This is a genomic window from Perspicuibacillus lycopersici, assembly GCF_025660475.1.
Classification (GTDB): domain Bacteria; phylum Bacillota; class Bacilli; order Bacillales; family Caldibacillaceae; genus Perspicuibacillus; species Perspicuibacillus lycopersici.
Genome location: NZ_JAOUSF010000001.1, coordinates 346,028 through 461,370, shown reverse-complemented (window position 1 = coordinate 461,370; position 115,343 = coordinate 346,028). Strand labels below are relative to the sequence as shown.

Below are 115,343 nucleotides of genomic sequence, written 5' to 3'. Positions count from 1 at the left end.
TGGATCCAACAAAGCTTTGGTATAAAGAAGATTTTCCATGGCTTCCAGTCGGAAAAATGGTATTAAACAAAAATCCACAAAATTATTTTGCGGAAGTAGAACAAGCTGCATTTGGTACAGGAGTATTAGTTGATGGATTAGATTTTTCTGACGATAAATTATTACAAGGAAGAACATATTCATATTCTGATACTCAGCGCTACCGTGTCGGTCCAAACTATTTACAATTACCGATAAATTCACCTAAAAAACGAGTAGCAACAAATCAACGAGGCGGACAAATGCTATATTATGTTGATCAAGGTCCAAATCAAAATCCGCATGTGAATTATGAGCCATCTGTCCTTGGCGGCTTAAAAGAAGCGCAACAATCTGGTGTCGAGCATAGGCCATATGTTTCTGGTGAAATAAAACGAGCACCAATTGAAAGGCAAAATAATTTTGGTCAGGCTGGGGAGACATATCGAAGACTTGCAGACTGGGAAAAGGATGAATTAATTAAAAACCTAGTAAATACATTAGCCCCATGTGCAGAAAAAATTAAGCAAGATATGATTGAAAACTGTTCGAAATGTGATCCGGATTATGGAAGAAGATTAAAAGAGGGGCTAGAAAAGAAACAAATGGAGCCTACTGATACTCATGCCAATCCGATTGGTTCAGAAACAGCTGATAATGGTATTAAAGAGGCAATTAAACTAAGTCAGCCATCTGATCCATATTAACAGATGAATGCTATTCGTGAAAAAAGTAGTAGTCATCGTCATACAAATAAGCGTATACTATAACTAGAAATGTTATTATTGAACTAGTAAATCAACTTTTGAATTCTGCAGAAGCATCCCTAGTGGGTACACTTCTGCTTTTTTGCTTTTTAGAACTAAAATAAACAATTTATTCCGTAATAACAATGGGGGGAAAGGATGATTAAAGCAATTTTTTTTGATCTCTATGAAACATTAATTACCGAGTGGGATAATGGAAAACGAAAATCAACATATTCGGTTGCAGCGCTTGGATTGGATGAGGGGACCTATAAGCGAGAGTGGAGAGCACGCCAAGTAAAACGTATGATTGGTGCATTTTCCAATCATCAAAGTGTGTTAAAAGATATTTTACAGTCACTCGGATTGCCAATCCATATGGAAAGTGTAGAAAAGCTTCATAAGGAAAGAGTTCAGTCGAAATTAGTGCCATTTCAAACAATCGATAATAATATTTTCCATATGCTCCAAAAAGTAAAGTCGATGAATATCAAATTAGGATTAATAAGTAATTGTACTGCAGAAGAGGTGGAAGGCTGGCAAGCATCTCATTTATCCGATTTTTTTGATGTCGTTATCTTTTCTTATCAGGAAAAAATGATGAAACCAGCAAAGGAAATATATAAACTAGGCTGTGAAAGGATTCAAGCTCTACCAGAGGAATCCTTATTTATTGGTGATGGTGGATCGTATGAATTGTATGGAGCATATGAAGCGGGAATAGAACCGTATCAGGCAGGATGGTTCCTTCCAGAAAATATTAATAAACAAAAGGATTTCCAAAGATTAACAGATCCTTTAGAGATTCTTGATATTTTAAGTGCAAAGTGGATGGTATGATGGGAAAACTGAATAAAGAAAGATCAGCTAAGTCTGCTGACCTTCCTAAAGTATTTATGTGGTAGCCTTTTTATTTTTTTTGAATACGGCCATTAATCCAGCAATTAATAGTAATATAGCAGATACTAAATAAAACATGGAAATTGAAATTAAGCCACCAATTGCAGAAATAATCATCAAGATGCCTGCTAATCTTGTTTTCCCTTTTACCATAGAGGCACCTACAATTCCAACAATCGAAAAAATAATGGCAAACCAGCCTAATCCGGTAATATCACTTGATCCGTCGGAACTAAAAGCAGCGTCAACACCGCCAATTAATAATGCGAAAAATGCAGCAAAGACTCCAATAATGCCACCTAGAAGACCTAATACAAATTCTGTCGTCCTACTCATCAATTATCTTCTCCTTTTCTCTATTTTTTTGATTAAAATAAGTGAAACGGAAAATATTAAGGGTTTTTTGCCTAAATGTGTAAAGCAGACATGTAAGGAAACGCATAAAAAACAGATATGAAACGGAAGAAGGTATTTTATATGACTAACCTTTTATTTGGTAATGCTCACTTTCTAATGCAGCTGTTAAGTCATCTACTGTTACTTTACTTTCATCATATTCTATTTTAACTTCACCATCTTGCGTATCAACCAAAACCCGAATTGTACCATCAAGCTTTAATAAAATGTCTTCCATTTGCTGGATGTTTGTATGGGTTGGGGGATTTTGAACATATATAGTAGTTTCAGCCATAGAGAGATACTCCTTCCATGTTTTTTTATAGTATTCCATAGATCCTTTTTTTTAGTAAAAATTTTTCGATGTACTTGTTTTCGAAATTCCCTTCGTTTTCGTGATATTCAATAGAAAGATAAATGACATGAGGAAAGTTTTTAATATCTTGCCATAAATTTTTAACTTGAGTATAATTTATCCAAATTGATATTTTTATTAGTGCTGGATGCTAAGCATATTTATAGAAATAGCAGTTATTAAAAAATATTAAATATGAGGTATAAAATGAGTAAGCAAAAAAATATAGTGAAGAAAAAAGGTTTTCGCCCAGACGCGTATGTCATATTATTTTGCGTGTTAATTTTTGCAGCAATTTTAACGTATATTATCCCATCTGGTAGTTTTGAAAGAGATACAATGGATAATGGTGTTTCTATCATTGTACCGAATAGTTATGAAAGAATTGACCAGCATCCTACACATTTTTTTGATATTTTCAAGGCAATTCCAGCAGGCTTGATTGATGCATCAAGTATGATCTTTCTAGTAATTATTATCGGCGGTACTTTTGCAGTTATTGAGAGCACTGGTGCACTTGATTCGTTAATTATGAAAACAATTAATAAAACGAAAAATAGAGAATGGTTGCTAATAACCATTGTCGTTGCGCTCTTGTCCTTTTTAGGAGGATTAGGGATTGTAAGTATTTCTGTTATCGCCTTCATTCCGATTGGAATAAGTCTTGCAAAAGCTATGAAAATGGATGCAATGGTAGGAGTTGCCATTATGTATCTCGGTGCATACTCGGGATTCGCTGTTGGTTTTATGGATCCTATTCGGACAGGCTTTGCCCAAAGTATTGCACAGTTACCTAGATTTTCAGGTATTGGTTTTCGATTAATTGTATATGTACTGATTGTTCTCGTTACCATTATATATATCATTTGGTATGCCAATAAGGTGAAGAAAAATCCGCAAAGTGGTATTCTTGGAGATAATCCGTTTCCTAAGCTTGAAGAAACGGATGGAGCGGAAATTTCACCAGAGTTAACTACTTCGCAGAAACTAGTGCTAGGCGTATTATTATTAGGTATTGGTATATATGTATATGGAGCATTTGCGTATAAATGGTCAACAAATGAATTGACGGCAATTTTTATTATGATTGCAATAGGGACGGCTATTGTGAATCGAATGAATGCAAATGAATTTGTGGACAGCTTCATTAATGGATGTAAAAAAATCTTTTATGGTGCCGCAATTATTGGGTTAGCTAGTGCCATTGTGATTGTATTACAAAATGGTTTAATAATTGATACGATAGTGCAAGGTATTTATACATTAATTAAGTCGTTCTCCAATGTTTCTGGAGCTGTTGTAATGTTAATCGTTAACGCATTGTTTAATTTTGTGATATCATCTGGAACTGCACATGCTGCGATTATTATGCCAATTTTAACTCCGCTTGCAGATTTGATGGATATTCCGCGACAAGTAGCGGTTCAATCGTATACACTTGGTGATGGATTTACAAACATTATTAATCCGCTATCCGGTACATTAATGGCGATTTTAGCGATTTCCGGAATTTCTTGGACGAAGTGGCTGAAATTTGCGGGTCCATTAATGCTCATTTGGTTTGTAATTGGAATCATTTCAATGATGATTGCTGTTCTAATGAATTGGGGACCGATGTAAAAAGCGGGTATGTTAAAATACTAAATACGAGTAATGAAAAAGAAGCTATTCTTCGAGGCATATATGCTGAGTAAGAATAGCTTCTTATTTATTGTTGGTGTTCTATCGTTTTACATGTTTCGTCTGAAACCACAATTCAATGAACATTTCCATTACAATCGCAAAAATAAAAACAATCCAAGCGAATTTTATAGACCAAATTATCCAAACAAATGCAAATATCCCAAAGGTAAATATCCAAAGTGCACCTGATAATAGTCCTCTTTTTGTCATTGTTTCTGGGTCACTGAATTTTTGTGAATGATGATGCAACATAATTTGTTGCTCCTTCACGATCCAAGGCTTATTACGACTTTTTTCTGTAAGTAATAAAAATCCAATAATACCTAGTGCAGGAAGAACAAATGGAATAAATACACCGAGAATACCATTCCATGGGGTGTTTTTTATAAAGAATTGAGAAACAAAGATATTTACTCCAAATAAAAACAGACCAGTAGCAATAGCATAAATGAGTGCCCGGATCCAGGACATCGAATAGTTTCTACGTGTTTCTTGTGTAAGACCAAGGAAAACAAAAGCAGTTCCAGATATAACAAGAAATGGTAATAGAGTAGATAAGCCATGGGATATTTCACTGGTTGTCAAGTATGTCATGAGAGCAGAAATGATTCCAAACAATAGTATGCCCCCCGCTAAAACATAACCAAGTGCATGCTTCCAATCCACCTTTAGCTCTTGTTGGATATACATTTCTCCAATAACCTCATTCCGTTTTTGTTTACTTATCTCATTCGCAATTGTGGTAATATCACCAAGCTCATTGATTGCTTTTGTGAAAGCTTCCTTTTCGTTTAAACCATTTTTTATTAAATCATTCATTCGTTCGAATAAATTGGATGTGATTTCTTCTTTAAAATCGCGTAACTCAGCTGTTTCATCATAGCCTTTAAATAAATCATCAATATAGGTTTGTAAATTTATACTCATCAATTACTCCTCCTCTAGTAATTTGTTTAATATTTGTTGTGTAAATTGCCAGTCTCGCTTGTTTTGATAATATTGTTTTTTTCCTTTTTCGGTAATTCGATAATATTTTCTTCTTCCACCTTGTGTTTCGTCTCCCCAATAGGCAATGATACATTCCTCTTTTTCTAATCGTTTATAGCTTGAATAAAGGGTAGCTTCCTTTAGCTCGTAAAGTCCTTCCGTTTTTTCCGCTATCGTTTTGAAAATTTCATATCCGTAATTGTCACCTTTTAAGAGGATACTTAACACGATGGTGTCTGTATGGCCACGTAGTAAATCAGCAGAAACTTTTCCTTGCATACTACCACCTCCTGTTCATAGTACTATTTATGTTTTATTACTTATGTTGATATATTACTATACCTGTCATAGTAATTCAACAAAAAAATAATTTGTTATTATTTTTTGGCGCAAACATTAAGTGCGTCACTTTTTAAGCTATGGCTCTGGGCATAGAAAGAAAGCTTTTTATTGACATATGCCTGACACATTCTCTTCTTATACTAGGCTTGTACGAAGGAATGACTATTTATTTGGAGTTTCTTGCCAAGATGCTTCCTTTAGGAATATATACGTCATTTCTAGTAGTTAATAGAAAAAACAAATTTCGGAGGGGAAAAAATGAACTTTATTAAGCGTGCATATAAAAGCACAAAGGTAAAGATGGGGCGAACGGTGCTATTGACACTGGTATTCTCCGCAATCCTAATTTTTATTTTAGCAGGGTTAATTATTCAAAATGCTTCATTAAAAGCAATCGAAAATGCCTCAAAAAGTACGGGGGCAACGGTAACTTTATCAACAAATATTCGAAATGCATTTGACCGATCCGATAATAGTGAATCGGACTCAGAAGAAGGTCGTCCGGATCCTGGAAGCTTTCAGATTTCCCCAGTGGAGTTAGCGATAGCTGAAGAATTAGCAAGCATGGATAATGTCGCAAGCTATAACTATATATCTTCCACTTCTGCTAATGCTGAATCATTTGATGCGATTACATCTACTGATGAATCGTCCAGTGAAAATTCGAATAGTATGCCTGGTGGGAGAATGGCTGGTATGCTGTTAGGCGATGTCACCATCAGTGGAACCTCCGCTACGGACACATTATCAGCATTTACGGATGGTACGAATAAGTTGATCGAAGGTGTGGGATTAACGGATGAGGATATCGATACAAATAATGTAGTTATTGAAACAAACTTAGCAGAGGCAAATGATTTATCAGTAGGGGATACAATAGAGGTGACAAGTACTAGTGATGAAGAGTCAACAATTGAATTAACAATCGTTGGAATTTATGAATCCTCTGCAACAGTAGATTCGCGGATGATGCAAATGAGTACATTGAATCCAGCGAATACAATTTATGCATCCTATAAGGTTGCTAATACATTAAAAGGTGAGGACTATGAAAATACAGTTGATTCTGTAGTATACACGTTGGAGGACCCAGGGCAATTGCAGCAATTTGTTCAGGATGCCGAAGCGGCTGGTTTAGATACAGATGCATATATGCTGCAAACGAATGATCAAATGTATCAGCAAATGCTACAACCGCTAGAAAATGTAGGCGATTTTGCTGAAAAAATTGTTCTTCTTGTGTCCGTTGCTGGTGTGGTGATTTTATCATTAATTGTCATTCTAATGGTTCGGGAACGGAAGCATGAAATAGGGGTTTTATTATCGTTAGGTGAAAAACGATCAAAGGTCATCAGTCAATTTTTCGTAGAGATGCTAATTGTACTGATTGTAGCAATAGGGATAGCAGGAGTTAGTGGTAAATATGTAGGAAATGTTATCGGAGAACAACTACTAGCACAGGAAACATCAACAACTAGTGAGGTAGCAGCTATGGACGGTAATGGACCAGGTGGTGCTGCAGCATTTGGTGGTAGGCCACAAGGTGGCGGAGGCGGATTCCAATCCTTCCGAAACTTTGGAGCAAGTAGTAGTGAAGTAGCAACTCAAATTAAAGATTTGGATATTACGATTTCATTGGAAGAATTAGTGAAGCTCGGTGGCTTTGGATTAGGAATTGCCTTTATTTCTATCATTATTGCATCAATTGGTGTTATGCGTATGCAACCGAAAAAAATATTAATCTCATAAGAAGGTGACTCGATTGTTAGAAATTAAAGACTTAAATTATTGGTATACAAATAAAGAAGATGCACTCTATAATGATGTAAATTTAACATTTGAAGCTGGTAGGTTATATGCCATCTTAGGTTCTAGTGGCTCTGGCAAAACGACCTTTTTATCTTTAATTGCTGGATTAGATGTACCGAAAAAAGGGGACGTTGTATATGATGGAAAGTCCATTCGGAAAATTGGTATGACACAATATCGTAATCGCTGTGTTTCCATTGTCTTTCAATCCTATAACTTGCTTCCATATATGTCAGCACTGGAAAACATTGTTTCGGCAATGGAAATTACACATTCTAAGCAAAAGGATCGTCGTGCCTATGCTCTTGCAATGCTTGAAAAAGTAGGGATTACGAAAGAATTGGCTTTGAAAAATGTCCAACACTTATCAGGTGGTCAACAACAACGGGTAGCTATCGTGCGTGCGATGTGCTGTGATGCACAGCTTGTTGTGGCAGATGAGCCTACGGGAAATTTGGACGAGCAAAATTCGCGGGAGATCATTTTATTATTCAAGCGGCTTGCACATGAGCAGCAAAAGTGCGTTATTGTCATTACCCATGAAAAGGATATTGCAAAAGAATGTGATACGATTTTACAGTTGAAAAACAAAACATTCCAATTGGTAAAATAATAGAAAAGATGTGGCTATTCGTAGAATAATTACGGATAGCCGTTTTTCATTGGATGAAATATAGTGTTTTCATTTATTTGTCACAAGCTGAAGATTTCTATTACAAAAAAGAAGGGGATTGTGATGAATTAGTAGAAACAAATATACATAAAAGTTACGCTGTAATCAATTACTAGAAAGGATGAATGGACATGCCATTAATCAAAGTTGACTTTTTTTCAGAAGTATTATCTTTAAGTACATCGGTAACTGTTCTTCTACCAAAACAGCCTTTTGAAGAGGGGAAGAAACGAGCCAACAATAAATTTCCAACACTTTTTCTTTTACATGGGTTTAGTGATGATCATTCTGCTTGGACAAGAATGACCTCTATCGAACGTTATGTTGAACAGCAGGGGCTCGCAGTTGTGATGCCACAAGTTGATCATAGTTTTTACACGGATATGGTGTACGGAAAAAAATATTGGACATTTTTAACCGAAGAGCTACCATTTATTATGCGCTCTATGTTTCCGCTTTCAGATAAACGCGAGGATAATTTTGTCGCAGGTCTTTCGATGGGTGGGTATGGTGCCTTTAAATGGGCATTGAGTCATCCAGAACAATTTGCTGCAGCTGCTAGTTTGTCTGGAGCTGTAGATATTGTGGATCGAGTGAAAAATGGGGACTCGCAAACATTCCGAAATATATTTGGCGAAGAAGATTTAAAAGGAACTGCAGACGATTTATTTTATTTAATCGAGCAGGGAAATCAGTCGAATAACGAAAAGCCGCTACTTTTCCAATGCTGTGGAACAGAGGATTTTTTGTATGAAGATAATGTAAGATTTTATGAGTTTTGCAAGAAGACAAGCTATCCCTTAACAACAGAATTTGATAAAGGTACACATGAATGGGGATATTGGGATCAAAAGATACAACAAGTGTTAGCATGGTTACCGCTACATGAAAAGAAAAATAACTAACGAATCCGAAGGTAACGTTATATTAATTAAGTGCATAATCCAATAAGAAAACCACTTCACGGCTATACGCTTCATTTAGCGCAATGGATTGCGGGTATGCTGTGTGAAGTGGTTTTTCATTATAATTTTTCGTCGTTTGAAACAAGAATACCTGCAGCGAGTAAGTCTTTGCAAGCAGCCAGTAGCTTTTCGCGTGAATCTGCCTCAAGTGTATGTAAATGTAAATGGTCGGTTAAGGTTAGTAAATAGGAGGAGTTCGTTTCGTGAATTTTTTGGATAAATTGATCAACCTCTTTTCGATTACTAACGCGGATGGATGCGGTCAAATCTCCATATACTGGATGTTCAACAATGACATCTTTTACTGATACGCCATGATCAACAATTCGATATAATTCCTCTTGTGTTTGCTCTGGACTATGCTGACAGACGATTACCATCGTTTCTAGCTCTTTTCCAGCTTCCTCATTTAAATATATATATCCTTGGCTTGTTGCAACTATAGGCTCATTTTTTGCTTTTAAAATAGAAATATCCTGCACAATTACCTGTCGACTGACATTGGTAATCTTTGCAAATTCACTGCCAGTAATCGGTGTTTTTGCTTTTTTTAGTGTTGAGATGATGAGATTTTGTCTGTCTATCGTGGACATTTTCTCAGCCTTCATAACCGATAGTCTCCCTTCGAGTTTTGTTGAAAAAGCTTTCTGTTACATTATTCATAATAGCAATGGTATGAAGAATATCCGCTTTCGTTGTTGCATTTCCGAGCGATATTCGGATAAATTGTTTAGCCTCCATATCGGACCTTCCTAATGCCTTTAATGTACTAGAAGGCTCCTGCATGCCAATCGAGCAAGCACTCCCGGTAGATAGAGCGATACCGTAACGATTACATTCAAGCATGACAAGCTGCCCTTCCATACCAATAATACGGATTCCTACTATATTCGGCAAATGTTTCCTTTGATCGCCTTCAATGACTACTTTTGCTGTTGGTAGCTGTGTTAATTTTTCAATCAATAGTTCGCGTAATGCCTCCAAGCGTGCGTTTTCCCTTTCCATCGTATCATAAATGGCAGTTGCAGCAGTAACAAAAGCAGCAATTCCCGGTATATTGATTGTTCCTGGCCGTAACCCCCCTTCGTGCGTACTTCCTGGAATTTGTGGGTTCCACTTTCTTCTCGGATTAATATAGACAGCTCCGACCCCCTTAGGTCCATAAACTTTATGACTGGAAATGGACAAGCTATCAATATATTCCTGGTCCAAATGGAGAGGGATTTTCCCGAATGATTGGACGGCATCACAATGGAAGAGAACATTTCGTTCGTGTAAAAGCTTACCAATTTTATTTATGTGCTGAATCGTTCCGATTTCCGAATTGGCATGTTGGATGGCGACAAGTATTGTAGTATCTTTCACGGCATTTTGTAGTGCAGCTAAATCTACAAAGCCTGATTGATTGACCGGTAAATAGGTAACTTCATACCCTTCCTGTTCCAATCTTTGAAATAAGTGAAGAATGGATGAATGCTCACATTTTGTTGTTATTAAGTGATTACCTCGGTGCTTATTAGCAGAAATTAAGGAGGTTATTGCAAGAATATTAGATTCCGATCCGCCACTTGTAAAATAAATCCCTTCTTTTTGACAGTGTAATAATTTCGCTAATTCTTCTCTGCTTGCTTCCAATAAATTTGCAGCATTTGAGCCAATATCATGCAAGCTATTGGCATTTCCGTAAAAATTTTTTGATGCTTGAATGAAAACCTCCATTGCCTCTTCAGACATCGGTGTAGTAGCAGCATAGTCTAAATAGATCATCCATATACACTCCTTTGCTTCCTAATAAATAGCTTGATATAATCATAAATCTGTGTCATGATAGGTGTCAAGACAGGTGAATATACTGTAAGTAGTATTTCCTATTTATGGAGGAGGAAATGATGATGAAAATGTATGATGTCATCATTATTGGTAGTGGTGTTGCTGCCTTAACGGTTGCTAAACGATTATGTAACCATAAAAATGTGATTATTTTTACAAAGTCAGAAAAGACAGCTAGTAATTCCTATTTAGCACAAGGTGGGGTTGCTGTTGCCATCGATCCAGCGGATGATTGGCATGAACATTATCAGGATACATTAGTGGCAGGTGCATTTCACAATGAACCCCAACTTACAAAACAATTAACAGAGGGAGCACCACAATATATAGCACAATTAATTGCAGAAGGTATGCCGTTTGATAAGGATGCCGACGGAAAGCTAAGCTTAGCAAGAGAAGGAGGGCACTTGAAGCGAAGAATTCTCCATGCCGAAGGAGATGCCACAGGAAAGGTTTTAACAACCTTTCTATTGAAACAAATAGAAAAACAAATCGACATTGTAGAACATGAGATGGTATTCGACTTAATCATGAAGGATTCGCAATGTATAGGTGTTAAAACAAAAGCAAGCGATGGAAGGCTGAATCATTATTTTTCTTCCGCAACCATTATCGCAACAGGCGGCTGTGGCCAAATTTATCAATATACGTCGAATGCAGAAACGGTAACAGGAGATGGAATCGCAATGGCCTTTCGTGCGGGTGCAACGGTTTCTGATATGGAATTTGTACAATTTCACCCAACTGTCCTCTACCAAGCTGGAAAAACAATTGGACTTGTATCAGAAGCGGTCCGCGGGGAGGGTGCATTTTTGCAAAATTCAAAAGGTGAACGTTTTATGGATGGAGTGCACGAATTAAAGGATTTAGCACCTAGGGATATTGTTGCGAGAGCAATTTATCAAGAATTACAGTCTGGTGAATTAATATTTTTAAATATTTCTAATGTCGAGGATTTTGAGCATCGCTTCCCATCGATTTATCAATTATGTGTAAAAAATGGTATTGATCCTACTACAAAGCTTTTGCCGGTAATCCCGGGAGCGCATTTTATGATAGGCGGAATAAAGACAGATGCAAGTGGAAAAACCTCATTAAAAGGACTTTATGCAATTGGTGAGGCTGCATGTACAGGTGTTCATGGAGCAAATCGGATTGCAAGCAATTCTTTACTAGAAGGAATTGTATTTGGAAATTTAACTGCTGCAGCATTATGTTATTCGAATCAAGAGTTACCAATAGCTACTTTGGAAGCGGGCGATTCAGCTTTTCATCGCGGACAAATAAAGCTACCGACAAAGCAGGAAATTAAACAGTATATGTCCCAATATGCGGGAGTTATAAGATGTGAAAGTGGTTTAACGATATTAAAGGATTGGCTAGAAAACTATGACTTCTTCGATATTGCAACCGACGCATTATCGACAGAGGAATTGGAAATTGTGAATATGCTTACTGTCTCATGGCTAATTACGACATCCGCATTACATAGAAAAGAAAGTATTGGAAGTCATTTTCGTTCGGATTTTCCATGGCGAAGTGGAGGAGTCATCCGAAAAGAAATTACACGTAATTTTTTTCAGGAACAAATTATTATGGATAAGGAGTTAAGTATATGAATCAATTAAAGTTAACAAGATTACTAGAATCATTTTTAATGGAAGATGTTGGGGATGGAGATTTAACAAGTAATGCTATTTTTCCGATAGAAAAACGAGGACGGGGAATATTTTTAGCAAAAGCGGAAGGAATCCTTTCCGGAATGGATTTGATTGCAGCTACCTATCGACTACTTGATCCGACCATAGAAGTTACTGCACATTTTGCTGATGGAAATCGCGTATATCCTGGAGAAATTATTGCGGAAGTAAATGGTCCAATTCGGCATTTGTTAACGGGAGAGCGAGTGATTTTAAATCTACTTCAACGTATGAGTGGAATTGCAACAATGACAAGAAAATGTGTAGAAGTACTAAATGATAAGTCCATTCAAATTTGTGATACAAGAAAAACAGCACCAGGTTTACGAATGTTTGACAAGTATGCGGTTACAACTGGAGGAGGAAAAAATCATCGGAACGGATTGTATGATGGGGTAATGATTAAAGATAATCATATTTCATTTTGTGGATCGATTACGAAAGCCGTTCATGCAGTCCGAGAAAAGGTTGGACATATGGTACAGATAGAAGTGGAAACGGAAACTAGACAGGAGGTTCAGGAGGCAGTAAAAGCGGGAGCTGATGTCATTATGTTCGATAATCGCAGTCCAGAGGAGATTCGTGAATTTACTCAGCTTATACCAGACGGAATCGTGACAGAAGCTTCTGGTGGTATTACTTTGGATAGCTTGGCTTCCTATGCAAATACCGGTGTCCACTATATTTCCCTAGGATTTTTAACTCACTCCGTAAAAGCACTAGATATTAGCTTACAAGTTAATGAGGGGGAGAAAAAATGAGTTTGCTGGAAATGGTTCAAAAGAAAAGTATAAATCTGTTACCTGAACAGTATAAAACGATGAGTATTGAAGAAATGGAAGATCGAGTTCGTACGATTAAACATCAAATGGGAAAGAAGTTATTTATTCCTGGACATCATTATCAAAAGGATGAGGTAATTCAATTTGCCGATGCTATTGGAGATTCACTGCAGCTTGCACAAATATCCGCGAAAAATACAGAGGCAGAATTCATTGCATTTTGTGGCGTTCATTTTATGGCAGAAACGGCAGATATATTAACCAGTGATAAGCAAAAGGTAATATTACCAGATATGCGCGCAGGCTGCTCATTGGCCGATATGGCAAATATAGAGCAAACAGAACGTGGCTGGGAAATAATGCAGGGACAATTTGGAGACACTATTATTCCATTAACCTATATAAATTCAACAGCAGCAATTAAAGCTTTTGTTGGGAAAAATGGAGGGGCAACTGTAACATCCTCTAATGCTCGTCCAATGCTAGAATGGGCGTTTACACAAAAGGAAAGAGTATTATTTTTACCAGACCAGCACTTAGGAAGAAACACAGCCTATGATTTAGGCATTCCATTGGAACAAATGGCCGTTTGGGATCCACGATTAGAACGGTTCGAATGTAATGGTGATTTGGAGCAAGTGAAAATTATTTTATGGAAGGGACATTGCTCTGTTCATGCTTTATTTACCGTCGAAAATGTTCAACAAATACGGAAAACACATCCAGATGCAAAAATCATTGTTCATCCTGAATGCAGTCGTGAAGTAGTGGAGCTTGCAGATTATGCAGGTTCGACAAAATATATAATTGAAACAATTAAAGCGGCAGCACCTGGTACGAAATGGGCTGTCGGAACGGAAATGAATCTGGTAAATCGATTAACAAATCAATTTATTGATAAAGATGTATTCTCGCTTAACCCATATATGTGTGCATGTATGACAATGAACCGTATCGACCTGCCACATTTATTATGGGCACTGGATAGTATTATAAATGGAGAAATTATTAATCATATAACAGTACAACCGGATATTGCTGGTGCAGCCAAGCTTGCATTGGATCGAATGCTCGCTCGGGGGTAGGCTGAAAGAGAAATATTCGCTTTTCGAATGTAGTTAAGGTAAAATGGGGCACTAGCTAATGGCTAAAATTTATATAGTTATTGTGTTAACAAATAGACCTCTTTATTTAGGATGTCTATGGAAGCATTACGAGAATGCGGTATAACAATATGTTAGCTACAATAGTAGTAAGTGGTCGTGTTCAAGGGGTTGGCTTTCGGTACACCGTTTATCAGCTTGCAAAGGAATATGAGATTAAAGGCTGGGTTCGTAATCTCGAGAATGGTATGGTAGAAATAGATGAGAGGGGTCTAAACAACAACTGAAACAATTACTCGGTGGATTAAAGCACGGGATCCATCGATTTATTAAAATTTCTGATATACAAGTTCAATTTCATGATATGGATAAAGGATATAGTAAGTTTCAAATTCGTTATTAGAAAAACTACTTTCGAAAGCTTTAAGAAAGTAGTTTTTTTCTTTCATGAAAACTTTTTGCATGGAGACATGACTTAAAGTAAAAATGTATATATATGTTAATAGAGTAAAGGAGTTGATCATAATGGTAGAAAACAAAGTCCTATTCATTACAGGGGCTGCCAGTGGGATTGGTTATGAAATTGGTGTAAATTTTTTGAAAAATGGAGCAAAGGTCGTTTTTTCTGACCGAGATGATGGAAAATTAACGGAAATAACAGAATCTCTTCGCCAGCAAGGTTATGATTGCAAAGGAATAAGATGTGATGTGACGAGTGAAGAAGAACTGAAGCATGCGATTGCGTACACGGCTCAAACATACGGAACAGTGGACGTGCTTATTAATAATGCTGGAATACAGCATGTTTCTATGATTGAGGATTTCCCTACGGAAAAATTTGAGTATTTGATTAAGGTAATGTTAATAGCACCATTTATGGCAATGAAGCATGTTTTACCGATTATGAAAAAACAACAATTCGGTAGAATCATTACTATTTCCTCTATTAATGGATTGATTGGTTTTGCTGGAAAATCTGCTTATAATAGTGCGAAACATGGGGCTATTGGATTGACCAAAGTAGCGGCACTAGAAGCTGCAACAGAAGGAATCACGGTAAACGCAATATGTCCAGGTTATGTGGACACTCCACTCGTACGTGGACAATTCGAGGATTTAGCGAAAACAAGAAATATATCGGTGGAAAAAGTATTAGAGGAAGTGTTATACCCATTAATTCCTCAAAAGCGGTTACTCTCTGTTCAAGAAATAGCTGACTATGCATTGTTCCTTGCAAGTGATAAAGCGAAAGGCATAACAGGTCAAGCGGTAGTACTTGATGGCGGATATACCGCTCAATAAATAACGCTAAAATGTAAGCGGTATCACATTTCTGTAATATAGGAATTTTTTTAAGTGAGAAGGAGGGATTTTCATGCTCGGGATAATTCTTGGTTTAGCGGTATTGATGTTTTTGGCTTATCTTGGCTGGTCGATTATTTGGATTGCACCAATATCTGCAGGAGTTGTGGCATTAACAGGTGGGTTAGATTTACTAGAATCATATAAAGGTCCATATATGGAGGGATTTGTGAGCTTTGCGCAGCAATGGTTTCCAGTATTTATGCTTGGAGCAATTTTTGGGAAATTAATGGAAGATACAGGAATGGCCAAATCGGTAGCGGTTGCTTTGTCAAAAATGATGGGAAAAAAACAAGCGATTTTAGGTGTGCTACTTGCTTCGGCAGTACTAACATATGGTGGAGTAAGTTTGTTCGTTGTTGTATTTGCGGTTTATCCATTAGCAATTGGTCTGTTTCGAGAAGCAAATATAAGTAGAAAATTAATACCAGGGACAGTTGCGCTTGGTGCATTCACGTTTACGATGACCGCTGTTCCAGGAACACCGCAAATCCAAAACTTAATACCGACTGAATATTTTCATACAGATGCAACGGCAGCACCAATCATGGGGATTGTTGCAATGCTTGTGATGGGAGTAGGTGGTTATTTCTATTTACGTTGGAGAGAAAAAAATCTAACAGAAAAAGGGGAGGTGTATACAGAGCCAAAGAATCAGAAATTGGAGGATACTAGTAGCCCGGTACCAAATTTTATTTTATCATTACTTCCGTTAATTATTGTGCTTGTAACATTGAATATTTTTAAGTTTGATATAATTGTTGCTTTACTTTCTGGAATTTTATTAATTTTACTATTAAATATAACGAAATTCAAATCCTTTGTGAAAGCAATCAATGGGGGTGCGGTAGGTTCCGTAACAGCCATTATCAATACTAGTGCAGCCGTAGGTTTTGGCTCTGTTGTTAAAGCGGTTCCAGGATTTGAGACATTGACAAATATGCTATTGAATATTAAAGGAAATCCACTAATTTCAGAGGCAATTGCCGTTAACCTTTTAGCTGGAGCAACTGGTTCTGCTTCCGGTGGTATGGGAATTGCACTTGAGGCATTAGGAGAAAAATATTATCAGCTTGCTCTCCAAACGGGGATATCACCAGAGGCATTTCACCGTGTTGCATCTCTAGCTTCCGGTGGTTTAGATACACTGCCACATAATGGTGCTGTGCTTACATTGCTTACAATTACTGGAATGTCCCATAAGGACAGCTATAAAGATATTTTTGTAGTATCATTAGTCATTCCAATTTTATCCGTTGTAATTGCTATTCTATTAGCAAGTTTCGGGTTATATTAGAAGCTATTTAGTACTTGTAAAATCATGAGCAGTATATAACCAATCCATTTAAAGAAAAACAGTAAGCTTGATCAAAAATGGCTGGGCCTATCGATTACTGGAAATACTTTCGAAAATAATAGATTATGACGAGTTTTGAATATAGCTTCCAGTGTATAGTAGGCCCTAAATTTCTTTCATCTGTAATTCAAGTGCTCCGATATCTTCCTTCCATTTCCAATTCAAATACCCTTTGAGAAATATGTTCCAATAGTCCACAGTATTATTTATACTTACTTTTTGGAGTGGCCACTACTTATTATTCAAGTATTGTTCAACCATAAAAACGAGCCATTTACAGTCCTCGTTATTTTTAATATTTTGTAATAATCCAAGTATAATCGCGTGTGTTGGTACATCGTTTTGTAATTGGTTTTTTAATATATCTAATGATTCACTTTCTAATTGGTTGGTTACTATCTTTTTTAGCCTATCAATTTCTTGGATAATTTTTGTAATGGTAATGTAATCTGTAGATGGATGCTTAATTTGTTGAACTAGATTTTCATTGAGAAATACAATCGACGTATGATTAGCTAGCAAATTTGTTTTTTCTACTAATGCGCGAGCTAATAATGGTAAATTTAATGGAACATTGATAGTAAAAAATAATTTCGAATAGCTTTCGGTTAGACCTCTCATACTTATTAATAAGTCATATTTATTTTCTTTAATTTTTTCTCCATAAAGTTCATCTAACAATCGAAGCATCGCTTGATTTGTAAGCTGTTCATAATAATTAATTCTGTTGAGAAGCGCTTGATTAACTGTATGCAATTGTTCTTTAATAAACATTTTCGCGAATTCTCGATGATCCTGAAGTAATTTAAATGATGATAAATAAAAATCATAGAGCTTTTCCTGAACGTTTTTTGGAGAATTGACCACTCGGTCAATATCAGATGTAATTTTTTTGATAAAATCATCAATGATGGAAACAATTAATTCATCCTTTGATTTGAATGATAAATAAAATGCACCTTTCGATATACCGCAGAGCTCTGTGATTTGTTGAACTGAAGTAGACTCAATTCCTTGTTTTGCAAATAGTTCTATTGCTTTTTCCATAATTAACTGTCTTTTCGCCATAAATGTATCCTCACTTATTATTATGTTGACAATTGACCGATTAGTCATTATTATAGAGAATATTACAAGCCTAGTCAAGAAAGGGAAGGTGTCACGTGAAAGCTCTTGTAAATTTTGTGTTGAAAAATAAACTAGCAGTTTGGCTATTAACGATAATTGTCGTTGCTTCTGGTTTATACTCAGGAACTAGAATGAAAATGGAGACTATTCCAGATATTTCTATTCCGTATTTAATGGTAAATAGTGTTTATCCTGGTGCAACACCAGAACAAGTAATGGAGGATGTTTCGATCCCGCTTGAAAAAGCAATCGAAAGCTTAGAGGGAGTAAAGGCTGTCTATTCCAATTCTTACTCCAATATGGCTAGTCTCCAGGTGGAATATGAATACGAACAGGATATGGATGAAGCAAAAAGGCAAGTACAAAGTGCACTAGAAGCGGTTAGCTTACCTGAAAGTGCACAAGAACCGTTTATTACCTCGATAAGTATGAATATGATGCCTGTTGTAGCATTAAGTATTAGCAGCTCAAAAGAGGATATTGTCGGGCTAACGTCAACAGTAGAAGATACTATTGTTCCTAAGCTTGAAGGTTTAGATGGAGTTGCTTCCGTTACAATAGCTGGACAGCAAATTGAAGAGGTTGAACTAACCTATGATGAAGCAAAAATGGCTTCACTTGGAATAACAGAGCAAAATGTAAAGGATATTGTCCAAGCAAGTGATATGAGTGTATCCTTAGGATTATTTGAATTTGAAGAAGGCGAGCAAGCCGTTTCCGTTGATGGTAAGTTTATGACTGCTGATGAATTAAAGGGGATGCTTATCCCAGTAACACCTACAGCAGAAAATCCTACTCCATTTGTAAAACTTGGCGATATCGCGAAAATTGAAGTAGTCGGAAAAGTAGAATCAGTATCCCGTACAAATGGGAAAGAAGCGATTTCGATTCAAATTGTAAAAGCACAAGATGCGAATACAGTAACAGTAGTTAATGAAGTAAAAGATTTAATGAAAGACTATGAAGCGAAAATCGACGGATTAAAGGTTGATACAACGCTTGATCAAGGAGCTCCAATTGAAGAGTCTGTTAAGACGATGGTAAGTAAAGCAGTATTTGGTGGAGCAATCGCGGTTCTAATTATTTTATTATTCCTACGTGATTATAAATCAACCATTATTTCCATTGTTTCGATTCCAGTATCTATCTTTATGGCAATGCTGTTGATTAATTGGTTAGGAATTACATTAAATATTATGACGCTTGGAGCGATAACAGTAGCGATTGGACGGGTTATTGATGACTCCATTGTTGTAGTAGAAAATATTTATCGAAGACTGCACCTGAAAGATGAAACATTAACAGGACGAGCATTAATTCGATCGGCAACGATTGAAATGTTTAAGCCAATTCTTTCTTCAACATTAGTTACAGTTGCAGTATTTGCACCGTTAATTTTTGTTGGCGGAATGGTCGGCGAATTATTTATGCCGTTTGCATTAACAATGGCATTTGCATTAGGGGCATCACTGCTTGTTGCTATAACAATTGTACCTGTGTTGTCACATTCATTATTTAAGAAGAAGTTATACAGTGAAAAAACAGAAATTAATCATAAAGAACAAGGAAAGCTTGCTTTATTTTATAAAAAAATCTTGAAATGGACGTTGGATCATAAAATCGTAACGTCTCTAATTGCAGTAATTGCTTTAGTAGGTAGCTTAATGTTAACACCGCTGATTGGATTTAGTTTCCTTGGAAGCGAAGAAGAAAAAGTGATGTATTTAACATATACACCAAAAGCGGGAGAGTTAGCAGAAACAACACTGGAAAATGTAAGTATAGTGGAAGATAAAATGCTTGCCCGCAAAGATGTAGATACAGTTCAAGTATCTGTTACCGATAGCTCTGACCCAATGTCTGCGATGATGGGGGGAGGATCTAATGGTTCCTTAATGTATGTTATTTTTGATCCAGATATGAAAAACTTCTCTGATGTTAAAGAAGAGATAGAGGAATATGTGAAAAATATTGACCAATCTGGAACATGGAAAAGCCAAAACTTCACAACTAGCGCTATGTCGAGTAATGAGCTTAGCTATACTGTGTATAGTGAAGACTTAGATAAATTACAGGATACCGTTTTAACAATTGAAGATTTAATGGCTGAAAGTGACAAACTGAAAGACGTATCATCTAGTGTGGAAGAAAGCTATGATGAGTTTATCATCAATGTCAATCAACAAACATTATTACAACATGGATTAACAACAGGACAAATTGTGATGATGTTAAATCCAACAAGAACAGAGGATATTTTGACTACGGTTGAAAAAGATGGTGATGATCTGGATGTTATCGTGCAAAAAGATTCAAAACTACCAGCATCAATTGATGAATTACTTGATCAACAAATTCAAACACCAGTAGGAACAACCGTTAAACTATCAGACATTGTTACGGTGGAAGAAGGCAAGGTTGCTAATACATTATCTCGCAGTAAAGGGCAATTTTATGCATCTGTGTCGGGAACAATTACTAGTGATGATGTAACAAAAGCATCAAGCGAAATTCAAGAAAAGATTGATGATCTTGAACTTCCGAAAGGTGTAGAGATTGGAGTTGCTGGGGTTACAGCTGATATCCAAGAAACCTTTACACAATTAGGAGTGGCAATGCTTGCTGCGGTTGCAATCGTATATTTCATATTAGTAGTAACATTTGGTGAAGGATTAGCACCATTTGCAATTCTCTTCTCCTTACCATTTGCTGTTATTGGTTCCTTTATTGGCTTATGGATTGCAGGTGAAACAATATCGGTATCCGTTATGATGGGTCTATTGATGCTAATTGGTATAGTTGTAACAAATGCTATTGTATTAGTTGACCGCATCATTCATATGGAACGTGATGGTATGAATATGCGTGAAGCTATTCTGGAAGCAGGAGCAACTCGTCTACGCCCAATATTAATGACTGCAATTGCAACAATTGGTGCATTAATGCCATTGCTATTTGGTTCAGGTGGTGGCGGCTTAATCTCGAAAGGGTTAGGTATTACGGTTATCGGAGGATTAACAAGCTCGACTATTTTAACGCTAATTATCGTACCGATTGTTTATGAAATTCTTTCCAAATGGTTTAAGAAAAATCGGAAGGAAATCGAAGAAAACTAATGTGGCATAAATAATGCCATATAACAAATTTTATGAAACGACCACTTAACTTAATGGAGGAAGTGGTCGTTTTTCTATAAGGTTTGATAATTATAAATGAAATATATTTTTCACCCTTTTTCAAATCTAGTAATTGTACTAAAATAAAGTTAACATAAAGGATACATAATAGTGCGTTAACGTGCAAATAACATAATAGGCAAATGTAGGAGGATGAAAGATGGAGGAAGGTTATGTACAGGTTACTGGCGGGAAAATTTATTATCAGAAATATGGAAGTGGACAGAATACGCCACTAATTATATTGCATGGCGGTCCTGGTGGAACACATGTGAAAATGAAAGGTTTAGCAGTGCTTGCCGATGAGCGGCCGATAATCTTTTATGATCAACTAGGCTCAGGTAGGTCTGACCATCCGACAGATAAATCATTATGGCAGGTCGATCGGTTTGTTGAAGAGCTTGGCCAAATTCGTGAAGCATTAGGATTGACGAGGCTTCATATTCTTGGGCATTCATGGGGAACAATGCTTGCAGCAAGTTATTTATTGACTAAACCAGAAGGAATTGAAAGTGTGATTTTTTCTAGTCCATGCTTAAGTGCACCACAGTGGGCGGCAGACCAAGAGGAACATCGGAAACAGCTTCCAGATGATGTACAGGAAATATTACGGAATTGTGAGAAAGAGGGACGTACTTCCTCTGAAGAATACAAAGAGGCAATGAAAGAATTTTATCATCGTTTTGTTTACCAGCTAGATTATCGACCAGAAGAATGGGATGCACCGTATGCACAATCAAATCCTGAAGTTTATGAAACGATGTGGGGACCGTCGGAGTTTTATACAACAGGAAATTTAAAAACCTTTGATGTAACACCTCGTCTCCACGAAATAAAAATACCAGCATTATTTACTTGTGGTAGGTATGATGAAGCAGCACCAAAAACAGTAGAAGCGCATAGCAAATTAGTGGAGGATGCAAAATTTCATGTATTTGATAACAGCTCTCATACCACATATATTGAAGACGCAGAGGAATACTTACGGGTAGTTAGAGCGTTTCTTTCCATGGTGTAATTCCCGATTACACGAAGGATCAAATCTTACTAATAAGCACAATCCTTCCGAGAATTTACAGTTTTGGAAGGGCCATTGAGTATTATTGGCTTTTTTTGTTGTAAATTAATGTGTATACTATATTGGCATGATATTATGTTGTTAAAAGGAGTGTCCATATGGCGAAATCAAATGCAAAAAAACAAAGATTGAAAATGGCCCGTGAAGGAATGCAAAATCCAGAAATTAAAAGAGGAACCTATGTATTTGCAGATATGAGAACAAGAAAGACAAAAACGAAAAAGGAAAAATTGAATCAAATGAAACATAAAAAACGTTTATCTGACCAATATAATAATGGATCAGATAAACGTTTTTTTGTTTCATTTTATAAGTATTGCTATATATTCTCATGCTAGATAAACTAGCTAGAACATGTTGAACCATTTAATTATCAGAATGAGTTTTAATAAATATGAGGGACTTTAATGCTAATCATGGAAGAAATAAAAACGATACATAAAGAACTTTTATATTCTTGTAAATAATTTTTATTTTCCTTCCCAGTATTTCCCACAAAATTTTGATATCAAAAAAACTTCCTCCAGATATATTCCATTTGAGAGATATATGTGCTATACGATAGATACAGCGGAAGAGAGGTAGAGAAAATATTGGGACAAGATATATTTGCATTCGTTCATATTTTTAACTTAATAAAAGACTATATTGGTTTACTTATGCAAGACGGGGATTCCTTTCGATTTGTTTATGCAAACCAAGCAACCATCAATAGATTGAAAATGAATAAATCTATTACTGGCTGTCGCTTAGAGGATGTATTTCCTAAAGACCAGGTCAAAGAGTATATTTCCGTTTTTAAGGGAGTTCAATTAACGAAAAAGTCAATAGAATTCATGGGAAACGTAAATATCGCCGGCCAAAAGTACTTCTTTGAAGCAACGCTAGGTCCAATATTAAATGAACTAGGGGAATGTCAGTATATTTTAGGCATTGTAAGAGATAGTACGGAGAAGAAAAAAAGAGAAAAAGAACTAATAGAAACAAAAAATATATTAGAAAGAGAACGAAAAAAATTAAATTCAATTATCGAGCATAATACGGATGCTGTTTATCAATTAGATTTACAAGGAAATTATATTAGTACCAATGCAAAACTTACTGAAATTATTGGGTATAGTGAACAGGAAATTGTCGGTTATTCATTCATTCCATTTATAGCGGAAGAGAAATTAGTAGAAACGTTACATCATTTTGAAAATGCTCTCCATGGAAGCAATGAAGAATATGAGACAACTGTTCGTCATAAAAATGGGAATAATGTGGAAGTTTTTGTGAAAAATATTCCAATTATTATTGATGGGGTTTTAGTTGGAATATATGGGATTGCGAAGGATATTACAGAACAGAAAAAGATTGAGCGGTTATTAAAAAATAGTGAGCAACGATACAAATCTTTATTTGAAAATCATTCTGATGCTATTTTTTCCTGTGACTTGGATGGGAAGTTTATTAGTGGAAATGTAGCAACCGAAAATATTACAGGTTATTCCATTAATGAATTACTAGGAAAATCATTTCTTTCTCTAGTAGAAGGGGATGATATTAAGAAAACGCTAATGTTGTCTAAAAAAGCAATGAAGGAAAAACAGCCCGAAAGCTATGAAATATTATTGAGACGAAAAGATGGTAGATATTTAGAATTGTTTGTCATGAATATCCCGATTATTGTGGAAAATGAGGTAGTTGGTTTTTATGGAATTGCGAAAGATATTACCGAATATAATAAAGCACATCGAGCATTATTAGAGACGAAGGAAGAATTAGAGATATTCTGGGAATATTCCGTTGATCCGGTTTTTTTAATAGATCTGGAAGGAGAAGTATTACGGGTAAATCCTGCCTTTGAAAAAACATTGGAATATAGTGAAAAAGAAGTGGTTGATTTAAAATATTCATTCGTACCAAAAGGTAAAATTTCTGACCAGTTGGACATTATAAAGCGTTTAAAAAATGGAGAAAAGATCATCGCCCATGAAACGCAACGAATAACGAAGAGTGGAAAACTACTGGATATTATTGCTTCCTATACACCTGTTAAGGACGAGAACGGGAATATCATCGGTTCCACCGTTTTTTACAAAGATGTAACAGAACTAAAAAAAGTAGAAAGGCAACTGTCAAATAGTCAAAAAAAATACAAGTTAATTATGGAAAATGTTTCCGAAGTAATTAAGATGATGAGCATCTCTGGGATAATTGAATATGTATCGCCATCTAATGAAAAGATTTTAGGCCATTCTTCTTCTGAAGTTGTTGGTCATTCGTTTAAGAAGTTTATCCATCCAGATGATAGGAGGCGAATGGAAGCGGCTATTGAGCAAATTATTGCAGGAGGTTCGCCAAACCCAATTGAATTAAGAAAACTGCATAAAGATGGTCATTATATTTGGATGGAGGTTACAACAAATTCTATTATAGAAGAAGGTAAGGTTGTTCAATTAGTTTCCACTTCTCGTGAGATCACAGAAAGAAAAAGGTTACGAGATGAGCTAGCGAAAATGGCCTTTTATGATTATTTAACAGATTTACCAAATCGGAGATCGTTTGATGAACAGTTAAAAATGGCAATCGATCGAGCGAATCATACGAAAAAAAGGGTTGCGCTTATGATGCTCGATGGGAGAGATTTTAAACAAATAAATGACACCTATGGACATGATGGAGGAGACGCAGTAATAAAGGAAATGGCTAAGCGTTTACAGTCATGTGTTAGAAAAACGGATTCTGTTGCAAGAATTGGTGGAGATGAGATGGCGATTATATTAGCTGAACTCGATTCATTAGAATTAGTAGAGGAAATTGCGAATAGGATAGTCCAATTGTTTAAAGAACCACTAACTTATAATGGTCTTGAAATTAATATTGGTATCGATATTGGCATATCAATTTATCCAGATCATTCCATCAATAAAAAGCAATTAGTCAAGTACGCTGATCAGGCACTCTATGAGGCAAAGGAATATCCTCCCAATAATTATCGAGTATATAAAAAGACTAAAAATGAATGGTAGTGGAGATGAAAAATCGATAATGATGGAAAAGGCAGTGAATTTTCAAAAGCGTATATTAAATACCAGCGATGGCTTTCACTAGTTCGTTTTATTTGTATTTATTCTTGAATGTATTTTATAATGCAGTATACGTCAAATACGGATAACGAATTTGTGTGCATGTAAAAGATAAATGATTCCGGTTAATAATCTGCTTCAAAAATAGAGATACAAATAATTATTTTTACAATAGTGGAACGATTTACAGTATGTAATAGGGGTGTTGAGAAGATGAAAATCGAAATTTGGTCTGATTTTGTATGTCCATTTTGTTATATGGGGAAAAGAAGATTAGAAAACGCAATGGAGCAATTTGCGCATCGTAATGAAATAGAAGTTGAATATAAAAGCTATCAGCTTGATCCAGAAGCAAAGCATATTGAAGGAATGAATTTTTATGAAACCTTTTCAAAGCTAAAAGGATTTCCACTGGAACAAACGATTGCTATGAATAAACAAGTTGCACAGCAAGCAAGCACATTACAGTTGACGTATAATTTTGACACAATGAAATATGCGAATACATTTGATGCTCATCGTGTGGCAAAATATGCTGCTGAAAAAGGGAAAGGAAAAGAGGCTACAGAACGTTTCTTATACGCCTATTTTACCGAATCAAAGCTTATTAGTGACCATGAAACATTGATTGAGCTTGCTGGAGAAATCGGGTTGGATAAAGAAGAGGTTGCGGAAGTATTGGCAAGTGATCGTTATGCACAAGCAGTTCATCATGATATTCGGCAAGCCTATCAAATCGGTGTACAAGGAGTGCCATTTTTCGTTTTTAATCGAAAATATGCGATATCTGGTGCCCAACCAGAGACTGTCTTTCTTCAAACATTAGAAAAAGTATGGGAAGAGGAAACAAACGTTAAGCCAGTATTACAAACATTAAATCCAACAGGTGCAGATGCTGGTGTTTGCACAGATGAAGGGTGCGAAATAAAGAAATAAACGTAGGAGATCTATCCTTTCAAAATCGTAAAATAGCCCATAAATGTTAGATTCAATCTGCATTTATAGGGCTTTTTTGTTTAATATAGTAAATTGTGGAATGAGGGGGATGGATAGTCTACCGAATAGATAAAATAACGTATAGCAAACGAATTTATTTTAATAGAAAATTCCAAAAAACAATTTTCGACAACTTGTAATGACAATATTTTTCAAATGTTTACTGTACAATAGGGGCAAGCCCAATAAGGTTGGTGATATTAGATGGAGAAGCAATCATTTGCGAAAGGATGTCTATGGGGAATATCACTATCATTAGGACTATGGATCCTTATTATTTTGTATATAGTGAAACTTATCTAGCTGTCAAAACATCATTTGCTCATCATCAGAAATAATTTAAGATATTCATCAAACAAACCACTCTATTCTCAAAATCATCGTGGTTCACTAGGAGTTTGTTCCCTTTTATGAAAGTTTACCAATACATAATTTTTTACTTAAAGCTACCCAAAATATGAATGCGCTTTCAAGTAAGTAAGGATGTTGTGTTCAATTGCGCACTACATCCTTCGTTTCCAATTATAAAAAAAGGTAACATTTTTTTTATTTGAATATGGGGTATATATGGTGGTTACCGTTATTTATTCCATTGAAGTGAACTATATTCCCCGTGGGGATGGCAATTCGAAAAATATTTGCTATATTCGGTTTCAAGCTCTGGTAATGTTAGTTCATATAAATGTTTATCTTCTGATTTATAAACTTGAAAAGCAATTAGCTTATCAATTATTTTTGTTCTTTTATCTTCTGAATTTTTTCGATTCGTATTACTCATGTTTCCTTCACTCCTTTTTATAACAAAAAACCTCTTCAAATAGATAAGAAGAGGTGAATCGCATTTCTCCACTTATCTTTCAAGCAATAACGCTTGATGGAATTAGCACAGTATTCCATGAGAATCTGTTGCTGAGGCTTCATAGGGCCATTTCCCTCCACCTCTCTGGATAAGCCAGACTATTCAATTAAGTAAGAAGTAGTTAATTAAATTATACATTACTATTCCGATAAGTCAACTATGAATTAATAAATAGTAAAAAACCGGGGGAATTTCCACCGGTTTTTAAAATTCTTTAATTTATATTATTTCCCATCATTTAGCTGTCTAGCTTCTTCTGGACTGGACATTTTTGTAGCCCCTTTATTACTCAAGGATTGATCGCGATCGGATTCTACTCGTCCACTTTGTCTTAGCTTTTTTTCTTGACGGTCTTTTCCCATTCTGAACACCTCCTGCTATATAACATGGTTTTTTTGCAAAAGTTTATTCATTTCCTATTCGGATGGAAGTTTCCACGATTTAATCAATGAATTTGTCCTATACCAAATAGCTTATGAATCATATGATGCTAATAGTTTTACGATCATTTAGGAGGTGGGTATAGATGTCTGTTGAGCAATATCGATCCTTATGTCATCGCTATCGTGGAAGAGCTGTCCAAATTCGAACACGGGATGGGAGAGTTCATCGAGGTTTAATTATGAATGTAGGGAACAACCGTGTATATTTACGTTCATTTGATGGATCGAGAAGAAATTTAGGTGGATTTGGTTATGGTTATTATGGAGCTGGTTATGGTTTTACCTATGGATTGGCTCTAGGTGCCATTACATCGTTAGTATTATTACCGTTTTTCTTCTGGTAATGAATATGGCTATTAAAGTCGGAGAAAAGCTAGAAAATATCACTTCCCGCACAGGTGGTGATATTTTTTATTTTGCAATGAAAAACAGGCTAGTGAAAAGGGCTAGCCTGTTTTTTGAAACGTTAAACATGTGCGGTAGACGTTCAGTATAGCTTAACCTTAATAACCATAACCAACGAAAGAAGCGCCGATAATGATTAAAAGGATAAACAATACTACAAGTAATGCAAAACCTCCACCGTAGCCAAAACCACCTACTTGTTCACTCATGTAACTTTCACCTCCCTAAGTATTTACAGAAATCATTATATGATTGTAAAAGTAAAGTGATATGGGCACATTCCCAGGGACAACAATTCATGGCATGGATTATGTACTCTTATAGACGAAACTAACAAGTTTCGTGAGATTTGGAAAATAGCGAACCATTATGCACTCCATTCATAAAATGAGGTAATAGACGATATGGAAGGTGTGTAAAGAATTGAAATACACATATTTGGATTGTTTAGCAATTCTCGGAGTGGGTGGTGCACATCCGGGAGGAATGCAAATAACGAAAAAAATACTTGCCAATGAATCGATAGAATCAACAATGACGGTATTGGACTCTGGCTGTGGTACAGGAAAAACGTTAACATATATTGCAGAAAAGTATGGCTGTAGAGGCTACGGTATTGATTCCAATCCACTTATGATTGAAAAAGCTAACCAGAGAATTGCAACATTAAAATTACCTATTAAAACGAGAGTAGCAAGAACAGAATCTTTACCATTTGCTAATGGTTCATTTGATCTCGTTTTATCGGAATCAGTAATTGTATTTACAAAAATACCATTCACATTATCTGAATTCAAAAGGGTGTTAAAACCTCGTGGAAAATTGCTTGCTATTGAAATGGTATTAGAAACGAAGCTTCCACATCAGAATTTAAAGGAATTTACTGATTTCTATCAGCTATCAACAATTCCTACCGAGGAAGAATGGAGAACAGCTTTGAAACGTGCAGGTTTTCAACATGTTTCGATCGAGAATGTCCCTTTAAACCCTTTGGAAATGACAATGGAGGATGCGCCGGATTATTTATTGTCAGAACAAATTGATCCAGAGGTTTTTCATATTTTAGCAGAGCATGAAAGGATAACGAATAACTTTCGAGGAGTAATCGGCTTTCGAGTATTCAACTGTAGTTGATATTATTTGCGATGGGAAGTGTTCATATGGCTATTCGAAAAGCGACAAACGAAGAGACTCAAACCATTTTGAACCACGCTTTGATTGTTATGAAGGAAGCAACTAACGGGCAAGTGATGTTAAGCTGGGAAAAAGCGCAGGAATTTATTTGGCCATTTTTAGAAAATGGTGGTTATTATCTTGTTTCGACAAAAAATAATGTCATTCAAGGTTGGATTGCCATTGGCGTCTCCTATGATCCATACCTTGATAAAATGGTAGGGTTTATTAATGAAATATATGTTTTACCAGCATATCGAAAGCAGGGGATTGCGAAAGAATTATGTAAGGAAGCCAGGAACAGATTTAGGCAATTAGGATACAATCAAATACAATTAAATGTATTCTCTGGAAATCCAGCAAAACAATTATATAAGAAATTAGGCTTTCACGAAGTAATGACATTAATGCAATGGAATATTTAAGTAGATGGCATATGGCATATGGCTGACAACCTAACCTTATTCCATATCGTATGAAAGGGTAGATAATAATACCAAATATGAAGGAGCATTGGAAATGACTATTATCAACACAGATCAATGGATATTAGAAATGGACAGTGATCCGATAGAAATATTTATGAAAATCGAACATTATTTTCCAGAAACAACGGCGTTCGATATATATCAATATTTCATTCAATATGGAATGACCCCATTTTTGGAGGAAAAGGAACGCATCATATTAATGCAAGAGAAAAAAATTTGGGATATCGTACAACAGGAAGAACATGTGCTACAAAAACAGTGGGACGGTCCAAATATTCCTATTTTTATTTTTCCTTCGGATCATTTGAATTCGCAGCTAGTAATGGAACATAACGGAATGTCAGGAATCGCTTTCCAAGATAAATTATTTTTATTCATTGCTGAACATCAAACAGAAAAAGAAATTCGTTCGTTATTTACTCATGAATATAGTCATGTTTGCCGTTTGAAAAGTTATCCTAAAAACCAACAGGATTACGTTTTACTAGACACGATTATTCTTGAAGGAATTGCGGAATATGCTGTTTATGAGAGGCACGGGTTGGACGGTTTAAGTAATTGGACTAATAGGTATAACAAGGATCAGCTAAAGAACATGTGGGAACAAATTGTACTCCCGAATAAAAACATTCCAATACATGATCATAAGCATCAACATTTACTATATGGATTACATTCATACCCAAGCATGCTCGGCTATTGTGTTGGATTTTACTTAGTGAGAAATTATGCGGAGGCAAGAAATTTAAGTTGTAAAGAGCTTCATCAAATGAATAGTCAATGTATTGCTCTAAGGGAATAATATGGCAAGTGTCACAGGTTCCTTTCCATTATTTACTTGAATGAATTACCTTCAATCTATAGTATAATAAATTTTTATCATAAAATTGTGAGGGAGGATGCCGCATGGCAAAGAAGTCATTAATAGTAAAACAACAAATGCCACAGAAATATAAGGTTCGAGAATATTCTCGTTGTATGCATTGCGGAAGACCTCATAGCGTTTTTAAAAAATTTCAGCTATGTAGAATTTGCTTACGTGAATATGCCTATAAAGGACAAATTCCTGGACTTAAAAAGGCTAGTTGGTAATATTATTATAAACAAACCCCTATTTCCTAAGTTTTTGGTTAATAGGGGTTTTTTCGTTACATAGATACCTAATTTTCTTAAAATAGTTCGAGCGAATGTAATTTTATCCATCATTTCATAGAAATTCGTATTAATTACTACTTATGAAATAAATTTAAAAAAATAATCATAGATTAAATAAACATAGTCTATAAGGAAAAAGGAGGTCGATTGGATGAATTTTGAATTGGAAGAAGCGATACAAGTGTTGGAACGGACACCAGACGCTTTGGAGCATTTATTAAAGGGGCTATCAATACACTGGTTGCAATGTAATGAAGGAGCAGATACTTGGAATTGTTCGCAAGTAATTGATCATTTAATAGAAGGTGAAAAACATAACTGGATTCCGCGGGTGGAGAGCATACTTCACGGAGTAGAGAAAAAAACGTTTCCTTCATTCGATCGTTTTGCGCATTTAAAACAATCAGAACGACCAATTGATGAAAAATTATCGGAATTTAACGATATTCGAAAGGTAAATATAAAGAAACTTAGGCAGCTGATAAATCGTGAAATCCATCTGGAGATGATTGGAATCCATCCAGAGTTTGGTGATGTAACAGTTAAGCAGTTGCTTTCAACATGGGTTGTCCATGATTTAACACATATTGCCCAAATTGTTAGAGTGATGGCAGAAAGATATAGAATGGATGTTGGACCATGGGATGCTTATTTAGGTATATTAAACAGGAAAAACCAATAATAGATTAAATATCAATAAAAAACCCTCTGGTCTAGCCAGAGGGTTTTGTTATTTTTATTCGAATTAAGCTGGATTGCTTTCTTTTTCGATTTTTTCCACGGATTCATAACTAACGTCTACACGTTTAATAAAGAACGCTAATACTAAGGCAGCAAGGTTAATAAATAATGCTACTAAGAAGGAATATTGAATTCCTGATAATAATGCTTCTTTACCAAGATGATCAATAGCTGCAGGTGTTAAAGTAGTAGGGTCTACAGAAGCCATTAAATCTTCCCCTTTTGAAGTTGTTACGGTATTCATTATCGTAACTAAAATGGCTGTACCGATTGAACCAGATACTTGTTGCGCAGTATTGTTTACTGCAGTACCATGTGGATTCAAACGAGTTGGTAATTGATTTAATCCATTTGTCATTAACGGCATCATAACCATGGACATACCGAACATACGCATGGAATAAATCATAATAATATAGGTATAAGTCGAATCAATTTGTAATTCTGATAGTAAATATGTCGAAACTGCTGTAATACATAGCCCGGTGATTGATAATACTCGTGGACCAAATTTATCAAATAATTTACCAGTAATCGGTGACATAATCCCCATTACAATAGCTCCTGGGAGCATCATTAATCCAGAGTCAAGAGGAGAAATTTCTCGAACACTTTGTACATATGCAGGAGTTAAAATCATTCCTGAGAACATTGCAACAGCATTAACAATAGAAATTACCGATGCTAAAGCAAACATTGGATATTTATATACACGCAAATCTAAAAGTGGTTGTTTTAGTTGCAATTGACGCAAAACGAATAAAATTAGTGTAATTCCACCAACAATTAATGTTGTTAATACAATTTTATCATCCCAACCATCTGTACTTGCAGTACTACAACCATATAGTAAACCTCCAAATCCGATAGTAGATAGCACGAGTGATAAGTAATCAATGCTGGCATTTTTGTTTGTTTCCATTATATTTTCTAATTTCCAGATGGATAAAATTAAACTAATAACTGCAAGTGGTAAGATCATTTCGAATAACACACGCCAGTCATGGTATTCCACAATATAACCGGATAATGTAGGTCCAATCGCTGGAGCTGTAATCATTACTAGTCCGAAAATCCCCATTGCTGCCCCACGTTTTTCTCTTGGGAAGCTAATAAGCATAATGTTCATTAATAGTGGTCCCATAACAGAAGATCCTGCTGCTTGAACCATTCGTCCTGCAAGTAAAAACCCAAAATTTGGTGCAAATGCTGCCATTGCTGTACCGATCGTAAAGATTACTAAGGACGTAATATATAAGCTTCGGTTTGTAAAGCGAGTAATTAAAAATGCTGATGCCGGTATCAATACCCCACTCACTAGCATATAGCCGGTTGCTAACCATTGAACGGTAGAATAATTTTCAATTTTTAAATCTACCATGATGGATGGCAATGCTACGTTTAATAACGAGTTGTTTAGGAATGAAACGAAAGCACCAACAAATAAAACAGCAATCATTAAATATGGTGGTTTATTTTGTTGTAATGTTGTATTCATTTTGTCTTTATCTCCTCTATTCGGTATATAAATTTTTCATCACTTGAATGATTTTAAACCAGGGGTTCAATTTTTGCAACCTTTTTATACCGTTGGTTTAATCATTGCTATTCATTACCAACAAATTTATACTAAAATAAAGATTAGAGATCGTGGGAGGACTTATGAATAGGCGGAAGAGACATGTAGCTGAAGTTGCATTTAATCTATTTGTAGAAAAAGGCATTCAGCAAACATCGATACAAGAGATTATTGAACGTGCCAATATTTCAAAGGGTACTTTTTACAATTATTTTTCAACAAAAAACGATTGTATAGCCGAAATATTAGAAGGATTGCGTTACGATGCCAGCCAATTACGAATGGAAATGCAGGTTGGCAGAGATGCAAAGGATCGACAAATTTTAATCGAACAAATTTCAATATTAATTAAGTTGAATGAAGAACGTAATTTACACGCATTGTTTGAAGCGATTATAGGTTCCAATGAATTGGAATTAAAAAAACTAGTGATGCATCATCGAATGTATGAAACCGAATGGGTTTCCGAACGGTTTATTGAAGTTTTTGGGGAACATATAAGACATTATGCGTTTGAACTAGCGGTATTATTCATGGGCATGCTACAGCAAATGCTTTTCATTATGAAAATCTCCAACAATGCACAGTCTGAACACCGTATAGTAGAAGTATTAATATCTTATATCGAACTTATGATTCCGAAAATATTGGAAAAAAATAGTGCCTTGCTAGACAGTTCCAATCTTCATTTTTTACGGACAAAAATTGAAAGAAAAGTGATTAAGTTAGAGGAATTATTCAAAATGGCGAACCAATTGAAAGAGGTAGCAACTTTCACAATAGAACAGCACGATTTATTTTCGGCAATTTTAGAAGAACTTTCCCATGAACGTATCCGTAAAAGTGTTTTACAGCCATTAATAAAACCTTTTTTACAAACCTTTGAGCAAACCTCGTTAGAATCACAAGCAAAAATATTTACCAATTCTGTCTGGTATTTTATTAAACGACTGTAGATAAATATTTGGAATGAACAAAAACCCAATCGCATGAGTGATTGGGTTGATTTTATTCCATAACTTTCTATTTAAAAATAGTGGAGATGATTTCATCATAAGACATATTATTAGTTACAGTATAAGATCCTGGCCGTAACTTATTTTGCAAACCGCGTTTTTCAATTTCTTTAGAAAAATGAAAGGCATCTTCTGTAATCAATTTCGCTTGGTTAAGTGCTTCGCCAACATCGTAGCTCGTCATGCCTTCTGCAACATTCACTACGACAGAGGTGACTTTTTCCTTTTCGGTGCTATTGTCAGACTGGGAGTCATCCGTTTGTTTGTCTGTTGTAGCTTTTGCCGAAGTAATATTTTTTTCATATTCATTTTGTGTTTGTACTACATATCCTTTTGCAGCAAGTTGCTCTTTCATTTCTGCCTCAGATAGTACTTTCGTATTTGTTTGAGTAGTTGATTCTTCTATCTTTGCTGCATTTGTATTTGCTGAGAAATAAACAATCCCACAAATGGTAGTAGAAAGAAAAAGCCCAGCTGCAAAGCTGCTCAATAGATTAATTTTCATGTGCAACGTTACTCCTTCCATCTTTAGCTTCTATAAAAGGAGCAAGCAGCTCTTGAATTTCACTCACAGATACTTGCTTAATTTCTGAAATACTTTCTAATGAGTAATTGCGTCTATATAAGTCTAATAATTCTCTTTTTAAAAGTTTATCTTTGTTAGAAAGTGGTATACCGGCTTCTTTCAGAATAATTTCGTTGTCTAATTCTAATTTTTGAATTGATTCTTTCAAGTCTTTTATTTCCTTCAAAACAGCAATGTGATCTGTGTCCATTCTTTCTTTTTCTGCTTTTGCTGAAATATTCGTTTTGATAATGGAATAAATGAAAAGTAAAGCAGATATCCCAAATAAAATAGCTAATGCCCATTCCATAAAAATTTACTTCCTCCTTCTGGTAGAATAGACCCCCTTAACAGATGTTTATTATACATCCGAAAATGCCAATTTTCGAGTTAATTCTTCTAAATGTGATAAAAGTAACAAAGATGTAATAATAAGGAAAAATGGGTAATCGATTATTAATGGTTTGTATAGAAAAAATAATTTCCATTAATATAAGATTTTATCCATTCATAGGTTTATTCGCGAAAGAACCTTTAGTAATCGAAACCTAAGACAAGCTAGATACGCATAATCAATGATTGGAAAAGGGGAGATGCTTTTTGAGGGGAAAATATTACTTTTTTATACTCACCATATTTCTTACAATGCTATTGATTGGTTGTGCAGCCATTGAGGATGCTGTCTCTCCAAGCAGAGGCAAAACAGCTAGTGATTGCAGAGCATACGAATAACAATGGAGTACCGAACATAGTAAATGTAGTCGTAAAAAATAATGTTTATTATGTAACTTGGGAAAATAAGCAAAATAAAGAGTCTGGAACGGATAAAGTTACGAAATTGAAAGAGGTTATAATGGTAGAAGCTCAAATCGAATAATAATTATGGTGGAAAATACTTTTTTTCGTTTGTTTTTCTATTTTTTAGTGGATCTGACTTAGACAAGTTCTCGGTATTTTCATAGATTATAGTATATCAAACCGAGGGAGGTGTTATTTATGGGATGTAATAATAACAATCAAAGCGGTTGTGAGAAACATAGGGAAGAGGTAATTGTCAGTCCTACGGAAAGGATTGTTAACACTCGAACAAATACACGTACGATTAAACGTATTCACCCAACAGAAATTATTAATGTAAACCGAACAATTATTAGAAATGAAAACTTCTATCCAGTTACAGAACGAGAAGTCAACGAAACGATAGAAGAAAACTATGACTGTGGGTCAGATGTCAATAATCCCAATTGTAGAAAAACGAATAATATCAACAACAATGGACTTGACTGGCTGTTTCGATTATAGGATGAAATGATTGGTTAGCCTGGTCAAGTGCAATGCACTTAATAAGTAAGATAAACAAAAGTTATTTTACCTCAAAAATCTAGGTAGGATTATAGGGGATTGATGGGTAGTGGCAAACAAGGTGACCTTAGCAGACTATCGGTGAAATATAGAATGGGAAGTTGGTAATGTTTTTTAGTCGCGAGTTAGCTTGAGTTAGTCACTCCTCCCCTATACCAAGGCTAACTGTATTTCCAGTGCTGTTTATACCACTACTTATTGCCTTCTTTGATTCTTCTTTGAATAGAAAGCTTGTGCCCCACCTGCTAGCATCAATACCATATTATACTTACTATCTATTAGAAGTTTTATTATAGGAAAATTATATTTTTTGCTATTTTTTAATAAATTTCTTTACAACGAAAATCTTGCATGTTATAGTTCTTTATAAAGAACGGATATTTGCTAGTTTTTTATAGGGGGGGAATACATGGAAGAAAAAATACGACTTGGTAAACTTTTAAAGGTAGTTCGCAAACGGTACTGGATTGTCCTAGTATTTGTTTTTATGTCAGCTCTGTTGGGCTTAATATATGTAAAGTATTTTACAAATCCTGTCTATGTAAGTTCAGCTAAACTACAAATTGAAGGAATCTCAAATTCAACTGAGATTACAGAAAAAAATAGTATGATGGAATTTTTTATTAACTATATCCCTGAATCTGATATTTTAACTATTGTATCAGAAGAGCTTAACGGAGAATTTTCAGAAGTTCAATTGAAAAATATAATTTCGATGTGGACATCTGCCTCGGTATTTATGAATGTTAGTGTAACTTATAAGGATCCGAATGAGGCAATTTTAATAGTGAATAAATTTATTGAAGTTATTGAGAAAGTTAAACCTGATTATTTAGCTGGATTAGAAATCGCAGAATTGGCAACGCCTGAGAAAGTGGAAACAATTTCTGGAAGTGTAGTTAAAACCGTTGGTTTATCCATTATTGTTGGTATATTTCTAGGATTTGGCTTAGTTTTCTTACTTGAATTTTTAAATTCAACCATAAATGATGAGCAAGATATAGCAAAATATTTAAATGCTCCATTATTAGGAGTTGTTGCGAGTTATGATAGGAAAAAATTAACCAAAAGAATGGTAGTAAAAAACGTAAGGAAGGTAAAGGAGAAAGAGGTGAACAAATGGGAAGACCAAAAAATGAAGGAAGAAAAAGTAGAGCGAACATACCATGGATAATAACGAAATTTGCACCTAAATCTTTCTTTTCTGAACAATATAGGAGTATAAGGACAAATATTCAATTTTCAAAAGGTAATCAGTCATTTCGTTCAATTACAATTACTTCCCCTAATTCTGGTGAAGGTAAGTCGACTGTATCAAGCAATTTAGCAGTTGTTTTTGCACAATTAGGAAAAAAAGTACTTTTGGTCGACTCAGATATGCGAAAGCCTGTACAACATAAAATATTTCGCTTATCTAATGCTATTGGAATGTCAAATGTATTATCAAAACAATTTTCCATTATAAGTTCTATTCAAGAAACGGGTATTAATGGTCTATCGGTATTAACAAGTGGTCCTAATCCACATAATCCATCAGAATTAATAGCTTCAGAAACAATGGAAGAGTTTTTGTTGGCAGTATATGACTATTATGACCTTGTTTTATTTGATACCCCTCCGTTAATGGCTGTTTCTGATTCGCAATTGTTAGCAAGTATTACGGATGCCTCAATATTAGTATTAAGAAGTGAATCTACTGAAATTAAAGAGGCAATTCAGGCAGTAGATGTATTATTAATGGCTAAGGGTAAATTTATTGGAACAATTTTAAATAAAAAGCGATTTCCAAATATCAATCGGTTAAAGTATTATGTTTACTAATTAAAATATAAGTCAAAAAGTTAGATGATTAACAAAGACAGTGGAGAAGTAGTTCGATTCTCGTTAATTGTTCTTAATTAAGAACTTTTGATAAAATTTTAATGATTTTAATTGGTGATGTCTTCTTACCACTATCAATGAAGGCACTCGGCTATACTGTGGGAGGGGATACCTTATCCTTAGATATTAATTATCGATAGCGTAGTGTGAGGATGGGTTAGATGCCCATAATTTATACATATTTTCTATTATAGAACTGTTAAAAAATGGGAGATTTCAATATAACGAAACTATTAAATTATTAAGAAGAATGATATAGATAATTACTTGGGATTATTTATATTTTTTTGAAAGGAGTCTTTAGGGTGACTTATAAAAAGCGTTTTGCCTTTTTAGCAGTTTTGGATTCAGCCATTGTTTTAACATCTATATATGTAAGCATGATAATTTTGAATATAGATCTTACCGTTGTTAAATCTCAAGCTTTATTGGTCACAGCGCTAACTTTGTTACTTAGTCACCATATGCTTGGCTTTCGCAGTCGTTTGTATCATAAAGCCTGGGAATATGCAAGTATTAATGAATTAAGAGCGATATATATTGTTGTAACTATTTCAATAGTAGTAACCGGAATTATTCAATTTGTAATTTTTCATGAAATCGCTGTTAGAGCTTTAGCAATTACCTGGATGCTTCACCTTCTTCTAGTCGGAAGTTCGCGATTTGTTTGGAGAATGTTCAGGGATTCAATCATGAAAAGAACAAAACAGAAACGGACTTTAATTGTTGGTGCGGGAAGAGCAGGAACGATGGTGGTACGAAATATTTTAAAGAGCAATGATATAGAATTATTTCCAGTTGGCTATGTAGATGACGATCCTAAAAAATATGACTTAGATTTTCTAGGAATCCCCGTATTGGGAAATGTAAGAAATCTACCTTCAATAGTTGAAAAGTATAAAATTGAGCAGATTGTTATTGCTATTCCTTCCTTAAGCAAAATGGAGTTAAAGAAGATTGTTACAGAATGCTCAAAAACAGCCGCTAGAACACAAATTATTCCAAAAATAGAAGAAATTATGCTTGGTAAGCTATCTTTAAATAGTTTTCGTGATGTTCAAGAAAATGATTTACTAGGTAGAGAACCAGTTGAACTAGATATAAATAACTTATCAGAAAAATTACAAGGTAAAACAATACTTGTTACTGGTGCTGGAGGCTCTATTGGTTCCGAAATTTGCCGGCAGATAAGCTTGTTTAAACCAAAAAAGCTTGTACTCGTTGGTCATGGTGAAAATAGTATTTATCAAATTAATGCCGAGCTTACCAGCCTTTATGAGAGGGATATTAATATTGTGCCTGTTATTGCTGATATTCAAGATCGTGAGAGAATATTTGAAATTATGGAAGAACATATTCCTCAAGTAGTTTATCATGCAGCCGCACATAAGCATGTCCCACTAATGGAATTCAACCCAAAGGAAGCAATAAAGAATAATATTATTGGAACGAAAATTGTATCAGAAGCTGCTGGTGTCTATGGTGCAGATACTTTCGTTTTAATCTCCACAGATAAAGCTGTGAACCCTGCGAATGTAATGGGTGCAACAAAACGCTGTGCAGAGTTGATAATTCAAGAGCTTGATCAGCAATATAAAACGAAGTATGTCGCAGTTAGGTTTGGAAATGTTCTAGGAAGCAGAGGAAGCGTTGTTCCACTGTTTAAGCAACAAATTCAAAATGGAGGACCGATTACTGTTACTCATCCTGAAATGACACGTTACTTCATGACAATTCCTGAAGCTTCAAAGCTAGTCATTCAAGCAGGTGCATTAGCACAAGGAGGGGAAATTTTTGTTCTTGATATGGGGAAACCAGTAAAAATCAGAGATTTAGCAGAAAACCTTATTAAATTATCAGGTTACACGACGGAGGAAATTGGAATTGTATACTCGGGTATTCGCCCTGGTGAAAAAATGTATGAAGAACTCCTAAATGAAAATGAAATTTTTCCAGATCAATTATTTCCGAAAATTCATATTGGTAAGGCGAATTTGGCAGGAGTAAAAGAATTATACTGGCTCATGGATCATTTTGGGGATCTAGGTGTACGTGAAATAAAAGACAGATTACTTACCATTGCAAACATGAAAGAAAATAAAAAAGCAGCAGTTCAAGCAGTTGCAAATTAAAAAGGAAATTTGGGTGATCTAGTGAAAATATACCCTATATTAAAAAGAGTGACTGATATTGTGTTAGCATGTATTTGTTTGCTACTACTATCTCCTTTTCTTCTGTTAGTATCAATCACTGTGAAACTATCTTCAAAAGGTCCTGTTATTTTTAGACAGAAACGGATTGGCAAATATAAAAAAGAGTTTTATATATATAAGTTCCGTACAATGAGGATAGAAACTCCGAAAGATATTCCAACTCATTTACTTAGTAACCCAGAAATATTTATTTCAAAATACGGCAGGTTTTTAAGAAAAACAAGTTTAGATGAACTTCCGCAATTATTTAACATTTTGCGAGGTGAAATGAGCTTTATTGGTCCGAGACCAGCTCTTTGGAACCAGTTTGATTTAATTTCAGAAAGAGAAAAATATGGAGCAAATGATATTTATCCTGGTTTAACAGGGTGGGCACAAATTAATGGTAGAGATGAATTATCAATAAGTGTAAAAGCAAAATTAGATGGAGAATATGTTAAAAAAAGTTCATTCTATTTTGATTTGAAGATTATCTTTTTTACTATTTTCAAAGTATTAAAGACAGAAGGTGTTAAAGAAGGTAGTCTGATAGAAAAAAATCAAAATAAGAAGGGTGTAAATTTATGAATAAGAAGCGAATTTTAATTACTGGTAAACATAGTTACATAGGTTCAAGTTTTATGAAATGGATAACCAGGTGGCAGGACCAATATGAAATTAAGGTAATTTCAGTACGGGGAAAAGAATGGGAAAATATTAACTTTGCAGATTTTCATTCTATTTTGCATTTAGCGGGAATCGCACATGTTACAACAGATCCCAAAATGGAAGATTATTATTATCGCATAAATAGAGATTTAACACTTGATATTGCAAAAAAAGCAAAAGCATCTGGTATTAAACAGTTTATCTTTTTGAGCAGTATTATTGTTTATGGTGAAAGTAGTAATAAATTACATACGATTAATGAAGAGACAATACCAACACCAACCAATTGTTATGGGAAAAGCAAACTTCAGGCTGAAGAAGGGTTAATGCAATTAAAAAGTAATCATTTCAAGGTTGCCATTATTAGGTCTCCGATGATATATGGAAGAGGTTCGAAAGGAAATTACCCTCGTCTTGCTGAACTAGCTAAAAGGCTCCCTTTTTTTCCATATATTGAAAACCAGCGAAGCATGCTGCATATTGATAACTTATGCGAATTATTAAGATTAATAATAGATAATGTGGATGAGGGCTTATTTTTCCCCCAAAATTCAGAGTACGTGAATACATCTAAAATGGTTATGGAAATTGCAAAGGTACATGGAAAAAAAATTTGGCTAATAAAAGGATTTAATCCATTGATTCATCTTTTGAGCAAACGTGTTAGATTATTGAAAAAACTATTTGGGAATTTTGTGTATGAAAGTAGAATATCGGTATATAAAAAAAATTACCATGTAAGAAGTTTTGAAGAGTCTATTAGATTTACAGAAGGTGATGAAAGTGGGGGATATTTGATTGAAAAGAGTGTTGATGTTAGCATCCGTAGCTTCAATGATTGATCAATTCAATATGAATAATATTCGTTTGCTTCAGAGCATGGGGTTAAAGGTAGATGTTGCTTGCAACTTCCAAGTTGGAAATACTACATCTGATGAAAGAGTTAACACATTTATGAAGGAATTAAATCAATTGAGTATAGACACGTATGATATTACTTTTCCAAGAGAAGTTTCTAACATTAAAAATATGTATCGTTCCTATAAGTTAGTAAAAAGGTTAGTCGCAGAAAATCGTTATGAAATAATACATTGTCACTCTCCAATAGGTGGTGTTATTGCAAGATTAGCAGCAAAAAATGCAAGAAAAAACTATGGGACAAAGGTGATATATACAGCACATGGCTTTCACTTTTATCGTGGCGCACCTTTGAAAAACTGGCTTCTTTTTTATCCAATTGAAAAACTTATTTCACATCATACAGATTATTTAATAACCATAAATAAAGAAGATTATAAAATGGCAATAACTAAAAAATTTGCCGCGAATAAGATCGTATATATGCCTGGTATAGGAATAAACACTGAAGAGATGAGCCTACCATATGTAGATAAATTAAGAAAAATGGAGGAATTTGGTGTTAAAGATGAAAAAATTCTACTCTCTGTAGGTGAGTTAAATAAAAATAAAAATCATGAAATCATTATAAAGGCAATTTCTAATATAAAAGACCCACTCAAGTATATTGTATGTGGGAAAGGGAATGAATTAGAGAATTTACAAACACTTTGTAAAGAATTGAACATCGAAAATAAGGTAATATTTGCTGGATATAGGAATGATATAAAAGAACTACTACAAATTGCTGATGTTTTTTGTTTTCCTTCTCTTCGAGAGGGACTTTCTGTATCGTTAATGGAGGCAATGGTAGCAGGTCTTCCGGTAGTCGGTTCTAAAATACGGGGAAATATTGATTTGATTTGTGAAGATGATGGAGGGTATTTGTTAAATCCACATGATGAGGTTTTATTTCAACATAAAATAGAGCTATTGATTCGAAAGCAGTATTTAAGAGAACAGATGGGTAACTTTAACAGAGAGTATATAAAATATTTTGATTGGAAAAGAGTGAACGTAATAATGGAAACCATATACATAGAGGCGGCCAATTTATTGGACGATTACATGGAAAAGGAAAAGCGAAATGGAACCTATTAGAGTTTTGCAAGTAGTAACTTTAATGGACCGTGGCGGTTTAGAAACAATGTTGATGAACTATTACAGACATATAGATCGTCGGAAGATACAATTTGATTTTTTGGAACACCGGTCAGGAAAACATGATTATACTGATGAAATTTTGTCTCTAGGAGGCAATATTTATAATGTCCCTCCTGTGAGTCCATTTAATTTCACAGATTATTATTATCGTTTAAGGGCATTTTTCAAGGATCATCACGAGTATCATATTGTTCATTCACATTTAGATGCTTTAAGCACATACCCTCTACGTACTGCAAAACAGTTCGGAGTACCAGTAAGAATCGCTCATAGTCATAATACAAATCATGAAAAAAATATGAAATATTTGATTAAACGATATTCACAATTAAAATTGCAATATTATACTACTCATTTATTTTCTTGTGGAGTTGACGCAGGAAAATGGTTGTTTAAACATAATAACTTTCAAATACTAAATAATGCAATAGACACAAAAAAATTTACATACGATGCTAAAGTTGCATTGCAGATGAAAAGAAAACTTGGTATTCATGGGAAGTTTGTTATTGGCCATATCGGAAGATTTTTTAAACAAAAAAACCATGGATTTTTGTTAGATATTTTTAATAGACTGCACAAGATTAATAGTGATTGTGTTCTGCTATTGATAGGAGCAGGTGAATTGATGAATGATATAAGACAAAAGGCAAAAGAATTGGGATTATCAGATGCTGTACTATTTTTAGGAGTAAGAAAGGATATACCTGAACTTCTTCAGGCGATGGATATTTTTGTTTTCCCGTCCTTATACGAAGGGCTTCCTGTTACTCTAATTGAAGCCCAGGCAAGCGGATTACCTTGCATTATTGCAGATACAATAACCGAAGAAGTAAAAATTACAGAACATGTAAAATATGTTAGCCTATTCTCGAGTATTGATGTGTGGATTGAACAAATATTATCCTATAAAAACGGATACACTCGTCAAAATAATTTTAGCACAATCAATAAAAATGGGTTTGATATTCAAGCAAATGCCAAATGGTTAGAGAACTTTTATTTGAAATTAATTCCCGACAATGAATCTTAGATGAAAAATTACTATTCAAAATCAGTTTTGATAAACTCTTGGATAAAGAAGGATTGCGATGTTTTCATTAATGTTATATTTATTAGGTTTTGGTTCTCTAGTAACGTTTTTAATTGAGAATTTATCTGAAAATTTTAAAAACAGAGATTTTGTCGTTAATATATTTATTTGTTGTACAGCAATTATATTGATTATAAAAATTTTGGTCCAAAAAGATCAAGTGAATGGAATAAAAAATTTTAATAAAATACTGACATTTTCCTTTATATTAAGGATTTTGTTTATGTATTGGGATCGGTATTGTAGGCATATTTTTATTTTCCCAAATAGTGGACTTGATACTGGCACTTTCGATGTTTGGGCTAGAGAATTCCTTGTGAGTGGTCTATCAGGGCAAAGTGGGTATGGTGCTGTATTAGGATATATTTATGGTTTTTTCTATCCGAATCCTCTATGGGGACAATATATTAATGTTTTAGCATCAGTTCTTACTATCATTGTTTTTTATAAAATTCTTTGTAAATTAACCATTGATCAAAAGTATAAAACAATAGGCATCCTTGTTGTATGTTTTATGCCTAATTATATAATTATGTCCGCTATTCTGCTAAGAGAGAGTTTTATTACATTACTTTTAGCACTTACTATTTATTGTTTGTTGGAATGGTTTTACAAATATCATTGGAAATATATTATTTATGCAATTTCACTAGTTTTAGGAGCTACTTATCTTCATTCAGGTACGTTTGCATATGCAATTGCTATATTTATTGTCTTGGCATTTGCAAATAATAAAAAAAGAAAATTTCAATTTAAACAATCTTCCATATTCATTACAGGTTTTTCCATCATTTTTATCACATTTTTGTATAGCAGCTATGGAGATACATTGTTTGGGTATTTGGGAGGAATCGAATCCGTTAAGGATGTCGTTGCAAAATCAGAAGTATATGCTACAGGAGGTTCAGCATATAACGTTTATTTAGTAGATGATAGTTCTTCACTTGGTTTTATTATCAATAGTCCTATCCGAATCTTTTACTTTCTTGCTTCTCCATTACCTTGGGACTGGAGAGGCATGTCGGATATTATTGCATTTTTTGGTAGCGGATTTTTTTATTTATTGGCTATTGTTTATGGATTTAGAGCTTTGTCATTAAAAAACAATAAAAATAAAGAATTAATCATTGTTTTTCTCATTTTTATCATTTGTAGTGGGCTAATTTATTCATGGGGAGTTTCCAATGCAGGAACTGCTTTGCGACATCGGGATAAATTTTTAGCTAGCTTTACATTATTATTAATCATTTCCTTGGATTCAATTAAACAATTTAAGAAACAAAAAGTACCCGTATTAAAGGTGGAGAATTTCCAATGGCAATAAAAATTTGTTTTTTTTCAGGAGACATTACAAGAAGCGGTGGAACAGAAAGAGTAACTGCAGTAATCGCAAATGAACTAATTACATTAAAGAAATATGATATTTTCATTTTAAGCTTAACTAAACAGCATGAAGAGTCCTTTTATATGATTAATAGAAAAATACAATCTAATGTATTATTTAATATGCCATCAGTAAACTTGAAGAAAAATTATTTCCATATCGTCTCTTCTATTCGAGAATATATTAAGAAAAATCAAATTGATATTTTAATAGATGTTGACACGGTTTTAGATGTATTTAGTATTCCTGCGACCAGATTTACGAGTACCAAGTTTATAGCGTGGGAACATTTTAATTACTATGAAAATCTTGGTGTAAAATTTAGAGATTATGGAAGATGGTTATCGGCTCGATTTGCAGATGCAATCATTACAATTACAAATGAGGACAAAAGTTATTTTCAACAAAATTTAAAGATACATTGTCCTATCTATTCGGTGTATAATCCGAATCCTTTAAGACCGAAACAAAATCAATATGATACTTCTAGTAAAATGATTCTTAGTGCAGGGAGACTAACCAATCAAAAGGGCTTTGATATGTTACTTGATATCGCGAAAGAATTATTTCAAACCCATAAGGATTGGAAATGGGTTATATTGGGTGAAGGTGAAGAACAACATCAGTTGGAAAAGAAAATAGAGGAGTATCATCTCGAAAACCATGTCATTTTAAAGGGAAATGTAAAAAATATAGAGGATTATTATAAGAATGCAGCCATGTTTGTTCTAACATCTAGATATGAAGGATTTGGTCTTGTTTTAATAGAGGCTAAGTCATTTGGTCTACCATGTGTAAGCTTTAAATGTAAGGCTGGGCCAGCAGAAATAATTTTAGATCATGTAAATGGATACCTAGTGAATTGTTTTGACTTGCAAACAATGTGTAAAAAAATATCCGACCTTATTAAGGATGAGAACAAAAGAAGTTTATTTTCTATGCATGCGCTTGATGATACAGAAAAATATCAAATAAGTAATGTTATAGAAAGATGGGATAATATATTAGAAGGAATGTATAGCCCAAAAAAAAAATTTTTAAAAAGCAGAACACAACAATATTAGCGATAAATTAGTGAAAGGAATACTAAAGTTGTCTTAGGGAGCACATTGTAGAGTATTCAATTGACTGAAGAATTATGACACTTATAAAAAGGAATTCGTTTGACTGTAGCTGATTATTCCATTGGGTTCGAATAAAGAATAACAGTTACATATCATAAATATTTGGGGCGGTTAGTTTTGAAAATAAGTATTGTTGTACCAGTTTATAACGCAGAGGAGTACTTAGAGGTTTGCTTTAGGAGTATCATAAAGCAAACCTTTTTTAATTGGGAACTGCTTGTTGTAAATGACGGTTCTACTGACAGTAGTTGTGAAATTTGTGAATATTTTTCAAATAAAGATAAACGGATAAAAATTATTCAATCAAATAATCAAGGGCCAGGAATTGCGAGGAATATTGGTATGTCATATGCAACGGGGGATTATTTGATGTTTATGGATAGTGATGATTATCTGGAACATAATTCTCTAGAACTTCTTGAAAAGATTGCTTCTAATACAGAAGCTGAGATAATCTTCTATCCAAATTATACCGATAAAATGGAAGATGAAAAATATAAAGTCGTAAAAGATAATCATTTAAAAGATATGGAATTTCTAAGTAATAGTGATTTTGTCAATAGCTACCGTTTGTTATATGAACATGGATATTTGCATCCGGTATGGAATAAATTGTATAAATTATCGTTTATACATTTATGTAATGCTATCTTTCCTAGTGGTATTAATGTAAGTGAGGATTATATTTTTAATATCCAACTCTACAAACATTTGCAAAAAGGGGTTGTTTTAAGCGTCCCCCTTTATCACTATGTAAGCAGAAATAGTGGGAGTATTACCTCAAGCTTTAACAATGAAAGATTTAATAGCTCTAAGAAAGTGTACCTTTATTCAAAAAAATTTTTTGAAGATTGGAATGAGGCTGAACTAATTCACGTCAATAATGAATTTATTACAAATATAAATGTTTGTATCAACAATTTATTTAATGATGATTGCAAATTATCTAGAAGGGAGAAATTTGCTGTTATTCAAAAGATAATCAATGATAAATTTGTAAAAGATTGCTCATACAGCAGTAATTTAAAAGGACTTAGAAACCGTCTTACAGCATTTTTAGTAAGAAATAAGCAAAAGTTAATACTGATGGGGATAGGTAAACTAACCCGTTCAATAGGAAAATTATCTAAATAGTAAAAAAATAGTATGAAAAGATAAATGACGAAGGGAGGTGCCAGAAAAATTGAAGCAACCGTTAATTTCAGTTATTGTTCCTATTTATAAAGTAGAAAATTATTTAAATAGGTGCTTGGAAAGTATTGTGAACCAAACTTATAATAATCTGGAAATAATTTTAGTCGATGATGGATCCCCAGATCGATGTCCTGAAATATGTAATCAATGGGCGGAGCGAGATTCTAGAATTATTGTCATACATCAACCGAATGGGGGATTGTCTAAGGCGAGAAATAGTGGACTACGAATCGCAAAAGGGGATTATATAGGTTTTGTTGACAGTGATGATTGGATATTGCCAGATATGTATGAATTTCTATTAAATTTAATATTAGTGCATAACGCAGATATTTCTCATTGTAGCTTTTATCATTCCAATGGAAAAAATTTACATAAAGGTCATGGGACTGGAAAAAAGTTTAATGGAAATAACTTTGAGAGCATAAAGGAATGTTTGAAACTGGAAAAGTTCATTTTATCTGTTTGGAATAAATTATATAAAAGAGATGTATTGAATGGTGTATTCTTTGAAGATGGAAGATATTACGAGGATACACTTTTTAATTTTTGGTCATTTAAAAACGCAAATAAAACCGTGTATGATGGGGAACCTAAATATTTTTATTTTACAAGAGATGACTCCATTGTAAAATCTCCATTTTCAAAAAAAGAATTAGATGTCATCTATTCTACCGAGAAACTATGTAAGCTTACAAGTAAATACTATCCAGATCTTCTGGAATATGCGGAGAAAAAAAATATTATTGAATGCTTAGTACTAATTAATAATATTTTATCTTCTCAGGATTCAATTAAATACCTTGATGAATACGAGTCAACAATGAAAAAGCTAAAAATATACGCAGGAAATACAAAAACTAGAATAAATTCTCAATTGCATTGGAAATATAAGTGGCTTTTAACGGTTTTAAATATAAATGAAAAATTGTTTGTTTTTATACTTACAAATTATTTATCGAGAAAAAGGAGTAAAAAATGATATGAAAATCCTTTTTGTAATAAACGCTTTATGGATTGGAGGGGTTGAAAAAGCGTTAATCAATCTAGTAAACTCCCTTGATCCAAAAAAATATGATATAACGATACTTTCCATTATGAAAGATTACAGTATAAGGCATTTATTGAAACCACACATCAAGGTTAAAGGAATCTTTCCAAAAAAAATGAAGGGGATTGATCACTTATTTAAATATATTCCGGCAAACATCCTTTACAAAATTTTTATTAGGGAAAAATATGATATTGAAGTCGCCTATTCGGATGGTAAACCAGTTGTTTTGTTAGGGCTAAATACCATTTCAAGAGCGGAAAAATTTACTTGGATTCATCAGGATATTAGCCGATATGAGAGAGTTATCAATTGCTATAAATCATGGTCGGAGTATATAGAAAGCTATAAAAATTTCAATAACATATTTTGTGTGTCAAGAGCAGCAAATGATAGTTTTAAGCAAGTAACAGGAATAGATAAATCAACTGTTTTATATAACATAATTCCTTCCCATGAACTATTGGAGAAGGCAAAGGAGGAGCTGAAGGTAGAAAAGGGCAACCGGCTAGTTTTTACTACCGTTGGCCGATTGGCAAAGGAAAAGGGAATAATGAGGCTTTTACATATTCATAAATCCCTATTGGATTCAGGTTTTGAATACAGTTTATGGATTATTGGGGACGGACCTGAAAAAGAGGAAGTGCAGAAATTTATTATTGACAACCATCTACAGGACACGGTTACACTATATGGTTTTCAGGAAAATCCATATAAATACATTGCAGCAAGTGATTTATATATTTGTCCTTCTTATACGGAGGCTTTAAGTACAACTTGTATTGAATCGCTTTTATTAGATGTACCTATTTTATCAACAAGTGTGCCAGGTGCAGAAGATATTCTAGGAGATACAAAATGTGGGTCCATTGTTGAAAATACTACTAATGCCATATATGAAGAGTTAAAAAGAATCTTATCGAACCCGAAAGAATTAATCATGTTTAGACAAGACATAGAGAGAGCGAAATCAAAATTTAATGAAAAAGATATATTGAGGAATCTGGAAAATTATTGGGCAAGTGAGGAATTTGAATATGTCGGAAATTAGCATCGTGACAGCGTATTTTCATATCAATAGAGAAAATTGGAAGGGCTTTGAACGGTCAACAGAGGACTATTTAGCATATTTTGATTTTTGGGCTAGAATACAAAATAATTTAATTGTATATACCAATCGGCATACAGCATCGGAAGTTCTATCGATTCGAAAAAAATATAATTTAGACCATAAAACGAAAGTTATCATTGTCGAAGACATATATAGTATAGATGAAGAACTTTATCAAAGCATAGTGCGAACTATAGCAAATCCGTTTTTTCGGAAATTCAGACTTCGACCTACTAACCCTGAAACGATTATCCCTGAATATATATATTTAACCTTATTAAAATCATGGTTTGTCAAGGATGCAATTCAAAAAGGTTATGTAGCTGGCAAAGTGGCATGGCTAGATTTTGGTTTTAACCACGGGGGTAAATGTTATAGTGAAAGTTCAGAATTTGATTTTCTTTGGGAGTTTGACTTTGATGAAAAAATTAATCTATTTACATTAAGAGATATTGATGATACACCGATTTTTGAAATCGTTAGAAAAATGGAGGATTACATTACCGCCGGGCTAATTGTTGCTCCGGATTTTTTATGGATTAAATTGTGGAAGTTAACAAGGGAAGCTGAACTTGTATTAAATAAGAGTGGGATGGCAGACGATGAGCAAACCATTATGGTAATGGTTTATAGAGAAAATCCAGAAATTTTTACATTGCATAAAAGCACATGGTTTATGCCGTTAAAGGACTTTGGCGGGGGACATCTTACAATAATAAATAATACGCAAGGGAACAAATTCAAAGTAGTGCTATTAAAAATAATGAATAAATATAAATGCTTAAAAGTAAAAATTAAATATTCATATGAAACGTTCAAATTATTGTAAATATAACTAGCTTTACTATTACGTATTGGTCAATTTGGAAATAGAGGGAATGAAATGGATTCGAAGATAAGTGTAATAGTACCAATTTATAATGTTGAAAAATATCTTCATAAGTGCATTCAAAGTATAATTAATCAATCGTATAAACATTTAGAAATTATCCTTGTTAATGATGGGTCACCTGATAATTGTGGTAAGATTTGCGACTCCTATACGCTTAAAGATTCACGAATTCACGTAATTCACAAAAAAAACGGGGGATTATCGGATGCAAGGAATACCGGTTTGGATTACGCAACAGGAGATTATATTAGTTTTATTGACTCAGACGATTTTATACATAATAAATTTTATGAAAACCTTTTGAGCTTAATTTTGAGTGAACAAGCAGATATTGCCCAATGTGGTTTTATTGCTATTAAAGAAGATACAAAGGAAAAGGATCTAGTTAATATCAATCCAAAAAAACATAAGGTAATAAAGTTAAATAATATGATGGCGATAGAAAATTTATATAATGATAATTCTGTTTATACAGTAGTGGTTTGGAATAAATTATATAAAAGAGAACTTTTTGAAAAAATAAGATTTCCTATAGGAAAAATTAATGAGGATGAATACACAACATACCAAGTTTTTTATAACGCTGCAAAAATTATTCTTACAAACCAACCTTTATACTTCTATTTAAAAAGATCTACAAGTATTATGGGAAACCAGTTTAACATTCAACGATTGCAAAAGTTAGAAGCAATATCTAATCAGATTAACTTCTTTAATGAAAAAAACGAATGGAAAATAAGGGATATGGCAATACAAATGCTTGAAACATATGTAAGGAGCTATATTATTCAAGTAATAAAAAGTAATCTTGAAAATAAGGAAAATATTCTGCAATATCTATTTGGTTATTATAGTGAAAATTTCAAATGGTTTAAACTTTGCTCGCGATTTAATTTATTTTCTAAGTGTTTTTTGTATGTAATTAACTATTTTCCTAATAATTTAACGAAATGGACGATAAAGCTACTTTTAAGAATTAAACAAATAGGCTTACGAATGAAAAGGATAATTAATTAACGAATACATTTCGATAGATGTCCCGTATTTTAAATGTGAAGAAAGAAGGGATAATTTTAATATGTTAATTAGTGTTATTATTCCAGTTTATAATGTAGAAAAATATTTAAAAAATTGTGTGGAAAGTATATTAAATCAAACATACAAAAACCTCGAAATTATTTTGGTGGATGATGGGTCAACGGATTCATCAGGTGAAATTTGTGATTTTTACCAACAAATAGATAAGAGGGTTAAAGTAATTCACAGGCATAATGGTGGAGTATCAAATGCAAGAAACACTGGAATTAGTGTAATGAAAGGTGACTTGGTTACATTTGTAGATAGTGATGATTATATTGACCCAAGAATGGTAGAAATACTTTATCGTCTATTATTAAAAAATAATGCAGATATATCTGCGACAAGTTCTAAAAATGTATATGAAAAAAATTTTTTATCAAATAAAAAGCAAGAAGAAATATATATAGGTACAGGTGTAGAAATTTTAATGGAACTCCACAATAGGTATTCATGGGAGGTATGGGGAAAGCTATATAAGAGGGAATTATTTTCCAATATAAAGTTTTTAGAAGACAAAATATATGAGGACTACTATTTTTCCACGCGCATTTTTTTAAGTGCAAAAAAAGCGGTATTTGCCGATTATGGATTATATAATTATTACCAGAGATCTAGTGGTATTATGGGAGAAAGTTCCAAAGTCATGAAGAAGGACTTAATCGAGATAATAGAGTCAAACATACAATTCATTGATGAATTGTATAAATTTCAAGATAAAGATAATCAGAAATTATATGCAAATTTTATTAAGCATTCGTTTGAAAGGTTATATAGGATTCTTTTAAATGGTAAAAAGAGGCGGAATTTCGAATATATACAATCCTATAGAATGCTAGTTATAAAAAATATAACCAGAATAATGAAAAATGAATATATTGAAGTTAGTACAAAATTTGGGTTCCTTCTTTCGTTGCTATCCGTTAGCGTTTTAAGATTATTAATTATTACTAAATATTCCTTTATGAATAAAAATAGTTTTATTAAATTAAAATGAACTTTTGAATAAAGGAAGAAATTCACTAATAGGTCTAACGTGGTTTTTGTGAAACGATAAAAGTATATGGAAATGGTAAATAAGAATGCTGTTGGAATGCAGTCAACTGCTTCAACTGCTTCAACTGCTTTCCAAATGGTTGCTAACTTTTATTGTTATGCTATAGAATACCTCTTCAATATGGTAGTGATTCACTCTCCTAAAAGGGAGAGTGTTTTTTTATATTTATAGATTTATCAAGATAAAGTGAGGATAGTAAATGAAAAAAAAGATGTTAATTATGATGAATGCTATGGGATATGGAGGGGTAGAAAGTGCCTTATTAAATTTGCTATTTTTATTAGATAAGGAAAAATTGGATATTACTATTTTGTTTGTAAAGAAAGAAGGGGAATTATTAGAAAAAATACCTAATTGGATCAAGACAAAGGAAATACAAGTCTCTGATTTTGACCGTGAACTATTAGATTATGGAAATAAAGAAATGTTAAAAAGGTCAATAAGGAAAAGACAATTTAGATATACTTGTGAAATAATCACGACTTTTTTCAAAAGGAAAATTTACAATTGGATAAATAAGCCTAATGATCGTAATGAAGCGAGATATAGATTTTTTCCTGTAGTGGAGGATCATTATGATGTTGCGCTCGATTTCTACGGGCATCCATCTGTAACAACATATTATATTGTAGAAAAGGTATCTGCAGATATAAAAGCAACGTGGCTCCATCGTTCAGACATTGGGAATGAAATAAAAGGATACGGTAATTATTATAAAAAATATAACCGTATTTTTGGTGTGTCAAATGCAGCCAAAGAGAAATTTTTAGAGGTTTTCCCTGAATTGGCGGAAAAATGTATAACATTATATAATATCCTCTTGCCAGAAGTAATAGAAAAGAAGTCACAGATAGGAAAAGGGTTTACAGATAAAATAGGAGGGATGCGATTATTATCTGTAGGTAGATTGGCTATAGAAAAAGGCTTTGATATTGCTATTGAAGTTGCAGAAAAGCTAAAAAAGGACGGATATGAGTTTAAATGGTACGTTATTGGTGAAGGGGCAGAACATACCAATTTAAAAAAGCTAATAATGAAAAAGGAAGTTGCAGATTGCTTTATATTATTAGGTGCTTCAGATAATCCGTATCCCTTTTTCCAACAATGCGACATCTATATACAAACTTCACGTGCGGAAGGATATTGTATAACCTTAGCGGAGGCAAGAATATTGAAAAAGCCGATAATAACCACCAATTTCTTAACTGCAAAGGAACAGATAATGGATGGAGAAACTGGTATAATTGCTGAATTTAGTGTGGAGAGCATCCTTGAAGGAGTAAAAAAGTTGCTAACTGATGAAAAGCTAAGGAGAAAACTAGCACATAATGTAAGCTACGGAAAAGCAGATTATTTAATAGAGCTTGAAAAATTTTACACTTTTGTTGAATCAACAGATGAATTACAGCTATTGGAACGGAAAGTGACTTAATTAAAATTGCAAAGGGGTACCTAAATGAAAGATTTAATCAAAAAAATATTATTTTTATTCAGCAAGAAGGAAAAATTAAGGTTCTTATTAATTTTTGTCATGATTATTATAGCTGCTGTATTAGAAACCCTTGGTATCGGACTAATTGTTCCTTTTGTAGAAATAGTGATGAACAGTTCCTCTTTAAGTGATAATCAAATATTAATGTCAGCTTACGAATTATTTTCCTTTCAGTCAACAAATGACTTTTTGATTTTCTCAGCAATTGTATTACTTTCTGTATTTATATTAAAAAATATATATTTGCTGTTTTTCCAATACGTACAAAGCTTAGTAATTTTGAATCAACAAAATCAATTGTCAGTAAGATTATTTAAATCGTATATAACAAAGCCGTACACATTTCATCTTCAAAGGAATTCAGCAAACCTGCTCAGAAATATCAATAACGAAGTTCCAAGGGTCATTTATGGAATAATTTTGTCAGGTTTTCAATTACTTACAGAACTTCTAGTGATAGCATGTATTTTCATTTTGCTTATTACAATAGCACCGATTCCCACAGCCATTTCATCAATTACATTAGGAGGAAGTGTTTTTTTATTTAATAAAATTTTTCGAAAAAAAATTCGAGCATTAGGAAAAGAGTCTCAAGCAGTATCTGGAAATATGATTAAATGGATTAATCAAGGATTGGGCGCGAGCAAAGAAATTAAGGTAATGGGTAACGAACGTTTTTTTGTTCAATCATATTTAAAAGAAAGTTTACGTAATGCAAGAATTAATAGATTTAGATTGATGTTAGAACAAAGCCCTAAGTTTTTTCTAGAGGTTATGATTATATCTGTTATTTTAGGTACATTATTGATTATTATTCTACAAGGTAAAAATACGTCCAATGTTGTTTCAATGATGGCTCTATTTGCAATGGCTGCATTTAGGCTTATGCCTTCATTAACTCGTGTAATGGCATTAGTAAATGGAATTCGTTTTAACCGGCCGGCTGTAGATACCCTTTATGAAGATTTAATATTAGACACACATAAAGGAATGATAAAAAGTGAGGAATCTAGTAAAAATGGAACGGAAACGATTGGAAATAGAGAGCGTATTTATCAGAAAGGAATTGAATTAAAGAATGTTTCTTTTAGGTATCCAGAGCAGACTAACTATTCTATAAAAAACGTTTCTTTATCTATTCCAATAGGGCAATCGGTAGCATTTATTGGGGAATCGGGTGCAGGAAAAACGACCCTTGTTGATTTAATTCTTGGGGTACTAGAACCAGAAAGTGGGCAAATTCTAGTAGATGATATTTCGATTAACCAACAGATAAACATTTGGCAAAGAAAAATAGGCTATATTCCACAAACGATTTATTTATCAGATGATTCAATTCGTTCGAATGTTGCTTTTGGAGTAGATCCGAAAAATATTGATGATACGGAAGTGTGGAGGTCATTAGAGCAGGCAAAATTAAAGGAATTTGTAGAATCACTTCCTGGTAAATTAGATTCATTTGTTGGGGAAAGAGGTGTTAGATTGTCTGGTGGCCAGAGACAACGTATTGGAATTGCTCGGGCGTTATATAATAATCCGGAAATTCTAGTTATGGATGAAGCTACATCAGCTTTAGATAATGAAACAGAACAAGAGATTATGAAAGCAATTGATGGATTGAAGGAGGAAAAGACGATTCTAATTATTGCACACCGTTTAACGACAATAGAAAATTGTGATATCATTTTTCAAATATCAAAAGGTCAATTAAAGGAGTCAGTATATAAAACAAAAGATGCATATTCAGCGGTATAAAAGAATGTTATGGAGAGTTGGGGGAAGGTAAATTGTCACTTTATTTAGCTGCAAAAATAAGATTAAAATCGTATTTATCTCAACGGGATCACTTAGTAAAAAGAATTGAGTTTATTCGCAAATTGTATCGTTATCCAAATAAAATGCTAGGACGTCATGTGGTGGAAGAAAAAAATAACAATGCCGCAGATGTCCTTGTTTTTTGTGCGCATCAGGATGATGACGTATTAGGTTTAGGTACTGTACTTAATAGACATCGTTTAAAAGGGGATACGATTAAAATTGTATTTGTTACAAATGGAACTGCGGGACGAAGGGAAAGCTGGTTTGCTAGAAAATCACAATCTGAAAAACTTGCAAATACAAGAAATCAAGAAGCAATTAATGCTCTAAAGTATATTGACATAACAGAAGAGGATATATTTTTTTTAGGATTTCCAGATGGAGGAACACAGAGGTATCTAGAGGAAATTTATCAGGATTTAATATCAATATTTTATTCTACTAAGCCGAAAAAAGTGTATGTGCATTGTATTGAAGGTGGACATATTGATCATGATATGACTAGTTATTTAGTTAAAACCTTATGTAATCGGGAGCAATTTATGGAAGTTTATGAATGGTCCGAATATAACCCAGTACAACCTATCGGAACTCCAAATATTAAATTTTTATCCAATAATAATGAAAAGGAGGAAATCATTATTGATATTTCTGACGATGAGAGAAAATTAAAGAAAAGAATGTTAGCCTGTCATAAATCCCAAGCGGTAGAACAGTATTTTATGGAGGGAGAAGCAATCCGAAAGGCAAATATATATAATATTGATCAGGAGTTAACGAAGCATTGTTTAATTCCTAATAAAAGAGTTACTAAATTAATTACTAAATACAAAACTTCATTATCAACGAGTATGATTGTCAGAAATAAAAAGAGACAGTCGAAAGGTGATGTATATGATTGCTAAAATTAAACAATCCATTCCTCCTAAATACGTTTTTAATATTAAACGATTTTTGAGAGTTACTAATATTCATAGAAATACTCTTTTCGAGAGACTAAAACTTCTTAAGAATATACATAAAGGGGATAGATGCTTTATTGTAGCAACAGGACCAAGTTTAACGATATCGGATCTTGAAAAATTAAAAAACGAAATCACTTTTAGTATGAATTCAATTGTCCTTGCATTTAACGAAACTGACTGGCGTCCAACTTATTATGGTATTCAGAGTCTCCATGTCTATAGAAAATTAGAAAGGCAAATTGAAAATATAGATACAAAGGGTGTATTTATAGCAGATAGACTAGCAAGATGTATACAAGTACCAGAATCCCTGAAAACATTTATTTTTCCTTTAAATGTTTTAAATCATAATAAAGAAGGTAAAAAGTATTCTACAAAATTTAGTGATGATCCATTCAAAGTTGTATTTGATGGTTATTCTATTACGTACTCACTTATTCAAATAGCAGTATATATGGGGTTTAAACAAATATATTTACTTGGTGCGGATAGTAATTATGCTAGTAATTCAAATCATCATTTTATCGATTATGGTCATGGTGATCCCAATGTTTCAATTGCAGGCGAAAAAATGATCAGTGCCTATAAGGTTGCAAAAAGATTTGCCGATCATCATAATATTAAAATCTATAATGCAACTCGCGGTGGTATGCTGGAAGTATTTGAGAGGGTAGATTTAGATGCGGTTTTGAAAAAATAATCTACTTTAAAGATAGCTTATATCGTATTGTCACAATAAGGAAAAGGGAGAATCTTCTACTAGTGCATGGAGCTTTCTCAGTCAGAGGAAAAGCATTCTACCATGTTGTACTATTTATTTAAATCATTAGGGGGGATAGTATTGGAGATACTAGTCACAGGTGGTGCAGGATACATTGGTTGCCACGTATGTGTTGAACTCTTGGAGGCAGGGTATTCAATCGTTATTGTCGATAACTTATGTAATAGCAAGATGGAATCGATTAACCGTATAAAGGAAATTACAGGGAAGAACTTTTCGTTTTATTCAGTCGATTTATTGGATAAGAGAGCGTTGGAACAAGTATTTGCTGAAAATAATATAGATGCTGTGATACATTTAGCAGGAGTGAAGGCTGTTGGGGAATCTGTTGAGATTCCTCATTTTTATTATCATAATAATATAACTGGGACACTAGTACTTTGCGAGGTTATGAAAAATTATGGAGTTATGCGGATTGTGTTTAGTTCATCTGCAACGGTATATGGTAATCCCAAACGTGTTCCAATTTCAGAAAACTTCCCTCTCAGCCCAACCAATCCGTATGGTAGAACTAAATTAATGATAGAGGAAATCCTTCGTGATATATACAGCGCTGACCCAAGCTGGAGTATTACGCTGTTACGATATTTTAATCCAGTTGGTGCACATCATAGTGGGAGGATTGGAGAAGACCCGCGTGGGGTTCCGAACAATTTAATGCCATATTTAACCCAAGTTGCTATTGGAACTCGTAAGGAGCTACAAATATACGGTAATGATTATCCAACAGTTGATGGTACCGGCGTCAGAGATTATATTCATGTCGTTGATTTAGCCAAAGGGCATTTAAAAGCGTTGGAAAGAATATTGAAATCAACAGATTTAGAAGTTTATAACCTTGGTACAGGGAGAGGAGTAAGTGTTCTCGAAATATTAACCGCATTTGAAAAAGTATCTGGTGTTAAAATTCCTTTTAAAATAGTTAATCGGAGACCTGGTGATGTGGCAAGCTGCTTTGCAAACCCCTCTAAGGCAGAATATGAATTGGGGTGGACAGCTGAAAAAGATATTGAAGAAATGTGTATGGATGCATGGCGCTGGCAAGTTAATAATCCAACGGGATATGGACAGCATATTCATAGTTAATATAACGAATAGTTTAACAATTTTAGCAATTCCTTTAAATTATTTTTAAAAACTATTGAAATAGTTCCTAAAATATTATATGTTCTTTATATAGAACGAATAATATTGGTTTATTTTGTTTTTAGGAAAACTATATAAATAATCTTTATTTAGCTATTTTTTTTCACCTAAACGTTCTTAATAAAGGAAATATGATGTTGGTTTAGAAAAAGGACAAACATAATTGAGGGGGTGTTTGAAGTGGTAAAAATTGTGGCATTTATGCCAATAAAATTAAATAATGAGAGACTGCCAAATAAAAATATTAAATCTTTCGAAGGTGGGGATCCATTACTTTCGTATATGCTGAATACATTAACGAAAAGCAACTTAATTGAGGAATTATATGTTTATTGTAGTAAAGATACCATTCGAGATTATTTACCTGAAGGTATTAAATTTATAAAAAGAAATAGGGAGTTAGATTCAAATGAAACATCTATAAACGAAGTGATGATTTCCTTTGCCAAAGATGTTGAAGCCGACATATATGTTTTAGCTCATGCAACAGCACCTTTTATAACGGTGGACTCTATTAACAAAGGAATTTCTAAAGTCGTCAATGAAGGATATGATTCTGCATTTACTGTAAAAAAAATACAAGAGTTTTTATGGGAACCTAATGGCAAAATTCCCTTTAATTACTCATTAGAAAATGTGCCTAGAACCCAAGATCTTAGTCCAATATATTCGGAGACAACGGGTTTGTATATTTATAGAAGAGAGTTAATAGAAAAGTATAATAGGAGAATTGGGTTTAACCCATATATGATAGAAGTTTCGCCAATAGAAGCTATAGATATAAACAATAAGGACGATTTTACATTTGCTGATGCAATCTTTAATAAGCTCTATAGAAATGTGGTGGGTTGTGAAAATGGAAAATATTAAAATATTGGACTGCACATTAAGAGATGGCGGGTATGTTAATGATTGGAATTTCGGAAATAGGAGCATTAAAAAGATAATAGAAAAATTGTCCCAATCACATGTTGATATTATTGAGTGTGGATTTTTAAGAGATGTCCCATTTGATGAAAATCGCTCTTTATATGATGATGTAAAAAAGTTACATCCTTTTTTAGGAAAGAAAAATAAAGATACTATCTATGTAGGAATGATTGACCAACCATATATCCCATTAAAAAAGATTGTAAAATGTGATGGCTCATCAATTGATGGCATTCGACTAACATTTCATGATACAGAGAAAGAAATTCGGGAGGCATTGGAGTATGGAAAAGAACTTATGAATAAAGGCTATAAAGTTTTTATTCAGCCGGTTGGGATTACAAGTTATTCTGATGAAGGACTTCTAAACTTAATAACAAAAGTAAATAAATTAAGACCATATGCATTTTATATTGTTGATACGTTGGGAATTATGTATAAAAACGACTTATTTCGGTTATTCCATTTAATAGATCGAAATCTTGAGCCATCTATTCATATAGGCTTCCATTCTCATAATAATTTACAACTATCTTTTTCCAACGCCCAAGAGCTATTAATATTGAAAACAAAAAGAAATATTATAATCGACTCAACTGTATTTGGAATGGGAAGAGGAGCGGGAAATTTATGTACAGAATTAATCACTCATTATATTAATGAAAGTACCGAGGAAAAATACAATACAATTCCTTTATTAGAAATCGTCGATGAGCACTTAAGTAGATTTTTCCATGAACCGCAATGGGGGTATACTGTTCCATATTATTTAGCTGCTATAAATAAATGTCATCCAAATTATGCATCCTTTTTAATTAATAAACAAACTATTACTGTAAAACAGATTCATTCGATTTTAAAACAGCTTCCAATTGAAAAACGAGATATCTTTGATAAAAAATATATAGAAGATTTATATATTTCTTACCAAGAAAAGTACGTAGATGACTCTGAAAATCTCGAATGTTTAAGAAACCTCTTGGATGGTAGAGATATTCTTGTTCTTTCACCAGGTAAATCACTTGCAAGAGAAAAAGATACTGTTCGAAATTTTATTAAGCTTAAAAATCCCTTTGTTATTAGCGTGAACTTTCTACCAGAAGATATAAACGTAGATGCTGTATTCATAAGTAATTTAAAAAGATTTGAACAATGGAAGGAAACATTGGAAAACTCCCCAGAGACTACACTATATATTTTAACTTCCAATCTATTAACTCTGAAGAAGCAATCCTCTATTATTGTTAATTACTCTAATTTATTGATTTCAAGTGTAACGATATCTGATAATGCGGGTATGATGCTACTCAACTTGTTAAATAGCTTATCGATCACAACTATATTTTTAGCAGGATTTGATGGATTTAGTGTCGACAAGACAGAGAATTACATACATGATGAATTAATTAATAATGTTGAAAAAGAAGCATTGTTAAATAAGAATGAAGCAATCAGTAATTATATTTCATCGCTAAGAAAAGATATGGAAATACACTTTTTAACTTCAACCATATACGATTCAGAAAGGATGAAATTGTCAATTTATCTCTAGCATTTGCAATGCTATCACTTAATTTGGAGGGAATATGAAGTATACAACGATATTATTTGATTTGGATGGAACATTGATTGATACTTCAGAAGGAATTATTAAATGTGCTTCATTTACATTAAAGAAGTTAAACAAACCGGAATTAACGATAGATCAATATCAAAGTTTTATTGGTCCGCCATTAAAACAATCTTTTATAAGTCTATGCGGTTTTAATGAAAAACAGGCGAATGATGCTGTGGAAATATATAGGAACAGATACAACGATAAAGGACTATACGAAGCGAAGCTATATCATAATATGGAGGAATTATTAAGATTCCTAAAAAATAATCAGATAAACATTGGGGTGGCCACTTTAAAAAGAGACGATTTAGCAAAAAAAATTATTCATCATTTTGGTATTTCTAACTATTTTCATTCGATTAATGGAATTGATGAGAACGATTCATATAGTAAGGCGGATATTATTACTATTTGCTTAAACGAGATCGGTGAGAGGCAACATTCAAAAGTACTTCTGATAGGGGATAGTGTATATGATTCTATTGGGGCTGAGCAGGTAGGTATTGATTTTTGTGCAGTAACCTATGGATTTGGATTTAAAAATCGTAAGGTGGCAAATGAAACGAAAAATGTCTATATTGCAAATGATGTAGCGGAACTAAAGCAATTTTTAAAAAATGTATAAATACAAATAACCTTTTTTAATAACGAAAACGGTGAATCAATGATATACCCACGACAACAACCATTTGTATTACTTTTTGTGATGATTGCAAGATCATCCTTTTTTTATGTCAATGGTTTTCATTCTTACTAAGACAGTTTCTCCACCATACACGATATTAGTAAGAAATATGTTGAATCGAAAATTGAACAAATGGATCAATTAGAATATGGATATATGGAATATGGAGGACACATGGAAGAAGAGAAACAGATGCTATTTAAGGAATTATTGCTGTTATCTTATTTTGAGGCATACTCAATGAAAGAACCTACAGTAGAAAAACTATTAAATCAAATATCGAAAAAATTAGAGGGAATTGTAAAGTTAGAAGTAAAGTGAAACCAATTTTTTAATACAAAAGATGAACTGCAGGATGGTTACTATCCTTTAATATGTTATCGGAAAAGCATTCATTTTAGCAAAAAGCATCTTTAACGAAAGAAGAATGATTTTCGAAGGACTGAGCAAATGAGATTATTCAAAATGGCTGCAGTATTAATGGTAACATTTTGTGTACTATTAATTTTTGCGAAAAATTATTTAATAGTCAGTCAAGAACCTAGACAATCTGATGTAATTATTGTCTTAAGCGGTGGGCCAGGAAGAATGGAAAAAGCTGCAGAGCTTTACCTTCAAGGTTATGCGGAATATGTCATGCTTTCTAATAGTAACGAAGGCGGATTTCAGTTGGAGGATGCATTACAATATGGAATTCCGGAAAGTGCTATCATCCTTGAAACAAAAGCGACTAGTACATATTCTACTGCAGTTCATACGTTAGAAAAAATGAATTACTTCCATTTCCAATCAGCTATCGTTGTTTCATCGGATTATCATATGCGCAGGTCTAAAGTGTCTTTCAATAGAGTATATAGACAATCGGGTATTGAACTAATATATGTAGCGGGTAAAACAGATTTTGGAGATACATGGTATCCAAAATGTAAAGAAATATCTGCTATTTTTAGTGAATGGTATAGACTTATTGGTTATTATTTAAAATTGTATGAGTATATAGATTTACCTTAATGAAAATATAATGGAACATTGTATAAGTCTTGGTCCCTATGGATTTGAAAGAGTATAACATTTACTTAACAATAATTGCTATAAATTGTCATTAAACAATGGAGAGAGCGTGCTCCATAGAGCTCTCGAAAAGATGTTTTGTTGGAAATGAATAATTGAAAAAGACGAAAAATAAAAAATATAATAATATGAACATTAAATAATACGAATGTAGAAAATTAGAATAAAAAAATTGCTGATTTTTAGGAGTGAAAAAATTGATTGGTAAAAATATTAAACAATTACGACAAGAGAACAATCTGTCAATTACGGAATTGTCGGAGAAGTCAGGGGTTGCAAAATCCTATATAAGTTCAATTGAGAGAAATCAAAATTCTAATCCTTCTATACAAGTCTTACAAAAAATTAGTAAGGTTCTTGGTGTATCTATACATGATTTAATTGATGATTTAGTTAACGACAAAGAATAAACTATGGATAGAAAAAATCTAATAAATTTGTTTGTTTTTTTAAATACATACAAATATAAGGATTTAGGTTATAATGCTTTCCAAAGATAAGAAACTATATATTTTTTGAACTGCCTCGTAAATTTTTGAAACTAATCGAGTCTTTACGGGGTTTTTGATGAAAAAGGGGTATCCATTATCCATTCTCCTTCTTTCACCTCTTTTACTTTTACATTATATAAAACTTTTTCTTTTATTTTTGTCATTTTACTTGATCAGCATATGTTTTTCTTCCAAATGTCAATCATAAATATATAGTATGTGTTCGCCTTTAATAGTAAGGTAACTAATATGAACAATATTTCATCTATCTTTGGATTGGTATTATTATAGTAAAAGTTTAATAGACTCGATATTATTTTTTATTAATGCGAAAAAACATTAGCTCTATCGAGGTTTCAATTTCCTTTATTATTTCAGTTTCTATAATATTTGCAGCTGCTTTACGATAGATAAATAAGAAAAAATACGCATTGTTTGATTATTTCATTGTCTGTGAGGGGGACGACATACTTTTTTTCAGTCTTTGCTTAATTCCGATAATCTCTGCACCTGTATAAGTGCTTCTCCATTAAATGATAGTTTATAAATATCGGGCATTTTAAGTTGCTGCCAAAATTTGAATCCATATTTTTTATCGAAATAATTCATAATTAAAACCATTATGTTCCCATGCGTACCGATTACTATATTTTCCCCAGTATAGTTTTTTAAAATTTGTAAAGTCGCATGAATTCCCCTTTTTTGTGCAATTGTATTAGATTCCCCACCCTGCCATGAAAAATCATCTTCTTCCCAAACTTTAGTAATGGCTTCAGAAAAATTCTCCACCGGCAATTCGGACAGGAGGCGTTCTTTAAAAGCATCTACTAACACAATCTCTTTATTTCTGAATTTGGCAATTCCTTCAATGGTTTGAACTGCCCGTTTGTAAGGACTGGAAAAGATGTGATCAATATTTTCTTTTTTAAGCAAATCTGTCACACAATTTGCGTCACTAAATCCTTGCTCGGACAATGGTCTTCCTAATTCGTCTGGTGTATATGTAGAATGTGCATGTCTCACAAAATACAAATTAGTTAGCAATTTCCCCACACTCCAATACAAATATGTACTTAATACAATGGAAAATTCTATTACATTTAGTCTATCATAATACGAAAATGGGCAAAAAATAATCCAAGCGAAAAAATTGAAAAAAATACAATAGAAAAATAAATAGACACAAACCAAATAATGGAATGTGCCTTATAATGATGATCCCGACTGGGTTCGAACCAGCGACCCCCACCCTGTCAAGGTGGTGCTCTCCCAGCTGAGCTACGGAATCAATATAAAAATTATTATTAAGATATTTATAAATATATATCAAACGAGTAATTATTGTCAATATTTTTTAGGGACGTAATCAAGCTTAAGGTTTCGTTAGTATCCGATCCACCATTCTACCGGAACGATAAAGAAATGTATCCTATAGCGATTGAATATTTTACAATTTCGAATAACTGTCTAGATTTAACATACATATATTGTATAGAAAAAACGAGGGGAAAAGCATCTGGCCGATATCCGATGCTTTTTTTGAAGTGATTTACTTAATTTGGAGATGTATAAATAAAATCGTGGAGAGTGGAATTAAATGAGGAAAAATGAAAACGTTTCCTTTCTTTCTGGGGACAATAAAATTGCCTGGACACCGACAAAGGAACAAATAGAGTCCGCTAATATAACTTCTTTTATGAAGAAGCATCATATCCCTTCTTATGAAACATTACTATACAAGTCGGTACATGAACCGGATTGGTTTTATCCTGCGATATTAGAAGAATTAGCAATCCCTTGGTTTCAAAACTATGAGAAAGTTGTGGATCTTTCAAGTGGTGTCGAATTACCGCTTTGGTTTCCAGGAGGATTAACAAATCTCTATCATTACGGACTAGAAAAGCATGTGAAAAACGGTAATGGTAAGCGAACGGCGCTTATTTGGGAAGGAGAGGACGGTTCCACACGTACGGTTACATTTGAAGAATTAATGGAGGAAACAGATCGTCTTGCCAACGGTTTGAAGAATCTTGGTGTGAAGAAAGGAGATCGAGTCGGCGTATTTTTACCGCAAGTTCCTGAAATCCAACCAGTTCTTTTTGCCTGTGCAAAGCTTGGAGCGGTTGTTATTCCTTGTTTTTCTGGATTTGGGTCAGACGCAGTTGCAGTGCGACTGAATGACGGGGAGGCAAAATGGTTAATTACTGCGGATGGATTTTTCCGGAAAGGGAAAGTAGTGGAATTGGAAAAAGTAGCTGAGGATGCGGCAAAATTAGTTCCGACGCTTGAAAAACTAATTATCGTCAATCGCATTACGAAATCTTTTGGTGAGCAGCCAAAGTCTTTAAAAAAGAATGCTATCTATTATCACGAAATATTACTTGAGGATGGACACAAAAAAATAAAAACAGAAGCAATGAAGTCTGATGAACCATTATTAATTATTTATACATCAGGTACAACAGGTAAACCAAAGGGGACACAGCACACTCATTATAGTTTCCCGTTGAAAAATGCCATTGATATGTATTTTTGTTTTGATGTGAAAGCAAATGATCGGATGTTTTGGTTAACGGATATTGGCTGGATGATGGGACCTTGGCATATTTTTGGAACAGCTATTAATGGTGCAGCAGCAGTTTTGTATGAAGGGAGCCCGGATTATCCATCGGAAAAACGATTATGGGAATTAGTGGAAAAGCATCAAGTTTCCATTATGGGAGTTGCGCCGACGGTGATACGATCCATGATGAACTATGACGACAATCCTGCAGTAGAATATAATTTAGAAACATTAAGAATTCTTGGATCAACCGGTGAGGCATGGAACCCAAAACCATGGAAATGGTATTTTGAAAAAGTAGGTGCAAAGCGCTGTCCGATAATTAATTATTCCGGTGGAACTGAGATTTCAGGAGGAATTTTAAGCTGTGTTCCAATAAAACCGCTTAAGCCTTGTTCTTTTCATGGTCCAGCGCCAGGAATGGCAGCGACCGTGGTAGATCAAAACGGTAAAGATGTGCACAATAAAGTTGGCGATTTAGTTATAACAAAGCCATTTGTAGGGATGACCTATTCCTATTGGAATGACCATCAACGGTATTTGCATACGTATTGGCATCGTTGGCAAGGAATTTGGCATCATGGCGATTTTGCAGCAATTGATAGTGACGGATATTGGTTCATTTTAGGTAGATCGGATGATACAATGAATATTGCAGGCAAGCGTTTAGGACCTGCAGACATTGAATCATTACTTGTCAATCATCCGTTGGTTAAAGAATCAGCTGTCATTTCAATTCCTGATGAGGTAAAGGGAGAGGTACCTTTATTGTTCGTCGTACCACACACATATATAGACGGTGCAGACATATTAAAATTAATGCATGAGTTAAAGCAAACCATTGCAGACAAATTAGGTAAAGCATTTCTGCCGAAACACATGATTGTGGTGACTAATTTGCCGAAAACGCAAAGTGGTAAGGTAGCAAGGAGAATTATCCGATCTGCATTTTTACATCAAGGGTTAGGGGATATTTCCACTCTACAAAATCCAGAATGTATAGATGAGATAAAACGGGCAGGGGAAAAGAAGTAATATTTACTAGGGATGGGATTTGTGAGTTTTCAAATGCCATCCTTTATTTCTTTATACTATTGAACAAAAAAGTATAAATGGAAGAATTTGAAAAAATACTCCATTTTCATTACATATCGGTGCTTGGTTTAGAGTTCTCGAGATTTTGTTGGTCGCTATTAGCTTTTTGACCAGAATTTTTCTTCTTACGTTTATTTTTTACCATGGCGATTCCTAATAGTAGAATTGGAATAATGATTTGTAATGGCAAATGTAAATAAATAGGCACGACTTCTAGGCCTTCTTGAATATGTTCTTGGTAACTACTAGCTGTTGTAATGGATAGGATTAATACTACTAATCCTAATGGATATACAATACTATCTTTCTGTTTTATGTTGAATAAAGTCGTTGTTGCGATGACAGCAACATAGAAATACAATAATATTTTAAAGAATGCTCCAATAAATAAGGTGACTAAAAAGAAGACGTCTAAACGTTCCAAAAAATTAGCAATCTGAATTTGTTGGATCGTTGTTAGTAACGGAAAAGGTGTATTTTCTACTTTTGGTGCTGTCAATACAGCAATATTAATTGCCATAGTAATTGCTAAATTTATCCCACCTAAGAGTATCCCGAAAGTCCCAATTCTTCGGGTACTTTTCGGATGGTTCAAATAAGGGAAAAGATAAGAGAATATGACCATTTCACCAAATGGTACATAGACAGTTTGTGTTGCGACAACTTTAAAAATGATAAGAATACCTTCTCCGAATAAAGGTTTTAAGCGATTAATATCAATTAATCCGGACATGAATATTAAAATAAACCCTGTAATTGCCATGAAATAGATTAACAGGAAATTTAATTCCGCAGTTCTAGCAATGACTTCAATTCCTTTTTTCGCTCCATATATGACGACAATTATCATAATGGAATTTACAATAAAAAGGGGAGTATTTCGGTAGGCAAAGGTAAGTAATAACTCCCCAAAATCTCGTAAAACTCTTGCAGTTAAATAGATAAAATAGACAATATATAGGAAGCTAATTAAACTTCCAATATACTTACCGAAAATTTTCCTTGTATAGGTAGTAGGTAAATCATTGGGATAATATTGAAACAGTTTAATGTACACTTGAAATAAAAGGCAACCAAATAACGAACCGATTAATATAGTTATCCAAGCACTTGTTTTTGCTTCAATTCCAATTGCAAGTACGATGGAAGTCCCCATTTCAAAAAGCAAAACAAGAATAAATAATTGTATACTGTCTATTTTAGCCTTCTCCATTTTATTCAGCCTCTTTTTCCTTTTTTAAATCATAAAAGTATGGATTCATTTTTAAATCGGTTCGACGAACAAACGCCTCTACTGTAACCTCAACATCTACATTTGGAAAAATTTCATCGTCCCATTTATTTTTAATCGTTTCCCAATATTTTGGGTCTTTATACCTGACTTGCTCTCCAAATCCTAATATATCGGTTTTCTTTTTTTGCGCATATTCAATTGCTTGATGTACTTCTTTTGAAATTTCAGCATTTAAAAGCTGATCAATTTTTTTTAATGGCCCTGGACTATTGAGTGGAATGGGTACATGTACTTCCGAAACATTTCCTTCTGTATCAATGTGTACCTTTAGAGAAGGAATCCCATTTTTAATTTCTGCAGATAATCTTGATTTGGTGCGAATTAAAGTAATGCCGATAGCTTCTTTCACATCACCCCAATCAACATTAACCGTAGTTCCTTTAATATTATTATTAACCCAGTTTATTCCTTTTGTGGTCTCTCCATTTGTCCACCCAATTAACCTATCCTTTTTAAATATTCCGAGACTCGATGCGCTTATAACTGCCGATGGTTTGGATGATTGAATATTTGAATCGGATTTTCCTTTCTCTTTATCACCTATAATAGAAACCCCGCTAATTAATGGCTCTCTTCCTGGAAAATAGAGAGAACGAATAATATCTGAAACATTAACTTTAATATTTTCTCCCCAAATTTCAGGAGTAAAGTCAATCATTTTTACGATTTTTTGCGCAGGTACTTGATCGATAGGAGTTAAAATGGACAGTAGTTCTTCTGCTTTCGCATCCTTTGCAATCACTACTCTAGCAGTTGTTCGAAAATCAGGACTTCTATCAAATAGCTCAAGAATGTCGAATATTCCTTTTCTGGCAACGTCTTCTCCAATAACAACTAATGTTGCGTGATCGAAAAACAGTTGACGTGAAACTCTTTGGGTCGTTTCCAGAGCACCCTCTAGAATATTATCTCCACCACCTTCATATAAGGTCACGGGAGGACCTTGAATCCCACCTTGCTGCTGTGTACCAGCAACATTTTTTGGATTAATTATTTGAAAGGTTAATCTATATTTCTCGTTCTCTCCAAAATCAATACCAACCGCTGAAACAAACGCTAGATCGGTCAATTCCGACTGGTCCCAGCAGCCAGTTAAAAGTGTTAGTAACACAATACTAATCCATGCCCGCTTCATGTTAATCTCCTTTTTTTATGAATTATTTTCTTCTGTTGGAGGTGTCGGCTTTTGATTATCAGCTGTACGTGTAATATTTTTTTGACTAATAAGCTTCGGTCGTGTTTTTAATTTCCACAATGGCAGTCGGATAAGAGAATCTCCTAAGTTTTTTGCCATTATTGGTGCGAATGGAGCCATATATGGTATTCCAAATGAGCGGAGACTACATAAATGCAAAGTCATAATCATTAAACCGAAAATAATCCCGTAAAAGCCCATAAATGCTGCTAAGAACATTAACGAAAAACGGATAATTCGAACGGATATTGCCATTGCAAAGGAAGGGGTAGCAAAGCTTGCGATTGCTGTGATCGAAACGACAATTACCATTGCAGGTGAAACAATTCCTGCATCTACTGCCGCCTGACCAATAACGAGTGCACCAACGATGGATACTGCTTGCCCAATAGATCGTGGTAATCTAACCCCAGCCTCTCTTAATATTTCAAAGGTGATTTCCATCAGCATTGCTTCTACAAATGCTGGAAAGGGTACGGCCTCTCGCTGAGCAGCGATGGCAATAATTAATTGGGTCGGAACCATTTCCTGATGGAAGGTAGTAACTGCAATATAGGTAGCAGGGGCAATTAAGGAAATAAAAAAAACTAGTACACGAAGAAATCGAATGGCAATACTTATATCAAACCGTGAATAATAATCATCTGGAACTTGGAAAAATTCAATAAAGAGAGCAGGAACAGTTAAAACGAAAGGTGTTCCGTCAACGACAATGGCAATTTTCCCTTCCATTAAATTGGAAGCGACGACATCCGGTCTTTCAGTATGGTAAATAGTAGGAAAAGTAGTAAATGTTTCATCTTCAATAAATTGTTCAATATATCCTGTTTCTAAAATTTCATCAACTTCAATACTATTTAAACGACGCTTAACTTCTTCTACGATTTTATCGTTCGCAATGCCGTTAATATACATGATGGCAATATCGGTTTGTGTTACTTTCCCGATTTTCATGGAGTGCAGCCATAAATTCGGATTATTAATTCGTCTGCGAATGAGTGATGTATTCGTTCGAATCGATTCGGTAAAAGAATCCTTTGGTCCTCGAATCGAAAGTTCGGTAGTCGGTTCAGTTATACTCCGTTTTTCTCCACCTCTTGTGCTTGTTGATAAAGCTTTTGCTAATCCGTCAATAAGAATGATAGCTTCCCCAGCTAAAAGTGATGGAAATAATTCATCCCAAGCATAAATAGAGCTGACATTTGCAATGGTGAGAAATTTTTTCTCAATTCTATCGAAAAGCGATTCTACTGGAATAATTTCTTTATTTTTAGTTTCTTCAAGTAGCGTGGTAATAATAAATTCACTAACCAATTGATCATCCACTAATCCATCGGTAACAATTACAGCTGCTTTAATCGAAGGATTGATGCCAAGTTCAATTTTTCGAATAACGATATCGTCACTATTTCCGGTCGTTTGTTGGAGTGTTTGAATATTTATTCCTAATTGCTTATCTAAATATTTCTTTGGAATATTATTTGCTTCTCCGCTCGTATCCTTTGTTTTAGGTGATATCGGCTTTTTATGCTTATTCGTTAATTTAAATAGTTTAGACCATTTAGCCTTAGCCATGATATTCCTCCAAAAAAATCAATTAAAGCAGCAGTAAAAGATGTTATTTTGTACTTGTGAATACCTAATTAAATTTTCCAAAATTCTCTTATAAAGGATTATTTATGTATAAGAATATTTTTTTACATTATTTGTTATTATTCGGAGAGTTATGCAGAGAATCAAATTTTTGATAAAAATGATCACTGTTAGAAATGATAAATGTTAAAGAAGTATTTTTACTTAAAACGAAAATAGTCAGTGAATACAGTCTGCTTCCTAAGTAAAAAAGTTTCATAACGATATTCATATTTTAAATATCAACATTCATGTATTTAGAAAAACAGTCGAATTAAAATAACGCAAGAATAATGAGGGGAAGATATGAAAAATATAGTAGTGATTTTAGTCATTGTAATGGCATTAGTTTTCCTGTTAATCGGTATTGATCTTGTAATGGGCTATCGAATTCAAGATACGATTTATACAGCCATTAATCCCTTTCGGGTAATGGAGTTACCTGAACTTGTTTTATTATTTTTATTTATTCTTTTTTTTATTATTCGATTACTATCATCATTTTTTAAGAAACTGAAAAAGACGGTTCCTACAAAAAATTAAAATAAAAAAAGCACTCAAAATTAAATAGATGAGTGCTAATTCGGTATTTAAGTATATTTAGAAATTGATTAGCGAAGTGATTTTCGATAACCTGCATTGATTGCTTCTTTTTCAGTACAAAATACTTCTTCAGGCTTTGTCACATCATAATATTGTCCGCTTGGAATATGATATATTTTTTCCTCTTTCGAATTGATATTTCCTTTTATCGTCGGGTTTTTGCACGTTGCATCACTGCTTATATTTTCGGGTTTTTCCACTCTGTTGGAATTGATAAGTGCATAACCAGTGTCACTTACATAATTTTCAATCGACCAAATGCCGATGCCTTGCTTTTTGGCTATATTTTGAATTTCATTGAATTCATCGACATAGCGGGTATTGGGTGGATAGACAGCAACACGTGCTAATCCTTTTTCAAGTAATGTTTTATTCACCATTTTTCCGTCCAAATATAGATAAGCTAATAACCGACCATAATTATCTCGTTCCTGCACATCTAGTTCTACTTCGACGGTTTTCCCTGTTAACAAATCCTTCGTAAATGTTGTTGCCTCTGAACCAAAGGGTTGAACGGGTTTGCTTGGGTGCTTCGTTTCTGGAGTATCAACCAACACTAGACGGACACGTTCTTCCATTCCGTTTTCAAAGGTAATATCCAATGTATCACCATCCACTACATTTGTAACTTTTCCAATTGCTAAAGGTGGATCTGTTTGTTCATTTTCTGTTAAGGTAGAATTTATATTATCCGATGGGTCCCCCACACTATTAGTTTCACTAGTAATTCTGGGCTTCTCTGTCTCGGAAGTGGTTCCTGCACAACCAGTAAATAAAATCGACGCGATGATTGATAATCCAATGAAAGATTTATGACGATATTGGAAATGAACATAAAGGAAGAAAAAAACGAGCAAAAATAAAATGATAATGACCAAGCTGTAAAACCTCCTGTTGCATGTTTCTTTTCTAATCTTACCATGACATAAGGAAAAAATCTCTTTTTGTTTTGGGTATATTTCCCAGAAGGGGGCTGTGATGGATGCATGTGGATACTTTTTCCTAAAGAAATCACTAGAAATCATTGCATTCTTATCAGTAGAAGGGTAATATTTTTACGTATGCTTAAATTTTTATAACATGTGAGGGGAAAACATGTAATTCATTGTGGATGTAAATCAGATGTTACGATCATGAATTCTTTTAATATACTATTTAAATAAGAATTAATTGTTAGGAAGGATAAAGTTTAATGAAAAATTTTATAGAGGAAGTTAGCTCTCGGCGAACGTTTGCGATTATCTCTCACCCTGATGCCGGGAAAACAACTTTAACAGAAAAGCTACTACTGTTCGGAGGAGCAATTCGTGCAGCAGGAACGGTTAAAGGGAAGAAAACAGGAAAATATGCGACTAGTGACTGGATGGAAATCGAAAAGCAAAGAGGAATCTCGGTAACATCGAGTGTTATGCAATTTGATTATGATGGATTTCGTGTGAATATATTGGATACTCCTGGACATGAAGACTTCAGTGAAGATACGTATCGAACATTAACAGCTGTTGATAGTGCCGTTATGATTATTGACGCAGCGAAAGGGATAGAACCACAAACAATTAAGCTATTTAAAGTGTGTCGGATGCGAGGAATTCCAATTTTTACATTTATCAATAAATTGGATCGTGTCGGTAAAATGCCATTGGAATTGTTAGCTGAATTAGAAGAAGTATTAGGAATTGAATCCTACCCAATGAATTGGCCAATTGGAATGGGAAAGGAATTTTTAGGGATTTATGATCGATTTTATAATCGAATTGAACAGTTCCGAGTAGAAGAAGAGGACCGCTTTATCCCATTAAATGATGATGGAGAAATTGCGAATAATCATCCAATGCAGGAATCTGGATTGTACATGCAAGCATTAGAAGAAATTGAATTATTAAATGAAGCGGGTAATGATTTTTCGAAGGAAAGAATTGCAGATGGTACATTAACTCCAGTATTCTTTGGTAGTGCGTTGACAACCTTTGGCGTTCAAACCTTTTTAGAAACGTATTTAAAATTTGCTCCAGAACCTCAACCACGCCATTCTAATAATGGTCCGGTGGATCCATTTAATGAAGATTTCTCAGGATTTGTCTTTAAAATTCAAGCAAATATGAATCCAGCTCATCGAGACAGAATCGCATTTGTCCGTGTTTGCTCTGGGAAGTTTGAACGAGGTATGTCGGTAACGTTATCTCGTACAGGTAAATCAATGAAGCTATCGCAATCAACGCAATTTTTAGCAGATGATCGCAGTACAGTGGATGAAGCTGTAAGTGGGGATATAATCGGTCTTTATGATACTGGAACATATCAAATCGGAGATACAATTGTTTCAGGTAAATCACTTTTCCAATTTGATCCACTTCCGCAATTCACGCCAGATCTATACGTGCGTGTCACAGCGAAAAATGTAATGAAGCAAAAGCAATTCCATAAAGGTATTAACCAGCTTGTGCAAGAGGGAGCAATTCAATTATTTAAAACGAAATATGAAGATTATATTTTAGGGGCAGTTGGTCAACTGCAATTTGAAGTGTTCGAGCATCGAATGAAAAATGAATATAATGTTGATGTGATGATCGAGCATCTTGGTTCTAAAATTGCACGTTGGATTGAAGGAAATACAGTAGATGAAAAACTGTCAAGTACGAGAAGCATGCTTGTAAAGGATCGTTTTGATCGGAATGTTTTCTTATTTGAAAATGACTTTGCACTACGTTGGTTCCAAGATAAAAATCCAGATGTGAAATTATATAACCCAATGGATGACCGCTAATATTCATGTTTAGAGGGGTGTTCAATAGTTCTTTAACGGAACTTTTGAGCATTCCTCTTTTTTATGCAAAATCTATTTGAATCTTTGCTCAATAATTATGTGGAAAATGGAACAGCTAAGGAGGAAAAGAGTAGAAAATAAGTAATAAAAAATATTTTTGATAATGTCGTGTGAAACAATGAAAATTTCCCTAAATTTGGGAATACTAAAGGAAACAAGGATTTGAAAAACGATATTCAGTTTCTTGCGGATTAGGATTAAATAATTCAGTTTGAGAAAGATACCTCAAAGATAATCGTGAGTGAAAGATAAAATTACCATAATTTGTGCTAACGAAAAGAATGAAAAAGCCAAAAGCCCTACATAATTTTCGACATTGTGTTTACTCTAAGCCTTGAAAAACTGTGAAAGTAAAGGAAAATGATATGAATGAAAGAAAAAGTTCGAAAAGTGCAGGTCGTTTATTATGCGAAAATTATCTAAATTAGAAGCAATTTTATGGAGTATAGCCTTCCCAGGTTTTCCTCAGCTATTAGTAGGGGCGTATATTAAAGGTATTTTTTTTATGCTTCTTGAGTTCTGCATTAATGTCCAAAGTCAATTTAATGAAGCAATACGCTTTAGCTTCTTAGGGGAAATGGACAACGCAGTTAAGGTAATCAATTATGAATGGCTAATGTTCTATCCATGTATTTATATGTATGTCATGTGGGATTCTTATTGCATATCCGAAGGGGATGTCGGGAAGTATGATTTCTTGCCATTTGTATTTGGTGCCTATTTTCTAACAGTAGGGACAATGTATGGTAGTAAAGCAAATTTTCTAGGAATTTATCCTGGTCCAGTCTTCTTTCCAATGATTATATTACCATTAGGACTTTTTGTTGGTTTTATTTTAAAGAAGGTTTTTGTGAACTTTCAGGAAAGATAGTGATTTATTCCAAAGATACTTTCTTCAAATATAATTATAAAATGACAGCTTTGAAATGTCTGATAAGTAGTTCTCTTTGGAGTACCCGTAATACAACACTCCGATAATGGACTACTTTTTTGTATTTTTACTGATGGTTTCAATTAATAATAATAACCTGCACTTCTGAAAGTACAGGTTATCGAGTGGAGATTCTAGAATATTTTATTTTTAATGAATCTTTTATGATTCGTGATTTTGGTTAGATAATTGTGCTTGTGCTTGTTGAACGAGGCGTTTTGTAATTTCACCACCAACAGAGCCGTTGGAACGTGATACTGTATTACCGCTTAATTCCACACCAAATTCTTGAGCAATTTCATATTTCACCTGGTCTAAAAATTGTTGTACACCAGGGACTAATAATTGATTAGAAGATCGTGCCATTTAGTTTCACCACCTTTAGCTTGGTATACTTTTATTATGTGTTTGTTGTGGGATTTCATTAGTGGCAAGTTTTGACTTCGTATGCAAGTATTGCGCAAAAGTATAAATTACTCTTTTCATTCTTTCCTTTTACCGATATGATAAATAAGAATAGAGTTTTTCGAAAGGAATTATTTGTTATATGTGGAAAAAAATTATAGATTACTACAATAATTTGACTCCTGCAAGAGTAATTGTTGCGTATTATGTATTAACAGTCACGATATCAACGATACTTTTGAGTTTGCCGATATCACGAAAACCTGATGCTCCATGGAGTTTTCTAGATGGTTTATTTACAGCGGTAAGTGCGGTAAGTGTAACCGGATTAACAACAATTAATATTTCTGAAACCTTTACTACTTTTGGTATCTTCATCCTAATTCTTGTGCTCCAAGTGGGCGGAATAGGGATTATGGCATTAGGTACCTTTTTTTGGATATTGGTGCGGAAAAAAATTGGACTGAAAGAACGACGTTTAATAATGGCCGACCAAAATCAAATTAGTCTTTCCGGTTTAGTACAATTACTACGTCAATTACTACTTATTATCTTTGTGATTGAATTAGTAGGTGCGCTTATTCTTGGTACGTACTACCTTCATTACTTTTCCAATTGGAAAGAGGCTTATTTAAATGGTCTTTTTTCATCTGTCAGTGCAACAACAAATGCGGGCTTTGACATTACCGGCGAATCGTTAGTACCATTTGCTCATGACTATTTTGTGCAGCTTATTCATATACTGTTAATTATTCTTGGAGCTATTGGATTTCCTGTTTTAATTGAATTGAAGAATTTTTTATTACGGAAAAATAGTAAGGAAAAAAATAATTTCTCGCTTAATACAAAGCTTTCAACCATTACTTATTTTGGACTATTACTTCTTGGCGCAATTTCCTATTTTATTTTTGAAGCTCAGTTTTTCTTGAAAGATAAATCTTGGCATGAATCGTTATTTTATGCATTGTTTCATTCTGCTTCTACAAGAAGTGGTGGACTTGTCACAATGGATATTTCTCAGTTAGCAGACCCAACCTTGTTGATGCTTTCAGGATTAATGTTTATTGGGGCGTCCCCTAGCTCTGTTGGTGGGGGAATTCGAACGACGACCTTTGCTTTAACGATTTTATTCTTTTTCTATTTTGCGAAAGGAAACCGGTCGATTAAAATTTTTAAACGTGAAATTCATGAGGATGATGTAATGAAAGCCTTTGTTGTTTCTACGTTAGCGGTATTACTATGCTTTAGCTCGGTTATTATTTTGTCCTTAACAGAGGATGCCTCGTTAATGGCAATTATTTTTGAAGTGTGTTCTGCCTTTGGAACGTCCGGAATGTCATTAGGAATAACTGCTGATTTATCTTCCGTTGGAAAAATTGTGATCATGCTATTAATGTTTATTGGACGTGTAGGTGTTTTATTATTTATCTTTATGATCGGTGGGAAAATGAAAACTGATAACTTCCATTATCCAAAGGAAAGAATCATTATTGGATAACTATTTTGAAGAGTGTACGAGAATTAATGGACTTAGGGCTAATATGCCCTATTTTTTTTTTTTTGCGTTATATCTTGGAAAATAAACCAATAATCTTTTTCAATTATTTGGTCATTCTAATAAGAAAGAAGGAGGTATGTTTAATGTCTTATCGAATGAAGCTTTTAATCGTTTTCCTACTATTTGTCTTAACAGGCTGTAATCTAGATAATGAAAATACTACTCCTGAAACAAATGATGATCCAGTCGAAAAGGATGAGGCATACAAGCATCAAAGTACCATTGAAGAAGAAGAAGGAGAACCTTTTCCTTTCTCACAATTTGAATTAAATATAGAATATCCGAATAATCAATCCTATGAGGTAGATTATAAAAAAGTGGGAGAAGAAATTACTGCAGAAATACGAGATCCTATAAATACAGAAGATAATCAACAAGGAATGTATGCCTATCATCAATTACAGCCTTTCTTTGAGCAGCTCACCTTTGATAAGACCACCTCGGAAGAAGCTGTGATTTCTGAAGTGATTAAAGTATTTAATGTTAACGACGATTTTATCAGCTTTGCATTAAATGTGGAATTTACAGACGGAGAAGAAAAACAATACGAGGTTATGAATGAATAAGCGCCTGTAGAAAATTCTCACAGGCGCCATACGTAACTATTTATTTACTATGCGGTAGCTTCATTGATATTTTCCTCTAAAGGATAACAAGAGCAATTTCCTTTTCGGTCATAGTAGAATAGGACATAACCTTCTTTTTTTATCATATCGCCGGTTTGCAAATAATGTGCTAAATTAAATGGATACTTTACAATAATGGTATCTTTGTACCAATCTCGTTCAGATAAGCCTTTAATTTGCTCTGGAATATTGGAATGGGACTGTATTTGATGATAAATAGCTCCACTAACAGCTTTCTTCACATTATTTATCCACCAAATTTTTCTTGGCTTGTATTTCTGCCTAATTAAGTAATCATAAATCATTAATCCCGAAACAGAATCGAATTCATTTATTGAAAGCTCCTGTAAAAATTGGTGTAATCGAGTAAATAAATCTTCTAGTTGATGACCGATTTTGGACCAGCCAGCATTATCCCAAAAGGTGCCAAAAGATTGAAAGAAATCATACGGACTTTCAAATATATTCGTAACTAAATATTCAATAGTCGTATCCATCCGATGGGCATTCCAATATTTTTCTAAAATATCTTCCACCTGTTTTATTTTTATCACATCATCAAAAGATAAAACATTATTACGTATAATTTCATATGGAGATTGCTCCATATACGTATAATCCCATTGCTTTGCTTGTATTCTAAGTCCAGTTCCACGTAGCATTTTTAAAAATCCAAGCTGCAGTTCCTCTGGGCGTAGGTGGAATACATCGTTGAACGTTTTTTTGAATGATTGATAATCTTCCTCTGGTAAGCCTGCAATCAAATCTAAGTGTTGGTCTATTTTGCCACCATCCTTCACCATCTTTACGGTCCTTGTGAGCTTTGTAAAATTTTGCCTCCGTTTCACTAGCTCATTTGTATAATCATTTGTTGACTGGACACCTATTTCAAAACGAAATAATCCTTTTGGTGCATTCGTATTGAGAAATTCAATGACTTCCGGACGCATAATGTCCCCCGTAATTTCAAACTGAAATACAGTGCCAGGTACATGCTCGTCAATTAAAAACTGGAACATGTCCATAGCGTATTTTCTGCTAATATTAAAGGTACGATCAACGAATTTAATCGTTCGTGCACCATTTTTCATTAAATAGCGAATTTCTTCCTTTATCTTTTCGCGATCAAAATAGCGAACACCTACTTCTATGGAAGAGAGGCAAAATTGACAGTTAAATGGACAACCGCGACTTGTTTCAATGTAAATGACTCGTTTCGCCAAATCCTTTTTATCTTGGTCGAATCGAAAAGGGGTAGGAAGATTGCGTAAATCTAATTTTTCTCTTGCTGGATTAATTTGGAGTCGACCTTCCTGTAAATAAGCAATCCCTTGAACTTCCTTTAAACTATTCCCACTTTTGAAGGCGTGAAGAATTTGTTTAAAGGTTGCTTCTCCTTCACCCATTGCAATTACATCCACTTCCGGTATCCGTTCCAACCAATAGCCGACATCATAGGATACTTCTGGGCCACCTAAAATAATTTTTACATTTGGGTTTGCTTTCTTTAATAGTTGGATAACCTTTATTGTTTCTTCAATATTCCATATGTAGCAGCTAAACCCCAATATATTTGGCTTCCGTTTATATAGGTCTGCAACAATGTTCATTACTGGATCTTTTATGGTATATTCGACAAGTTCGACCGGAAATTGTGGCTCGGCATATGCCTTTAAATATCGAATGGCTAAATTCATATGGATGTATTTAGCGTTTAAAGTAGTTACGATTGTTTTCATATGGGACTCCTTTGAACATAGTGAATAAGCTTTAAAACAATAGGTGAGTAAGTTAAGATATTACTGAGATATCATTTAAGATTAGGTTAAAACTATATTTTCATTTTAGCCAAGATTCTAATTTTTATAGCTGGATTTATATTATTATGTTGGATCAAAATCTAGTAGGTAATGCAGGTGGAGAGGTAAATTGTAATTTCTATAGAAAACACTATTATCGCATTACTTTCATAATAAATGAGGAATGGAAGGAATAAAAGAGCTATTTTAAAGAATTTTGAAATAATAAAAAAGAAAGGTGAATAACCGCCTTTCTTCATAGTATCGAAACAAATCCGAATGGATTTAATCGGCCTTCATCTTCTTTTTAAATAATAGTATTGCAAGTATGGATAAGCCGACTGCATACCCAAGTACCCACAAGAGGTGAGGAAAAATATCGCTGTATTGACCATTCATGGTAGCTTTTCCCATATCAACTGCATGTACAAACGGCAGTGCGTATGCAATATTCTTGAATAGACCACCAACTAAATCTAAGTCAATCCAAATCCCGGAAAGCCAAGCAGCTAAATTAGTAAGCAGTGCTCAATGCTGAATATCAGGGGTGGATTCACCTTTTTCTCATTTTGCAATGACTTGTCGAGATACATTTAGGCGTTCTGCCACTTCCTCTTGAGTCAGCTTGTAGCGTATTCGTAAATTTTTCAAATTCCTATTTATCATATTTTTCATACCTCCTGATTCAATTATCGAATAGAAACAAACGAAAGTCTATTAACGGTCGTTTACATTCATGTTATGAATTGTTACGTTCTAAATATTTTATTACTTTTAAAAAAAATAAGAGTGCGATGTTTGAACTTCCCCTGTCTAGTATACAATGGGCAGTTCAAACTTTCGCACTCTGTTTATTATGGCAATATTTTTTAATCCAAAGAAATTAGGCATTAGTGACGTTTCTTATACGTCTCCATATTTTTTTCCAGCGGGTAATACTCATTTCTATGAGCGGCTGCGCTATGATGCGGATGAATGGACTAGAAAGGAGTAGTACGACGGCTAAAGCAGCTACTACTAATATCCACACGAGATGGTGCTCCGCTAACCATTGTTCGACCACTGATTGGCGGAAATATTTGACGATAAATCCGTGTAGTAAATAAACATATAATGTATATTTCCCTATTTTCGTAAAGGAATATTTTCGTTTCGGCACGAGAGCAAGAAAACATGTTGACATGATTAAACTGATACAGTAAACAATTAGTCGTTGCGTAGCACCTAATGAAGTTTCTGCAACCATTTGGGCATAAGGCTTCGATCCCAATAACCATTTTTCATCAATTATTGGATAGAAATAAAAGATAATAAATGCACAAACCGCGATACTTATCGCTAATATTTTATATTGCTTGGATGCTATCGTTTGAAAATGCTCTCGTCTTAAATGATATCCCAGTAAAAAGAACGGAAAGAACACAAAAGTACGTGATAAGCTCAAAAAATTATCAACGGATTCGACATAGCCGATTGCAATACCAATCATAAAGGTAAGCATTAAGCCTGCTAATGGGCGCATTTTCGCAAACAAAGGTAGCATTAAATTCCAGCAAAATAAACTAATTAAAAACCATAGGGACCATGCAGGGTTTAATAAATTGAACTCTAATGATTGCTGGTGCAGTAAAAAATAATAATAGATTGTATAAATCAATTGAAAGAGCATGTAAGGAAACAATAATTTTTTCATCAGCTTCCAAATATAGTCCTTTTCTAGAAATCCTTTGGCGAAATGACCGGAAATTAATATAAATGCAGGCATATGAAACGTATAAATTGTTTTATAAAGTGCATATAATACATCATTATTTTTTGTAAAGGATTGGATAAGATGGCCAAATACGACAAAAAAGATTAGTAGAAATTTGGCGTTATCGAAATAGAAATCCCGTTTATTCATAGGAAATTCCTCCATTTCATACACATAAGTACTACGATAGAGAATCATTTGTTTCGTTATGTGAAATTAAGTAATTATTATATAGCTCTATTTCTTCTGAAATAAACTATATTATTCTACCATAATTAACAAAATGTTCCATATGATATTCAAGAATGTCAAGTAAATGAAATAATTTTAATGTAGTATTTTGGTAAAATATAAGAAATAAAAGGATTTTGACACATAATTGTCGAATGTTTTCTGATGGAAAGGGTTGCGAAGGAGGGGAAATGGGTTGAAGGAAATGAATTATTCCATTAATGTAATCGAATTGAAAGATAAAATTAATGAACTTGAAGCGGAAAATAAACGTTTAGAAGTAGAGCTTCAATTTTTTCAAAGAATCTATAATATTGCACCGGAACCAATGATATTACTAGATCGGAAGAAGCAATTTGTAGGAGCGAATGTTGCCGCCTGTCAATTTTTCCAAACGGACCTAGATGTTCTCCTTACAAAAACACTTTATGATTATTTATATTTGAATCCTGTCGAATTAATAGAGCGTCAGGATAATCTTATTCAAGAGCAAGGAACATTAACAGATGAGTGGTTAATAGAATTAAATGATGGAATCGTAAAGCATATTGAATTTTATGCTTTAAGTGATATATTACCAAATACGGATATTTTTATTATTAAAGATATTACCTCTACGAAACGACTGGAATGGGAATGTTCATTACATTTAGAGGTGTTTAATAAGTTTTTCAATCAAATAATCGATGGAGTAATTATTTTCGATGAAAATGGAAAAATCATCAATGTAAATCCTGCTTTTAGTAATAGTGTCGGTGTTAGCCGTGATGAGCTTGTTACTCTACAGCTATCAACTCTCGTGAACGAAAACTGGACAAATGAATATGAGAAATTTTGGAATGAGCTAGTTTCTACTGGGTCTTTCCTTGGTGAAATTCAATTGAACGGGGAAAGGGAAACGAAAATATTTGAAATGTCAGCAAGTGCAAATGTATACAATGGTTTATACCTATCGATATTGCGTGATATAACAGATAAAAGAGAAATCGAGTTAAATTTACAAAAAAGTGAAGAGAAGTTTCGAAATGTTTTTCACGGTTCCCTTGACGGAATGCTGTTATGGAAAAGTGAAACACCATTGGATATAAGAAATGAGACTGAATCTACTCCATTGCCGATATCTATCGTGGATATTAACGTAGTTGGTAGAAAAATATTAAATGTTTATGAGACAAATGTGCAGCAACAAATGATGCAAATCACCACGGAAGAAAAATATGGAAATCAAAATTTTGTTCACTTTATTGAGCAAACATTAAAATATGGCGATAACCAAGATATTGTGGACATTCAATTACAGGATCAATCTATAAAAAGTTTGGAATTTTATTCGAAAAAGGATATTATCCCAGGAGTAAATTTAACAATTTTTCGTGATATAACCTATCGCCTTCAAATGGAAAACCAATTGCGCAAATCGGAAATGTTAAATGTCGTTGGGGAGCTGGCAGCGGGGATTGCCCATGAAATTCGCAACCCAATGACATCGTTAAAAGGGTTCATTCAATTATTAAGAAGTAGTATTGATGGGTATGAAATGTATTTTAACATAATAATGGCAGAACTAGATCGTATAGAAGTTATCGTTAATGAATTCCTTGTATTAGCAAAACCACAAGCCATTCAATATCAAGATTATAATGTCGTGCAAATAATGGAAGATACGATCGATTTATTACATGCACAAGCACTTATGGATAATATACAATTTGAAAAACATTTCACCGAGCCAATGATTAATTGTTATTGTGAGCCAAACCAAATCAAGCAAGTGTTCATTAATATAGTAAAAAATGCGATTGAAGTAATGGGAAATGGCGGTACAATCAAAGTCTCAATGGATGAAACCGTGGATGATTACCTTCGAATATCCATTCATGATCAAGGGCAAGGAATCCCAGAAGAAAAATTACATATATTAGGCCAACCATTTTATACTACAAAAGAGCAAGGAACTGGTTTAGGATTGATGGTTAGTTATAAAATTATGAAAGAACATGGTGGTAGAATTGATGTCGAAAGTGAAATTGGAAAAGGAACGGTATTCCATATCCTTCTACCATTGAAAAGGAAAGAGGAATAATATTGTTATATTACAGTAAAATGGATAGCCCTATTGATAAAATCTATATTGTTGCAGCAGATGAAAAGATCTGTGCGTTATTTCTTGGTGAGGAGGATTTTCAAGAGTGGGCTGTTCAAAGAGAATTAGTGGATGGTAGAAACTATAGAATACTGTTGGAAGCGAAAAAGCAATTAGAGGAATATTTTGCAAGGGAGCGAAGAAGCTTTGAGCTTCCGATTACATTCGGTGGGACAGTATTCCAACAATCAGTGTGGAAATCTCTGCTAAATATTCCATATGGGGAAACAAGAAGCTACCAATTTATTGCAGAGAAGATAGGAAATCCAAAAGCAGTTCGAGCAATTGGACAAGCAAATCGAGCAAATAATTTACCGATTATCATTCCGTGTCATCGTGTGATTGGAAAAAATGGAAAATTAACAGGCTATGCTGGTACCCGAACCGATATAAAAGAAAAGCTGTTACAATTAGAAGGAAATCGGTAAAATTCTACTATTATCCGATCAGAAAGTGGCGAAAAATGTCGGTTTTCCAAGAAATAAAAATGTTTTGTCTACTTTTGTCGATTCTATTTACTTTGAAATTTAAATTTGCCATAATGTCTTGGTGAGTTAATTAATCGTTTAAAGTAATGAGGGTTAGAAGTAGGAGGATTTTAATAGTGAAAACAGAAAGAGATATAGAAGAAATTAAAGCAGCGATTAAAAATAAGAGAGAGCTAATGATTGCTTCTGCCAAAACTTATGGATTTACCAGTGAAAAAACATTGCGCTACAGCCAAGAACTCGACCTTCTGATCAATGAATATCAACGCTTTTTTCGTAAAATGGAATTAGAAAAATTACCATTTTTCGGATACCAAACAAAGGAAGCACTTAGACCAGGTAAATTATATGCTTAAAAATGACATCTATTGATTAATCAATTATAAATTAAGTAAATTAGCGAAGAACACCCTAATCGACCGACAGGGTGTTTTTTTTTTTTTTTTGAATTTATTAGTGTCCCGAAATTTTTTTACTAGATAGTGAATTTTAAAAAGGAAAATTACTAAAGTTGTCGAATATATACAAAGAATTAAATTTTTCAAACGAGGATGGTGGCAAATGAAATTTGAAGAGTATAAATATGAACGTCCAAATATAGAGGATGTGAAAAAAAAATTCCAAGCATTACTTGAGCAATTTAATCAAGCAAGTACATTAGAGGGGCAAGTATTAGCAATGGAAGCTATTAACAAGCTTCGTCGTAATGTAGGAACGATGGGGACATTAGTGAGCATCCGTCATTCGATTAATACAGAGGATGAGTTTTATAAAGCGGAAAAGGATTATATGGATGAAGTATTTCCTGAGTTAGAAGGGCTAATCACCGCTTATTATAAGGCACTTGTCGATTCAAAATTCCGAGTAGACTTGGAAGAGAAATTTGGTAAGCAGTTATTCGCTTTAGCAGAATCCCAATTAAAATCCTTCTCACCAGAAATTATTCCTTTATTACAAAAGGAAAATAAGCTTACAACGGAATATACTAAGTTATTAGCTTCTGCAAAAATTGAATTTGAAGGCGAAGAACGGACGCTTGCGCAAATGCAGCCGTTTATGGAATCGAAGGACCGTAACATGCGCAAACGTGCACATGAAGCACGCTTTGGGTTCATGGTAGAGCATGAAGCAGAGCTTGATCGCATCTATGATGAACTTGTAAAAGTTCGTACTGAAATTGCGAATCAGTTAGGCTATAAAAACTTTGTGGAGCTTGCGTATTATCGGATGATGCGTACAGACTATAATGCAGAAATGGTTGCAAATTTCCGCAATCAAGTAAAAGAATATATCGTTCCGATTGCATCGAAGCTTAAGGAACGCCAAAGACAACGGATTGGTGTAGAACAGTTAAAATATTATGATGAACCATTAAACTTTTTAACTGGAAACCCAACACCAAAAGGATCTCCAGAATGGATCATCGAAAACGGGAAAAAAATGTATGCAGAGCTTTCCTCTGAAACAAATGAATTTTTCCAATATATGGTAGATAATCATTTGATGGATCTTGTAGCGAAAAAGGGAAAAGCTGGTGGGGGCTACTGTACGTTTATTGAAGACTATGAATCCCCATTTATTTTCTCGAATTTTAACGGTACAAGTGGTGATATAGACGTATTGACTCATGAAGCAGGACATGCTTTCCAAGTATATTTAAGTAGAAAATTAGGGGTACCTGAATACAGCTTCCCAACTTATGAGGCATGTGAAATCCATTCGATGAGTATGGAATTCTTTACATATCCGTGGATGGAGTTATTCTTTAAAGAGGATACTGATAAATACAAATTCGCCCATTTATCTAGTGCACTTCTATTCTTGCCATATGGTGTTTCCGTTGATGAATTCCAGCATTGGGTGTATGAGCATCCAGAAGCAACACCTACTGAAAGAAAACTAGCATGGCGAGAAATTGAGAAGAAATATAAACCACATTTAGATTATGATGGATTTGAATACTTAGAAAATGGTGGTTATTGGCAACGTCAAGGTCATATTTATAGCTCCCCATTTTATTATATTGACTACACATTAGCACAAATATGTGCATTCCAATTTTGGAAAAAATCCCAGGAAAATCATGAAAAGGCTTGGGATGATTATGTAGGCTTATGTAAATTAGGTGGTAGTCAATCATTCTTAAATTTAGTAGAGGCAGCTGGATTGATTTCCCCATTTGAAGATGGATGTGTGCAATCAGTAATTGGTGTCATCGAAAACTGGTTAGATTCCGTAGACGATACAAAGCTTTAATTCAAAAATTGCAAAACAAAATAAACAAATAAAAAATGATGTCACTATTTGTTGACATCATTTTTTATTTAATTATTTGCAATACTATTATGATGATTTTAAATTTTATAGTAGAATCAAGTTAAAGGGAACATAGAAGGAGGAAAATATATGAGGAAAATTGTATGGGCAATTATTAGCGTTGGTATCATTCTTTTTGTTAATTGGGGAGCTGCGACATTATTTAGTTCCCGTTTTATCGATTGGTCATTTTTAGCGGGTCTAGCGGTAACCATTTTTATACATTTTTTTAATTCATCTGGTGGATTTATGTCCGATTTAACAGATGCGAGACTACAGAGTACAAACAACGATTCACAATGGGCGGCAACGGAAGTACGTACAAAACTGGACAGACAAAAAAGGAGTTTCCACCCGACAATTGCATTCTACGTTGCCTTAAGCTATACCGTTATTACAGGAATAATTACATTAATTTATTATAAAGACTATTTAATTCACTAGTACAATAATAAGAAAAAAGCAGAGAAATTAACCTCTGCTTTTTTTCTAAGTTCTTGGATAAAAGGAGACCAAATATAACTGAAGCCTTATTTATTTACAATAACAATTTTATCATTTACAACAGTTGCGGTTAGTTGATTGATTTCTGGGTGATCTAAAACATAGTCTGCAATAGAATCTTCCAAATGCTCTTGGATTGTTCGACGTAATGGACGTGCGCCAAATGATGGGTTATATCCAAGCTCAACAATTTTTTCCTTTACTTCATTCGAAATCTCAATCTGTAAATTATTTTCCGCTAATTGTTCGTTTAATTGTTTTAGCATTAAATCAACAATTTGAAGTAATTGTTCTTTTTCTAATGATTTAAAAGAAACGATACTATCGAATCGGTTTAAAAATTCTGGTTTGAAGAAATCGCGTAAGTTTGTTACTACTGTTTTAGTATCTTCGTCTTGCGTATTTCCAAAACCAACACGGATGTCTTTATGTTCGACACCTGCGTTACTTGTCATTATGATGATAGTATCTTTAAAGCTTACGGTACGTCCTTGGCTATCTGTTAAACGACCATCCTCAAGAATTTGTAAAAACATATGCATTACATCAGGATGTGCTTTTTCAATTTCATCTAATAAAAGTAGGCTGTACGGGTTTCGACGTACTCTTTCTGTTAATTGCCCTGCTTCCTCATGGCCAACATATCCTGGAGGAGAACCAATAAGTTTTGAAATACTATGTTTCTCCATGTACTCACTCATGTCAAGACGAATCATTGCATCTTCTGAGCCGAAAATTTGTTCAGCGAGTGTTTTCGATAATTCTGTTTTACCTACCCCGGTAGGTCCTACAAAAAGGAAAGATCCAATCGGGCGATTTTTTGGTTTTAATCCTGCACGACTCCGACGAATAGCTTTTGACACAGCATGTACAGCTTCTTTTTGTCCAATGACTTTTGCATTTAAGTTTTCTTCTAAATGCTGTAATTTTTGTTGTTCGTCTGCTTGGATTTTCCCTACTGGAATACCGGTTTTTTCTTCGAGAATTTTGTGGATCATTTGTACATCAACAACTGGTTGCTTCTCTGCTAGTGAAGATGCACGTTGTTTTTCTAGTGTTAATTCTTCATTACGTAATTTTGCTGCCAGCTCATAGTTTTCTGTTTGTAATGCTTGGTTTTTTTCCATTTCAATTTGTTTTAGGCGTTCATCTATTAAAGCATTAGATAAATTTGGATTTTCTAAATTTACTTTTGAACCTGCTTCATCTAATAAATCAATTGCTTTATCAGGTAAATATCTATCTTGTATATAACGATGGGATAGTGACACACATGCGCGAATGGCTTCATCTGTGAATTTTACTTGATGATACTCCTCGTATTTTGGTTTTAACCCCATTAATATAGTAGTTGCTTCGTCCATTGATGGTTCATGGACTTGGACAGGCTGCAGTCTTCTTTCGAGTGCCGCGTCCTTTTCGATTTGACGATACTCTTTTAAAGTAGTTGCACCAATTAATTGAATTTCACCACGAGCTAATGCTGGTTTTAAGATATTTCCTGCATCCATCGAACCTTCAGCAGAACCAGCACCAACAATTTGATGGATTTCATCAATGAACAATATAACATCGTTTCGTTGCTGTAATTCGCTAATCAATTGCTTCATTCGTTGTTCAAATTGCCCGCGAAATCCAGTGTTTGCGACAAGTGAAGCAACATCTAATAAATATACTTGCTTATTCCGTAATTTAACCGGAACCTTACCAGCTGCTATTTTTAATGCTAATCCTTCCGCAATCGCTGTCTTACCTACACCTGGTTCACCAATTAAGACAGGATTGTTTTTATTTCTTCGATTTAATATTTCAATAACTTTTTTAATCTCATTATCACGGCCAATAACAGGATCAATTTTGCCAGCCTTTGCCTGGTCTGATAAATTTTTGCCGATTTGATCAAGGAAACTGTTTCTTCCGTTACCAGTAGATTGAACCGTTTTTGTAGTTGCTCCCATTTTGTTTGAATCGGTAAATTGCTCAAATGGTGAATTCGCGAACCCACCAAACATATGCTCAAATGGGAACTCGTTTCCGTTATTACCAAATATATTTTTTATGGTTGAATCAAAACTAGATTGGAAGTTTTGTTGTTCCTTTTGATAACATTGTTTGCACAATGCATATTCCGTTTTGTTACCATTTAATTGAAAGTGAAGCTGAACAGTCGCATCGTTTTTATGACATTTTTCACATAACATAGTAGAACAAACCTCCCGAATTAGTTTTATTTTGACTTTGACTATCTTTGACTTTCTATACTTGTATTATACTTTGACCTTTTTTGACTTTCAAGTATTTTGATCAAAAATTTTTTTTACTTCTTCCGAAAAATTAGCAAAACATTTGGTTTAGTAAAGTTAAAAGGTTTTGCACTAATTTCTTTAATTGTCTTTACTTGCTTAACAGTTCTTCATCAGGAATGTTCTACTCTTGTCCAAAATAGCGTATAGATGAAGGGAGGGGAGGGCTCGTCTTGGATTGGAAAAAGTCATTTCAACTTGCATCAGTTTATGTAGGCTCTGTCGTTGGAGCAGGATTTGCAACAGGAAAAGAAATTGTAGAATTTTTCTCTCGTTTTGGGATGTATGGTTTTATAGGAATTCTTCTAACAGGGTTTTGTTTTATCCTTTTCGGAGTGAAAATTATGCTGTTAGCTATTCGAATCGAGGCAAAAAGTTATCATCAATTAAATAGACATCTTTTCGGTACAACCTTTGCTCCCCTAATTAATCTCATCATGTTTTTCATGTTAATTGGTGTAACGGCTGTAATGCTATCCGGCGCGGGAAGTGTATTTGATGAACAGCTGCACTTACCGAAAGAACTGGGAGTTATTTTTACTATTGTACTAACTATTCTCGTCTTATTCATTGGGACAAAAGGTTTATATATAGTAAATATGTTTGTTGTACCTCTATTAATCATTTTCAGCTTTATTATCGCCTTTCTTGTTATAGATTTGCCTAATTTTTGGGACAATATATTAATGCCAGTTCCTTTTAAGTGGTCGGTGTTATCTTCTGCGCTAGCATATGTAGCATTTAATATTACATTAACACAAGCTATTCTCGTTCCGGCTGCAACAGAAATAGGGGATGAGCGTGTGGTGAGAGCAGGGGGAATTATTGGAGGCTTATTATTGACAATTATATTAGTGACTAGCCATATTTCCTTAGTACAGCTCCCTAATTTAACGAGTTATAATATTCCAATGGGTATTTTAATGAATACTTTTGCGAGTTCATTTTATTTATTTTTTATTCTCGTCATCTATGGTGAAATTTTCACCTCCATAATCGGTAATATATACGGACTTGAGCGGTTTGTGAGTAAAATTATTTCCATCAAACCTTTATATGTTGGCGTCTGTATACTTGGCGTCGCCTATTTTATAAGCAAAATTGACTATGGAATACTGTTATCAACCTTATATCCTTTGTTTGGATATATTAGTATTTTGTTTTTGCTTTTGTTAGTCCTAAAGAAATAAGGGGGATTGATTGGATAATAATATTATGAATAATTTTAAGTAGATTGGTCAAACGAGAAATTAAAATAAAAAAAGGAACTACGGATTAGAATCCATAGTTCTTTTTAAATAGGCGTTTTTCCATCGTAACTGCTATTGAAAGTAATCGACAGACTAAATACACTCTGCGTAGCGGCACATTCAAAATATCTTTTCACTATTAAAAACCGCCTTATAAATATAACATAAAGATAATACGTCATTAAATTAACGGTAAAAATAAGAAAATCATTAGATCAAATGTTAAATGTGACATGACTACAAGTGGTAAGCTTCGTTTCCAGGCATATAAAATTCCCCAGACAATACCGGAAATTAATGCTGCTACGATTAAAATAGGGTATCCAGAAAATATATAGACGGATGCATATAATATTGCTGAAGCAAGAATACTTGTCCAAAAATTGGTATTTGCTAAGAAACGTTTCTGAATAAATCCTCTCCAGAAAAATTCCTCAGCTGGAATAATTACTAGAACAAGGACAATGTAATGCCAAATTAAATCTGGGCTAAAATGTTTATATAAACTTTGTACTTGATTTTCAAAATACGATAAGTTCAAGCCATTAATTATAGCATTACCTAGCCAAAACAGCCCGTATAAGAGAAGTCCTGACAAAATGCCATACAGTAAATATTGTCCGACTGGGATTTTGTCGTCTACTTCTTCGTTCATAATCGAATATGAAATTAGAAAGAAGCTACTACCGGTTAATATATACCAAAAAACATTTGTATGATCAAAAGTAAAATAAAGCAGCAAATGTGCTATCAAATATCCGAGGAGGAATTTCCAATTCCTAATCGTTTTTACCATAAGTATAAACTCCTTTCAAAACCAGATATTATTTTATCATAATTAATGAATAACGGAAAGTTTTGCGTCATTCTTTATACACAATAGGAAAAGCTTATGTCTTATGTATATGGGGAAGTATAGGTTACCATGAAACTTTTTCATCATGATTCCATTTATTTCTTTTTCCAAAATCGCAAAATGTTTGTGTGAAGATTCTTTGGATGAAAACGTACAAAAGGATGCGATTTGTCGCACCCTTTTTAATGAATGAAGCGGTTGAGGGAATTTTCGTAAAATTAAAGTTGGAGTTACGTATATAATGAGGCTTTCTATACTGGCTATGTGCTAATAAGGAAAAAGAAATCCTTTTCATTTTTTAATAGAATTAGATAATCATTCTTCAATAATGGTATAGTTTTTATGGTTGACAACGGTTCTTTCATCTAATTCTAATTCAAGAAAATTTTCCATGCATGTTAAATTAACAATGACAGAGTTTTCGTTTACTTTTTCAACAATGCCTTTCATGCCATCTTTGAATGCAACGACATTTCCCACTGATGCTTTTCTCATATCCTTCTCTCCTTACATATCTTTATAATTATTTATTAGTTTCCTATAAAATGAATGTAATGTAAAGTAAAGATTTTATTTATTTGTGAAATTCCTCCAAATGACCTAGCTTTTTATGGAAGAAAAAGAAAATAATGTAAAATCATTTGAATGAAAACGACTAAAATATAGAGTTGGAGTATTTTAAAATCGTAAAAAAGTTGCTTGAATGTATTCAAAATAATTAATTATTTTTCCTGTTTCAATATGTTTGCCTGTAATAGGTAATTCATTATCGTGATCATTTTTGTTAGCAAATTGATTGTTGATTTTTACGAAAGAGAGTAAAATATCGTAATAGATTAGATTTTATAATATAACTAATTTGGAAGACGATATATTTAACTTTTTATTAAGAAAATTTATGTAAAGGATGTAAAAGGATGGACGAACAAACGGCTATTTCATTACAAGATAAATTGAAAAATGGTGAAATTGAGGAATTATTTATTAGTAAAGAAGAGTTTTTGTCATTTCGAAAATCATTAACACAGCGAGATGACTTTAAACATTTTCGTGGTGTTGCACAACGTGGTGGCGATGTTATCTACTATTATATGAAGGAAGCGAGAAGCTAATACCAGATAATTGTAATTTAATGAACTTGATAAAACTTTTATTAAGGATAGAAGCTATTTCTATTCTTTTTTTTACTATAAGTTTAAACACTTCATGTAGCTCTAAACCATTCTTTTTACCTAATTAGTTGTAGCAGTCTGTCAACATACAAAAATAGGAAACTATCCCATGTTTCTACTAATGCTTCTCCTTTAAAAAATTGATAGCCTAATAGAGTATTAATTTTACGGAGGTGCATGAGAATAATGAAGATCAAATCGATTGTTAAAAAAGTAGTCGTTACTGGATTTGCAATGACGATGATGATGGGTATTGGTAGTAATCAGTCAACGGAAGCTGCATCAGTTTATACAGTAAAGTCAGGAGACACTTTATATAAAATTGGTCAAACTTATGGAGTTTCTGTTTCTAGCATACAATCTATGAATAAATTAAATTCAAATATAATATATCCAGGTCAAAAATTAACATTATCTCAGCCCGTCACACAAGCGGAGATGGATTTATTAGCAAGACTGGTAAGTGCGGAAGCAAAGGGTGAACCATATGCAGGGAAAGTTGCAGTAGCAACGGTTGTATTAAATCGTGTAGATAATCCTGCTTTTCCAAATACAATTACAAATGTAATTTATGCACAGGATCAAGGACATTATGCATTCACACCTGTAGCCAATGGGCAAATCAATCAGTCTGCAGATGCCGATTCGAAAAAAGCAGTCCGGGAAGCATTAGCATTTAGAGGTCAAGGATCTGGATCCCTCTATTTTTACAATCCGAAAACAAGTACAAGTTCATGGATTTTCTCTAGACAGGTAACTGTCACGATTGGAAACCATCGCTTTGCAAAATAGTTCATAAAAAAGAAGCTGACAACTTAAGGTCAGCTTCTTTTTTAAAAGATTTGCAATAAATTCCAGAAAAAACAATTGATTCATTTGGAAAAGATAGATAAAATTATATCAATATTTATGGAAATTATTAAGGCTGTTTTCTAATGAATGGATATTTCATGACCTTGGCTTACATACAAATAATAACATTCTATTCGAATACAGTAATTAAAAAGATTTGAAAGGAAGCGTTTTCTAATGTTTACTAATCAGTCAATTATTGTTACAGGTGCTGCCAGTGGAATTGGAAGACAAATTGCGATTTCTTTTGCTAAAGCGGGTGGAAATGTTGTCATTGCAGACATAGATAATGAAAATGGAATGGAAACCCAACAAATAATCGAGCAATTAAATGGAAAAAGTGTATTTATTCAAACAGATGTAAAGAAAGAGGAAGATATCATTCGTTTAATTGAATTAACAATTCAACAATTCGGCCGGATTGATATTTTGATTAATAATGCGGGAATCTCGAAGTTTCAGCCATTTTTTGAAATGACACTCCATGATTGGGATACCATTATCCAAACCAATTTGCGTAGCGTTTTTCTTTCTTCAAGAGAGGCTGCACGTTATATGAAAACCTCAGGTGGCGTAATTATCAATATCGCTTCGACACGGGCATTCATGTCAGAGCCAAATACGGAGGGCTATGCCGCGACAAAAGGCGGAATCATTGCACTTACACATGCACTTGCTGCTACTTTAAGCGAATACCATATTCGAGTGAATTCTATAAGTCCGGGATGGATTCATACAGGAGATCCTGCTGTACTTAGTGAAATGGATCATAAACAGCATTGGTCAGGACGAGTTGGAACACCCGAAGACATTGCACGTGCTTGTTTGTTTTTAGCTGATTCAAATAATGATTTTATCACTGGACAAAACATAACAATCGATGGTGGTATGACAAAGAAAATGATCTATGAAGAATAAAATAACGACAGCTCTACTTATATAAATAATAAGCCTGATGATTCCTTGTAGTAAATCGAATGTAGCCGATTTTTCAATGGGATTTGTCAGGCTTTTTTTGCTAGTGAGGAGCTGTAAGCAATTTTAATTTACAAGCAGGAAAGTAAAGTGTAGTTAGTGTTTGGATCTTAATAACTTTACCAATCTAAAAGGAAAACGGCGTGTAAACAATGCTCGCTTTCCAATTAATTAGAGATAATAAATTTGTATTTATAAAAGCTTCGTAATAGTGTTGATAGTCTGATAAAATGTGTATATATTCAAATAATTATTAAAAGTATGGATAGACGACTTAATAATAGGGGGAGTCATTTTGGATTTAGTTGCTATTGTTGATCAAATGAAATTAGAAGTCAGCAAAAAAATAATCGGGAAAGAGCATTTAGTAGAATTATTTACGATTGCTTTACTAGCAGATGGTCACATTTTGCTAGAAAGTGTACCAGGTACAGGGAAGACGACATTTGCGAAAACATTTTCCGAAGTTATAGATGCTAAGTTCCGCCGCATTCAATTTACTCCAGATGTACTTCCTAGTGATGTGACAGGAATTCAATTTTTTCATCCACAAAAACTGGATTTTGAGCTACGTCCAGGTCCGATTGTCACCAATATTTTATTAGCAGATGAAATAAATCGAGCAACTCCAAGAACACAATCCAGTTTGCTAGAAGTTATGGAGGAATTTCAAGTTACCATTGAAGGGACAACGATAGCATTAGATTATCCATTCATGGTTATTGCAACGCAAAATCCAGTGGAATCTCAACAAGGAACATTTCCTTTGCCAATAGCACAAATGGATCGCTTTTTTATGAAGCTACCAATGGAATATCCAGTTTATGAAGATGAGAAAAGAATGTTAGCATTGCAAAAGGGAAAAACAGAGATTCAGTCGGTAAGCTCTGTAATAGGAAAGGAAGAAATCCTTCAAGGAAAACTAGCATTAATTAGTATTCAAATTCACGAGGATGTTGAGGATTATTTATTAGCAATTGTTCGTGCGACTCGTAATCATCAAGAAATCGAACTAGGAGTGAGTCCACGTGGCAGTATTGCCTTACTTCGAGCAGCTCAAGGGAAGGCATTATTATCTGGAAGAGACTTCGTTACTCCGCAGGATATAAAGGAAATAGTACTACCAGTGTTAAGTCATCGAATTTATTTATCTGCAGAAGGCTCCTTAAAAAAATCAGTGGAAGAAGTTTTGTTAGAAATTCTCGAAGAACTTCCTACGCCGGTAGAGGTTGAAATTTAATATGATTTGGCGAAAACAAATTATTCAAGAACAGCGTGTTTCCCTTGTTAGTACATTAGTATTTCTCTCTTGCGTCATCGGTTTTATCTTTATTTCTTCTAGCTTTGTCTTTGTCGGTTTACTATATGGAATGGCACTTTTTATGAACTATTTATATGGTAAATATTCTGGAAATTCACTTATCGTACAGAATGATAAAATCCGGCATCGCTATTTTATCGGAGAAGAAGGAAGCTTTGTATTAAAATTACAAAATGAAAGCTTACCGATAATAAATGGGATGGTAGAGATTTGGTTTAATAAAAATTTAACTCCACTTCATTCAAAAAACAAATATGAAGAAGACAAGCAAACAATGGTAGAAATCCCAATCACGATAAAAAAAGGAGAAGCTCTGCATATTTCTGTGCCATTTATTACAAAAAAAAGAGGAGTAGGAAGAATAACGAATATAGTAATTCAATATCCAAATCTTTTCGGGATGGGGAAGATTTCTTTAACATATTCGCCACATTGGCAGGAGGAGTTTCTTGTTCTTCCGAAAATTATTCCAGTAGAGAAAATGTATTGGCAATCCTTTTATAAGGAAGGGTTACAATCATCTACCTCATCGATTTTTGAGGATCGCCTGTTAACAGTAGGAACGAGAAATTACGTTGCAACAGATGCATTTCATACAGTCCATTGGAAAGCAAGTGCAAAAATGAACCAATTACAAACGAAGATTTTTGAAAAGACAACCGATTATTCTATATTATTTTTATTGAATATTGCGGAGGGCTTTTGGTTTAACGAAAATATCGAACAAATCATAAGTAATGTAGCATATTTAGGACAAATTGCGCAGAAAGATAATATTCCAGTTGCACTTGCCGTAAATATTCGTTCCTATACGAATATGCCATTTTTATATTTACCTATTGGAGAGGGGAAGGAGCAATTCAAAAAATTACTTGAAATGCTTGCAGTAATCGATACACATCAGCTAATTATTCCATATGAGCAAGTTTTACACTATTTATTAAGACATCGACTCCTACCGCCGTATATCATTCATGCTGGTTTATTAGAAGGTAAAATATCTGCGCTCCTACACAATATGAAAAATACTGGTGCTGTTGTTTCTTGCTTAGAAACAAATGAGCACCATTCAATTTTAAGAAATTATTAAGCGTTATACTTAAGCTTTCCATTTCCATTGAAGGAGGGGGGATAGAGTGTGTTAATAAAGTATTTCCATTTTAGCTACCAATATTTATTTCATATTTGCAATATTGCCTATTTACTGTACTTTTGGTTAATTTTTGTGGATAATGCAACTCCTTCTGTTATTCTTTTTATCTTGACATTATTTATCAATGGTATTGTTTTCTATAACTTAATGAATCGGTTTTTAGAACGTGCGAAAATAATGTATTTTATTTTAAATGCGCCTCTTGCGACGTTGGCACTTTATCTTCTTGATATTCCGATTATCATCGGGCTATTATTAGTTGCTTATATTTATAAACGATTACTAGAAATGCATGAGGAGGAAGAGTTTACAAATAGTAGTGGGATGCTTTCATTAGCAATTGGATTAGCATTATTAGCTACTTTTTTAACGATAATCAATGATTATCATTTTTCATTGATGCCAATGAATTTGTTACTTTTTCAATTCTATTTATTTTTTGGCGGGAATTTTATTGGTCATTGGTTAGCGGCAACTGGTAGGAAAAAAGAGAACGGTTTATTGTTATTTCAATTCTCACTAATCATAATAAGTATAGGAATGCTAGCCTTTAGTATTGGGTATCTGGTTCCTTCCATACGGCAACTGTTTGCAAGATTTATAGCAATCCTACTGTATCCAATAATAAGATTACTCGAACCAATGATGAGTTGGATATATTCTATTTTCGAAAAAGGGGCATCTCAGGTAGAGCTGCCACAGCAGGAGGTTCAAGCTGGAATTTCGAAGCAAGAAGCGACAGAACATAGTGTAAATCAAATAACAGATGTTATGCCATATTTGATCTTTTTGTCTGTAATCCTTATTGGTTATCTTATTTACCGGTTAACAAAAACGAATCACAATCGGATGATAAAGACGGAGGGGCAACAAGATAAATTTGAAATACAACGATTTACAAATTCCATACGATTGAGGAATAAAGAGGCTAAACGAGTATATTCGAAATCATCAAGTCCCATACGAAAAGCAATGTATGAATTTGAAAATAACTCAAAAAAATTTAATAAGGGCCGTTATTCAGGGGAAACTATACAAGAATGGTTTGCAAGAATTGACTTAGATCAGCCAAATGTTATTCCTATATATGAGTCGGTTCGATATGGGGAAAAGAATATATCCAAACAGAAGACTGACCAATTTCTAGCATTTATTAAAGAAACCGAAAAAAGCTGGAAAGATGAAAAAAGGAATTGATGGACAAAATTTTTTTCTGGATTTTTAAACATGTAGGTAAAAGGGCATATATTATTTTTAAATGCTCTATGCCAATGGACTCATATTGGGAACATAATAATATTGTTAACACATTCACAAATATATCTCAATTTTCAACAATATCTTTAAATTTAAACATCAAATAATTACGATTTTATTCATTGTATGTTTGTTTTTAACATGGTATCTTATTGATATTGAAAAATATTAGGTTCTATTGTCGAAACGATGGTATACTTATGATAACACTCTTCTAACAGTGTTTTCTAATGTCGTTTTAAAGTAGAATCAATATAATTACATATTAAGGAGTTGTATAAAAATGGAAAAAACATTTACAGTTACAGCAGAAACTGGAATTCATGCTCGTCCAGCAACATTATTAGTTCAAGCAGCAGGGAAATTTGATTCAGAAATTAACTTAGAATATAAAGGTAGAAAAGTTAACTTAAAATCAATTATGGGCGTTATGTCTCTAGGTATTGGTAAGGATGCAGAAATCACTATTTATGCTGAAGGAAACGATGCAGAAAACGCATTAAATTCTATTGAGGAATTATTGAAAAAAGAGGGATTAGCAGAATAATGTCAACATGGATAAAAGGTATTGCAGCGTCTAGTGGAATTGCAATTGGAAAAGCATACCGATTAGTTGAGCCCGATTTATCGTTTAATAAAACGACAGTAGAAGACGCAACAAAAGAGGTAGAAAGATTCAGGAAAGCAATTTCAGAATCAAATTCTGAATTAGAAAGCATTCGTAATTATGCAAATGAAAATTTAGGCGCCGATAAAGCTGCCATTTTTGATGCACATTTATTAGTATTGAATGATCCTGAGCTAATTAATCCAATTGAAGATATGATCAAAAATGATAAAGTCAATGCGGAATATGCATTGAAGGAAACTAGAGATATGTTTGTTCAAATTTTTGAGCAAATGGATAATGAATACATGCGTGAACGTGCAGCAGATATTCGTGACGTAACAAAACGAGTTCTTGCACATTTACTGAATGTAATCATTCCAAATCCTAGTATGATTGCAGAAGAAGTGATCGTAGTTGCTGAGGATTTGACTCCTTCCGATACAGCTCAATTAAATCGTGAATTTGTTAAAGGGTTTACTACCGATATCGGTGGACGTACATCCCATTCAGCAATCATGGCGCGTTCTTTAGAAATTCCGGCAGTTGTTGGAACAAAGACAGCAACTACTGACATCCAAAATGGGGATATGCTTATTCTTGATGGCTTAGCTGGAGAAGTGCATATTAACCCTACGGAAGAATTACTTCAATCTTATAAACAAAAACAACAAGAATATCAACAACAATTAGCGGAGTGGGCTAAGCTTGTTAATGAACCATCTGTATCAAATGATGGTAAACATGTAGAACTAGTTGCTAATATCGGTACACCGAAAGATGTAGAAGGAGCGCTAAATAACGGTGCTGAAGGTGTCGGTTTATTTAGAACAGAATTCCTTTATATGGGTCGTGACGAGCTTCCAAGTGAGGAAGATCAATACAACTCCTATAAAGCGGTTCTAGAAGGTATGAAAGGTAAGCCAGTAGTTGTTCGTACGCTTGATATTGGTGGGGATAAAGAGCTTTCTTACTTAAAATTACCAGAGGAAATGAACCCATTCTTAGGTTTCCGTGCGATACGTTTATGTCTTGAAAGAACCGATATTTTCCGTACGCAATTACGTGCATTGCTACGTGCAAGTGTTCATGGGAATTTAAAAATTATGTTCCCAATGATTGCAACTTTAGATGAATTCCGTAAAGCGAAGCAATTATTCCTTGAAGAAAAAGAAAACTTGAAAAATGAAGGTGTTCCAACCTCTGATTCAATTGAATTAGGTATTATGGTAGAAATTCCTTCTACAGCAGTTTTAGCTGATCAATTCGCAAAAGAAGTTGACTTTTTCAGTATTGGAACAAATGACTTGATTCAATACACAATGGAAGCTGACCGAATGAACGAAAGAGTTTCGTATTTATACCAACCATATAATCCATCCATTTTACGTTTAGTTAAAATGGTCATCGATGCTTCTCATAAGGAAGGTAAATGGACAGGTATGTGTGGCGAAATGGCGGGGGACGAAACTGCAATTCCACTTCTTTTAGGTCTAGGTCTTGATGAATTCTCTATGAGTGCAACATCGATCTTAAAAGCACGCTCATTAATCAGCAAATTATCTGCTAAGGAAATGGAAGAATTAGCAGCTAATGCATTACAAAAGAGCACAGTTGGCGAAGTAATTGAACTTGTCCAATCTGCTGTTACAAAATAATCTTGGATTTACGAGATGACCACTGATAGATAACTATTAGTGGTCATTTTGTATTTCCATTAAGTAAGAAATATACTATTTTGAATTAATCGAATTGTAGTATAATGAAATAAAAAAGGGGTGTGTTTATGGAATTTAATTTTACAGGAAAAACTGCGCTTGTTGCTGCATCCAGCCAAGGGTTAGGGAAGGCTATTGCTAAAGAATTCGTAACATTAGGTGCAAATGTAATGATTTCTGGAAGAAAAGAAGAAAAGCTACAAAAGGTCAAGGAAGAATTAGCAGCTTTGAATAAAGGTAGCGTGGAAATATGTGAAACGGATTTAACGGATAAAAGGGCAATTGATCAATTGATCCAAAAGACTATAGACTCCTTTGGTTCCATTGATATTTTGGTCAATAATTCTGGTGGTCCTCCGACAGGTTCATTTGAGGATTTTACAGATGAAGATTGGCAATATGCCTTTGAGTTAAATCTGTTATCCTATATCCGTCTCATTCGAGGTGCATTACCAGCGTTAAAACAATCAACGAAAGGAAAAATTATCAACATCGCATCTTCCTCTGTAAAGGAACCAATCCCGGGGCTAATTTTATCCAATACATTCCGAACAGGGATCATTGGCTTAGCAAAAACATTATCGATAGAGCTTGCCCCTTTTAATATATTAGTCAATACTATTTGTCCAGGAAGAATTGAAACCGATCGTATAAAAATGCTCGATGAAGTAAATGCAAATAAATTAGGGATAACAACACAGGAGTATAGCATTCTTGCGAAAAAAAATATTCCATTAAATCGCTACGGAACTCCAGAAGAATTCGCAAAAGTAGCAACCTTTTTAGCATCAGATCTAAATACATACATGACCGGTTCCACCTTCTTCGTAGACGGCGGCGCAATGAAATCTATATGATTAGAAAAGCGGAGGCGACTGAACAGCGGCGTACAAACTGGAGCCTATCCAGAGGAGATAAAGGAAACACGGCGAGCCTGAGAGCCGATGTTGACTTATCGTACGGAGGATTGGTGAAGTTTGCTAGACGCTAGGAGACGAAGCTAGCCAAAGAAAAGCGGAGGCGACTGAACAGCGGCGTACAAACTGTAGCCCATCCTTTGGAGTAAAAAATTATTTATCCTGAAATAATTTCAACAATTATGATAAAATAATACACAATAAATGGTAATGAAATTTGTTACCTATAATTTTTGAAGTGAAGGAGACATTCATTTGGCAACGCTAAAACCAACCGTTGGATTTATAGGATTAGGTGTAATGGGAAATAGTATGGCATCCCATATTCTAGATGCAGGCTATTCGCTTTTTGTTTATACACGTACAAAGAAAAAAGCAGAAGCGCTCGTTCAAAAAGGAGCAACATGGGTAAGTTCGCCGAAGGAAATTGCACTATATGCGGAAATAGTCATTACTATCGTCGGGTATCCAAAAGATGTCGAGGAAGTATATTTAGGCAGTGAAGGATTAATAACAAATGGGAAACCAGGTAGCTATTTTATTGACATGACAACATCCTCCCCAAGCTTAGCGAAAAAACTATTTGCTGAAGGTAATAAAAAGGGGATTCATGTGTTAGATGCACCAGTATCTGGTGGCGATATAGGTGCGAAGGAAGCTAGGTTAGCAATAATGGTAGGTGGTAATGAAGCAGATTATGAAGCTGTTTTGCCAATTTTTCAGCTGATGGGTAAGAATATCGCCTATTTAGGTGAGGCAGGAAATGGACAGCATACGAAAATGGCCAATCAAATAGCAATTGCATCCAATATGATTGGTGTGTGCGAAGCGCTAGTTTATGCAAAACATGCTGGACTAGATGTAGAGAAAGTGTTAGCTACCATTTCAACTGGTGCTGCAGGAAGTTTCTCGTTATCTAATTTAGCTCCAAGAATAGTAAATGGAGATTATTCTCCAGGATTTTTTATTAAGCATTTTATTAAAGATATGGTCATTGCTTTATCGGAAGCAGAAAAAATGGGGATTGAAACACCTGGACTATCCTTAGCGTTGACAATGTATAAAAAATTGGCTGCAATGGGTGAGGAAAATAGTGGAACACAGGCACTTTATAAATATTGGCAATAATTAAATCGAGTACCTGATAAGTAGACGTGATTTGAGATCTACTTATCGGGTATTTTTTCTAGGGGAAAGCAAAATTGCTATTTACTTCAATAAACGATTTAATCCCTCTTGTAAAACAGCCATCGAGCTTGCATATGAAAGGCGGAAATAGCCTTCTCCGTAGCCTGAAAAGGCACTACCAGGTACTACTGCAACACCATTTTCCTTTACTAATTTTAAGCAATAATCAAAAGAAGAACTGTTCACAAACTCTGGAATCTTTACAAAGAAATAAAAGGCACCGTCTGGTAATACGGTTTGATATCCATTGTGATTTAAACGTGAATATACATAATCGCGCCGTTTCATGTACTCCTTTCGCATAACTTCCGCATCATTCATTCCGTTTGATAATGCCTCGTAGGCAGCCTTTTGTGAAACGGAACTAGCACAAGTTACACTATATTGATGAACCTTGTATATGTGCTTAGCGATGCCTTCAGGAGCAAATAATAGCCCGATTCTCCAACCGGTCATGGAATGTGACTTTGATAGTCCATTAATGACAATGGTTTGTTCTGGTAGAAATTGAGCAATAGATGTGTGCGTTTGCTCATATACTAGCTCGCTATATATTTCATCCGCTAATATTAAAATATCTTTTCCTCGTAACACATTTGCAATTTCTTTAACTTCCTTTTCAGTCAAACTAACTCCAGTTGGATTAGAAGGATAAGGAAGCACGATACAACGGGTTTTATCAGTTATATTTGCTAAAATCATGTCTGCAGTAACTTTAAAATTTGAATTCGTTGTATCCATGAATACGGGTGTTGCTCCGCACAGACGAATGAGCGGCTCATATCCAGGGTAAATTGGGGCAGGCAATAATACTTCTGAGCCGGGTGTTAATATTGTACGAAAAGTAATATCGATAGCCTCTGTTGCACCAACTGTAACAATGACCTCGGATTCTGGTTGATAATGAATATGATATTTTTGTTTGACGAAATTTGCTGCAGCTTTTCTTAACTCAAGGAACCCTGCATTATTTGTATAGGTTGTAAAATCTTGATCAATTGCTGCTTTTGCTGCCTCCTTTACATGTGTAGGGGTGGGAAAGTCTGGTTGCCCAATCGTTAGGGAAATAATATCCTGATAATCTCCAACCATATTAAAAAATTGCCGTATGCCAGAAAGCTGAATTGATTTGACTTTCGGATTAATTAAGTGCTCCATGCGAATTCCTTTCCATGAAAAAAATGGTTATGCATTTATCATATCATAATCCTTTTGTGTTCGGTTGACTGAAATGTTAGCTATTTTTCTATTGTGAAATTCATGGTAAAGTATAGGTAATAAGTAGGCTAATAAAAGGAGAACGGTATGGAAATGATGATAAATACCTTTGGATGGCAAGATGATACGGAAGTTGAGCAACAATCGTTTTTACAATTCTATGTAGGGCAACAAAGCTTTGCCATTGATTTGCAGGAAGTCATCGAAATTAGTAAACCATTACCTATAACTAGGACTCAAACAGTGCACCCGTTTATTCAAGGAGTAACAGATATCCGTGGAGAAGTGGTGCCGGTAATAGAATTAGCGCAAGCTTTTTCTTATCCTCAAGAGAAACCAGATGAAAGAGAACGATTTATTATTACTAGTTATGAAGAACAGAAAGTGGCATTTCGAGTACAAGAAGTTGCGCAAATAATATTCGTTAATAAAGCTAAAATTACGACAGAAGTTAGGGAGGAGCATTTAACTCCTTATGTTGGTGGATCGTTTACACATGGAGAAGTAGAATTGTTTATTGTTCAGAAGGAAAAACTGTGGGATGCTATTGAGCATTAAAAAATAAAGAAAAAGAATCTTACCTGGAAGAAAGTAGAATTCTTTTCCTTTATTATTCTTTTCAATAGTATCTAATTTTGTATGAATAAACAGATAGCAAAATATTCCAAAAAATATGCGCGAAAATACAGGACTATTCTCCTAGTCGTTTGAATACGGGCTTTTGGTACCTAATATGTGGTGATTTCATTACATTTGAATTTGCTTTAATACCAGTATATAGCTGTAAAATCCGTTTCGCTTCTTTTAGTGGGAAAACTGTTTTCGGATTGCGGACATGTTCATCTAGCTTACCTAAATTCTCTAAACTATGAATATCATCTTTCGTTGGAGGAATATGAAAATAGTAGTTACCACATGAGATAAGGACATCCAATTGTTGTTGACTAAATTTAGGATTTCTTGAGAAGTGTAGCCCGATTTTTTTAGCTTTTCCTTCGGTAAGCATTTTTTTAATCGCTTCATGTTTTAGTTTATATAGAAATTTAGAATCGGGAGCAGTTTTTGCGTGTCGGTTAATAATAAATAATGCTTTGGAAAGCTTATCAATTGGAAAATTTGGCTCTTTATTTGTTTGCTTCATAATATCCTCCTTTCTATTGTTTCTCACTTTGAAGTGTAAAAAATGTAATCTCAGGTCGCGAGAGAAACCGATAAGGTAATCTTGTTGTTCCTAATCCTCTGTTAACATAGAGCGTAAAATCTTCCGTTATGTAATAAAAGCCTTCAAAATAATTTTTACCATAAGGTGGAGTAATTAGTGGTCCGATAAAAGGTATTTGAACCTGTCCCCCATGGGTATGTCCACTAATTTGAAATTGAATAGGATATTTGCTAACTTCATTTGCAATATCTGGTGCATGGGAAATGCATAAAGTAAATCGATTGGCTGGGAGATTTCGAAAGGTTTTTTCGAGATCAGGTTTTCCTAGCATTGCGTCATCAATGCCAGCTAGTATAATTTCTTCTTCATTGTTCATTTTGATAGATATAGCTTCATTTTGCAATAGGCTAAAATTACTTGATTTCATCATGTATTGATATTTTTCCGATCCCCAACCGCCGTGATCATGGTTCCCATATACTGCAAATTTCCCATAAGGAGCAGAAAGTGTACTTAATATTGCAATAGTTTCCTCTATCTCTTGGAAGGTAAGAAGGTTGTCCACTAAATCACCAGAGAAAATAATAATGTCAGGTGTCTCTTTTGAAATTTTATTGATTACTTGTTTGAACTGAGATAAGTCGAAGTGAAATCCTAAATGTGTATCACTAAACTGAACAATTTTTTTATTGTGAAATGATTGCGGTATAAGTGGATGACTAATCGTAAATCGAGTGGTTTCAATCCATTTCGGTTCAATGTTTTTAATATAATAATGGCTGAAGAATCCGGTAATAGCGGTACCTATTGTAAATTTCCCCGCTTTTCGTAAAAAGGATCTTCGGGATATTTTTTTATCCTTCATCAATATCATTCTTTCTCCTCGAGTAACTTCTTCTTTATAGTACCAAAAATCACAATCAATTGCACTTCGATTTTATAAGAGGATGGATTTATTTTTCCCGATTTTATCGTTGTTTTATTGAAAGGAAATTTTTTCCCAACATTTAAAAAGTGAAAATACTTTACGATAAACTGCTATTGTAATATTATGATAGAATGAAAGGCACGATAAAAAATACTCGTGGCAAAGGGAGTGGCGTATGAAAAATTTAGAAATGATTTTTATACCTTCCAGCTTTGGACTGATTAAAGTATATAGTTATGGTTTTATACAACCAGGAGCTTCGGGTAAAGTTTATGCAACCTATAACGACATTGTCGTTTCCAGTAAAGGATATAATCGTAAAAGAACCATAATAAAAGCACTCTCTAAATTACACGAATTAGTTGTGAATAATCAATAAAGGTTGAGATAAAGGTAACACGACGAGCTAGCAAGTCGATGCTGACTTATCGTAGTGGAGGAGTGGGGAAGTTCACTCGTCCCAATCCGCTGGAGCTGACAAGCGGAAAGCGGAGTGTATTCAATCTGCTGTCTTTTTAGGTAAAGCAACAATCTAAACAAAACAGCCTTATTTTATAAAAGAACCTAGTGCCTTTTTAGGTGCTAGGTTCTTTTATTCGTTACAATTTCATTTTTACCTATGCTGACTAAGTATAGGAAACATAACTAACTGCACGTTTTTTTAGTGCTTCCCATGATTGAATGAATTGTTCCTTCGATACTTTGGCGTTTTTCCTTCCAGAAAGTGGGTCATTCAAATATACATTATTTTCATCAAAGCCAACGAGTACTACACAATGTAAATCCAATGGTGTTTTAATTAGCTTGCCTTTATGCTCCCACTGTTCCCAACGGTCAGGAAGCTTATAGTCGCCAGTTGTCCAAACAACTACTGGATAGCCATCGCTGACATGATTTAAAATAGTATCAAACGATTTATTGGTTAAGTTAACGGCTTGTCCTGGTAAATATTTATTTACTAAATCGACAATTGGTTTATCGAATACAGCATATCCAGCTCTTCTATTTTTTCCTGTCATATCTCCAACGAATCCATCATCTGGATTTCCCCAGTGAAGGATGTTATCGGCTCTTTTTATAAGCGGATCAGGATCCTTCTTCACTGCTTGATAAAGATCCATTTTCGAAACATTAACACCTTCAAATTGAAGCAACATTGCTGTACTTGTTACCTCACAACCATAGCGTAGCTCGGGTAATTGTTTAATTAATGGTACATCTAATAATATTTTTTCATTGGAGAGCTGCTTTTTCCTTGCACCCTTTGTAGAGGATTCCTCTATTTGATTACCATTAATTTTCGTTGGAGAATACTCCGTTTGTTTTTCAATAGGCACATCTGTTTTTGTTTTTTGAGGTACTGAACTATTCAAATTACTGCAGCCCAATAGGGAAATGAATAAAAATGTTGCACAACAAATTTTCACTAACTTCCCCTCCTAATAAATGGTTTGCAAGAGGCTTCACCAATAGTTGCTTAATTTTAGGTTGACCAATATTCCTTTTTGTAGCATGGTATATAATGTCTATTGTATACTCTTCATTCATTCGTGGAAAAGTAGGGGTAATATTGGAGTGATTTGTTTAGGAGGGGAAGCTAAATTTGAAACTATGTCAAAAAAAATAAATATTTTATGACATATGTCTTGACAATTCGTTCTCAATTTCGTTTAAATTAAATCCTGTGATAACTTTTTCACCAATTATAACTGTTGGTGTGGAATATGATTTGTATTTCTTTGTCAATTCTTGGAATGCTTGTTTATCCTTTTTAACATTTTTTTCAATATAAACGATTCCCTTATCTTTAAAATACAACTTTGTTAATTCACATGGGGGACAATCGGGTTGTGTATATAAAATAATTGGTTCCATTTTAAAAAAACTCCTTTCACTTATATTAAATTGTACATAAATTTGATACGTGTGAAAAGAATTAAGTATTAGATGAACGATAAATTAGGGAGGAAATAATTATGTCATTATTAGAAGGTATTTTATCACGATTAAAAAGTATGCAAGAAAGTGAAGAAGATACAGAACGTTTTTTCGAACAAAATGGAGTAAAAAAATGTAAAGTTGCTTTTTATCAAAAAACAAAATCATTTGAGTTGAAAATATATAATGAAGATGGAAAAACAGATGCTTTCCAATTCGATAATATTGATATGGTCGCCATCGAAATTTTCGATTTATTACAAGTAGATTAATGATTGTAATCGGAAAAAAATATTAAAAAACTCCCTTCAAAAAAGAAATGTTCCGTTTTGTATGGTAAAATAGGAAGTAGGTAAATTTCAAATGGGGAGTTTTTCGCATGATCGATCTTCAAGCCGGAAACTTTTTACAAAGTAGTGTAGGGAATTTTATCATTCCCTCTGAGCGTGTTGCACATGTGCAAATAGGTAATAATCTAGAACATGCTTTATTAGTTTTGACAAAAACAGGATATACAGCAATTCCCGTCTTAGATGCAAAATATCAATTACATGGTCTTATCAGTAGCCCGTTAATATTAGATAACATTATGGGAATGGAAAGAATTGAATTTGAAAATTTAAGTAAGCTTTGCGTAGAAGATGTAATGAATCAAGAAATTCCTACCCTCCATGCTAATGATCCATTAGTTGATGGTCTAAAGTTATTAATCAACCATCCATTTGTTTGTACAGTGGATGAAAATAAGTATTTTAAAGGTATTTTAACAAGAAGAGTCGTATTAAAACAGCTAAATGCATATATCCAGCCCATGTATTATAAAGAAAAAGACTAATTAGCTCCCATTTTGGGAGCTAATTTTGTTTTGGAGAGAAGCAGCGTAAAGCTGTTTTCAATTGCATTTGTAGATGCTATAATAATAAGTGGTTTAAATATTATACTTTTATAAGTAAAACTTATCAGGTGGGAAAATGAATATTTCTGAAGTGGAATTATTATCTGTTTTAGCACAAGAAATGAATATGCGAAAAGCTGCCGAACGATTATTTGTCTCGCAGCCGGCTCTATCCCAGCGGCTACAGTCCATTGAAAGAGACTGGGGAGCGGAGCTATTCATTCGATCCCATAAAGGATTAACTTTAACTCCCGTAGGGGAATTAGTAATAAGTTATGCAAATGAAGTATTAGAAAAAGAAGAGAAGCTGCGGGAAGAAATCCAATTTCTGCAGTCCGAGGTGCACGGAACATTGAAAATTGCATGTGCCTCCATTGTTGGACAAAATTGGTTACCAAAAGTATTGAAGCGCTATGTTCAAAAATATCCACAAGCAAAAATTTCCTTAATAACTGGTTGGAGTAGTGAAATATTAAAAGCAGTATATGAAGACCAAGTCCATGTTGGAATTATTCGCGGAACACCAGAATGGAAAGGGATAAAAAATCACTTATTTAAAGATCGTCTATATTTAGTGGATCGAGAAATTGAAAAGATTGAAGATGTTATACATACGAATAGACCTTTTATCCAATTTAAAAGTGATTCTAATTATTATCAGGAAATCCAAGATTGGTGGCATCATCGCTTTCAAACTTCGGCAAAACGTGTAATCATTGTTGATCAAATTGAAACTTGTAAGCAAATGGTACTAAATGGTATTGGTTATGCGATTTTACCGGAAATTACGCTTCATGGAATTGAAGAGAATTTATCTAAAATACCGTTGCTAAACGATGACCAAGAGCCAATAGGAAGGGATACATGGTTGCTTGGCTATAGCTCTGCTTTTCAATTGAAACAGGTAAAAGCCTTTCATGAAGTAGTAAAAGAGTTTTTACAAGAGGGGAAAATGAACTAGCATTTTAATTATTGTATATCCAATTATTGTCTGTTAAAGTATAGGTTAAGAGTAATTAAAGGAGGAAAATTTCATGAACATGATGGATGCAAATGAAATTATTTCATTTATACAAAATAGTAAAAAAGCAACACCTGTAAAAGTTTACATAAAAGGTGATCTTGATAGCATTTCTTTTGGAGAAAGTGTTCAAACCTTTATACAAGGACAAGCTGGTGTAGTTTTTGGTGAATGGTCCGATATTGAAGCAGTAATTAATGAAAATAAAAATAAAATCCAAGATTTTGTCGTGGAGAATGACAGACGTAACTCTGCTATTCCATTACTAAATTTAAAAAATATTAAAGCACGTATTGAACCAGGTGCGATTATTCGTGATCAAGTTTCTATCGGTGATAATGCAGTCATTATGATGGGTGCTGTAATCAACATTGGAGCTGTAATTGGGGAAGGCACAATGATTGATATGAATGCTGTTCTTGGTGGTCGTGCAACAGTTGGTAAAAACTGTCATATCGGTGCAGGAACTGTTTTAGCAGGCGTAATTGAACCGCCTTCTGCTAAGCCTGTTATCGTCGAGGATGATGTAGTTATCGGCGCTAATGCTGTCGTACTTGAAGGTGTTTCGGTTGGTAAAGGTGCAGTTGTTGCAGCAGGAGCAGTAGTAATTGATGATGTTCCACCATATACAGTAGTAGCAGGAACACCTGCACGTGTCATAAAAGAGATTGATGAGAAAACAAAATCGAAAACAGAAATTAAACAAGAGCTTCGTCAATTATAATCTGACCTAAAAAAGATAGAGGCTATTGAAAATAATGCTGACTAGATATGCTACATCTAGTCAGCATTTTTGTAACTAAATGGATAGGCAATAATTTGCTGACAAGTAGTATGGAGGAATTCAAATGACTGATTACATTAAAATTCGAAGGGATTTACACCAAATTCCTGAATTAGGGTTTCAGGAATTTAAAACAAATGAATACATTATGTCAATCTTGCAAGCACTGCCACAGGATAGAATGGAAATAAAGACATGGAAAACCGGGATTTTTGTCAAAGTAAAAGGAACAAATCCTAGAAAAATGATCGGCTATCGTACCGACATGGATGGTTTACCATTAATAGAAGAAACAGAGTTACCATATAAATCACGACATGATGGAAAGATGCATGCGTGTGGTCATGACATTCATATGACGATTGCAATTGCGGTACTTCATGATGTAGTAAATAAACCAATCAATGATGATGTTTTATTTATTTTCCAACCAGCAGAAGAAGGACCTGGTGGTGCCCAACCGATGCTGCAATCCGAAATAATAAAGGAATGGAAACCGGATAGTATATTTGCTTTGCATATTGCCCCAGAATATCCAGTCGGCACCATTGCAACAAAGGCAGGGCTGCTTTTTGCCAATACTTCAGAGTTATTTATTGACTTAGTAGGAAAAGGTGGACATGCTGCATACCCACATCGAACGAATGATATGGTGATTGCAGCCTGTCAATTAGTTGGCCAGTTACAAACGATAATTTCCCGTAATATTGATCCATTGGATAGTGCAGTAATCACAATTGGTAAAATAACCGGCGGAACTGTTCAAAATATCATAGCAGAGACGGCAAGACTAGAAGGGACAATACGTACCTTAACTCCTGAATCCATGAAAAAGGTTAAAAGTAGAATTGAGCATTTAGTTAATGGTGTTGCAGTGGGATATGAATGTGATACATCCATTGATTATGGTGCAAATTACTATCAAGTATTTAATGATGAGAATTATGTGAATGATTTCATGGATTTGCTTGAAAAGAAAACAAGTATTAAAGTAATTCGTTGTAAAGAGGCTATGACTGGGGAAGATTTTGGATATTTTCTAAAAGAGATACCTGGCTTTATGTTTTGGTTAGGTGCTGGAAGTAAATATGGTCTTCATCATGCAAAGCTAAACCCAGATGAAGATTGCATTGCCGTTGGAATAGAGGCAGTAACGACGTATTTGCGAAATAAAGGAAATATGTGAAAATTAACGTTCATTTAAAGTAAATATAGGTTATTTTCAAGACAAACCAATTGTTTGTAAATATAATGGTGCAATCCGCTAAATACAAACGAAATGGTTTGTCTTTTTGTATCGTAACATGTTCCTCGTTTTTTTAAGCATGTATAAGCGATATTAATGGATAAAAACAACTACTAGAAAACGACGGCATCACTGTCATGTTAATTATATGAAGTCAGCATCTGTTTAAAATAATTATTTAATGGAAATAACAGTAATATTATGCTCCCTATATGGAGAATTTTGTTAAATGCTATTTATAGTACTGTCATATGTCATGACAGTAATCCATTAAATGAAGTGTTGGAGGGATTTAGATGGCAGAACGAATGGTAGGTAAACCTGCCCCACGTTTTTCGATGGAAGCAGTATTACCGAATATGGCGTTCGGTAAAGTTCAATTAGAAGATATTATGAAACAGGGGAAATGGACGATTTTATTTTTTTATCCAATGGATTTTACTTTTGTATGTCCTACCGAAATCACTGCAATAAGTGAGCGTTATGAAGAATTTGAAAAGCTTGATGCAGAGGTAATAGGAGTGTCTACGGATACTATTCATACCCATCTAGCTTGGATAAAAACCGATCGTTCCGAAAATGGTATCGGTTCATTAAATTATCCGTTAGCAGCAGATACGAACCATCGTGTATCACGAGATTATGGAGTATTAATAGAGGAAGAAGGAGTAGCACTTCGCGGTCTATTCATTATTAATCCTGAAGGTGATCTAATGTATCAAACGGTATTCGATAATAATATCGGAAGAAGTGTTGACGAAACGCTCCGTGTATTGCAGGCATTGCAAACAGGGGAGCTGTGTCCAGTAAACTGGAAGCCTGGCCAAGCTACTTTAAAAGCATAATAGTTGTTGAAAAATGATGGAAATACTAATGAACATATATAGTTTTTTATATAAGGAAAGAGAGGAAATCCAATCGGACGATTTCCTCTCTTTTGTTTTAACTTTTTTGACGAATGCGTGAATTTGTACTTAAAAAAAAGTTTGAAAAATTTAAGGAAAAGGGTAGATAAATATTTCGAAAGCCGTTATATTATATTATACGTTTAGTTTTTCTCAACGAGAGGGGGAGCGGGCAGTGAATACTTTTAAAAAATTAAAGGAATTTTATTTGCCTTATAAAAAATACTTTATTCTATCAGCAATTTTTATGATTGTAACAACTGCAATAACATTGGTTTATCCAGTTTTACTGCAGAAAACCATTGATGAGGTAGTCATCGGACAGAAGTTCGGCATCATTCCATACTTGGTGGTTGGATATTTAGTCTTAATGGCGATTAAGGGAGTATCTACGTATATACAACAATATACTGGCGACTATTTTGGAATAATTGCCATGTATAAGATTAGGGAGAAATTATACGAGAAGCTACAGTTTCTACCTTTTCGCTACTATGATAATGCGAAAACGGGAGATATCATGTCAAGGCTGACGGCAGACGTTCAAGGTTTCCGACAATTCTTGTCCTTTGGATTTTCTGAAATTATCCGTTTTGTATTATTTGTTGGAATAAGTATTGTTGTTATGTTTTCTTATTCAGTCTCATTAACAATTGTAACCATTTTAGCATTGCCGTTTTTAATTATAGTCGTTAATAAATTTGATAAGCAAGTTCATCCGGCTTTTCGGGCGGTTCGTAAGTCCTTTGGTCACTTAAATACTAAAGTACAGGAGAATATCAGTGGTATTAACACCGTAAAATCTTTATCAAAAGAAGATTTTGAGATTGATAGATTCCATACCTTTAATGTTGATTATCGAGACAGAAATGTTCACAATTCCAATATTTGGGCAAAATATTTTCCTCTTATGGAATTTATCGGAAATGCTTGTATTATTCTCCTTTTATCCTATGGAGGATATTTAGTTATTAATGATCGTATTTTACCTGGTCAGCTTGTTGCCTTTTATAGCTTAGTTGGATACATCATTTTTCCTATCATGAACTTAGGATTTATCATTAATATCTTTTCTCAAGGAAAGGCATCTGGTGAAAGATTATTAGAAATATTGGAAGAGCCAAATGAAATAAAAGAAAAGGAAAATGCAGAAAGAGATGTTACCTTAAAAGGGGATGTAGAATTTAAAAATGTTACCCTGAACTATCCAGGAGATGAAAATGCTGCATTAAAAAATATTAGTTTTAAAGCAAAGCCTGGAAGCGTCATTGGATTAATTGGTGCAACAGGATCAGGAAAAACGAGTATTACCCAATTGATCCCAAGATTTTATGAAGCTGTCAGTGGTGAGGTTTTAATCGATGGTATAAATGTCAAGGATTATGACCTAAATACGTTACGAACACAAATCGGTTTTGTGCTTCAAGAATCATTCCTATTTTCATCTACTATTAAAGCAAATATTGCATATGGAAGACCGGATGTATCAATGGAGGATATTGTTAATGCTGCAAAGCGTGCAGATGCACATAATTTCATTATGGAGCTACCTGATGGTTATGATACATTACTTGGCGAACGCGGCATGGGATTATCTGGGGGTCAAAAGCAACGTATTGCGATTGCCCGGGCAATTTGTATAAATCCAAGTATTTTAGTTTTGGATGATGCAACAAGTGCAGTAGATA

General features: G+C 34.0%; 112 protein-coding genes, 1 tRNA gene, 1 pseudogene and 1 riboswitch (2 of these 115 running past the window's edge). Of the genes and pseudogenes, 83 read left to right on the top strand and 31 right to left on the bottom strand.

Annotated features, from left to right (window positions below):
- Both OEV98_RS02210 and OEV98_RS02205 read left to right on the top strand, forming a co-directional pair.
- Positions 1–725, top strand: the end of a protein-coding gene (locus OEV98_RS02210) for a catalase (protein ID WP_263071943.1). It extends 865 nt beyond the left edge of the window; the window shows 725 of its 1,590 coding nt (coding positions 866–1,590); the start codon falls outside the window, past its left edge; the stop codon is at positions 723–725.
- 198 nt (positions 726–923) lie between these two features.
- Positions 924–1,604 carry an HAD family hydrolase gene (locus OEV98_RS02205; protein WP_263071506.1) on the top strand — a complete coding sequence of 227 codons (681 nt, stop codon included), beginning with the start codon at positions 924–926 and terminating at the stop codon, positions 1,602–1,604.
- 54 nt (positions 1,605–1,658) lie between these two features.
- Here the strand turns inward: OEV98_RS02205 and OEV98_RS02200 are convergent, their stop codons facing one another.
- Together OEV98_RS02200 and OEV98_RS02195 are read right to left on the bottom strand one after the other, a co-directional pair.
- Positions 1,659–2,000, bottom strand: coding sequence for a DUF4064 domain-containing protein (locus OEV98_RS02200; RefSeq protein ID WP_263071505.1), 342 nt, complete (start codon positions 1,998–2,000; stop codon positions 1,659–1,661).
- 145 nt (positions 2,001–2,145) lie between these two features.
- The gene (locus OEV98_RS02195; protein ID WP_263071504.1) at positions 2,146–2,355 is read right to left on the bottom strand and encodes a heavy-metal-associated domain-containing protein; all 210 of its coding nucleotides are present in this window, start codon (positions 2,353–2,355) and stop codon (positions 2,146–2,148) included.
- 267 nt (positions 2,356–2,622) lie between these two features.
- On the opposite strand from OEV98_RS02195, the gene OEV98_RS02190 reads away from it, so the two are divergent.
- On the top strand, positions 2,623–4,035 hold the full coding sequence (locus tag OEV98_RS02190) for a YfcC family protein (protein ID WP_263071503.1): 1,413 nt from the start codon (positions 2,623–2,625) through the stop codon (positions 4,033–4,035).
- Between the two features lie 102 nt (positions 4,036–4,137).
- On the opposite strand, the gene OEV98_RS02185 is transcribed toward OEV98_RS02190, so the two are convergent.
- Positions 4,138–5,025 carry a permease prefix domain 1-containing protein gene (locus OEV98_RS02185; RefSeq protein ID WP_263071502.1) on the bottom strand — a complete coding sequence of 296 codons (888 nt, stop codon included), beginning with the start codon at positions 5,023–5,025 and terminating at the stop codon, positions 4,138–4,140.
- A 3-nt stretch (positions 5,026–5,028) separates the two neighbouring features.
- The gene (locus OEV98_RS02180) at positions 5,029–5,364 is read right to left on the bottom strand and encodes a PadR family transcriptional regulator (RefSeq protein ID WP_263071501.1); all 336 of its coding nucleotides are present in this window, start codon (positions 5,362–5,364) and stop codon (positions 5,029–5,031) included.
- 321 nt (positions 5,365–5,685) lie between these two features.
- Between OEV98_RS02180 and OEV98_RS02175 the strand changes: the two genes are divergently transcribed.
- From OEV98_RS02175 to OEV98_RS02165, 3 genes are all read left to right on the top strand, one after another.
- Positions 5,686–7,176, top strand: a complete 1,491-nt coding sequence (locus OEV98_RS02175) for an ABC transporter permease (protein ID WP_263071500.1) — start codon at positions 5,686–5,688, stop codon at positions 7,174–7,176.
- A 4-nt stretch (positions 7,177–7,180) separates the two neighbouring features.
- The gene (locus OEV98_RS02170) at positions 7,181–7,849 is read left to right on the top strand and encodes an ABC transporter ATP-binding protein (protein ID WP_263071499.1); all 669 of its coding nucleotides are present in this window, start codon (positions 7,181–7,183) and stop codon (positions 7,847–7,849) included.
- Positions 7,850–8,040: 191 nt separating this feature from the next.
- Entirely contained in the window at positions 8,041–8,814 is a 774-nt protein-coding gene (locus OEV98_RS02165) for an alpha/beta hydrolase (protein WP_263071498.1), read from the top strand.
- A 119-nt stretch (positions 8,815–8,933) separates the two neighbouring features.
- On the opposite strand, the gene OEV98_RS02160 is transcribed toward OEV98_RS02165, so the two are convergent.
- The gene (locus tag OEV98_RS02160) at positions 8,934–9,482 is read right to left on the bottom strand and encodes a transcription repressor NadR (RefSeq protein ID WP_263071497.1); all 549 of its coding nucleotides are present in this window, start codon (positions 9,480–9,482) and stop codon (positions 8,934–8,936) included.
- The gene (locus OEV98_RS02155; protein ID WP_263071496.1) at positions 9,472–10,641 is read right to left on the bottom strand and encodes an IscS subfamily cysteine desulfurase; all 1,170 of its coding nucleotides are present in this window, start codon (positions 10,639–10,641) and stop codon (positions 9,472–9,474) included. Before OEV98_RS02155 ends, OEV98_RS02160 begins: the two co-directional genes overlap by 11 nt.
- Before the next feature lie 125 nt (positions 10,642–10,766).
- Between OEV98_RS02155 and nadB the strand changes: the two genes are divergently transcribed.
- The 6 genes from nadB (at position 10,767) to OEV98_RS02125 (ending at position 16,948) form a co-directional block, all read left to right on the top strand.
- A complete protein-coding gene (nadB, locus tag OEV98_RS02150; RefSeq protein WP_407676482.1) occupies positions 10,767–12,323 on the top strand; it encodes an L-aspartate oxidase in 1,557 nt (518 codons plus the stop codon).
- Positions 12,320–13,165 (top strand): carboxylating nicotinate-nucleotide diphosphorylase, encoded by an 846-nt coding sequence (nadC, locus tag OEV98_RS02145; protein ID WP_263071494.1) that lies wholly within the window; start codon positions 12,320–12,322, stop codon positions 13,163–13,165. The genes nadB and nadC overlap by 4 nt, the downstream gene beginning before the upstream one ends.
- Positions 13,162–14,271, top strand: a complete 1,110-nt coding sequence (gene nadA, locus OEV98_RS02140; protein WP_263071493.1) for a quinolinate synthase NadA — start codon at positions 13,162–13,164, stop codon at positions 14,269–14,271. Before nadC ends, nadA begins: the two co-directional genes overlap by 4 nt.
- A 149-nt stretch (positions 14,272–14,420) precedes the next feature.
- A complete protein-coding gene (locus OEV98_RS02135) occupies positions 14,421–14,576 on the top strand; it encodes an acylphosphatase (RefSeq protein WP_263071492.1) in 156 nt (51 codons plus the stop codon).
- A 238-nt stretch (positions 14,577–14,814) separates the two neighbouring features.
- On the top strand, positions 14,815–15,591 hold the full coding sequence (locus OEV98_RS02130; protein ID WP_263071491.1) for a 3-hydroxybutyrate dehydrogenase: 777 nt from the start codon (positions 14,815–14,817) through the stop codon (positions 15,589–15,591).
- 73 nt (positions 15,592–15,664) lie between these two features.
- Positions 15,665–16,948, top strand: a complete 1,284-nt coding sequence (locus OEV98_RS02125; RefSeq protein ID WP_263071490.1) for a GntP family permease — start codon at positions 15,665–15,667, stop codon at positions 16,946–16,948.
- 291 nt (positions 16,949–17,239) lie between these two features.
- On the opposite strand, the gene OEV98_RS02120 is transcribed toward OEV98_RS02125, so the two are convergent.
- A complete protein-coding gene (locus tag OEV98_RS02120; protein WP_263071489.1) occupies positions 17,240–18,076 on the bottom strand; it encodes a TetR/AcrR family transcriptional regulator in 837 nt (278 codons plus the stop codon).
- 95 nt (positions 18,077–18,171) lie between these two features.
- Between OEV98_RS02120 and OEV98_RS02115 the strand changes: the two genes are divergently transcribed.
- From OEV98_RS02115 to OEV98_RS02095, 5 genes are all read left to right on the top strand, one after another.
- A complete protein-coding gene (locus OEV98_RS02115) occupies positions 18,172–21,252 on the top strand; it encodes an efflux RND transporter permease subunit (protein ID WP_263071488.1) in 3,081 nt (1,026 codons plus the stop codon).
- A 220-nt stretch (positions 21,253–21,472) separates the two neighbouring features.
- Positions 21,473–22,330, top strand: a complete 858-nt coding sequence (locus OEV98_RS02110; protein ID WP_263071487.1) for a proline iminopeptidase-family hydrolase — start codon at positions 21,473–21,475, stop codon at positions 22,328–22,330.
- A gap of 158 nt (positions 22,331–22,488) precedes the next feature.
- On the top strand, positions 22,489–22,728 hold the full coding sequence (locus OEV98_RS02105) for a hypothetical protein (RefSeq protein WP_263071486.1): 240 nt from the start codon (positions 22,489–22,491) through the stop codon (positions 22,726–22,728).
- A gap of 213 nt (positions 22,729–22,941) precedes the next feature.
- Positions 22,942–25,404, top strand: a complete 2,463-nt coding sequence (locus tag OEV98_RS02100) for a PAS domain S-box protein (RefSeq protein WP_263071485.1) — start codon at positions 22,942–22,944, stop codon at positions 25,402–25,404.
- 270 nt (positions 25,405–25,674) lie between these two features.
- Positions 25,675–26,397 (top strand): DsbA family oxidoreductase, encoded by a 723-nt coding sequence (locus OEV98_RS02095; RefSeq protein WP_263071484.1) that lies wholly within the window; start codon positions 25,675–25,677, stop codon positions 26,395–26,397.
- 640 nt (positions 26,398–27,037) lie between these two features.
- Here the strand turns inward: OEV98_RS02095 and OEV98_RS02090 are convergent.
- Positions 27,038–27,235, bottom strand: a complete 198-nt coding sequence (locus tag OEV98_RS02090) for a Fur-regulated basic protein FbpA (protein WP_263071483.1) — start codon at positions 27,233–27,235, stop codon at positions 27,038–27,040.
- Positions 27,236–27,304: 69 nt separating this feature from the next.
- A riboswitch (SAM riboswitch) is annotated at positions 27,305–27,411 on the bottom strand.
- 129 nt (positions 27,412–27,540) lie between these two features.
- Positions 27,541–27,678: a YpzI family protein gene (locus OEV98_RS02085; RefSeq protein WP_263071482.1), complete on the bottom strand. Its 138-nt coding sequence runs from the start codon at positions 27,676–27,678 to the stop codon at positions 27,541–27,543.
- 164 nt (positions 27,679–27,842) lie between these two features.
- Here OEV98_RS02085 and OEV98_RS02080 point away from each other — a divergent pair, with 164 nt between their 5' ends.
- Complete coding sequence (locus OEV98_RS02080) at positions 27,843–28,103, top strand: hypothetical protein (RefSeq protein ID WP_263071481.1); 261 nt, start codon at positions 27,843–27,845, stop codon at positions 28,101–28,103.
- Positions 28,104–28,262: 159 nt separating this feature from the next.
- On the opposite strand, the gene OEV98_RS02075 is transcribed toward OEV98_RS02080, so the two are convergent.
- On the bottom strand, positions 28,263–28,373 hold the full coding sequence (locus tag OEV98_RS02075; protein WP_263071480.1) for a YjcZ family sporulation protein: 111 nt from the start codon (positions 28,371–28,373) through the stop codon (positions 28,263–28,265).
- A gap of 214 nt (positions 28,374–28,587) precedes the next feature.
- Here OEV98_RS02075 and OEV98_RS02070 point away from each other — a divergent pair, with 214 nt between their 5' ends.
- From OEV98_RS02070 to OEV98_RS02050, 5 genes are all read left to right on the top strand, one after another.
- Positions 28,588–29,298, top strand: coding sequence for a class I SAM-dependent methyltransferase (locus tag OEV98_RS02070; RefSeq protein WP_263071479.1), 711 nt, complete (start codon positions 28,588–28,590; stop codon positions 29,296–29,298).
- Between the two features lie 26 nt (positions 29,299–29,324).
- Positions 29,325–29,762, top strand: coding sequence for a GNAT family N-acetyltransferase (locus OEV98_RS02065; protein ID WP_263071478.1), 438 nt, complete (start codon positions 29,325–29,327; stop codon positions 29,760–29,762).
- 94 nt (positions 29,763–29,856) lie between these two features.
- Positions 29,857–30,630 (top strand): DUF2268 domain-containing protein, encoded by a 774-nt coding sequence (locus OEV98_RS02060; protein WP_263071477.1) that lies wholly within the window; start codon positions 29,857–29,859, stop codon positions 30,628–30,630.
- 104 nt (positions 30,631–30,734) lie between these two features.
- Entirely contained in the window at positions 30,735–30,920 is a 186-nt protein-coding gene (locus OEV98_RS02055; RefSeq protein ID WP_263071476.1) for a type Z 30S ribosomal protein S14, read from the top strand.
- A 214-nt stretch (positions 30,921–31,134) separates the two neighbouring features.
- The gene (locus OEV98_RS02050) at positions 31,135–31,665 is read left to right on the top strand and encodes a DinB family protein (protein WP_263071475.1); all 531 of its coding nucleotides are present in this window, start codon (positions 31,135–31,137) and stop codon (positions 31,663–31,665) included.
- 63 nt (positions 31,666–31,728) lie between these two features.
- Here the strand turns inward: OEV98_RS02050 and OEV98_RS02045 are convergent, their stop codons facing one another.
- Positions 31,729–33,222 carry a DHA2 family efflux MFS transporter permease subunit gene (locus OEV98_RS02045; protein ID WP_263071474.1) on the bottom strand — a complete coding sequence of 498 codons (1,494 nt, stop codon included), beginning with the start codon at positions 33,220–33,222 and terminating at the stop codon, positions 31,729–31,731.
- Positions 33,223–33,386: 164 nt separating this feature from the next.
- Here OEV98_RS02045 and OEV98_RS02040 point away from each other — a divergent pair, with 164 nt between their 5' ends.
- Positions 33,387–34,259: a TetR/AcrR family transcriptional regulator gene (locus tag OEV98_RS02040; protein WP_263071472.1), complete on the top strand. Its 873-nt coding sequence runs from the start codon at positions 33,387–33,389 to the stop codon at positions 34,257–34,259.
- A 67-nt stretch (positions 34,260–34,326) separates the two neighbouring features.
- On the opposite strand, the gene OEV98_RS02035 is transcribed toward OEV98_RS02040, so the two are convergent.
- Together OEV98_RS02035 and OEV98_RS02030 are read right to left on the bottom strand one after the other, a co-directional pair.
- Positions 34,327–34,824, bottom strand: coding sequence for an endolytic transglycosylase MltG (locus OEV98_RS02035; protein ID WP_263071471.1), 498 nt, complete (start codon positions 34,822–34,824; stop codon positions 34,327–34,329).
- On the bottom strand, positions 34,814–35,194 hold the full coding sequence (locus OEV98_RS02030; protein WP_263071470.1) for a hypothetical protein: 381 nt from the start codon (positions 35,192–35,194) through the stop codon (positions 34,814–34,816). The genes OEV98_RS02035 and OEV98_RS02030 overlap by 11 nt, the downstream gene beginning before the upstream one ends.
- Before the next feature lie 360 nt (positions 35,195–35,554).
- Between OEV98_RS02030 and OEV98_RS02025 the strand changes: the two genes are divergently transcribed.
- The 28 genes and pseudogenes from OEV98_RS02025 to OEV98_RS01890 all read left to right on the top strand — a co-directional run.
- Positions 35,555–35,761, top strand: coding sequence for a hypothetical protein (locus OEV98_RS02025; RefSeq protein ID WP_263071469.1), 207 nt, complete (start codon positions 35,555–35,557; stop codon positions 35,759–35,761).
- A 119-nt stretch (positions 35,762–35,880) separates the two neighbouring features.
- Positions 35,881–36,186 carry a spore coat protein gene (locus OEV98_RS02020; protein ID WP_263071468.1) on the top strand — a complete coding sequence of 102 codons (306 nt, stop codon included), beginning with the start codon at positions 35,881–35,883 and terminating at the stop codon, positions 36,184–36,186.
- A 469-nt stretch (positions 36,187–36,655) separates the two neighbouring features.
- Positions 36,656–37,420, top strand: a complete 765-nt coding sequence (locus tag OEV98_RS02015) for a YveK family protein (protein WP_263071467.1) — start codon at positions 36,656–36,658, stop codon at positions 37,418–37,420.
- Positions 37,366–38,067, top strand: coding sequence for a CpsD/CapB family tyrosine-protein kinase (locus OEV98_RS02010; protein ID WP_263071466.1), 702 nt, complete (start codon positions 37,366–37,368; stop codon positions 38,065–38,067). Before OEV98_RS02015 ends, OEV98_RS02010 begins: the two co-directional genes overlap by 55 nt.
- A gap of 365 nt (positions 38,068–38,432) precedes the next feature.
- A complete protein-coding gene (locus OEV98_RS02005) occupies positions 38,433–40,259 on the top strand; it encodes a polysaccharide biosynthesis protein (protein WP_263071465.1) in 1,827 nt (608 codons plus the stop codon).
- A 27-nt stretch (positions 40,260–40,286) separates the two neighbouring features.
- On the top strand, positions 40,287–40,907 hold the full coding sequence (locus OEV98_RS02000) for a sugar transferase (RefSeq protein ID WP_317633782.1): 621 nt from the start codon (positions 40,287–40,289) through the stop codon (positions 40,905–40,907).
- The gene (locus OEV98_RS01995; protein ID WP_263071463.1) at positions 40,904–41,830 is read left to right on the top strand and encodes an NAD-dependent epimerase/dehydratase family protein; all 927 of its coding nucleotides are present in this window, start codon (positions 40,904–40,906) and stop codon (positions 41,828–41,830) included. The genes OEV98_RS02000 and OEV98_RS01995 overlap by 4 nt, the downstream gene beginning before the upstream one ends.
- Entirely contained in the window at positions 41,802–42,986 is a 1,185-nt protein-coding gene (locus OEV98_RS01990; RefSeq protein ID WP_317633781.1) for a glycosyltransferase family 4 protein, read from the top strand. The genes OEV98_RS01995 and OEV98_RS01990 overlap by 29 nt, the downstream gene beginning before the upstream one ends.
- Positions 42,973–44,082 (top strand): glycosyltransferase family 1 protein, encoded by a 1,110-nt coding sequence (locus OEV98_RS01985; protein WP_263071462.1) that lies wholly within the window; start codon positions 42,973–42,975, stop codon positions 44,080–44,082. Before OEV98_RS01990 ends, OEV98_RS01985 begins: the two co-directional genes overlap by 14 nt.
- Before the next feature lie 70 nt (positions 44,083–44,152).
- A complete protein-coding gene (locus tag OEV98_RS01980) occupies positions 44,153–45,466 on the top strand; it encodes a glycosyltransferase family 39 protein (protein ID WP_263071461.1) in 1,314 nt (437 codons plus the stop codon).
- Entirely contained in the window at positions 45,457–46,590 is a 1,134-nt protein-coding gene (locus OEV98_RS01975; RefSeq protein WP_263071460.1) for a glycosyltransferase family 4 protein, read from the top strand. The genes OEV98_RS01980 and OEV98_RS01975 overlap by 10 nt, the downstream gene beginning before the upstream one ends.
- A gap of 177 nt (positions 46,591–46,767) precedes the next feature.
- Positions 46,768–47,784: a glycosyltransferase family 2 protein gene (locus OEV98_RS01970; protein WP_263071459.1), complete on the top strand. Its 1,017-nt coding sequence runs from the start codon at positions 46,768–46,770 to the stop codon at positions 47,782–47,784.
- A gap of 49 nt (positions 47,785–47,833) precedes the next feature.
- Entirely contained in the window at positions 47,834–48,826 is a 993-nt protein-coding gene (locus tag OEV98_RS01965; RefSeq protein WP_263071458.1) for a glycosyltransferase family 2 protein, read from the top strand.
- A gap of 1 nt (position 48,827) precedes the next feature.
- Positions 48,828–49,946 (top strand): glycosyltransferase, encoded by a 1,119-nt coding sequence (locus OEV98_RS01960; RefSeq protein ID WP_263071457.1) that lies wholly within the window; start codon positions 48,828–48,830, stop codon positions 49,944–49,946.
- A complete protein-coding gene (locus OEV98_RS01955) occupies positions 49,933–50,835 on the top strand; it encodes a WlaTC/HtrL family glycosyltransferase (RefSeq protein WP_263071456.1) in 903 nt (300 codons plus the stop codon). Before OEV98_RS01960 ends, OEV98_RS01955 begins: the two co-directional genes overlap by 14 nt.
- A gap of 54 nt (positions 50,836–50,889) precedes the next feature.
- A complete protein-coding gene (locus OEV98_RS01950) occupies positions 50,890–51,915 on the top strand; it encodes a glycosyltransferase (RefSeq protein WP_263071455.1) in 1,026 nt (341 codons plus the stop codon).
- Between the two features lie 61 nt (positions 51,916–51,976).
- Positions 51,977–52,972 carry a glycosyltransferase family 2 protein gene (locus OEV98_RS01945; RefSeq protein ID WP_263071454.1) on the top strand — a complete coding sequence of 332 codons (996 nt, stop codon included), beginning with the start codon at positions 51,977–51,979 and terminating at the stop codon, positions 52,970–52,972.
- Positions 52,973–53,231: 259 nt separating this feature from the next.
- Positions 53,232–54,464, top strand: a complete 1,233-nt coding sequence (locus tag OEV98_RS01940) for a glycosyltransferase (protein ID WP_263071453.1) — start codon at positions 53,232–53,234, stop codon at positions 54,462–54,464.
- 24 nt (positions 54,465–54,488) lie between these two features.
- Positions 54,489–56,279, top strand: a complete 1,791-nt coding sequence (locus OEV98_RS01935) for an ABC transporter ATP-binding protein (protein WP_263071451.1) — start codon at positions 54,489–54,491, stop codon at positions 56,277–56,279.
- A gap of 32 nt (positions 56,280–56,311) precedes the next feature.
- Positions 56,312–57,247, top strand: a complete 936-nt coding sequence (locus tag OEV98_RS01930) for a PIG-L deacetylase family protein (protein ID WP_263071450.1) — start codon at positions 56,312–56,314, stop codon at positions 57,245–57,247.
- Complete coding sequence (locus OEV98_RS01925) at positions 57,237–58,007, top strand: 6-hydroxymethylpterin diphosphokinase MptE-like protein (RefSeq protein WP_263071449.1); 771 nt, start codon at positions 57,237–57,239, stop codon at positions 58,005–58,007. Before OEV98_RS01930 ends, OEV98_RS01925 begins: the two co-directional genes overlap by 11 nt.
- A gap of 141 nt (positions 58,008–58,148) precedes the next feature.
- Positions 58,149–59,174: a UDP-glucose 4-epimerase GalE gene (gene galE / locus OEV98_RS01920; protein ID WP_263071448.1), complete on the top strand. Its 1,026-nt coding sequence runs from the start codon at positions 58,149–58,151 to the stop codon at positions 59,172–59,174.
- Between the two features lie 240 nt (positions 59,175–59,414).
- A complete protein-coding gene (locus tag OEV98_RS01915; RefSeq protein ID WP_263071447.1) occupies positions 59,415–60,104 on the top strand; it encodes an acylneuraminate cytidylyltransferase family protein in 690 nt (229 codons plus the stop codon).
- Positions 60,091–61,716, top strand: coding sequence for an aldolase catalytic domain-containing protein (locus tag OEV98_RS01910; RefSeq protein ID WP_263071446.1), 1,626 nt, complete (start codon positions 60,091–60,093; stop codon positions 61,714–61,716). The genes OEV98_RS01915 and OEV98_RS01910 overlap by 14 nt, the downstream gene beginning before the upstream one ends.
- A 34-nt stretch (positions 61,717–61,750) precedes the next feature.
- On the top strand, positions 61,751–62,407 hold the full coding sequence (locus tag OEV98_RS01905; RefSeq protein WP_263071445.1) for an HAD hydrolase-like protein: 657 nt from the start codon (positions 61,751–61,753) through the stop codon (positions 62,405–62,407).
- A 234-nt stretch (positions 62,408–62,641) separates the two neighbouring features.
- Entirely contained in the window at positions 62,642–62,788 is a 147-nt protein-coding gene (locus tag OEV98_RS01900) for a hypothetical protein (protein WP_263071444.1), read from the top strand.
- A 129-nt stretch (positions 62,789–62,917) separates the two neighbouring features.
- Positions 62,918–63,478, top strand: coding sequence for a YdcF family protein (locus tag OEV98_RS01895; RefSeq protein ID WP_263071443.1), 561 nt, complete (start codon positions 62,918–62,920; stop codon positions 63,476–63,478).
- Between the two features lie 257 nt (positions 63,479–63,735).
- Positions 63,736–63,927, top strand: a pseudogene (locus OEV98_RS01890) (helix-turn-helix domain-containing protein); the annotation flags it as partial.
- A 579-nt stretch (positions 63,928–64,506) separates the two neighbouring features.
- Here OEV98_RS01890 and OEV98_RS01885 read toward each other — a convergent pair.
- Together OEV98_RS01885 and OEV98_RS01880 are read right to left on the bottom strand one after the other, a co-directional pair.
- Entirely contained in the window at positions 64,507–65,073 is a 567-nt protein-coding gene (locus OEV98_RS01885) for a histidine phosphatase family protein (protein ID WP_263071442.1), read from the bottom strand.
- A 171-nt stretch (positions 65,074–65,244) separates the two neighbouring features.
- A tRNA-Val gene (locus OEV98_RS01880) sits at positions 65,245–65,317 on the bottom strand.
- A gap of 309 nt (positions 65,318–65,626) precedes the next feature.
- On the opposite strand from OEV98_RS01880, the gene OEV98_RS01875 reads away from it, so the two are divergent.
- Positions 65,627–67,627, top strand: a complete 2,001-nt coding sequence (locus OEV98_RS01875; RefSeq protein ID WP_263071441.1) for an AMP-binding protein — start codon at positions 65,627–65,629, stop codon at positions 67,625–67,627.
- A 109-nt stretch (positions 67,628–67,736) separates the two neighbouring features.
- On the opposite strand, the gene OEV98_RS01870 is transcribed toward OEV98_RS01875, so the two are convergent.
- From OEV98_RS01870 to OEV98_RS01860, 3 genes are read right to left on the bottom strand one after another with little or no spacing between them, the layout of a single operon-like run.
- Complete coding sequence (locus OEV98_RS01870; RefSeq protein WP_263071440.1) at positions 67,737–68,900, bottom strand: GerAB/ArcD/ProY family transporter; 1,164 nt, start codon at positions 68,898–68,900, stop codon at positions 67,737–67,739.
- Between the two features lies 1 nt (position 68,901).
- The gene (locus OEV98_RS01865) at positions 68,902–70,116 is read right to left on the bottom strand and encodes a Ger(x)C family spore germination protein (protein WP_263071439.1); all 1,215 of its coding nucleotides are present in this window, start codon (positions 70,114–70,116) and stop codon (positions 68,902–68,904) included.
- Positions 70,117–70,131: 15 nt separating this feature from the next.
- Positions 70,132–71,751, bottom strand: a complete 1,620-nt coding sequence (locus OEV98_RS01860; protein WP_263071438.1) for a spore germination protein — start codon at positions 71,749–71,751, stop codon at positions 70,132–70,134.
- 363 nt (positions 71,752–72,114) lie between these two features.
- Between OEV98_RS01860 and OEV98_RS01855 the strand changes: the two genes are divergently transcribed.
- Positions 72,115–72,351 carry a hypothetical protein gene (locus OEV98_RS01855; protein ID WP_263071437.1) on the top strand — a complete coding sequence of 79 codons (237 nt, stop codon included), beginning with the start codon at positions 72,115–72,117 and terminating at the stop codon, positions 72,349–72,351.
- Positions 72,352–72,419: 68 nt separating this feature from the next.
- Here OEV98_RS01855 and OEV98_RS01850 read toward each other — a convergent pair whose 3' ends face one another.
- Positions 72,420–73,289 carry a thermonuclease family protein gene (locus OEV98_RS01850; protein ID WP_263071436.1) on the bottom strand — a complete coding sequence of 290 codons (870 nt, stop codon included), beginning with the start codon at positions 73,287–73,289 and terminating at the stop codon, positions 72,420–72,422.
- Between the two features lie 314 nt (positions 73,290–73,603).
- Between OEV98_RS01850 and OEV98_RS01845 the strand changes: the two genes are divergently transcribed.
- Positions 73,604–75,175, top strand: coding sequence for a peptide chain release factor 3 (locus tag OEV98_RS01845; RefSeq protein WP_263071435.1), 1,572 nt, complete (start codon positions 73,604–73,606; stop codon positions 75,173–75,175).
- Between the two features lie 466 nt (positions 75,176–75,641).
- Positions 75,642–76,106: a hypothetical protein gene (locus tag OEV98_RS01840; RefSeq protein WP_263071434.1), complete on the top strand. Its 465-nt coding sequence runs from the start codon at positions 75,642–75,644 to the stop codon at positions 76,104–76,106.
- Positions 76,107–76,328: 222 nt separating this feature from the next.
- Here OEV98_RS01840 and OEV98_RS01835 read toward each other — a convergent pair whose 3' ends face one another.
- Positions 76,329–76,532: an alpha/beta-type small acid-soluble spore protein gene (locus tag OEV98_RS01835; RefSeq protein WP_263071433.1), complete on the bottom strand. Its 204-nt coding sequence runs from the start codon at positions 76,530–76,532 to the stop codon at positions 76,329–76,331.
- A 181-nt stretch (positions 76,533–76,713) separates the two neighbouring features.
- Here OEV98_RS01835 and OEV98_RS01830 point away from each other — a divergent pair, with 181 nt between their 5' ends.
- Together OEV98_RS01830 and OEV98_RS01825 are read left to right on the top strand one after the other, a co-directional pair.
- Complete coding sequence (locus OEV98_RS01830) at positions 76,714–78,069, top strand: TrkH family potassium uptake protein (RefSeq protein WP_263071432.1); 1,356 nt, start codon at positions 76,714–76,716, stop codon at positions 78,067–78,069.
- Positions 78,070–78,212: 143 nt separating this feature from the next.
- On the top strand, positions 78,213–78,695 hold the full coding sequence (locus OEV98_RS01825; RefSeq protein WP_263071431.1) for a YusW family protein: 483 nt from the start codon (positions 78,213–78,215) through the stop codon (positions 78,693–78,695).
- Positions 78,696–78,742: 47 nt separating this feature from the next.
- On the opposite strand, the gene OEV98_RS01820 is transcribed toward OEV98_RS01825, so the two are convergent.
- From OEV98_RS01820 to OEV98_RS01810, 3 genes are all read right to left on the bottom strand, one after another.
- Entirely contained in the window at positions 78,743–80,494 is a 1,752-nt protein-coding gene (locus OEV98_RS01820) for a B12-binding domain-containing radical SAM protein (RefSeq protein ID WP_263071430.1), read from the bottom strand.
- Between the two features lie 624 nt (positions 80,495–81,118).
- Positions 81,119–81,220, bottom strand: coding sequence for a helix-turn-helix domain-containing protein (locus tag OEV98_RS01815; RefSeq protein WP_263071429.1), 102 nt, complete (start codon positions 81,218–81,220; stop codon positions 81,119–81,121).
- A 217-nt stretch (positions 81,221–81,437) separates the two neighbouring features.
- Positions 81,438–82,457: an acyltransferase family protein gene (locus tag OEV98_RS01810; protein ID WP_263071428.1), complete on the bottom strand. Its 1,020-nt coding sequence runs from the start codon at positions 82,455–82,457 to the stop codon at positions 81,438–81,440.
- 286 nt (positions 82,458–82,743) lie between these two features.
- On the opposite strand from OEV98_RS01810, the gene OEV98_RS01805 reads away from it, so the two are divergent.
- The 5 genes from OEV98_RS01805 to OEV98_RS01785 all read left to right on the top strand — a co-directional run bounded on the left by OEV98_RS01805 (position 82,744) and on the right by OEV98_RS01785 (position 87,929).
- Positions 82,744–84,621, top strand: coding sequence for a PAS domain-containing sensor histidine kinase (locus OEV98_RS01805; protein ID WP_263071941.1), 1,878 nt, complete (start codon positions 82,744–82,746; stop codon positions 84,619–84,621).
- A gap of 2 nt (positions 84,622–84,623) precedes the next feature.
- Positions 84,624–85,109 (top strand): methylated-DNA--[protein]-cysteine S-methyltransferase, encoded by a 486-nt coding sequence (locus OEV98_RS01800; protein ID WP_263071427.1) that lies wholly within the window; start codon positions 84,624–84,626, stop codon positions 85,107–85,109.
- Between the two features lie 176 nt (positions 85,110–85,285).
- A complete protein-coding gene (locus tag OEV98_RS01795) occupies positions 85,286–85,525 on the top strand; it encodes an aspartyl-phosphate phosphatase Spo0E family protein (RefSeq protein ID WP_263071426.1) in 240 nt (79 codons plus the stop codon).
- A gap of 205 nt (positions 85,526–85,730) precedes the next feature.
- Positions 85,731–87,425 (top strand): M3 family oligoendopeptidase, encoded by a 1,695-nt coding sequence (locus tag OEV98_RS01790; RefSeq protein WP_263071425.1) that lies wholly within the window; start codon positions 85,731–85,733, stop codon positions 87,423–87,425.
- Between the two features lie 150 nt (positions 87,426–87,575).
- Positions 87,576–87,929 (top strand): hypothetical protein, encoded by a 354-nt coding sequence (locus OEV98_RS01785; protein ID WP_263071424.1) that lies wholly within the window; start codon positions 87,576–87,578, stop codon positions 87,927–87,929.
- Positions 87,930–88,015: 86 nt separating this feature from the next.
- Here the strand turns inward: OEV98_RS01785 and OEV98_RS01780 are convergent, their stop codons facing one another.
- Complete coding sequence (locus tag OEV98_RS01780; RefSeq protein WP_263071423.1) at positions 88,016–90,190, bottom strand: ATP-dependent Clp protease ATP-binding subunit; 2,175 nt, start codon at positions 90,188–90,190, stop codon at positions 88,016–88,018.
- 275 nt (positions 90,191–90,465) lie between these two features.
- Between OEV98_RS01780 and OEV98_RS01775 the strand changes: the two genes are divergently transcribed.
- The gene (locus OEV98_RS01775) at positions 90,466–91,482 is read left to right on the top strand and encodes a YkvI family membrane protein (RefSeq protein ID WP_263071422.1); all 1,017 of its coding nucleotides are present in this window, start codon (positions 90,466–90,468) and stop codon (positions 91,480–91,482) included.
- 241 nt (positions 91,483–91,723) lie between these two features.
- Here the strand turns inward: OEV98_RS01775 and OEV98_RS01770 are convergent, their stop codons facing one another.
- Together OEV98_RS01770 and OEV98_RS01765 are read right to left on the bottom strand one after the other, a co-directional pair.
- Positions 91,724–92,338 (bottom strand): CPBP family intramembrane glutamic endopeptidase, encoded by a 615-nt coding sequence (locus tag OEV98_RS01770; RefSeq protein ID WP_263071421.1) that lies wholly within the window; start codon positions 92,336–92,338, stop codon positions 91,724–91,726.
- Between the two features lie 375 nt (positions 92,339–92,713).
- Complete coding sequence (locus OEV98_RS01765) at positions 92,714–92,893, bottom strand: YkvS family protein (RefSeq protein ID WP_263071420.1); 180 nt, start codon at positions 92,891–92,893, stop codon at positions 92,714–92,716.
- A gap of 422 nt (positions 92,894–93,315) precedes the next feature.
- On the opposite strand from OEV98_RS01765, the gene OEV98_RS01760 reads away from it, so the two are divergent.
- From OEV98_RS01760 to OEV98_RS01715, 10 genes are all read left to right on the top strand, one after another.
- The gene (locus OEV98_RS01760; RefSeq protein WP_263071419.1) at positions 93,316–93,510 is read left to right on the top strand and encodes a hypothetical protein; all 195 of its coding nucleotides are present in this window, start codon (positions 93,316–93,318) and stop codon (positions 93,508–93,510) included.
- 294 nt (positions 93,511–93,804) lie between these two features.
- The gene (locus OEV98_RS01755; protein ID WP_263071940.1) at positions 93,805–94,362 is read left to right on the top strand and encodes a cell wall hydrolase; all 558 of its coding nucleotides are present in this window, start codon (positions 93,805–93,807) and stop codon (positions 94,360–94,362) included.
- 237 nt (positions 94,363–94,599) lie between these two features.
- Complete coding sequence (locus OEV98_RS01750) at positions 94,600–95,340, top strand: glucose 1-dehydrogenase (RefSeq protein WP_263071418.1); 741 nt, start codon at positions 94,600–94,602, stop codon at positions 95,338–95,340.
- A 379-nt stretch (positions 95,341–95,719) separates the two neighbouring features.
- On the top strand, positions 95,720–96,637 hold the full coding sequence (locus tag OEV98_RS01745; protein ID WP_263071939.1) for an AAA family ATPase: 918 nt from the start codon (positions 95,720–95,722) through the stop codon (positions 96,635–96,637).
- Between the two features lies 1 nt (position 96,638).
- Positions 96,639–97,808, top strand: coding sequence for a DUF58 domain-containing protein (locus OEV98_RS01740; protein WP_263071417.1), 1,170 nt, complete (start codon positions 96,639–96,641; stop codon positions 97,806–97,808).
- A 48-nt stretch (positions 97,809–97,856) separates the two neighbouring features.
- Entirely contained in the window at positions 97,857–99,068 is a 1,212-nt protein-coding gene (locus OEV98_RS01735; RefSeq protein ID WP_263071416.1) for a hypothetical protein, read from the top strand.
- Between the two features lie 343 nt (positions 99,069–99,411).
- Positions 99,412–99,675, top strand: coding sequence for a phosphocarrier protein HPr (locus OEV98_RS01730; RefSeq protein WP_263071415.1), 264 nt, complete (start codon positions 99,412–99,414; stop codon positions 99,673–99,675).
- Positions 99,675–101,393 (top strand): phosphoenolpyruvate--protein phosphotransferase, encoded by a 1,719-nt coding sequence (gene ptsP, locus OEV98_RS01725; protein WP_263071414.1) that lies wholly within the window; start codon positions 99,675–99,677, stop codon positions 101,391–101,393. The genes OEV98_RS01730 and ptsP overlap by 1 nt, the downstream gene beginning before the upstream one ends.
- 128 nt (positions 101,394–101,521) lie before the next feature.
- Positions 101,522–102,310 (top strand): SDR family oxidoreductase, encoded by a 789-nt coding sequence (locus OEV98_RS01720; RefSeq protein ID WP_263071413.1) that lies wholly within the window; start codon positions 101,522–101,524, stop codon positions 102,308–102,310.
- A 315-nt stretch (positions 102,311–102,625) separates the two neighbouring features.
- Positions 102,626–103,498, top strand: a complete 873-nt coding sequence (locus tag OEV98_RS01715; protein WP_263071412.1) for an NAD(P)-dependent oxidoreductase — start codon at positions 102,626–102,628, stop codon at positions 103,496–103,498.
- A gap of 81 nt (positions 103,499–103,579) precedes the next feature.
- On the opposite strand, the gene OEV98_RS01710 is transcribed toward OEV98_RS01715, so the two are convergent.
- Entirely contained in the window at positions 103,580–104,716 is a 1,137-nt protein-coding gene (locus OEV98_RS01710) for an aminotransferase A (protein WP_263071411.1), read from the bottom strand.
- Positions 104,717–104,863: 147 nt separating this feature from the next.
- On the opposite strand from OEV98_RS01710, the gene OEV98_RS01705 reads away from it, so the two are divergent.
- Complete coding sequence (locus OEV98_RS01705; protein ID WP_263071410.1) at positions 104,864–105,334, top strand: chemotaxis protein CheW; 471 nt, start codon at positions 104,864–104,866, stop codon at positions 105,332–105,334.
- Between the two features lie 133 nt (positions 105,335–105,467).
- Here OEV98_RS01705 and OEV98_RS01700 read toward each other — a convergent pair whose 3' ends face one another.
- Together OEV98_RS01700 and OEV98_RS01695 are read right to left on the bottom strand one after the other, a co-directional pair.
- Positions 105,468–105,917 (bottom strand): YkyB family protein, encoded by a 450-nt coding sequence (locus OEV98_RS01700; RefSeq protein WP_263071409.1) that lies wholly within the window; start codon positions 105,915–105,917, stop codon positions 105,468–105,470.
- Positions 105,918–105,930: 13 nt separating this feature from the next.
- Positions 105,931–106,803 carry a metallophosphoesterase gene (locus OEV98_RS01695; protein ID WP_263071938.1) on the bottom strand — a complete coding sequence of 291 codons (873 nt, stop codon included), beginning with the start codon at positions 106,801–106,803 and terminating at the stop codon, positions 105,931–105,933.
- A gap of 238 nt (positions 106,804–107,041) precedes the next feature.
- On the opposite strand from OEV98_RS01695, the gene OEV98_RS01690 reads away from it, so the two are divergent.
- A complete protein-coding gene (locus OEV98_RS01690) occupies positions 107,042–107,245 on the top strand; it encodes a hypothetical protein (RefSeq protein ID WP_263071408.1) in 204 nt (67 codons plus the stop codon).
- Positions 107,246–107,492: 247 nt separating this feature from the next.
- On the opposite strand, the gene OEV98_RS01685 is transcribed toward OEV98_RS01690, so the two are convergent.
- Both OEV98_RS01685 and OEV98_RS01680 read right to left on the bottom strand, forming a co-directional pair.
- Complete coding sequence (locus OEV98_RS01685; protein ID WP_263071407.1) at positions 107,493–108,293, bottom strand: C39 family peptidase; 801 nt, start codon at positions 108,291–108,293, stop codon at positions 107,493–107,495.
- 205 nt (positions 108,294–108,498) lie between these two features.
- Positions 108,499–108,741, bottom strand: a complete 243-nt coding sequence (locus OEV98_RS01680) for a glutaredoxin family protein (protein ID WP_263071406.1) — start codon at positions 108,739–108,741, stop codon at positions 108,499–108,501.
- Between the two features lie 101 nt (positions 108,742–108,842).
- On the opposite strand from OEV98_RS01680, the gene OEV98_RS01675 reads away from it, so the two are divergent.
- The 7 genes from OEV98_RS01675 to OEV98_RS01645 form a co-directional block, all read left to right on the top strand.
- Positions 108,843–109,076: a YkuJ family protein gene (locus tag OEV98_RS01675; RefSeq protein WP_263071405.1), complete on the top strand. Its 234-nt coding sequence runs from the start codon at positions 108,843–108,845 to the stop codon at positions 109,074–109,076.
- 107 nt (positions 109,077–109,183) lie between these two features.
- Positions 109,184–109,639: a cyclic-di-AMP-binding protein CbpB gene (gene cbpB, locus OEV98_RS01670; protein WP_263071404.1), complete on the top strand. Its 456-nt coding sequence runs from the start codon at positions 109,184–109,186 to the stop codon at positions 109,637–109,639.
- 136 nt (positions 109,640–109,775) lie between these two features.
- Positions 109,776–110,660, top strand: coding sequence for a LysR family transcriptional regulator (locus OEV98_RS01665; RefSeq protein ID WP_263071403.1), 885 nt, complete (start codon positions 109,776–109,778; stop codon positions 110,658–110,660).
- A 73-nt stretch (positions 110,661–110,733) separates the two neighbouring features.
- A complete protein-coding gene (gene dapD / locus OEV98_RS01660; protein ID WP_263071402.1) occupies positions 110,734–111,444 on the top strand; it encodes a 2,3,4,5-tetrahydropyridine-2,6-dicarboxylate N-acetyltransferase in 711 nt (236 codons plus the stop codon).
- Positions 111,445–111,568: 124 nt separating this feature from the next.
- Positions 111,569–112,690: an N-acetyldiaminopimelate deacetylase gene (locus tag OEV98_RS01655; protein WP_263071401.1), complete on the top strand. Its 1,122-nt coding sequence runs from the start codon at positions 111,569–111,571 to the stop codon at positions 112,688–112,690.
- A 356-nt stretch (positions 112,691–113,046) separates the two neighbouring features.
- Positions 113,047–113,595, top strand: coding sequence for a peroxiredoxin (locus OEV98_RS01650; RefSeq protein ID WP_263071400.1), 549 nt, complete (start codon positions 113,047–113,049; stop codon positions 113,593–113,595).
- A 235-nt stretch (positions 113,596–113,830) separates the two neighbouring features.
- Positions 113,831–115,343, top strand: the 5' portion of a protein-coding gene (locus OEV98_RS01645; protein ID WP_263071399.1) for an ABC transporter ATP-binding protein. The gene runs 242 nt beyond the window's last position; 1,513 of the gene's 1,755 nt are visible here — the first part of the coding sequence; the start codon lies at positions 113,831–113,833; its stop codon lies off the right edge, out of view.

Bases quoted from the DNA above. Each gene is read 5' to 3' on its own strand.
- OEV98_RS02205 (WP_263071506.1), top strand. From the start codon at position 924: ATGATTAAAGCAATTTTTTTTGATCTCTATGAAACATTAATTACCGAG.
- OEV98_RS02200 (WP_263071505.1), bottom strand. From the start codon at position 2,000: ATGAGTAGGACGACAGAATTTGTATTAGGTCTTCTAGGTGGCATTATT.
- OEV98_RS02195 (WP_263071504.1), bottom strand. From the start codon at position 2,355: ATGGCTGAAACTACTATATATGTTCAAAATCCCCCAACCCATACAAAC.
- OEV98_RS02190 (WP_263071503.1), top strand. From the start codon at position 2,623: ATGAGTAAGCAAAAAAATATAGTGAAGAAAAAAGGTTTTCGCCCAGAC.
- OEV98_RS02185 (WP_263071502.1), bottom strand. From the start codon at position 5,025: ATGAGTATAAATTTACAAACCTATATTGATGATTTATTTAAAGGCTAT.
- OEV98_RS02180 (WP_263071501.1), bottom strand. From the start codon at position 5,364: ATGCAAGGAAAAGTTTCTGCTGATTTACTACGTGGCCATACAGACACC.
- OEV98_RS02175 (WP_263071500.1), top strand. From the start codon at position 5,686: ATGAACTTTATTAAGCGTGCATATAAAAGCACAAAGGTAAAGATGGGG.
- OEV98_RS02165 (WP_263071498.1), top strand. From the start codon at position 8,041: ATGCCATTAATCAAAGTTGACTTTTTTTCAGAAGTATTATCTTTAAGT.
- OEV98_RS02160 (WP_263071497.1), bottom strand. From the start codon at position 9,482: ATGAAGGCTGAGAAAATGTCCACGATAGACAGACAAAATCTCATCATC.
- OEV98_RS02155 (WP_263071496.1), bottom strand. From the start codon at position 10,641: ATGATCTATTTAGACTATGCTGCTACTACACCGATGTCTGAAGAGGCA.
- nadB (WP_407676482.1), top strand. From the start codon at position 10,767: ATGAAAATGTATGATGTCATCATTATTGGTAGTGGTGTTGCTGCCTTA.
- nadC (WP_263071494.1), top strand. From the start codon at position 12,320: ATGAATCAATTAAAGTTAACAAGATTACTAGAATCATTTTTAATGGAA.
- nadA (WP_263071493.1), top strand. From the start codon at position 13,162: ATGAGTTTGCTGGAAATGGTTCAAAAGAAAAGTATAAATCTGTTACCT.
- OEV98_RS02135 (WP_263071492.1), top strand. From the start codon at position 14,421: ATGTTAGCTACAATAGTAGTAAGTGGTCGTGTTCAAGGGGTTGGCTTT.
- OEV98_RS02130 (WP_263071491.1), top strand. From the start codon at position 14,815: ATGGTAGAAAACAAAGTCCTATTCATTACAGGGGCTGCCAGTGGGATT.
- OEV98_RS02125 (WP_263071490.1), top strand. From the start codon at position 15,665: ATGCTCGGGATAATTCTTGGTTTAGCGGTATTGATGTTTTTGGCTTAT.
- OEV98_RS02120 (WP_263071489.1), bottom strand. From the start codon at position 18,076: ATGGCGAAAAGACAGTTAATTATGGAAAAAGCAATAGAACTATTTGCA.
- OEV98_RS02110 (WP_263071487.1), top strand. From the start codon at position 21,473: ATGGAGGAAGGTTATGTACAGGTTACTGGCGGGAAAATTTATTATCAG.
- OEV98_RS02105 (WP_263071486.1), top strand. From the start codon at position 22,489: ATGGCGAAATCAAATGCAAAAAAACAAAGATTGAAAATGGCCCGTGAA.
- OEV98_RS02095 (WP_263071484.1), top strand. From the start codon at position 25,675: ATGAAAATCGAAATTTGGTCTGATTTTGTATGTCCATTTTGTTATATG.
- OEV98_RS02090 (WP_263071483.1), bottom strand. From the start codon at position 27,235: ATGAGTAATACGAATCGAAAAAATTCAGAAGATAAAAGAACAAAAATA.
- OEV98_RS02085 (WP_263071482.1), bottom strand. From the start codon at position 27,678: ATGGGAAAAGACCGTCAAGAAAAAAAGCTAAGACAAAGTGGACGAGTA.
- OEV98_RS02080 (WP_263071481.1), top strand. From the start codon at position 27,843: ATGTCTGTTGAGCAATATCGATCCTTATGTCATCGCTATCGTGGAAGA.
- OEV98_RS02075 (WP_263071480.1), bottom strand. From the start codon at position 28,373: ATGAGTGAACAAGTAGGTGGTTTTGGCTACGGTGGAGGTTTTGCATTA.
- OEV98_RS02065 (WP_263071478.1), top strand. From the start codon at position 29,325: ATGGCTATTCGAAAAGCGACAAACGAAGAGACTCAAACCATTTTGAAC.
- OEV98_RS02060 (WP_263071477.1), top strand. From the start codon at position 29,857: ATGACTATTATCAACACAGATCAATGGATATTAGAAATGGACAGTGAT.
- OEV98_RS02055 (WP_263071476.1), top strand. From the start codon at position 30,735: ATGGCAAAGAAGTCATTAATAGTAAAACAACAAATGCCACAGAAATAT.
- OEV98_RS02050 (WP_263071475.1), top strand. From the start codon at position 31,135: ATGAATTTTGAATTGGAAGAAGCGATACAAGTGTTGGAACGGACACCA.
- OEV98_RS02045 (WP_263071474.1), bottom strand. From the start codon at position 33,222: ATGAATACAACATTACAACAAAATAAACCACCATATTTAATGATTGCT.
- OEV98_RS02040 (WP_263071472.1), top strand. From the start codon at position 33,387: ATGAATAGGCGGAAGAGACATGTAGCTGAAGTTGCATTTAATCTATTT.
- OEV98_RS02035 (WP_263071471.1), bottom strand. From the start codon at position 34,824: ATGAAAATTAATCTATTGAGCAGCTTTGCAGCTGGGCTTTTTCTTTCT.
- OEV98_RS02030 (WP_263071470.1), bottom strand. From the start codon at position 35,194: ATGGAATGGGCATTAGCTATTTTATTTGGGATATCTGCTTTACTTTTC.
- OEV98_RS02020 (WP_263071468.1), top strand. From the start codon at position 35,881: ATGGGATGTAATAATAACAATCAAAGCGGTTGTGAGAAACATAGGGAA.
- OEV98_RS02015 (WP_263071467.1), top strand. From the start codon at position 36,656: ATGGAAGAAAAAATACGACTTGGTAAACTTTTAAAGGTAGTTCGCAAA.
- OEV98_RS02010 (WP_263071466.1), top strand. From the start codon at position 37,366: ATGGGAAGACCAAAAAATGAAGGAAGAAAAAGTAGAGCGAACATACCA.
- OEV98_RS01995 (WP_263071463.1), top strand. From the start codon at position 40,904: ATGAATAAGAAGCGAATTTTAATTACTGGTAAACATAGTTACATAGGT.
- OEV98_RS01990 (WP_317633781.1), top strand. From the start codon at position 41,802: ATGTTAGCATCCGTAGCTTCAATGATTGATCAATTCAATATGAATAAT.
- OEV98_RS01985 (WP_263071462.1), top strand. From the start codon at position 42,973: ATGGAACCTATTAGAGTTTTGCAAGTAGTAACTTTAATGGACCGTGGC.
- OEV98_RS01980 (WP_263071461.1), top strand. From the start codon at position 44,153: ATGTTATATTTATTAGGTTTTGGTTCTCTAGTAACGTTTTTAATTGAG.
- OEV98_RS01975 (WP_263071460.1), top strand. From the start codon at position 45,457: ATGGCAATAAAAATTTGTTTTTTTTCAGGAGACATTACAAGAAGCGGT.
- OEV98_RS01960 (WP_263071457.1), top strand. From the start codon at position 48,828: ATGAAAATCCTTTTTGTAATAAACGCTTTATGGATTGGAGGGGTTGAA.
- OEV98_RS01955 (WP_263071456.1), top strand. From the start codon at position 49,933: ATGTCGGAAATTAGCATCGTGACAGCGTATTTTCATATCAATAGAGAA.
- OEV98_RS01950 (WP_263071455.1), top strand. From the start codon at position 50,890: ATGGATTCGAAGATAAGTGTAATAGTACCAATTTATAATGTTGAAAAA.
- OEV98_RS01945 (WP_263071454.1), top strand. From the start codon at position 51,977: ATGTTAATTAGTGTTATTATTCCAGTTTATAATGTAGAAAAATATTTA.
- OEV98_RS01940 (WP_263071453.1), top strand. From the start codon at position 53,232: ATGAAAAAAAAGATGTTAATTATGATGAATGCTATGGGATATGGAGGG.
- OEV98_RS01935 (WP_263071451.1), top strand. From the start codon at position 54,489: ATGAAAGATTTAATCAAAAAAATATTATTTTTATTCAGCAAGAAGGAA.
- OEV98_RS01925 (WP_263071449.1), top strand. From the start codon at position 57,237: ATGATTGCTAAAATTAAACAATCCATTCCTCCTAAATACGTTTTTAAT.
- OEV98_RS01910 (WP_263071446.1), top strand. From the start codon at position 60,091: ATGGAAAATATTAAAATATTGGACTGCACATTAAGAGATGGCGGGTAT.
- OEV98_RS01905 (WP_263071445.1), top strand. From the start codon at position 61,751: ATGAAGTATACAACGATATTATTTGATTTGGATGGAACATTGATTGAT.
- OEV98_RS01900 (WP_263071444.1), top strand. From the start codon at position 62,642: ATGGAAGAAGAGAAACAGATGCTATTTAAGGAATTATTGCTGTTATCT.
- OEV98_RS01895 (WP_263071443.1), top strand. From the start codon at position 62,918: ATGAGATTATTCAAAATGGCTGCAGTATTAATGGTAACATTTTGTGTA.
- OEV98_RS01875 (WP_263071441.1), top strand. From the start codon at position 65,627: ATGAGGAAAAATGAAAACGTTTCCTTTCTTTCTGGGGACAATAAAATT.
- OEV98_RS01870 (WP_263071440.1), bottom strand. From the start codon at position 68,900: ATGGAGAAGGCTAAAATAGACAGTATACAATTATTTATTCTTGTTTTG.
- OEV98_RS01865 (WP_263071439.1), bottom strand. From the start codon at position 70,116: ATGAAGCGGGCATGGATTAGTATTGTGTTACTAACACTTTTAACTGGC.
- OEV98_RS01860 (WP_263071438.1), bottom strand. From the start codon at position 71,751: ATGGCTAAGGCTAAATGGTCTAAACTATTTAAATTAACGAATAAGCAT.
- OEV98_RS01855 (WP_263071437.1), top strand. From the start codon at position 72,115: ATGAAAAATATAGTAGTGATTTTAGTCATTGTAATGGCATTAGTTTTC.
- OEV98_RS01845 (WP_263071435.1), top strand. From the start codon at position 73,604: ATGAAAAATTTTATAGAGGAAGTTAGCTCTCGGCGAACGTTTGCGATT.
- OEV98_RS01840 (WP_263071434.1), top strand. From the start codon at position 75,642: ATGCGAAAATTATCTAAATTAGAAGCAATTTTATGGAGTATAGCCTTC.
- OEV98_RS01835 (WP_263071433.1), bottom strand. From the start codon at position 76,532: ATGGCACGATCTTCTAATCAATTATTAGTCCCTGGTGTACAACAATTT.
- OEV98_RS01830 (WP_263071432.1), top strand. From the start codon at position 76,714: ATGTGGAAAAAAATTATAGATTACTACAATAATTTGACTCCTGCAAGA.
- OEV98_RS01825 (WP_263071431.1), top strand. From the start codon at position 78,213: ATGTCTTATCGAATGAAGCTTTTAATCGTTTTCCTACTATTTGTCTTA.
- OEV98_RS01820 (WP_263071430.1), bottom strand. From the start codon at position 80,494: ATGAAAACAATCGTAACTACTTTAAACGCTAAATACATCCATATGAAT.
- OEV98_RS01815 (WP_263071429.1), bottom strand. From the start codon at position 81,220: ATGATAAATAGGAATTTGAAAAATTTACGAATACGCTACAAGCTGACT.
- OEV98_RS01810 (WP_263071428.1), bottom strand. From the start codon at position 82,457: ATGAATAAACGGGATTTCTATTTCGATAACGCCAAATTTCTACTAATC.
- OEV98_RS01805 (WP_263071941.1), top strand. From the start codon at position 82,744: ATGAATTATTCCATTAATGTAATCGAATTGAAAGATAAAATTAATGAA.
- OEV98_RS01790 (WP_263071425.1), top strand. From the start codon at position 85,731: ATGAAATTTGAAGAGTATAAATATGAACGTCCAAATATAGAGGATGTG.
- OEV98_RS01785 (WP_263071424.1), top strand. From the start codon at position 87,576: ATGAGGAAAATTGTATGGGCAATTATTAGCGTTGGTATCATTCTTTTT.
- OEV98_RS01780 (WP_263071423.1), bottom strand. From the start codon at position 90,190: ATGTTATGTGAAAAATGTCATAAAAACGATGCGACTGTTCAGCTTCAC.
- OEV98_RS01770 (WP_263071421.1), bottom strand. From the start codon at position 92,338: ATGGTAAAAACGATTAGGAATTGGAAATTCCTCCTCGGATATTTGATA.
- OEV98_RS01765 (WP_263071420.1), bottom strand. From the start codon at position 92,893: ATGAGAAAAGCATCAGTGGGAAATGTCGTTGCATTCAAAGATGGCATG.
- OEV98_RS01760 (WP_263071419.1), top strand. From the start codon at position 93,316: ATGGACGAACAAACGGCTATTTCATTACAAGATAAATTGAAAAATGGT.
- OEV98_RS01755 (WP_263071940.1), top strand. From the start codon at position 93,805: ATGACGATGATGATGGGTATTGGTAGTAATCAGTCAACGGAAGCTGCA.
- OEV98_RS01750 (WP_263071418.1), top strand. From the start codon at position 94,600: ATGTTTACTAATCAGTCAATTATTGTTACAGGTGCTGCCAGTGGAATT.
- OEV98_RS01745 (WP_263071939.1), top strand. From the start codon at position 95,720: ATGAAATTAGAAGTCAGCAAAAAAATAATCGGGAAAGAGCATTTAGTA.
- OEV98_RS01740 (WP_263071417.1), top strand. From the start codon at position 96,639: ATGATTTGGCGAAAACAAATTATTCAAGAACAGCGTGTTTCCCTTGTT.
- OEV98_RS01730 (WP_263071415.1), top strand. From the start codon at position 99,412: ATGGAAAAAACATTTACAGTTACAGCAGAAACTGGAATTCATGCTCGT.
- ptsP (WP_263071414.1), top strand. From the start codon at position 99,675: ATGTCAACATGGATAAAAGGTATTGCAGCGTCTAGTGGAATTGCAATT.
- OEV98_RS01720 (WP_263071413.1), top strand. From the start codon at position 101,522: ATGGAATTTAATTTTACAGGAAAAACTGCGCTTGTTGCTGCATCCAGC.
- OEV98_RS01710 (WP_263071411.1), bottom strand. From the start codon at position 104,716: ATGGAGCACTTAATTAATCCGAAAGTCAAATCAATTCAGCTTTCTGGC.
- OEV98_RS01705 (WP_263071410.1), top strand. From the start codon at position 104,864: ATGGAAATGATGATAAATACCTTTGGATGGCAAGATGATACGGAAGTT.
- OEV98_RS01700 (WP_263071409.1), bottom strand. From the start codon at position 105,917: ATGAAGCAAACAAATAAAGAGCCAAATTTTCCAATTGATAAGCTTTCC.
- OEV98_RS01695 (WP_263071938.1), bottom strand. From the start codon at position 106,803: ATGAAGGATAAAAAAATATCCCGAAGATCCTTTTTACGAAAAGCGGGG.
- OEV98_RS01690 (WP_263071408.1), top strand. From the start codon at position 107,042: ATGAAAAATTTAGAAATGATTTTTATACCTTCCAGCTTTGGACTGATT.
- OEV98_RS01680 (WP_263071406.1), bottom strand. From the start codon at position 108,741: ATGGAACCAATTATTTTATATACACAACCCGATTGTCCCCCATGTGAA.
- OEV98_RS01675 (WP_263071405.1), top strand. From the start codon at position 108,843: ATGTCATTATTAGAAGGTATTTTATCACGATTAAAAAGTATGCAAGAA.
- cbpB (WP_263071404.1), top strand. From the start codon at position 109,184: ATGATCGATCTTCAAGCCGGAAACTTTTTACAAAGTAGTGTAGGGAAT.
- OEV98_RS01665 (WP_263071403.1), top strand. From the start codon at position 109,776: ATGAATATTTCTGAAGTGGAATTATTATCTGTTTTAGCACAAGAAATG.
- dapD (WP_263071402.1), top strand. From the start codon at position 110,734: ATGAACATGATGGATGCAAATGAAATTATTTCATTTATACAAAATAGT.
- OEV98_RS01655 (WP_263071401.1), top strand. From the start codon at position 111,569: ATGACTGATTACATTAAAATTCGAAGGGATTTACACCAAATTCCTGAA.
- OEV98_RS01650 (WP_263071400.1), top strand. From the start codon at position 113,047: ATGGCAGAACGAATGGTAGGTAAACCTGCCCCACGTTTTTCGATGGAA.